General features: G+C 46.9%; 83 protein-coding genes and 6 pseudogenes (1 of these 89 running past the window's edge). 57 read left to right on the forward strand and 32 right to left on the reverse strand.

What is annotated here, in order from left to right; all coding sequences use genetic code 11:
• The 4 genes from NO352_RS06930 to NO352_RS06945 form a co-directional block, all read left to right on the forward strand.
• A partial coding sequence (locus NO352_RS06930; RefSeq protein WP_483311816.1) for a thioesterase domain-containing protein occupies nt 1-1,344 on the forward strand: 1,344 nt, incomplete at its 5' end.
• On the forward strand, nt 1,334-3,160 hold the full coding sequence (locus NO352_RS06935; protein WP_268623061.1) for an ABC transporter ATP-binding protein: 1,827 nt from the start codon (nt 1,334-1,336) through the stop codon (nt 3,158-3,160). The genes NO352_RS06930 and NO352_RS06935, both read left to right, overlap by 11 nt.
• Nucleotides 3,157-4,920 carry an ABC transporter ATP-binding protein gene (locus NO352_RS06940; protein ID WP_289355186.1) on the forward strand — a complete coding sequence of 588 codons (1,764 nt, stop codon included), beginning with the start codon at nt 3,157-3,159 and terminating at the stop codon, nt 4,918-4,920. The genes NO352_RS06935 and NO352_RS06940 overlap by 4 nt, the downstream gene beginning before the upstream one ends.
• A 213-nt stretch (nt 4,921-5,133) precedes the next feature.
• Entirely contained in the window at nt 5,134-24,084 is an 18,951-nt protein-coding gene (locus tag NO352_RS06945) for a non-ribosomal peptide synthetase (protein WP_483311818.1), read from the forward strand.
• A gap of 75 nt (nt 24,085-24,159) precedes the next feature.
• On the opposite strand, the pseudogene NO352_RS06950 reads toward NO352_RS06945, so the two are convergent.
• A pseudogene (locus NO352_RS06950) lies at nt 24,160-25,116 on the reverse strand (IS30 family transposase).
• 461 nt (nt 25,117-25,577) lie between these two features.
• Nucleotides 25,578-26,291: a LytR/AlgR family response regulator transcription factor gene (locus tag NO352_RS06955; RefSeq protein ID WP_289355189.1), complete on the reverse strand. Its 714-nt coding sequence runs from the start codon at nt 26,289-26,291 to the stop codon at nt 25,578-25,580.
• A 598-nt stretch (nt 26,292-26,889) separates the two neighbouring features.
• On the opposite strand from NO352_RS06955, the pseudogene NO352_RS25060 reads away from it, so the two are divergent.
• A pseudogene (locus NO352_RS25060) lies at nt 26,890-27,042 on the forward strand (PqqD family protein); the annotation flags it as partial.
• Nucleotides 27,042-27,488 (forward strand): lasso peptide biosynthesis B2 protein, encoded by a 447-nt coding sequence (locus NO352_RS06960; protein WP_289355190.1) that lies wholly within the window; start codon nt 27,042-27,044, stop codon nt 27,486-27,488. The pseudogene NO352_RS25060 and the gene NO352_RS06960, both read left to right, overlap by 1 nt.
• A 401-nt stretch (nt 27,489-27,889) precedes the next feature.
• Here the strand turns inward: NO352_RS06960 and NO352_RS06965 are convergent.
• A pseudogene (locus NO352_RS06965) lies at nt 27,890-28,600 on the reverse strand (zinc-binding alcohol dehydrogenase family protein); the annotation flags it as partial.
• A 485-nt stretch (nt 28,601-29,085) separates the two neighbouring features.
• On the opposite strand from NO352_RS06965, the gene NO352_RS06970 reads away from it, so the two are divergent.
• Together NO352_RS06970 and NO352_RS06975 are read left to right on the forward strand one after the other, a co-directional pair.
• Entirely contained in the window at nt 29,086-29,931 is an 846-nt protein-coding gene (locus NO352_RS06970; RefSeq protein WP_289355191.1) for a DUF2785 domain-containing protein, read from the forward strand.
• Nucleotides 29,932-30,199: 268 nt separating this feature from the next.
• A pseudogene (locus NO352_RS06975) lies at nt 30,200-30,510 on the forward strand (LysE family translocator); the annotation flags it as partial.
• Between the two features lie 405 nt (nt 30,511-30,915).
• On the opposite strand, the gene NO352_RS06980 reads toward NO352_RS06975, so the two are convergent.
• Entirely contained in the window at nt 30,916-31,848 is a 933-nt protein-coding gene (locus NO352_RS06980; RefSeq protein ID WP_289355192.1) for a LysR family transcriptional regulator, read from the reverse strand.
• Nucleotides 31,849-31,974: 126 nt separating this feature from the next.
• On the opposite strand from NO352_RS06980, the gene zwf reads away from it, so the two are divergent.
• From zwf to NO352_RS07020, 8 genes are all read left to right on the forward strand, one after another.
• On the forward strand, nt 31,975-33,498 hold the full coding sequence (gene zwf, locus NO352_RS06985) for a glucose-6-phosphate dehydrogenase (protein WP_289355193.1): 1,524 nt from the start codon (nt 31,975-31,977) through the stop codon (nt 33,496-33,498).
• The gene (gene tkt / locus NO352_RS06990; RefSeq protein WP_289355194.1) at nt 33,476-35,470 is read left to right on the forward strand and encodes a transketolase; all 1,995 of its coding nucleotides are present in this window, start codon (nt 33,476-33,478) and stop codon (nt 35,468-35,470) included. The genes zwf and tkt overlap by 23 nt, the downstream gene beginning before the upstream one ends.
• Nucleotides 35,471-35,509: 39 nt before the next feature.
• On the forward strand, nt 35,510-36,178 hold the full coding sequence (fsa, locus tag NO352_RS06995) for a fructose-6-phosphate aldolase (RefSeq protein WP_262866447.1): 669 nt from the start codon (nt 35,510-35,512) through the stop codon (nt 36,176-36,178).
• 85 nt (nt 36,179-36,263) lie between these two features.
• Nucleotides 36,264-37,682 (forward strand): NADP-dependent phosphogluconate dehydrogenase, encoded by a 1,419-nt coding sequence (gene gndA, locus NO352_RS07000; RefSeq protein ID WP_289355195.1) that lies wholly within the window; start codon nt 36,264-36,266, stop codon nt 37,680-37,682.
• A gap of 210 nt (nt 37,683-37,892) precedes the next feature.
• Nucleotides 37,893-39,536, forward strand: a complete 1,644-nt coding sequence (locus NO352_RS07005) for a sensor histidine kinase (RefSeq protein WP_289355196.1) — start codon at nt 37,893-37,895, stop codon at nt 39,534-39,536.
• Complete coding sequence (locus NO352_RS07010) at nt 39,533-40,279, forward strand: LytR/AlgR family response regulator transcription factor (RefSeq protein ID WP_268599397.1); 747 nt, start codon at nt 39,533-39,535, stop codon at nt 40,277-40,279. Before NO352_RS07005 ends, NO352_RS07010 begins: the two co-directional genes overlap by 4 nt.
• A 161-nt stretch (nt 40,280-40,440) precedes the next feature.
• Nucleotides 40,441-41,718, forward strand: a complete 1,278-nt coding sequence (locus NO352_RS07015) for an L-lactate MFS transporter (protein WP_005544386.1) — start codon at nt 40,441-40,443, stop codon at nt 41,716-41,718.
• Nucleotides 41,719-41,850: 132 nt separating this feature from the next.
• Entirely contained in the window at nt 41,851-42,948 is a 1,098-nt protein-coding gene (locus NO352_RS07020; RefSeq protein ID WP_289355197.1) for a hypothetical protein, read from the forward strand.
• Between the two features lie 123 nt (nt 42,949-43,071).
• On the opposite strand, the gene NO352_RS07025 is transcribed toward NO352_RS07020, so the two are convergent.
• Together NO352_RS07025 and NO352_RS07030 are read right to left on the reverse strand one after the other, a co-directional pair.
• Nucleotides 43,072-43,914, reverse strand: a complete 843-nt coding sequence (locus NO352_RS07025; protein WP_040735534.1) for an aldo/keto reductase — start codon at nt 43,912-43,914, stop codon at nt 43,072-43,074.
• Nucleotides 43,915-43,937: 23 nt separating this feature from the next.
• Nucleotides 43,938-45,131, reverse strand: coding sequence for an MFS transporter (locus NO352_RS07030; RefSeq protein WP_289355198.1), 1,194 nt, complete (start codon nt 45,129-45,131; stop codon nt 43,938-43,940).
• Nucleotides 45,132-45,370: 239 nt separating this feature from the next.
• Here NO352_RS07030 and NO352_RS07035 point away from each other — a divergent pair, with 239 nt between their 5' ends.
• From NO352_RS07035 to NO352_RS07065, 6 genes are all read left to right on the forward strand, one after another.
• Nucleotides 45,371-45,742, forward strand: coding sequence for a winged helix-turn-helix transcriptional regulator (locus NO352_RS07035; RefSeq protein WP_289355199.1), 372 nt, complete (start codon nt 45,371-45,373; stop codon nt 45,740-45,742).
• Between the two features lie 273 nt (nt 45,743-46,015).
• Nucleotides 46,016-46,582: a DinB family protein gene (locus tag NO352_RS07040; protein ID WP_289355200.1), complete on the forward strand. Its 567-nt coding sequence runs from the start codon at nt 46,016-46,018 to the stop codon at nt 46,580-46,582.
• Nucleotides 46,583-46,964: 382 nt separating this feature from the next.
• Entirely contained in the window at nt 46,965-47,549 is a 585-nt protein-coding gene (locus NO352_RS07050; protein WP_289355201.1) for a TetR/AcrR family transcriptional regulator, read from the forward strand.
• 58 nt (nt 47,550-47,607) lie between these two features.
• Nucleotides 47,608-49,434, forward strand: a complete 1,827-nt coding sequence (locus NO352_RS07055) for an alpha/beta fold hydrolase (RefSeq protein WP_289355202.1) — start codon at nt 47,608-47,610, stop codon at nt 49,432-49,434.
• A gap of 727 nt (nt 49,435-50,161) precedes the next feature.
• On the forward strand, nt 50,162-51,016 hold the full coding sequence (gene mle / locus NO352_RS07060) for an alpha/beta fold macrolide esterase (RefSeq protein ID WP_268622173.1): 855 nt from the start codon (nt 50,162-50,164) through the stop codon (nt 51,014-51,016).
• Between the two features lie 163 nt (nt 51,017-51,179).
• Nucleotides 51,180-51,497 (forward strand): DUF2642 domain-containing protein, encoded by a 318-nt coding sequence (locus NO352_RS07065; RefSeq protein ID WP_289355203.1) that lies wholly within the window; start codon nt 51,180-51,182, stop codon nt 51,495-51,497.
• A gap of 198 nt (nt 51,498-51,695) precedes the next feature.
• On the opposite strand, the gene NO352_RS07070 is transcribed toward NO352_RS07065, so the two are convergent.
• Nucleotides 51,696-52,985, reverse strand: coding sequence for an esterase/lipase family protein (locus NO352_RS07070; protein WP_289355204.1), 1,290 nt, complete (start codon nt 52,983-52,985; stop codon nt 51,696-51,698).
• A gap of 431 nt (nt 52,986-53,416) precedes the next feature.
• On the opposite strand from NO352_RS07070, the gene NO352_RS07075 reads away from it, so the two are divergent.
• Nucleotides 53,417-53,545 carry a hypothetical protein gene (locus NO352_RS07075; RefSeq protein ID WP_262866445.1) on the forward strand — a complete coding sequence of 43 codons (129 nt, stop codon included), beginning with the start codon at nt 53,417-53,419 and terminating at the stop codon, nt 53,543-53,545.
• Between the two features lie 39 nt (nt 53,546-53,584).
• Here NO352_RS07075 and aceA read toward each other — a convergent pair whose 3' ends face one another.
• The 4 genes from aceA to NO352_RS07095 all read right to left on the reverse strand — a co-directional run bounded on the left by aceA (nt 53,585) and on the right by NO352_RS07095 (nt 57,598).
• Nucleotides 53,585-54,859, reverse strand: coding sequence for an isocitrate lyase (gene aceA, locus NO352_RS07080; RefSeq protein ID WP_268622177.1), 1,275 nt, complete (start codon nt 54,857-54,859; stop codon nt 53,585-53,587).
• 28 nt (nt 54,860-54,887) lie between these two features.
• Nucleotides 54,888-56,495 (reverse strand): malate synthase A, encoded by a 1,608-nt coding sequence (gene aceB, locus NO352_RS07085; protein ID WP_005544368.1) that lies wholly within the window; start codon nt 56,493-56,495, stop codon nt 54,888-54,890.
• A gap of 6 nt (nt 56,496-56,501) precedes the next feature.
• Nucleotides 56,502-56,732: a hypothetical protein gene (locus tag NO352_RS07090; protein WP_005544367.1), complete on the reverse strand. Its 231-nt coding sequence runs from the start codon at nt 56,730-56,732 to the stop codon at nt 56,502-56,504.
• Between the two features lie 368 nt (nt 56,733-57,100).
• Nucleotides 57,101-57,598 carry a DinB family protein gene (locus NO352_RS07095; protein ID WP_289355205.1) on the reverse strand — a complete coding sequence of 166 codons (498 nt, stop codon included), beginning with the start codon at nt 57,596-57,598 and terminating at the stop codon, nt 57,101-57,103.
• 256 nt (nt 57,599-57,854) lie between these two features.
• On the opposite strand from NO352_RS07095, the gene NO352_RS07100 reads away from it, so the two are divergent.
• The 4 genes from NO352_RS07100 (at nt 57,855) to NO352_RS07115 (ending at nt 62,414) form a co-directional block, all read left to right on the forward strand.
• Nucleotides 57,855-58,226, forward strand: a complete 372-nt coding sequence (locus NO352_RS07100; RefSeq protein ID WP_005544365.1) for an iron chaperone — start codon at nt 57,855-57,857, stop codon at nt 58,224-58,226.
• Between the two features lie 560 nt (nt 58,227-58,786).
• Entirely contained in the window at nt 58,787-60,382 is a 1,596-nt protein-coding gene (locus NO352_RS07105; protein ID WP_289355206.1) for a basic secretory protein-like protein, read from the forward strand.
• A gap of 361 nt (nt 60,383-60,743) precedes the next feature.
• Nucleotides 60,744-61,754 carry an aldo/keto reductase gene (locus NO352_RS07110; protein ID WP_289355207.1) on the forward strand — a complete coding sequence of 337 codons (1,011 nt, stop codon included), beginning with the start codon at nt 60,744-60,746 and terminating at the stop codon, nt 61,752-61,754.
• A gap of 204 nt (nt 61,755-61,958) precedes the next feature.
• On the forward strand, nt 61,959-62,414 hold the full coding sequence (locus tag NO352_RS07115; RefSeq protein WP_289355208.1) for a hypothetical protein: 456 nt from the start codon (nt 61,959-61,961) through the stop codon (nt 62,412-62,414).
• A gap of 98 nt (nt 62,415-62,512) precedes the next feature.
• On the opposite strand, the gene NO352_RS07120 is transcribed toward NO352_RS07115, so the two are convergent.
• Nucleotides 62,513-63,448: an MBL fold metallo-hydrolase gene (locus NO352_RS07120; protein ID WP_353961230.1), complete on the reverse strand. Its 936-nt coding sequence runs from the start codon at nt 63,446-63,448 to the stop codon at nt 62,513-62,515.
• A gap of 576 nt (nt 63,449-64,024) precedes the next feature.
• Here NO352_RS07120 and NO352_RS07125 point away from each other — a divergent pair.
• Both NO352_RS07125 and NO352_RS07130 read left to right on the forward strand, forming a co-directional pair.
• Nucleotides 64,025-64,819, forward strand: a complete 795-nt coding sequence (locus NO352_RS07125) for a MerR family transcriptional regulator (protein ID WP_005544361.1) — start codon at nt 64,025-64,027, stop codon at nt 64,817-64,819.
• A 107-nt stretch (nt 64,820-64,926) separates the two neighbouring features.
• Nucleotides 64,927-65,799, forward strand: coding sequence for a CPBP family intramembrane glutamic endopeptidase (locus NO352_RS07130; protein ID WP_005544360.1), 873 nt, complete (start codon nt 64,927-64,929; stop codon nt 65,797-65,799).
• Between the two features lie 28 nt (nt 65,800-65,827).
• Here the strand turns inward: NO352_RS07130 and NO352_RS07135 are convergent, their stop codons facing one another.
• Both NO352_RS07135 and NO352_RS07140 read right to left on the reverse strand, forming a co-directional pair.
• Complete coding sequence (locus NO352_RS07135; RefSeq protein ID WP_289355210.1) at nt 65,828-67,189, reverse strand: FAD-dependent oxidoreductase; 1,362 nt, start codon at nt 67,187-67,189, stop codon at nt 65,828-65,830.
• Nucleotides 67,190-67,548: 359 nt separating this feature from the next.
• Nucleotides 67,549-68,628 carry an Atu2307/SP_0267 family LLM class monooxygenase gene (locus tag NO352_RS07140; RefSeq protein ID WP_005544358.1) on the reverse strand — a complete coding sequence of 360 codons (1,080 nt, stop codon included), beginning with the start codon at nt 68,626-68,628 and terminating at the stop codon, nt 67,549-67,551.
• Between the two features lie 404 nt (nt 68,629-69,032).
• Between NO352_RS07140 and NO352_RS07145 the strand changes: the two genes are divergently transcribed.
• The 5 genes from NO352_RS07145 to NO352_RS07165 all read left to right on the forward strand — a co-directional run bounded on the left by NO352_RS07145 (nt 69,033) and on the right by NO352_RS07165 (nt 74,650).
• Complete coding sequence (locus NO352_RS07145; RefSeq protein WP_289355211.1) at nt 69,033-69,893, forward strand: AraC family transcriptional regulator; 861 nt, start codon at nt 69,033-69,035, stop codon at nt 69,891-69,893.
• Nucleotides 69,894-70,080: 187 nt separating this feature from the next.
• Entirely contained in the window at nt 70,081-70,563 is a 483-nt protein-coding gene (locus tag NO352_RS07150) for a GNAT family N-acetyltransferase (protein WP_289355212.1), read from the forward strand.
• Between the two features lie 538 nt (nt 70,564-71,101).
• Nucleotides 71,102-72,238, forward strand: coding sequence for a radical SAM protein (locus tag NO352_RS07155; protein WP_289355213.1), 1,137 nt, complete (start codon nt 71,102-71,104; stop codon nt 72,236-72,238).
• Entirely contained in the window at nt 72,238-73,341 is a 1,104-nt protein-coding gene (locus tag NO352_RS07160; protein ID WP_197268622.1) for a radical SAM/SPASM domain-containing protein, read from the forward strand. The genes NO352_RS07155 and NO352_RS07160 overlap by 1 nt, the downstream gene beginning before the upstream one ends.
• Before the next feature lie 115 nt (nt 73,342-73,456).
• Nucleotides 73,457-74,650, forward strand: a complete 1,194-nt coding sequence (locus NO352_RS07165; protein ID WP_206703820.1) for an MFS transporter — start codon at nt 73,457-73,459, stop codon at nt 74,648-74,650.
• A 571-nt stretch (nt 74,651-75,221) separates the two neighbouring features.
• Here NO352_RS07165 and NO352_RS07170 read toward each other — a convergent pair.
• Nucleotides 75,222-76,092: pseudogene (locus NO352_RS07170) on the reverse strand (CPBP family glutamic-type intramembrane protease).
• 320 nt (nt 76,093-76,412) lie between these two features.
• Between NO352_RS07170 and NO352_RS07175 the strand changes: the two are divergent.
• From NO352_RS07175 to NO352_RS07195, 5 genes are all read left to right on the forward strand, one after another.
• The gene (locus NO352_RS07175; protein WP_289355215.1) at nt 76,413-76,622 is read left to right on the forward strand and encodes a hypothetical protein; all 210 of its coding nucleotides are present in this window, start codon (nt 76,413-76,415) and stop codon (nt 76,620-76,622) included.
• A 454-nt stretch (nt 76,623-77,076) separates the two neighbouring features.
• A complete protein-coding gene (locus NO352_RS07180; protein ID WP_005544356.1) occupies nt 77,077-77,676 on the forward strand; it encodes a nitroreductase family protein in 600 nt (199 codons plus the stop codon).
• Nucleotides 77,677-77,938: 262 nt separating this feature from the next.
• Nucleotides 77,939-79,102: a hypothetical protein gene (locus tag NO352_RS07185; protein WP_005544355.1), complete on the forward strand. Its 1,164-nt coding sequence runs from the start codon at nt 77,939-77,941 to the stop codon at nt 79,100-79,102.
• A gap of 261 nt (nt 79,103-79,363) precedes the next feature.
• A complete protein-coding gene (locus NO352_RS07190; RefSeq protein WP_005544354.1) occupies nt 79,364-79,531 on the forward strand; it encodes a hypothetical protein in 168 nt (55 codons plus the stop codon).
• Nucleotides 79,532-79,701: 170 nt separating this feature from the next.
• A complete protein-coding gene (locus NO352_RS07195; protein ID WP_289355216.1) occupies nt 79,702-80,250 on the forward strand; it encodes a stage II sporulation protein M in 549 nt (182 codons plus the stop codon).
• 159 nt (nt 80,251-80,409) lie between these two features.
• Here NO352_RS07195 and NO352_RS07200 read toward each other — a convergent pair whose 3' ends face one another.
• Together NO352_RS07200 and NO352_RS07205 are read right to left on the reverse strand one after the other, a co-directional pair.
• Nucleotides 80,410-80,952, reverse strand: a complete 543-nt coding sequence (locus tag NO352_RS07200) for a transcription repressor NadR (RefSeq protein WP_005544352.1) — start codon at nt 80,950-80,952, stop codon at nt 80,410-80,412.
• Entirely contained in the window at nt 80,942-82,087 is a 1,146-nt protein-coding gene (locus NO352_RS07205) for an IscS subfamily cysteine desulfurase (protein WP_289355217.1), read from the reverse strand. Before NO352_RS07205 ends, NO352_RS07200 begins: the two co-directional genes overlap by 11 nt.
• A gap of 172 nt (nt 82,088-82,259) precedes the next feature.
• Between NO352_RS07205 and nadB the strand changes: the two genes are divergently transcribed.
• From nadB to hutI, 6 genes are all read left to right on the forward strand, one after another.
• Entirely contained in the window at nt 82,260-83,996 is a 1,737-nt protein-coding gene (gene nadB, locus NO352_RS07210) for an L-aspartate oxidase (protein WP_289355218.1), read from the forward strand.
• Complete coding sequence (nadC, locus tag NO352_RS07215) at nt 83,978-84,811, forward strand: carboxylating nicotinate-nucleotide diphosphorylase (protein WP_005544349.1); 834 nt, start codon at nt 83,978-83,980, stop codon at nt 84,809-84,811. Before nadB ends, nadC begins: the two co-directional genes overlap by 19 nt.
• Nucleotides 84,812-84,835: 24 nt before the next feature.
• On the forward strand, nt 84,836-85,936 hold the full coding sequence (nadA, locus tag NO352_RS07220) for a quinolinate synthase NadA (protein ID WP_289355219.1): 1,101 nt from the start codon (nt 84,836-84,838) through the stop codon (nt 85,934-85,936).
• A gap of 218 nt (nt 85,937-86,154) precedes the next feature.
• Nucleotides 86,155-87,723, forward strand: coding sequence for a histidine ammonia-lyase (gene hutH / locus NO352_RS07225; RefSeq protein WP_483311817.1), 1,569 nt, complete (start codon nt 86,155-86,157; stop codon nt 87,721-87,723).
• Between the two features lie 48 nt (nt 87,724-87,771).
• The gene (gene hutU / locus NO352_RS07230) at nt 87,772-89,436 is read left to right on the forward strand and encodes a urocanate hydratase (RefSeq protein ID WP_289355221.1); all 1,665 of its coding nucleotides are present in this window, start codon (nt 87,772-87,774) and stop codon (nt 89,434-89,436) included.
• A gap of 55 nt (nt 89,437-89,491) precedes the next feature.
• A complete protein-coding gene (gene hutI / locus NO352_RS07235; protein WP_262866444.1) occupies nt 89,492-90,802 on the forward strand; it encodes an imidazolonepropionase in 1,311 nt (436 codons plus the stop codon).
• A gap of 149 nt (nt 90,803-90,951) precedes the next feature.
• Here the strand turns inward: hutI and NO352_RS07240 are convergent, their stop codons facing one another.
• Nucleotides 90,952-91,353 (reverse strand): RidA family protein, encoded by a 402-nt coding sequence (locus NO352_RS07240; RefSeq protein ID WP_005544344.1) that lies wholly within the window; start codon nt 91,351-91,353, stop codon nt 90,952-90,954.
• A 334-nt stretch (nt 91,354-91,687) separates the two neighbouring features.
• Between NO352_RS07240 and NO352_RS07245 the strand changes: the two genes are divergently transcribed.
• Together NO352_RS07245 and NO352_RS07250 are read left to right on the forward strand one after the other, a co-directional pair.
• Nucleotides 91,688-92,986, forward strand: a complete 1,299-nt coding sequence (locus NO352_RS07245) for an aspartate aminotransferase type Ic (RefSeq protein ID WP_289355222.1) — start codon at nt 91,688-91,690, stop codon at nt 92,984-92,986.
• 203 nt (nt 92,987-93,189) lie between these two features.
• Entirely contained in the window at nt 93,190-93,417 is a 228-nt protein-coding gene (locus NO352_RS07250) for a hypothetical protein (protein WP_005544342.1), read from the forward strand.
• A 57-nt stretch (nt 93,418-93,474) separates the two neighbouring features.
• Here the strand turns inward: NO352_RS07250 and NO352_RS07255 are convergent, their stop codons facing one another.
• A complete protein-coding gene (locus NO352_RS07255) occupies nt 93,475-94,707 on the reverse strand; it encodes a Kelch repeat-containing protein (RefSeq protein WP_289355223.1) in 1,233 nt (410 codons plus the stop codon).
• Nucleotides 94,708-95,042: 335 nt separating this feature from the next.
• On the opposite strand from NO352_RS07255, the gene NO352_RS07260 reads away from it, so the two are divergent.
• The 3 genes from NO352_RS07260 (at nt 95,043) to NO352_RS07270 (ending at nt 98,133) form a co-directional block, all read left to right on the forward strand.
• Nucleotides 95,043-95,489 carry a hypothetical protein gene (locus NO352_RS07260; RefSeq protein ID WP_289355224.1) on the forward strand — a complete coding sequence of 149 codons (447 nt, stop codon included), beginning with the start codon at nt 95,043-95,045 and terminating at the stop codon, nt 95,487-95,489.
• Between the two features lie 201 nt (nt 95,490-95,690).
• Nucleotides 95,691-97,118, forward strand: coding sequence for a PQQ-dependent sugar dehydrogenase (locus NO352_RS07265; RefSeq protein ID WP_289355225.1), 1,428 nt, complete (start codon nt 95,691-95,693; stop codon nt 97,116-97,118).
• A 100-nt stretch (nt 97,119-97,218) separates the two neighbouring features.
• Nucleotides 97,219-98,133: a DMT family transporter gene (locus NO352_RS07270; RefSeq protein ID WP_289355226.1), complete on the forward strand. Its 915-nt coding sequence runs from the start codon at nt 97,219-97,221 to the stop codon at nt 98,131-98,133.
• Nucleotides 98,134-98,499: 366 nt separating this feature from the next.
• Here the strand turns inward: NO352_RS07270 and NO352_RS07275 are convergent, their stop codons facing one another.
• From NO352_RS07275 to NO352_RS07285, 3 genes are all read right to left on the reverse strand, one after another.
• Entirely contained in the window at nt 98,500-98,853 is a 354-nt protein-coding gene (locus NO352_RS07275; protein WP_289355227.1) for a hypothetical protein, read from the reverse strand.
• Between the two features lie 538 nt (nt 98,854-99,391).
• Complete coding sequence (locus tag NO352_RS07280; protein ID WP_005544296.1) at nt 99,392-99,541, reverse strand: hypothetical protein; 150 nt, start codon at nt 99,539-99,541, stop codon at nt 99,392-99,394.
• 82 nt (nt 99,542-99,623) lie between these two features.
• Nucleotides 99,624-99,806, reverse strand: a complete 183-nt coding sequence (locus NO352_RS07285; protein WP_289355228.1) for a hypothetical protein — start codon at nt 99,804-99,806, stop codon at nt 99,624-99,626.
• Between the two features lie 322 nt (nt 99,807-100,128).
• On the opposite strand from NO352_RS07285, the pseudogene NO352_RS07290 reads away from it, so the two are divergent.
• The 3 genes and pseudogenes from NO352_RS07290 to NO352_RS07300 form a co-directional block, all read left to right on the forward strand.
• A pseudogene (locus NO352_RS07290) lies at nt 100,129-100,689 on the forward strand (AbrB family transcriptional regulator); the annotation flags it as partial.
• Nucleotides 100,690-100,773: 84 nt separating this feature from the next.
• Nucleotides 100,774-101,646: a pentapeptide repeat-containing protein gene (locus tag NO352_RS07295; RefSeq protein WP_289355229.1), complete on the forward strand. Its 873-nt coding sequence runs from the start codon at nt 100,774-100,776 to the stop codon at nt 101,644-101,646.
• 166 nt (nt 101,647-101,812) lie between these two features.
• A complete protein-coding gene (locus NO352_RS07300) occupies nt 101,813-102,223 on the forward strand; it encodes a GNAT family N-acetyltransferase (RefSeq protein ID WP_289355230.1) in 411 nt (136 codons plus the stop codon).
• Nucleotides 102,224-102,280: 57 nt separating this feature from the next.
• Here NO352_RS07300 and NO352_RS07305 read toward each other — a convergent pair whose 3' ends face one another.
• The 3 genes from NO352_RS07305 to NO352_RS07315 all read right to left on the reverse strand — a co-directional run bounded on the left by NO352_RS07305 (nt 102,281) and on the right by NO352_RS07315 (nt 106,511).
• Nucleotides 102,281-104,878: a TPM domain-containing protein gene (locus NO352_RS07305; protein ID WP_289355231.1), complete on the reverse strand. Its 2,598-nt coding sequence runs from the start codon at nt 104,876-104,878 to the stop codon at nt 102,281-102,283.
• 118 nt (nt 104,879-104,996) lie between these two features.
• Entirely contained in the window at nt 104,997-105,830 is an 834-nt protein-coding gene (locus NO352_RS07310) for an MBL fold metallo-hydrolase (RefSeq protein WP_005544291.1), read from the reverse strand.
• 30 nt (nt 105,831-105,860) lie between these two features.
• The gene (locus tag NO352_RS07315) at nt 105,861-106,511 is read right to left on the reverse strand and encodes an ArsR/SmtB family transcription factor (RefSeq protein ID WP_289355232.1); all 651 of its coding nucleotides are present in this window, start codon (nt 106,509-106,511) and stop codon (nt 105,861-105,863) included.
• A 265-nt stretch (nt 106,512-106,776) separates the two neighbouring features.
• Between NO352_RS07315 and NO352_RS07320 the strand changes: the two genes are divergently transcribed.
• From NO352_RS07320 to NO352_RS07335, 4 genes are all read left to right on the forward strand, one after another.
• On the forward strand, nt 106,777-107,202 hold the full coding sequence (locus NO352_RS07320; protein WP_289355233.1) for a DMT family transporter: 426 nt from the start codon (nt 106,777-106,779) through the stop codon (nt 107,200-107,202).
• A gap of 26 nt (nt 107,203-107,228) precedes the next feature.
• Complete coding sequence (locus NO352_RS07325; RefSeq protein ID WP_289355234.1) at nt 107,229-107,930, forward strand: Crp/Fnr family transcriptional regulator; 702 nt, start codon at nt 107,229-107,231, stop codon at nt 107,928-107,930.
• 13 nt (nt 107,931-107,943) lie between these two features.
• Nucleotides 107,944-108,435: a DMT family transporter gene (locus tag NO352_RS07330; RefSeq protein WP_005544287.1), complete on the forward strand. Its 492-nt coding sequence runs from the start codon at nt 107,944-107,946 to the stop codon at nt 108,433-108,435.
• Between the two features lie 95 nt (nt 108,436-108,530).
• A complete protein-coding gene (locus NO352_RS07335; protein ID WP_289355262.1) occupies nt 108,531-109,223 on the forward strand; it encodes a YjjG family noncanonical pyrimidine nucleotidase in 693 nt (230 codons plus the stop codon).
• A 176-nt stretch (nt 109,224-109,399) separates the two neighbouring features.
• Here the strand turns inward: NO352_RS07335 and NO352_RS07340 are convergent, their stop codons facing one another.
• From NO352_RS07340 to NO352_RS07370, 7 genes are all read right to left on the reverse strand, one after another.
• Entirely contained in the window at nt 109,400-110,323 is a 924-nt protein-coding gene (locus NO352_RS07340; protein ID WP_483311819.1) for a transporter substrate-binding domain-containing protein, read from the reverse strand.
• A gap of 5 nt (nt 110,324-110,328) precedes the next feature.
• Nucleotides 110,329-111,096, reverse strand: a complete 768-nt coding sequence (locus NO352_RS07345; RefSeq protein WP_289355236.1) for an amino acid ABC transporter ATP-binding protein — start codon at nt 111,094-111,096, stop codon at nt 110,329-110,331.
• Nucleotides 111,097-111,139: 43 nt separating this feature from the next.
• Nucleotides 111,140-111,796 carry an amino acid ABC transporter permease gene (locus tag NO352_RS07350; RefSeq protein WP_262866438.1) on the reverse strand — a complete coding sequence of 219 codons (657 nt, stop codon included), beginning with the start codon at nt 111,794-111,796 and terminating at the stop codon, nt 111,140-111,142.
• Complete coding sequence (locus NO352_RS07355; RefSeq protein ID WP_005544277.1) at nt 111,777-112,442, reverse strand: amino acid ABC transporter permease; 666 nt, start codon at nt 112,440-112,442, stop codon at nt 111,777-111,779. The genes NO352_RS07350 and NO352_RS07355 overlap by 20 nt, the downstream gene beginning before the upstream one ends.
• Nucleotide 112,443: 1 nt before the next feature.
• Nucleotides 112,444-113,706: a threonine synthase gene (locus tag NO352_RS07360; protein WP_268599421.1), complete on the reverse strand. Its 1,263-nt coding sequence runs from the start codon at nt 113,704-113,706 to the stop codon at nt 112,444-112,446.
• A 499-nt stretch (nt 113,707-114,205) separates the two neighbouring features.
• Complete coding sequence (locus tag NO352_RS07365; protein ID WP_163975378.1) at nt 114,206-115,078, reverse strand: ATP-binding cassette domain-containing protein; 873 nt, start codon at nt 115,076-115,078, stop codon at nt 114,206-114,208.
• A gap of 5 nt (nt 115,079-115,083) precedes the next feature.
• Nucleotides 115,084-115,343, reverse strand: the 3' portion of a protein-coding gene (locus NO352_RS07370; RefSeq protein WP_289355237.1) for a hypothetical protein. The gene runs 2,149 nt beyond the window's last position; the window shows 260 of its 2,409 coding nt (coding positions 2,150-2,409); its start codon lies off the right edge, out of view — the gene reads right to left on this strand; it ends in the stop codon at nt 115,084-115,086.

Here is a 115,343-nt window from a genome sequence, read left to right on the forward strand (position 1 = left end):
GCTTGGCTTCCGGACGGCAACATCGAATATCTGGGCCGGATCGACCACCAAGTGAAAATCCGCGGGTACCGGATCGAACTGGACGAAATCGAGACGCAGTTGCTGAAGATCGCCGCTGTGCAAGAAGCCAAGGTGCTCGACCGCGACGACGCGAACGGCCAAAAGCAGCTTGTCGCTTACTACGTCGCGGAAACGAGGCTGGCGGCGCATGAACTCAAGGAGGAGCTCGCCAAGCAGCTTCCAGGGTATATGATTCCTTCGCACCTCGTGCAGCTTTCGCGGATGCCGCTGACCCCCAACGGGAAAATCGACCGTAAAACGCTGCCCGCGCCGGAGGAATCCGCGGTCAGAGGAGCGGAATATGTTGCGCCGAGAACGCTGCTCGAAATGAAGATCGCCCGCGTCTGGCAGGATACGCTTGGCGTTCCACAGGTCGGCGTAAAGGATAACTTTTTTGAGTTGGGCGGCAATTCGTTAAGTCTGATGAGGCTCGTTCAAGCCGTTTACGATGAAACGGGCATTGAGATACCGCTGAACCGCCAATTCCATCATGTAACCGTTGAAGCCATGGCTTTCGGAGAGGGGGATCTGGGCCTGGATAATGGGGGAGACTCCTTCATTAAGCTGAATAAAGCAGGAGATCTGAACGTGTTCTGCTTCCCTCCGGGCAGCGGCTTCGGCATAGGTTACCGGGAGCTCGCAAGCAGGCTCGACGGCCGATTCGTGCTTTACGGCATTGATTTTATCGACGATGCCGCTGATTACGAGACCATGCTGAACCGTTATGTGGACGAGATCGTCCGCATCCAGCCCGAAGGACCTTACGTGCTGCTCGGCTACTGCTTCGGGGGCAACCTGACGTTCGAGGTAGCCAAAACGATGGAGAAAAGAGGGTATTCCGTAACGGACGTACTCATGGTGGACTCGTGGATTAAGGACATGCTGACGCCATCCGAAACGTCAGAGAAAGAGCTTGAAGAAATGCTTGCCGATTTCGACGAAGAAGAGAAGGAATTAATGAGCAACCAGCTTGTGCGGGAGCGGGTTCATCAGAAGGTCAAAGCGACTTTGGCGTACGAAGCGCAGCTTATTAACTCCGGCACGATCCCGGCCCGGATTTACGAATTGATTGCGAAGGACAGCGAAGCGTTCCGCTTGGAGCACCAATTGCCATCCTGGCGGGGGGCAACGACGCAAGCTTACGCCGATTACCGGCTGGAGGGCGCGCACGAGGAATTGCTGGAACTCGCGCGCGTGGACGAAACGGCCGTTGTCATCCGGGATATCTTAGAGCAAGTCAAGCGGCAGATCGAAGCGGAGGCCGGGGTACTGCATGGAAGCTGACCGACAGCCGTCTGTTCAAGAACAAGGCACAGCGGCGCCTTCCAAGCGCCAAACCGCTTACGCCACCTGGAAAGCGTTCCGCTGGCTGATGTCCTATGTAAGCCGTCACAAAGGCTGGATGATCGTCGGTACCTTGTCCGCAATTGCCGCCGCCGTTATTGAGATATGGACGGGAAGTTTGATCGAGCAGCTGACCACCCAGGCCGAGAAGGGGGCGGGGCCACTCGTTCTGCAAATCGTATACACGGTCTTTGTGGTCATCTTGATCGGTGTACCGGCGAAGTTTTTCATGAGCTTCGGTGTGGAGCGAAGCAGCGCCTCTGCGGTGCAGGATATCCGCAACCACGTCATGCGTCATATCGGCAAACTCCCGGTCTCCTATTTGGAAAAGCAGCACTCGGGCGACGTGTTGTCGCGGATCAACAACGACCTGCAGCTTATCCAGCAGTTTATGATTCGGGACCTTGCCCAGTGGTTTTATCATCCGCTATTGTTCATCGGCTGTTTTGCTTATTTGATCTACCTCCAATGGGAGCTGATGCTGTCCAGCCTGCTGTTGTTTCCCGTGGCGCTGCTGGTTTCCCAATGGATTGGCAAGCAGTTGGAGCGGTTGACGGAGGAAGCCCAGGCAAACATGGGCCGAATGAACGTTAACCTCCAGGATACGCTTGGGGGTATGCCTATTGTGAAAAGCTACCTGCTATCCGGCATGTTATCTCGCTCCTACCAAGTGATGCTGCAATTGACGGCCCAAAAAAAGCTGGCTGTGAAAAAGCGGGAAGCCTGGGTCAACCCCCTGCTTTCCACGCTGATGATCAGCCCGATCATTTTTGCCGTCAGTTACGGAAGCTATTTGATCTACAACGGGCAGCTAGGCGCGGGAGCGCTGATCGCCTTCCTGTACTTGCTGAATCTGTGTCTGGAGCCTCTGGAGCATATACCCGAGCTCATCACGCGGACGTTCGAAATGGCCGGTGCCCTGAGAAGGGTCTCCGAAATCGTCGAGCAGCCGACCGAAACGGAAAATGGCCGTTCGCTGCCGAAAGCGAGCACCGCCCCCATCGAGTTTCAGAACGTAACCTTCGGGTATGAGGAGAGCTCCCCGATCCTTCGGAATGTTAGCTTCTCGGTGCCGGAAGGGAAGACGATCGCGCTTGTCGGAGCGAGCGGCGGAGGGAAGAGCACGGTGATTAAGCTTGTATGCGGATTTTATCCGCTTCCGGAGGATCAGGGTGAGATCCGCGTGTTCGGCAGCCGGATCGACGGCGCCGATCCGGAGCAGCTTCGGTCGCATTTTTCCGTGGTAACCCAGGATTCATATTTGTTTAGCGGCACGATCGCCGAAAATATCGGCTACGGGCGGGAAGAAGCGTCGATGGACGAGATTATCGAAGCCGCCAAAGCCGCTCAGGCGCATTCCTTCATTATGCAGCTTGAGGGCGGATACCAGACGTATGTCGGAGAGCGCGGAGGCTTTTTGTCCGGCGGGCAGCGCCAGCGCATTGCAATGGCCCGGGCTTTTCTGAAGGATGCTCCCGTTCTGCTGCTGGACGAGCCAACGTCGGCTCTTGATCCGGAGTCGGAAAGCGCGGTTCAGGAAGCGCTGGGCGTATTGATGAAGAATAGAACGACCATGGTTATTGCCCACCGGCTTTCTACAGTACAAAACGCCGACGAAATTTGGGTCATGGAACAAGGAAATATTGTGGAAAAGGGCACTCATGAACAATTGCTGGAGAGGAAGGGACTATACGCCCAGTCGTACTACCAGGAATTTACCGAGTCTGCCGAATGCAGGGAGGTGGCGTACACATGAAAAAGGGCGGATGGCTCTCGCAAGTGAAAGAACTCGGATACTTGCTGACCTTTATGAACCGCAAGCGCAAAACCCAGTACGCCATTGGCCTGGCCGTGACGGCGCTCTCCCAGACATTGTTCCTGATCGCCTTCAGTTTGGTCGTACATAACTTGGTTGATTTCGCCGTGTCCCGAGATACGTCCCTAATGGTGGAAGCCTTTATTATTTTGGGCGCGGTGCTGTTCCTGGAAAATGTGATTTCTCCCTGGTTCATTTACTTATACCAGCGCAGTGTCGAACTGACTGTGCTGAATATACGCAAACGTCTTTATGACAAGCTGTGCCGGGTGCGGCTGAGATTCCTGGAGCAGACGCACCATGGGGACTTGCTGTCGCGGGTGAACAACGACGTAACGACCGTTGAGTTTACATTCTCGCAGGTTTACTTCGTTTTGCTGCTTCAAGTTGTGTTTTGCATCGGCTCCATTGTCTCCATGGTGTTGATCGATTGGCGGTTTGCCGGCGTATCCTTCGTCATTCTGCTGCTGTCCTCCGTGGTCAGCCTGAAATTTGCGCGGGATATTCGCGCCTTGTCCGAACAAGGCTTGCAAACGCTCGGTAAAATGACCGAGAAATTCAAAGATTTTATGGGCGGTATTCAAATTGTGAAGCTGTTCCGCATCCGCACGATTTACGGCCAGTTCGAGGCGTTGAACGAACAAATGACGCAGACGCTTCGGCAAACCGCGCAGAAGAACGGCATGCAGGCTGCGGTGAACCATTTTATCAGCTACGTCACGTTCTGCGGCATCATCGTCATCGGCAGTCTTCTTTATGCCTACGGACTGATGGGAATGGGAAGCGTCGCCGCCCTTGCGGTTCTGCAAGTGAATCTGACGCACGCCTTGTTGAACTTAGGCGTGGTTCTGTCGATGACCCAAAATTCGCTCGCGGGCGCTCACCGGATTCAGGAGGTACTAAGAGAGGAAGAGGAACCGGAGCGTTTGGGATCTCCTCACAGCGAGCTTGTGTCGGAGGCTGCGGTGGAGTTTCGCGATGTGGAGTTTTCCTATCAGGCGGATAAAAAGGTGCTTGTCGACATGTCCATGCAGGTGTTTCCCGGCCAGGTCGCTGCTATCGTGGGGGCCAGCGGCAGCGGAAAAAGTACGCTGATCAAGCTGCTGCTCGGCTTTTATCCTGTGGACAGCGGAGAAATCCTGCTCCAAGGGAAACCGTTCAGCCATTACACGCTTGATGAAATCCGCAGGAAGATTGCATACGTTCCGCAGGAGCCGTTCTTGTTTACCGGCACGATTGAGGAAAATATCCGCTACGGCAACCCGGATGCAACGGATGAAGAAGTGATCGAAGCAGCCAAAGCGGCGTACGCTCACCGTTTCATTCAGGAACTTCCTGAACAGTATAAAACGCCAGTGGGAGAGCGAGGAGCGTCGTTGTCGGGCGGACAAAGGCAGCGAATTGCGATTGCCCGGGCGATTCTCAAAAACGCCCCGATTCTGCTGCTGGACGAAGCGACTTCCGCGCTGGATAACGAATCCCAGCATTGGGTACAGCAGGCCCTGAATGTATTGATGAAGGGGCGCACCACCATTCTGATCGCGCACCGTCTCAGCACCGTGGAACATGCGGATTTGATTACCGTCATGGACCAAGGGACGGTCGTCGAACGGGGCTGCCATCAGGACCTGCTGGCGCTCGGGGGGTATTACGCCCGGCTGTACGGCGGGCGGATTCCTAGGTACAAATCCTATCTATAAGTGCGTGTTCAAAAAGTCAGATTTTCAGCACCGAGAAGGTTGTGAGAACCCGAAGAAGGAGTAGCGGAGTGTAGGCAAAACTACATGAGCAACGGACTTCGAGGGTGAACGCAAGATTCGATGTCGAATAAACTTCCTGTGACACTTCGTGATCAAAACATGACTTTTTTGAACAACCTCTTTAAAGAATCTCTAAAACGGGAGTGTGTCGATGTGAGAGAGAATACCAACGAGCAATACGGATTAACGCAAGCCCAGCGTCGAATATGGTTCATGGAAATTATGAATCCGGGAACGTCCATCACGATGCTTTCCGCGACCTACCAGATTACGGGCCAGATCGACACACAGCTTCTGGAGCAAGCTGCGGCGGAGATCGTCAAAACCTATGACGCTTTCCGAATCCGCATTAGCGGAGATTTGCAAAATCCAACGCAGTGGTTCGAAGAGCCGGAGAATGTCCAAGCTAGGATAAGCCGCCTCGAAATAGGCACAACCGAACAATTCTATGCTTGGGTGAAAGAAGTAAGCGAAAAACCGGCCAGCGTGTTCGACGAACACCTCCACCAATTTACGATTATCCACTTTGCGAACGGCCATGTATGGCTCAATTTGACGGTAAATCATATTATCGCCGACGGCTTGTCCGTCAATGCTTTGCTGCATGCGGTGATGGAAAAATACCTGGAACTGCGCAAAGGCATCTCCAGCAGTTATCAGGCCCCATCCTATCTGGATTATATTTCCGCGGAGTGTGAATATGAGCAATCGGAGCGTTATCAAAAAGGCAAGGAATACTGGCTGACGAAGTACAACACTTTGCCAGAAACGACCGGCATTAAATCGTATCCGCCATTCGCGATCGGCAGTGAATCCAATAAACGGGCCATCACTTTGGACGGTTCCCGGTATGAACGCATTCTGGCCTTCAGCGAACAATATCAGGTCAGCATATATACGTTATTTCTGTCCGCCATGTACACCTTATTGTACAAGCTGACCGATAGCACCGATATTCCGGTCGGCACGGTGTTCGCCAATCGCACCAGCAAGAAGGAAAAAGAAACGATCGGCATGTTCGTCAGTACCGTGGCCACGCGGATTCGTCTGAATCCAGACGGGCACGTGCTCTCCTTGATCCAAACAGTTTCCAAGGAAAATACGGCGGATTTGCGGTATCAGAAATACCCTTATAACCAATTGATCCAGGATTTACGCGAACAACACGGCCGCAACGATCTTTCGGGGCTGTTCCGCACGTCTCTGGAATATCTGCCTTTGAAAATCGTGGAGTACGAAGAAATCAAAGTACGCTTGGAGACTCACTTCGCTAGGCATGAGATGGACGATTTGCTGCTGCGCTTCGACCATATGCTGAATGAAGGTCATGTCATTCTCCATGCTTCCTATCGTACCGGCCTGTTCGAGACGGCCGAGATTGATCGGATTATGGAACAGTATATAACCGTTCTGGACCAGTTTCTTCAGACTCCCGAACTGCCGGTACGCGAGATTTCTCTGCTGAGCGATGAGGAGAGACACCGCATTCTGGGCGTTTTTAACCCGCCGATGACAGAGCTGAACGAGGGAGAAGCATTTCATCGGTATGTTGAAAAGTTTGCCCGGGAAATTCCGGATCATCCGGCAGTCGTCTACATGGACAAGCAGCTGACCTACGGCGAATTGAACGAACGCGCCGAGCGGCTGGCTTCTCTCCTTCGCGAACAGGGCGTGGGAAGGGAGACGATTACGGGGATCTGGGCGGAGCGTTCGGTGGACCTGCTGGTCGGGGTGCTCGCCGTTTGGAAAGCCGGCGGAGCCTATGTACCGCTGGATCCCGATTATCCGGTGGAGCGGATTGAATACATGCTCAGCGATAGCGGTGCATCGGTACTGCTTACGCAGCGTCATCTGTTGGAGCGGGCCGGAGGTTGGTTGGCCGATGACCGGCTGAAACTTCAAGCTGTCTATGCCATGGACGATGAACAGATTTATAACAGGGATGCCTTAGCCGTGGAATTTGAATCTGCCGATAGTGCCCCGCAAGACTTGGCTTATGTGATTTACACCTCGGGTACGACGGGACGCCCGAAAGGCGTCATGATCGAGCACGGTAGTCTCGTGAATACGGCGGATGCGTACCGTCGCGAGTACCGGTTGGATCAGTTCCCGGTGCGGCTGCTGCAGTTGGCCAGCTTTTCGTTTGACGTGTTTGTCGGAGACATCGCGCGGACGCTGTATAACGGAGGTACGATGGTGATTGTGCCGAAGGATGACCGGATTGACCCGAACCGCTTATACGGCTGGATTCGGGAGCAAAACATTACGGTATTCGAATCGACGCCTGCGCTCATCCTGCCATTCATGCAGCATATTTATGAAGAAGGGCTGGACGTTAGCTCCATGCAGTTGCTGATTACCAGCTCGGATGCTTGCAGTGTCAACGATTACCGATTGCTGCAGGAAAGATTCGGCGGACAATTCCGCATCATCAATAGCTATGGCGTTACCGAAGCGGCCATTGACAGCAGCTTTTACAGTGAGCCGCTGGATAAGCTGCCGCCGTCGGGTCATGTGCCGATCGGCAAAGCTTGGCTGAACGCCCGGTTTTACATTGTCGATGCCGCGTTAAATCCGGTTCCTGTAGGGGTTCCGGGCGAGCTTGTCATCGGCGGCGCCGGGGTGGCGCGCGGGTACTGGAACCGTCCGGACCTAACCGCCGAGAAATTTGCGGACAGCCCGTTTGTGCCGGGCGAACGTCTGTACCGGACAGGCGATTTGGCCCGCTGGCTGGAAGACGGCAACGTCGACTTCATCGGCCGGATCGACTATCAGGTGAAAATTCGCGGGTTCCGGATTGAACTCGGTGAAATTGAAACGGCCCTGCTGCGTTTCCCGGGCGTCAAGCAGGCTGTGGTGACCGACCGTACGGATGAGCAGGGGCAAAAGTATTTGTGCGGCTACGTGGCGGCGGATACTTCCTTGCAGCTGAGCGATCTGCTGTCCCAATTGAAGCAAGAGCTGCCGACCCATATGGTCCCGGCCCGGCTGGTGTCTCTTGATAAGCTTCCACTTACTCCGAACGGCAAAATTGATCGTAAAGCGCTGCCTGAACCGACCGGAGAGGTAGAAGCAGGCCGTGAGTATGTGGCTCCTCGCACAACGCTGGAAACAAGACTTGCTCTCATTTGGCAGCAGGTGCTGGGTATTGCGCGAGTTGGAGTCGAAGACGATTTCTTTGACCTGGGTGGTCATTCCTTGCGAGCCTCCACGCTGGTTTCCAAGATTCGGAAAGAGCTGCAAGTCGAGGTTCCGCTGCGGGACGTTTTCCGCTACACCACGATCAAACAGCTGGCCCAAAGAATCGGCGGTTTAAAGCAGCAGGAGACGTATGAAATTACAAAGGCGGCTGAGGCCGAGTACTATCCGGTTTCATCCGAGCAAAAGCGTCTGTACGTACTGCGCCAGCTTGACGGGGCAGAGCGCAGCTACAATATGTCGGCGGCGCTTCTTCTCGAAGGTAAGCTGGATCGCACGCGCGTAGAGCACGCATTCCGGGCGCTGATTCAGCGCCATGAGACGCTGCGTACCGGGATTGAGCAGGTTCAAGGCGAGCTTGTGCAGCGCATCTATGACGAGGTGGAGTTTTCTGTTGATTATTTCCAGGCGAGCGAGCGGGAAGTGGATCAAGTGGTGGAAGCTTACTATCGCCCGTTTGATCTGACCAAGCCGCCACTTTTCCGCATCGGTCTGATCGAAGTCGCCGAGGATCGCCACATTCTGCTGTTCGATATGCACCATATCGTCTCGGACGGCATATCGACAGCGCTGCTCTTCGACGAGTTCAGCCGCCTGTATCGGGGCGAGGAGCTGGCACCGCTGCGCATTCAATACAAAGATTATGCCGTTTGGCAGCATTCCGAAGCTTACGGGCAGATGCTCCAGCCGCAGAAGGAGTACTGGTTGGAACAGCTGTCAGGCGAGCTGCCGATCTTGGAGCTGCCGACGGACTTCCCGCGGCCAGCGGTGCAAAGCTTTGATGGGCGAACCGTGAAGTTTTATATCGGGAAAGAGCGGACGAAGAAGCTGAAGGAGCTGGCGGCACGGACGGGGACGACCCTGTACATGGTGCTGCTGTCGGCTTACTCCATCCTTATGCATAAATATTCGGGTCAGGAAGATCTGATCGTCGGAACGCCGATTGCCGGAAGAACGCAGGAAGAAGTGCAGCCGATCGTAGGAATGTTTATCAATACGCTGGCCATTCGCAGTCGTCCGGAGCGTTCCAAGCCGTACCTTTCGTACCTGGAAGAAATCAAGGACATCACGCTCGGGGCTTTCGAACACCAAAATTATTTGTTCGAAGACTTGGTGGAAAGTCTTCACATTCCGCGCGCGACCGGGCGAAATCCGCTCTTTGATACGTTCTTCTCCCTGCAAAATACGGAGAACGAGCAAATTGTCATTGAGGGGCTGGAGCAATCATTTTATCCGCTGGAAAACCAAACATCCAAGTTCGAGCTGCTCTTGGATATTTCGGAGCTGGATGGTCAGCTCGAATGCCGGTTGGAGTACGCTACGGCTTTGTATAAACAGGAGACCGCGGAACGGTTCGCCAAACATTATGACAAGCTGTTAGAAACCATCGCAGCAGCGCCGGACGGGGATATTGCCTCGCTGGAAATGCTCACGGAGGAGGAAATCCGCGAACTGGTGCGCGGTTTCAACGATTCGGAGGCGGACTACCCGCGGCAGCAGACGATTCACGGCTTGTTCGAAGAGCAGGCGGAGCTTTACCCGGACAACGTGGCCGCCGTCATGAACGAGCGGCAGCTGACCTACCGCGAGCTGAACGAGCGATCCAACCGCCTTGCGCGGAAGCTGCGGGAGACGGGAGTAGAAGCGGACCAACTGGTAGCGATTCTGGCCGAACGCTCGCTCGATATGGTCGTCGGCATTCTGGCGATTCTCAAAGCGGGCGGAGCCTACGTGCCTGTCGATCCCGACTACCCGGAGGAGCGCATCCGCTTCATGATCGAGGATTCGGGCGCGCCGTTATTGCTGATTCAAAAGCATCTGCACGAGAAGACCGACTTCGCAGGAACGCGTCTCGAATTGGATGATTTCGTTTGGGGCGATAGAGGGGCGGACTCCGAAGGTGCGCTGGGTGCTTCGAACCTGGAGCCGATTTCCGGGCCGGACAACCTGGCTTATGTCATCTACACGTCGGGAACGACCGGCAGACCGAAAGGAACGCTGATCGAGCATAAGAACGTCGTGCGCCTCCTGTTCAACGACAAGAACCTGTTCGACTTCGGGCCATCCGACACGTGGACGCTGTTCCACTCGTTCTGCTTCGATTTCTCCGTCTGGGAAATGTACGGAGCGCTGCTGTACGGAGGCAAGCTGGTCATCGTACCGCCGCTCACGGCGAAAAATCCGGCCGAGTTCCTGGCGCTGCTGGGCCGCGAAGAGGTCACGATTTTGAATCAGACGCCAACGTACTTCTACCAGCTGCTGCGTGAGGTCTTGGCGGATCATCCGTACGATCTGCGGATTCGCAACGTCATCTTCGGGGGCGAAGCGCTGAGTCCGCTGCTGCTCAAGGGCTTCAAGACGAAGTACCCGGAGACGAAGCTGATCAATATGTACGGCATTACCGAGACGACAGTTCACGTGACGTATAAGGAAATCACGTGGGTCGAAATGGAGGCGGCGAAGAGCAATATCGGCAAGCCGATCCCGACGCTGAAGGTGTACGTCCTGGATGAAAACCGCCGCCCAGTGCCGATCGGCGTAGCGGGCGAAATGTACGTGGCCGGGGAAGGCCTTGCGAGAGGATACCTGAACCGTCCGGATCTGACGGCGGAGAAGTTCGTCGATTCCCCGTTTGCGGAGGGGGAGAAACTGTACCGCTCGGGCGACTTGGCGGCTTGGCTGCCGGACGGCAACATCGAATACCTGGGCCGGATCGACCACCAGGTCAAAATCCGCGGGTACCGGATCGAGATGGACGAAATCGAGACGCAGCTTCTGAACGTCGAGGGCGTGGAAGAAGCGGTGGTGCTCGCCCGTCAGGACGGCGGGGGCGAGAAGGCGCTTGTCGCCTACTTTGTGGCGGATCGGACACTGACGGTCAGTGAAATGAGAACCTCACTGGCCAAGGAAATGCCGGGGTACATGATCCCGTCGTACTTCGTGCAACTGGAGCGCATGCCGCTGACGACCAACGGCAAAGTGGATCGCAAAGCGCTGCCGGAGCCGCAAGGCGGCTTGCAAACGGGCGTCGAATATGTAGCGCCGCGTAACCGGACGGAGTCCCAGCTTGTGAAGATCTGGGAGGAAGTGCTGGGTTACTCCGGCATTGGAGTTCTGGACAATTTCTTCGAGCTTGGAGGCCACTCCTTGCGGGCAACGAACCTTGTCAGCAAGATTCGGAAGGAAATGAACGTCGAACTTCCGCTGCGCGATGTGTTCCGCTATATGACGGTAGAGTCGATGGCCGGGGCTATTGCCAGCTTGGAGGAAACGCAGCACAGCTCGATTCCGAAAGCGGAAGAGAGAGCGTACTATCCCGTTTCCTCCGCACAAAAAAGGTTGTACGTCCTGCACCAGTTGGATGGCTCGGAGCTGAATTACAACCTCCCAAGCGCCTTGCAATTGGAAGGGGCTTTGAACGAGGCCAAAGTGGAAAAGGCGCTGACTGCTTTGGTGGCCCGGCACGATATGCTGCGCACCGGTTTTGAAATCGTGAATGGGGAGCCAGTACAGCGTATTCATCCGCTCGCAGCTTTCAAGGTCGAGAAGCTTCAAGCAAGCGAAGATCAGGTTGCGGCCATTCTTGAAGACTTTATTCAGCCTTTTGACTTAACCCAGCCGCCTTTGCTGCGCGCCCTGCTGATCGAACTGGAGAAAGAGAAATTCCTGCTTGCGCTGGATATTCATCATATTGGTTCCGACGGCCTTTCCATGGACGTGCTGCTGCGCGAATTCGTGCGGCTTTACAATGGCGAAGAATTGCCGGAGCTGCGGATTCAATACAAGGATTACGCCGTTTGGCAGCAATCCGAGGAACAGCGCCAGCGTATCAAACAGCAGGAGGAATACTGGCGCGGGGTATTCAGCTCCGAGCTTCCGGTTCTTGAGTTGCCTCTCGACTTCTCCCGCCCGGCCGTCCAGCAGTTTGACGGTCGAACGCTCACGTTTACGCTGGATGCAGAGAAAAGCGAAGCTCTCAAACGGCTTGCCGGCGATTCGGGAGTGACGCTTTACATGCTTTTGCTGGCTGCGTACTCCGTATTGCTTCATAAATACGCGGGACAGGAAGATATCGTGGTCGGCACTCCAATTGCCGCCCGTTCTCACGCCGACCTGCAGCCGATTATCGGCATGTTCGTCAATACACTGGCCCTTCGCTTGAGTCCGGCGGCGGAACGGACGTTCCTGGATTACTTGCAGGAAGTGAAGGAAACGACGCTTGGAGCCTACGAGCACCAGGACTATCCGTTTGAGGAGCTGGTGGAAGCTCTTCAGGTGAGCCGGGATTTAAGCCGGAATCCGCTGTTTGACACCATGTTTTCTTTGCAAAAGCACGAAAGCTTGGATTTAACCCTGGAAGGCTTGCAATGGTCGCTGTTTGACATCGAGGAAAAGACGGCAAAGTTTGATCTTAGCTTAGATATCGTGGAAGCCGATAACGAACTGGTTTGCAAGATCGAGTACGCTACCTCGTTGTTTAGACAGGAAACGATGGTACGGCTGGCGGGTCATTACGAGCAGCTTTTAGCGTCGATCCTGGATCAGCCGGGTGCGCGGATTTCGGATTTGGACATATTGACGGACAGCGAAAAGCATGATTTGCTGGTCGGGTTTGACGTGTCGTCTTCGGCTCTTGCGAAGCAATCCGCCGCAGAGGGTACAGGTTTGGAAGCGGATGAGTCGTGGAGAGAGAGGACGTTCCACGAGCTGTTCGAGGAGCAGGCGGAGCGCACTCCTGGAGCGCTGGCGGTTGTCTACGAAGACAGCAAGCTGACGTATGCGGAGCTTAACGCCAAAGCGAATCGTCTGGCATATGCACTGCGGGCGCGCGGAGTGAAGCCGGAGCAGGTGGTCGGCATTCTGGCCGGCCGTTCGGCGGAGCTGTTGATCGGGGTGCTCGCCGTATGGAAAGCGGGCGGCGCTTATGTGCCGCTTGATCCGGATTATCCGGCGGAGCGGATCGAGTATATGCTCACGGACAGCGGGGCGTCGGTTCTGCTCACGCAGACCCGCCTGCTGGAGCAGGCGGAAGTTTGGCGCAGCGACGGAGCTCTAGCGCTGCAAACGGTGCTTGCACTTGATGACGCTGCGACGTACAGCCTCGGAGCGGCGGAAGTGGCTGTGGGCGTACAAGCTTTGGGCGAAGCAGGCGCAGAGGCGGAGGCTTTGGAGCAAGCGGAAACGGCTTCTGCCGAAACGTCAACCACGGCAGAAGCCGAGCAGAACGTACTGGCAGCGGATCTTGCTTCGAATCCGGCGAATGTGAACAAGCCGCGCGATTTGGCTTACGTCATCTACACCTCCGGTACGACTGGCCGTCCGAAGGGCGTGGCGGTGGAACACCGCAGCCTGGTGAACACGGCGGCGGGCTACCGGCGGGACTACCGCCTGGATCAGTTCCCGATCCGGCTGCTGCAACTTGCCAGCTTCTCGTTCGACGTGTTCGTCGGCGACATTGCGCGGACGCTGTACAACGGCGGCACTATGGTCATCGTGCCGAAGGACGACCGGATTGATCCAACCCGCCTCTACGGCTGGATTCGCGACTACGCCGTGACGGTGTTCGAATCGACTCCGGCGCTGATCGTGCCGTTCATGGAGCATGTGTATGCCGAGGGTCTGGATCTCAGCTCGATGCAGTTGCTGGTCACAAGCTCGGATGCGTGCAGCGTAGCGGATTACCGCACCTTGCAGGAGCGCTTCGGCTCGCAGTTCCGTATTATTAACAGCTACGGCGTAACGGAAGCGGCGATTGACTCCAGCTTCTATGACGAGCCGCTGGATAAGCTGCCGAAGACGGGCAGCGTGCCGATTGGGAAAGCGTGGCTGAACGCCAAGTTCTACATCGTGGATGCGAGTCTGAAGCCGGTGCCGATCGGGGTGTTGGGCGAGCTGGTTATCGGCGGAGCGGGTGTGGCCCGCGGTTACTTGAACCGCCCGGATTTGACGGCGGAGAAATTCGTAGACAGCCCGTTCGTTGCAGGGGAGCGGCTGTACCGGACGGGCGACCTGGCGCGCTGGATGCCGGACGGCAACGTGGACTTCATCGGCCGGATCGACAACCAGGTAAAAATTCGCGGCTATCGGATCGAGCTTGGTGAAATTGAAGCGATCATGCAAAATTTTGCCGGCGTGCGTCAAGCGCTTGTTATTGCTCGGACGGATGAACGGGGGCAGAAATATTTGTGCGGGTATGTTGTAGCGGGTTCCAGCTTCGATCTGGAAGGGCTTGTGGCCCATCTGGACGCTGCACTGCCTTCCCATATGGTGCCTTCGCGTATCATGCACCTGGATCAAATGCCGCTTACGCCGAACGGGAAGATCGACCGCAAAGCGCTGCCTGTGCCGGAAGGAAGCATTCGTGCTGAGGCTGCATACACGGCGCCTCGTACTCCTGCTGAGCAAGCACTTGCGTTGGTCTGGCAGTCAGTGCTGGGCGTGGATCAGGTCGGCACGATGGACAATTTCTTTGCGCTCGGCGGCGATTCGATCAAGGCCTTGCAGGTATCGTCCCGTCTTTTGCAAACGGGGTACAAGCTGGTCATGAAAGATTTGTTCCATTATCCGACGATTTCCGCCCTTAGTTTGCAGTTGCAAACGGTGGAGAGAACGGCAAGCCAGGCCGAAGTGACGGGAGAGGTCATCTTGACCCCGATTCAGCGCTGGTTCTTTGAACAAAATCCGGCCGACGTGCATCACAGCAACCAGGCATTCATGCAGTTCTCCAAGCAAGGCTTCGACGAAGAAGCTTTACGCCAAGCGGTGCGTCAACTTATCGTGCATCACGATGCTCTCCGTACGGTTTACCGCCAAACCGAGAGCGGCTATACCGCCTGGAACCGCGGCACCGGGGAGAACGAAGCGCTGTTCGATCTGGAAGTTGTAGATTTCAGGGGAGTCTGCGACGTGAAAGGCGCGGTAGAGGCTAAGGCGAATGATATTCAAGCGAGTATCGATCTGGAAAACGGCCCGCTGGTGAAGCTCGGCTTGTTCCGCTGCGACGACGGCGACCACCTGCTCATCGCGATCCATCACTTGGTCGTAGACGGCGTATCATGGCGGATTCTGCTTGAAGATTTTGCTGCCGGCTATGAGCAGGCGCTGCAAGGGCAGCCGATCCGTCTGCCGCTCAAAACGGATTCATTCCAAACGTGGGCGAAACAGCTCGCTGATTATGCGAACGGTTATGCGAACGATCCGGCGCTGGAAAGCGAAAGAGAGTATTGGCAGCATAACGAGCAATTGACCTATGAGCCGCTTCCGAAAGATTTTGAACAAGGCAGATCCAAGCTGAAGGACAGCGGGCTCGTGACCGTTCGCTGGACGGCGGAGGAAACTGAACAGCTGCTGAAACAGGCACACCGTGCTTACCATACAGAAATGAACGATTTGCTTCTTGCCGCGCTTGGCCTCGCGGTACAAGCTTGGAGCGGCCGGGGACGCGTGCTGGTGAATCTCGAAGGCCACGGCCGGGAAGATATTTTGCCGGATGTGGATATTACACGCACGGTAGGCTGGTTTACAAGCCAATTCCCTGTCGTTCTGGAGCCATGTCACGCCCAGTCGCTCGGTCATCAGGTGAAACAGGTGAAAGAAAGCTTGCGCCGCATTCCGAACAAAGGAATCAGCTATGGCATCCTGCGCTATTTGTCGGCGCCGCGTGACGGCGAGTGCTTTGCTTTGGAGCCGGAGATCAGCTTTAACTATTTGGGTCAGTTCGACCAGGATTACGAAAGCAGCGGCTCGCAGTCGTCTCCGTTCAGCCCGGGCTCCGATTCAAGCCCGAACGCAGTGATGGATTTTGTCCTCGATATCAACGGTATGGTGTCGGAAGGAGTGCTGGAACTCACGATCCGTTATGGGGAAACCCAGTATAAACGGGAAACGGTAGAGCGCCTGGGCACCCTGCTTCAATCGAGCTTGCGTGAAGTCATCAACCATTGCGTATCGAAAGAGCGGCCGGAGCTTACGCCTAGCGACGTACTGCTTCAAGATGTGACGGTGGAGGAACTGGAGCGGTTGGCTGAACATACGGCGGCGCTCGGCGAACTGGAGAATGTATACACCCTGACTCCGCTGCAAAAAGGGATGTTGTTCCACAGCCTGCTGGATGCCGATTCGGAAGCTTACTTCGAACAGGTGACCTTCGATCTGAACGGAAGCCTGAATGTCGAAGCCTTCACCCAAGGATTGGATACGCTGGTGCAGCGGAATGAGGCGCTACGGACCAACTTTATTACCGGCTGGAGGGACGAGCCGATTCAAGTGGTATTCCGCGAGCGGAAGTGTGAAGTGTACTTCGAAGATATTCGCTCGGCAAGCGATGAAGACCCGGAGAAGACGATAGCCGATTTCGTCAGCGCGGATAAAGCGAACAAGTTCGATTTGGCTCAAGGCTCTCTTATGCGCGTGACCGTTTTGCGCACGGGCGACGAATCCTACCATGTGATCTGGAGTCACCATCACATTTTGATGGACGGCTGGTGCATGTCCTTCATGATCAAGGAAGTGTTCGACACCTACTTCGCGTTCCAAGAGAAGCGGACGCTGGAGCTTCCTCCGGTTACCTCGTACTCCCGGTATATCGAATGGCTGGAAGCTCAAGATGCCGCGAAAGCTTCGCGTTACTGGTCCGAGTATTTGGCGGGTTACGATCAGCAGACCAAGCTGCCTCAGGAGAAAACGCAGCTGAAGCAGGGCGCTTTTGAAGCGGCTGAAATCGATGTGGAACTTAGCAAGGAACTGACCGGGCAAATCGAGCGGGTGGCGCGCCAGCAGCAGGTGACGCTTAATACGTTTATGCAGACTGTATGGGGACTGGTTCTGCAGGTATACAACAACAGCGAGGATGTCGTATTCGGCTCCGTTGTATCCGGGCGTCCAGCGGAAATTCCGGGCATCGAAAGCATGATCGGCCTGTTTATCAATACGATCCCGGTTCGTATTCAAGGCAAAGCCGAGGAGACGGTAGCCGATATCTTGAGAAAAACCCAGGATCAAGCGCTGGCATCGGGAGCTTACGAAACGTTCCCGCTGTTCGAAATTCAGTCGCTGAGCGAACAAAAGCGCGACTTGATCAACCATATCATGGTCTTTGAAAATTATCCGATGGAAGAACAAATTGAGCAGGTTGTCGGCGGTGACAAAGAAGCGCTGAAAATCGCTAATATCCAGTCGCCGGAGCAAACGAACTACGACCTGGACATTACCGTCATTCCGGAAGAGCATATTTTGCTGCGGTTTACGTACAATGCGCTGACGTACAGAGAGGAAGACATCAGGCTGATCCACGGTCATTTTGCCCAGGCACTGGAGAAGGTTGCGGCTAACCCGAATATCCGCGTGAATCAGTTGGAGCTTTTGACGGCGGCGGAAAAAGACCAAATTCTCGGTGCGTTTAACCCGGCGCAGCCGGAAGCGGCTCCTGCGGCCGCGTTCCACCGGCTGTTCGAGGAACAGGCGGAGCGCACGCCGGAAGCGGAGGCCGTCGTGTACGAGAACGACCGGCTGACGTATGCGGAGCTGAACGAGCGGGCGAACCGCTTGGCGGCCACGCTGCGCGCAAGCGGCATCGGCCGGGAGACGATCGTCGGCATTCTCGCCGAGCGTTCGATGGATCTGCTGGTGTCCGTGCTGGCCGTCTGGAAAGCGGGCGGGGCGTATGTGCCGCTCGACCCGGATTATCCGGCGGACCGCGTGCGGTTCATGCTTGAAGACAGTGGAGCGAAGGTGCTGCTGACGCAAACGCCGCTGCGAGAACGCGCCGAAGCCTGGCTCGGCGAAGAGGAGCTGGCGCTGGCGGCGGTGCTGTACCTCGACGACGAAGCGTCGTACAGCGAGGAGCGGGGGAATGCGGCGATTGGTTTCGGCATGGTCTCCGGCAAGCTGACGGATGCTGTGGATGACGGCGATGAGAGCCATCCGAATATTGGCATGGGCAGCTTCCATGAAGCCCGTCCGGAGGATCTGGCGTACGTGATCTACACGTCGGGAACGACGGGCAAGCCGAAAGGCGTAATGATCGAGCACCGCAGCCTGGTGAACACGGCGGCGGGCTATCGGCGGGAATACCGGTTGGATCAGTTCCCGGTGCGGCTGCTGCAGCTCGCCAGCTTCTCGTTCGACGTGTTCGTGGGAGATATCGCGCGGACGCTGTACAACGGAGGCACGATGGTGATTGTGCCGAAGGACGACCGGATCGATCCGTCTCGTCTGCACCACTGGATGGAGCGAGAGCGGGTCACCATTTTCGAATCAACGCCGGCGCTGATCGTGCCGTTCTTAGAGTACGTGCACGAGCAGGGGCTGGATATGAGCGGGATGGAGCTGTTGATCACGAGTTCGGACAGCTGCAGCGTGGCGGATTACCGGACCTTGCAGGAACGCTTCGGCTCGTTGTTCCGAATCATCAATGCTTATGGCGTGACGGAAGCGGCGATCGACTCCAGCTTCTACGACGAGGAGCTGACGAAGCTGCCGCAGACAGGCCATGTGCCGATCGGTAAAGCGTGGCTGAATGCGAAATTCTACATTGTGGACGCGCATCTGAACCCGGTGCCGGTCGGGGTGCTGGGCGAGCTGGTCATTGGCGGAGTCGGGGTAGCACGCGGGTACTTGAACCGTCCGGAGCTGACGGAAGAGAAGTTCGTAGACAGTCCGTTCGCCGCGGGAGAGCGGCTGTACCGCACGGGAGACTTGGCGCGGTGGATGGAGGACGGGAACGTGGACTTCATCGGCCGGATCGACAACCAGGCGAAAATCCGGGGCTACCGGATTGAGACGGGCGAAGTCGAAGCGAAGATGCTGAGTGTAGGTGGCGTGAAGGAAGCGGTCGTTGTCGTCAGGGAAGATCAAGAAGGTCAGAAAGCTTTGTGCGCTTATTATACAGCGGAAGAAGGCTTGACGGCGGCTGACCTGAAGCGTGCGATTTCCAGCGAGCTGCCGGGGTACATGATCCCGTCGTACTTCGTGGAGCTGGAGCGCCTGCCTCTGACGCCGAACGGGAAAATCGATCGGAAGGCGCTGCCGGCGCCGGAAGGGGGAGCAGGCGGAGGCCGCGAATACGTGGCGCCGCGCACCGAACTGGAGGCGAAGCTGGCCGCCATTTGGCAGGAGGTGCTTGTTCGGGAGAAGGCGGTAGGCGTAACGGACAACTTCTTTGACCTCGGCGGACACTCCCTGCGGGCGACGACGCTGGTCAGCAAAATGCATAAGGAGCTAGGCATTGAATTCCCGCTTCGCGACGTATTCCGCTACTCGACGGTTGAGGAAATGGCCGCGGCTATGGAGCGGCTGGAGATCGGCTCGTTCACAGCTATTCCGGCTGCGGAACCTAGCGAGTATTATCCGCTATCTTCCGCTCAGAAACGTCTCTATATCTTGAACCAGTTGGAAGGAGGCGAGCTGAGCTACAACATACCGGGAGCTATGCTGCTCGAAGGGGAGCTCGACCGGCAGCGGTTTGCAGAAGCGTTCTGCGGGCTCGTAGCTCGTCATGAAACGCTGCGTACCGGCTTTGAGATGGTAAAAGGCGAAGCGGTTCAGCGGATTTACGAAGAAGCCGCCTTCCAGGTGGAATATGTGCAGATCAGCGGGGAGCAGGCGGAAGAAACGGTGCGCCAATTCGTTCGTCCGTTTGATCTGGCGAAGCCGCCGCTTCTGCGTGTAGGCCTTGCCGAACTGGCGCCGGACCGGCACATTCTGATGTTCGATACGCATCATATCGTATCTGACGGCGTTTCGATGGATGTACTGATCGAAGAGTTCGTCCGCTTGTACAGCGGGGAGCCGTTGGAGCCGCTCCGCATTCAGTACAAAGATTATGCGGTATGGCAGCAATCGGACGAGCAGAAAGCTCAGCTTGCCAAGCAGGAAGCCTACTGGCTCGACATGTTCCGCGGAGAACTGCCGGTTTTGGAATTGCCGACGGACTACCCGCGCCCGGCTATGCAGAGCTACGAGGGCCGCACACTGCAATTGTTTATGAATAAGGAGAAAAGCGAGGGTCTGAAACGGCTTGCAGCCGAGAACGGCGCAACGCTTTACATGGTTCTGCTTGCTGGGTATACAATTTTATTGCATAAATATACAAGACAAGAAGACGTGGTGGTCGGTACGCCGATTGCGGGAAGAAATCACAGCGACGTTCAGCCGCTGATCGGAATGTTCGTCAATACTCTGGCCATCCGCAGTTATCCGGCTGCCGGTAAGACGTTCCTTGACTACTTGAAGGAAATCAAGGAGACGACGCTGGGCGCTTTTGAACATCAGAATTATCCGTTTGAGGAACTGGTGGGTAAGGTGAACGTAGCTCGTGATTTAAGCCGCAATCCGCTGTTCGATACGATGTTTGCTTTGCAGAATACAGAGAATTTGGAAATCCAGCTTCCCGGACTCCATTTGTCGACGTATGCCAGCGAAGAAATTGTTTCTAAATTCGATCTCAGCTTGGACGTCACGGAGATCGAGGAAGGCTTGGAGTATCTGTTTGAATACGCCACTGCTCTTTATAAAACCGAAACGGTGGAGAAATTGGCCGCTCACTACTTGCAGCTGCTTGAATCCATTCTCCGCAACCCGTCGGCGACTATTGCCGAGCTGGGCATTTTGACACCGGCGGAAAAAGAGCAAATTCTCGGCGCGTTCAACCCGGTGCAGCCGGAAGCGGCTCCTGTGGCGGCGTTCCACCGGCTGTTCGAGGAACAGGCGGAGCGCACGCCGGAAGCGGAGGCCGTCGTGTACGAGGACGACCGGCTGACGTATGCGGAGCTGAACGAGCGGGCGAACCGCTTGGCGGCCACGCTGCGCGCAAGCGGCATCGGCCGGGAGACGATCGTCGGCATTCTCGCCGAGCGTTCGGTGGACTTGCTGGTGGCCGTGCTGGCCGTCTGGAAAGCGGGCGGGGCGTATGTGCCGCTCGACCCGGATTATCCGGCGGACCGCCTGCGGTTCATGCTTGAAGACAGCGGAGCGAAGGTACTGTTGACGCAAATGCCGCTGCGAGAGCGCGCCGAAGCCTGGCTTGGCGGAGAGGAGCGGGCGCTGGCGGCGGTGCTGTACCTCGACGACGAAGCGTCGTACAGCGAGGAGCGGGCGAATGCGGCGATTGGCTCCGTCATTGGCTCCGGCAAGCTGACGGATGCTGTGGATGACGGCGATGAGACCCATGCGAATGTTGACATGGGCAGCTTCCATGAAGCCCGTGCGGAGGATCTGGCGTATGTGATCTACACGTCGGGAACGACGGGCAAGCCGAAGGGCGTGATGATCGAGCACCGCAGTCTGGTGAACACGGCGGCGGGCTACCGGCGGGAATACCGGTTGGATCAGTTCCCGGTGCGCCTGCTGCAGCTCGCAAGCTTCTCGTTTGACGTGTTCGTGGGAGATATCGCGCGGACGCTGTATAACGGAGGCACGATGGTGATTGTGCCGAAGGACGACCGGATCGATCCGTCTCGTCTGCACTACTGGATGGAGCAGGAGCGGGTCACCATCTTCGAATCGACGCCGGCGCTGATCGTGCCGTTCATGGAGTACGTGCACGATCAGCGGTTGGATATGAGCGGGATGGAGCTGTTGATCACGAGCTCGGACAGCTGCAGCGTGGCGGATTACCGGACCTTGCAGGAACGCTTCGGCTCATTGTTCCGGATCATCAACGCCTACGGCGTGACGGAAGCAGCGATCGACTCCAGTTTCTACGACGAGCCGCTGACGAAGCTGCCGCAGACAGGCCATGTGCCGATCGGCAAAGCGTGGCTGAATGCGAAATTCTACATTGTGGATGCGCATCTAAACCCGGTGCCGGTCGGGGTGCTGGGCGAGCTGGTCATTGGCGGAGTCGGGGTAGCACGCGGGTACTTGAACCGTCCGGACCTGACGGAAGAGAAGTTCGTAGACAGTCCGTTCTCCGCGGGCGAGCGGCTGTACCGCACGGGAGACTTGGCGCGGTGGATGGAGGACGGCAATGTGGACTTCATCGGCCGGATCGACAACCAGGCGAAAATCCGAGGCTACCGGATCGAGACGGGCGAGATCGAGTCGCAGCTGCTGCGGGTGGAAGGCGTGCGCGAAGCGGTGGTGCTGGTTCGAAGTGACGCGAACGGGCAGAAAGCGCTGTGCGCGTACTACACAACGGATGGCGAACTGACGGCGGCAGATCTGAAACGGGCGATTTCCAGCGAGCTGCCGGGTTACATGATCCCGTCGTACTTCGTGGAGCTGGAGCGCCTGCCTCTGACGCCGAACGGGAAAATTGACCGGAAGGCGCTGCCGACGCCGGAAGGGGGAGCAAGCGCAGGCCGCGAATACGTGGCGCCGCGCACCGAACTGGAGGCGAAACTGGTCGCTATCTGGCAGGACGTGCTCGGGCCGGTCACGATTGGCGTGACGGACAACTTCTTCGATCTCGGCGGGCACTCCCTGCGGGCGACGACGCTGGTCAGCAAGGTGCACAAGGAGCTGAGCGTGGACCTGCCGCTGCGCGATGTGTTCCGGCACTCGACCATCGAAGCGATGGCCGAAGCGATCAGCCAATTGGAGCGACAGGAACACCTCTCCATTCCGGTTCTGGAGAAGAGGGATTACTATCCGCTTTCCTCCGTGCAAAAACGGCTGTACATCCAGCAGCAGATGGAAGGCGCCGAGCTTAGCTACAACATGTCCGGCATGACGGTTCTCGTCGGGCGCTTGGAACGAAATCAATTCGAGGCGGCGCTCAAAGGATTGATCGCTCGTCACGAAATTTTGCGAACCGGCTTCGAAATGGTCGACGGCGTACCGGTACAACGGATTTATCCGGACTTGAAGTTTGCCGTCGAGTATACGAAAGTGACGGAAAGTGAAACGAAGAGCATCGTAGACGGCTTTGTACGTGTCTTTGATTTGGAGCGGCCGCCGCTGCTGCGTGTGGGCTTAGTCGAATGGGAAGCGGAACGGCATCTGCTTATGCTGGACATTCATCATATCGTCACGGATGGCATGTCGATGGGCATCTTCGTCGAAGAGCTGCTGCGCCTGTATAACGGCGAGACGCTGGAACCGCTTCGGATTCAATACAAGGAATTCGCCGCTTGGCAGCAGTCCGAACCTGTAAAAGAGCGGCTGAAACGTCAGGAAGCCTACTGGCTGGACGTGTTGGAAGGCGAACTGCCGACGCTTGAACTGCCTACGGACTTTGTCAGACCTGCCGCTCGCAGCTTTAAGGGAGATGTGGTGCCTTTCAGCATCGACAAGCAGATGACCGACAGCTTGCAGCGCATCGCCGATGAGAACGGTGCCACCCTTTATATGGTGTTATCGGCAGCCTATTCAATCCTGCTCAGCAAGTACTCGGGACAAGAAGACTTCATTGTAGGCACGCCGGTTTCGGGCCGCACACATGCCGACCTGGAGCCGCTCATCGGAATGTTTGTCAACACTTTGGCGATTCGCCATTATCCGTCCGGGGAGAAGACGTTCCTCGCTTACTTGAACGAAGTCAAGGAAACGATGCTGGGGGCCTACGACCACCAGGATTATCCGTTCGAGGAGCTTGTGAAAAAGCTGCAGGTTCCGCGAGATCAAAGCCGCAATCCTGTATTCGATGTCGTGTTTGCTCTGGAAACCAAGGAAGATAACGTTCAAAACTTCGGGGATATCAAGATCGAATCTTATCCGGAAACGCATACGGTTTCCCAATTTGATCTTACCTTGGTCATTTCGTTGCTGGATGAGGGAATGAACGGGCAGTTTGAATATGCCACCAAGTTGTTCACACGCAATCTGATCGACAATTTCGCTCAGAACCTGCTCGTAATCATCACTCAAATTTGCGAACAGCCTTCGGTGCTGTTGAAGGATATTTCCCTGAACGGGCAATCCGAACAGGAGCAAGATGTGCTAGAGGTCATTGATATTATTTTCTAATCCCTTACCCGGCTTGGGTGTATGCCGTATTTCTCTCGGTACGCATCCTGCCGGGTGTTTTTTTTAGACGGATTGTCAAGCTAAGTGCGACAGTTCATCCATGAAAGCTTCGTGAGCAGACATCCAACCGAGACATTTACGGGGACGATTATTAATGAGAGAGATAGCCTTGGCCAAATCTTCATCGGTGACCAAAGCAAAATCATGGCCCTTTGGAAAGAATTCTCGAAGAAGACCATTTCCGTTTTCATTTGAGCCTCGCTGCCAGGATGAATACGGTTCTGCAAAGTAAACCTTGAGATTATGAAAGTTCTCAAGGTTGGCATAACAAGCAAACTCTTTCCCGCGATCTACGGTAGCGGTTTGAAAGGCGGCTTGAGGAAATTGGCTGGCAACCACACCAAAGTCAACCTCCATCGAATAGGCGGTACGATCGGGTATTGTCAAGGCTAAGTAGTGCCTTGTCTTACGCTCAATAAAAGTGGCTACACAAGCCTTGCTTTTGCCACGGCTTGAGACAACGGTATCCAGTTCCCAGTGACCGAAGGTTTCACGCTTGCGAATCTCTTTGGGGCGCTTGCTAATCGGTGTACCTACCAAGAACCAACCTCGAGTTTCCACAGGCTTCTGACGCTTGCCTTTATGCCGTAATGCCTGTACATCACCGCTTGCCAACCGTCCTTCGTATATCCACCGATAGATGGTTTTGAAGCAGACGAAGGTCTTGCTCTAGAGCCGACGTTTCTCTGCTATCTGTTCCGGTGAGCAAGTCTGAATGAGCTTCTCGGTCAGCTCGTTTGCAAGTTCAGGCGTATACTTGCCGACAGGTACAGATGAAGCCCTTCGCTCGTAATAGGCAACCTAAGCAGACTGGGCAAAGTAGCCTCGCACCTCGCTTCCACGCTTAAGCTCTCGTGCGATGGTAGGGGGATGGCAGCCTAATTCATGTCCAATCTTACGGATTGACCACCCTAGTCGGTGTAGGGCCTCTAGTTGTCCTCGTTCAATTATGCTAAGAAGGGAGTAGCTCATGTTAGATTTCTCCTGTAGAAAATGGTTTGTTGTGGTGACTTCCATTTTACACGAAACTAACATGGGCCTTTTTGTATTTTAGGTGTCACTTCATATTACAATCCGTCAAATAATAAATTGTTGTTCTAACGAATTTCTATACAATAAAGACTTGTTCTAAATGATGATTCCTTTAAAAAGTCCCGATAATAAATTTCTAACGGGACTTTTTATTACTCTTTAAGGAGAGGAATAAGATGCAAGCTTCTTTAGGTGATCGTTTCCGGATTTTGAATCATAACTTTTTGATAGCGATAACCGCTTCGTAATAAAAACGAAACGGAATCTCGGTAAGAAAAAAGTCAAGGATGTAATTACTAAGTTTTCTTTAGAGAACGTTTTATTGATGGAGTTATTTTGAAAAAACGATTAGCCAACACTAAATTAACAACAAAGGAATAATGCAACAATAGTATCATTCATTATATTAAGTCTCTTAACTTCATCAAAATTTGTTTTCTGGCACTATCTATAAATTTACGACTGATTGGTATTTCAACAGTTTGCTTATCATTTAAATTGGCAACAACACAATTATTTCTAATTTGTTTTACATATCTAACATTAACAATAAACGAGGTGTGGATTTGCACAAAATTATCATTAACTTTGGATAAAAGGGCTCTTGTTTGAAGAAGCGTTTCATATATATCAGAGGGTGTGTGAATAAGTACGCTCCTTTTATTTTTTTCAAAGTAAATAATTTCACTAAAAGAAAGACTGTAAAAAACTTTATTAAATGTAAACATAAATTTTGAATCATCTAAATCTAAATATTTTATAGCGCGATTCAAGGTAGGATATAGTTTGTCTTTTGTTGCTGGTTTTAAAATGTAATCAAAAGTGTTAACCTTAAAAGCCTTTTCCATATATTCTTTGAAACTTGTAATAAAAATAATTGGACAAGTATAATTATTCTTTCTAATGATCTCGGCAATCTCTATTCCTGATACATTAGGAAACTCAATATCTAAAATAAACAAATCATATGTATTTCTTTTAAGTAATTCAATTAAACGAAATGGATTGTAATATATATCAATTTCAAATAACGAGGAGTTATATTCTAACATTAAATCTTCGATAACTTTTGCAAAAACAGGAACATCATCACAAATAGCAACTTTTATTACCATCGTTTCACTCCTTTAATAATGGTAAGTGTAGCTATGATGCACCATCATGTCATAAACAACAATTTGAGCGAACAAAGTCAACGTTACAATAATAAATTTAAAGAAGAGACTGTGAAGTATGTACAGGCAAGTCGAAAAACACATTGATATTACTGGGGAACTTAACATTCCTGTCGGTACTCTTCAAAAATGGGTAGGACAAGACCGGCAATTTAGAGATGGGGCTTTTGGTGGTGGCGGAGTGTATCACGGAGCGGATTTTACAAGTGGCTGAATTCGAAAGATTCGGAAAGATCTAAGCGACATAAAAGAATAAAACTTGTCGAATCCATTTCCATCATCAAGACACGCAAGGAAGTTATGGTGCGTAAGCTTACACATAAGCTGCATGCAGAAGGTATTCTACGACGGATAGAACCGTCAAACGTATCATGATAGAGAACCATCTACGCTCCTGTACCGTAAAAAAATTCAATGAACAAACTATCAACTCCAGCTCATTCAATCCGATATCACCCAACATACTGTCAACAAAAATTTAAAACAAATGCCTCAAATAAGGTATGGGTTAAGGATATAACGTACCCAAGTAAATCACGTTGGAAGACTTTTAATTCAAGGATTAGGTGAAGGAAAAACTAGGAATGAATTAGTGGCTGAATTAGAAAAGACTTTTGGTTTAGAGAGTGCTAATGCAGAGAATGATGTTAATGAATTTCTTTCCATGCTTAGAGAGGAGGGACTAGCATAATGGACATACCATTTTTTCCAGATCGTCCAGAACAAGTATCAAATGGGGCAAAATGGCATGCCAGACTAGCTATACTTCTATCAGCACCTCTGAATTGGCTCCCTCCAAGTATGATAGAAAAGATATTATCTTGTTTAACGAGAAGATATCCATCGGCTTCGAAGGAACAAGTTCAGGTTATTCGTGATGCAGTATGTACAGTAAGTAAGAGATGTCGAAGTCAAGAGGGTTGTTTGAGACGTTCACTTGCGGTTGTAGTAGCAACGTGGTTAAAACGAAGATCTGTTAGTTGGTGTACTGGATACGCCCTAGAGCCATTTAGGGCACATGCATGGGTTGAATTAAAAGGTATTCCAGTTGGAGAGCCGGATGAAATAAGTTTATATTCTAAAGTTATAAGTGTACCTAGTTATGGTGAGGAAATTACAGAAAAAAACGGAAAATAACAATCTAAAATCTAAAGAACTTAAGTAAGGTAGTGATATGAACCGGTGTTGTTTTTGAAGCACGAAGCAAACGTGCAAGAGTTAATCAACAACAATTGTTGCATAAGGATTAGCAAACAACAATCCTTATTGCAAGTCAGAAGCTGTCTGATGATAAAAAAGTCTGGACCAGTAAAAAACTGTGGAACCAGTAAAAAAAGTCTGGAGCTCGTAAAAAAGTCCCGATGATGCTTTGTTTGGTCATCGGGACTTTTTTATGATGAAGGAGCTGTATTCAATGTTAGGGGAGTGAATTCGAGAAATTAGACAGATAAAAGTGAACCAAACTGAGTTTTCATTTTAGTTACATTTTGTTTCGCCGGATCATAGCGTTATACACTAAACGTGCCTTCTACGTAGTATCAGAAGTTTTCTAAAACAATCTTCCCAATGGATCGACCGGTTTCCAACTTCTCATGTGCTAAACGCAGGTTTGCCGCATTAATGGGTTCTAGTCGTTCAGTTAGCGTCGTTTTTAATTTTCCGTCATCAATTAAATCCGCCAGGTTATTCAGTAATTTGTGTTGTTCAATCATGTCTTTCGTATGGAATAAGGATCGTGTAAACATGAACTCCCATACAAACGTTACACTTTTAGAAAAAAGCAAGTCCACGTTCAAGTTTCCTGCCCAGGAATCTTTATCTGCAGGAACAATACAGCAAATGATACCTTGGGGGGCTATGACCTCCGCCATATTCGCCATATGTTGTACAGTATCATTCAAGCAAAAGATATAATCTATGGTGTCTATACCCATAGCCTTGAGTTGAGGTTGAAAAGGATTGTTGTGATTTATAATAATATCCGCCCCCAGACTTTTGACCCATTGATTCGACTCTGGACGCGAAGCAGTGCCGATGACGGTCAACCCTGCAAATTTAGCAAGTTGAACGGCCATCGAGCCCACTCCTCCGGCTGCTCCGATAATAAGTATGTTTTTGTTTTTATTTGCGTTTAGACTAATTCCTAGACGATCAAATAGGCCCTCCCATGCAGTTATTGAGGTAAGCGGTAATGCGGCTGCCTCTGAGAAATCCAAACTTTTAGGCATATTTCCTACAATTCGTTTATTTCTATGAAAGCTTGGGGGGAGTCTTATAAAGTGCGGCTTGAAAACATTCGAGTAATAGAAGGAGAGGAGAGTTAAAGGCAAGTTGGTTGGGTAACAATTTGAAGCGATCTATTAACCTAATGCTAAAGGTTACAATAAGCTTAATTAATAACTATAAAGTGGCTGCCGGCATGGTTCGGCAGCCGCTTTGCTAACGGGCAGAATCCGTTGTTGGGATTGGAATTGCTGTATGGAAAAACTATGAATTACGGAGGGCGCATAAGAGTGTAAAAAATCATGTTGCTCAAATGGCACTTCGAGGAGCTTACTTTACATCCACAACTCAACAACTAATTAATTAGCGATAAAATCATTGGTTTTGGCTGTGCTACAATAATGTGATTGATGTTAATTGCATCCAAGGGATAGGAATAGGAACAAGCAGAAATTCCGCTGACTCATGATCTCGGCGAGGCGAGTGAACGAATGATGAGAGGGATGGGAAAATGACCGATACAAGGACAAAATTGGTGCTGGATTTGCAAAGAATTGAGAAGGATGAGTATCAGTTACACGAAGGTGAGCAGCATCAAGATTTCTTACCTTTGTTACTTCAATATATTGGCGATCCTCAGCCAGAATTACGGGATAACCTGATTTATCCGATGTTCTATATGTGGATTAAGGAAGAGAATAGGTTCAGTGGAGAGGAGTTGCGTAGCCTCTTAACTGTTCTGACTGATGAGAACCATTTGTTCTATAATATTGGCAGCGAGGATGATCAGTCAGTTTTTACAAGAACGTTCTCTGCTTTGCCTATCGCTTTGATTGTGCAACGCCACAGACAGAATCCATTTTTTAATCAAGCTGAAATTGAGCAATTAATGCATACAATGCTCCGTTATTATAAAGAGGAGAAGGATCTGCGAGGTTACCTTTCGGTAGGCGGCTGGGCTCACAGCGCGTCTCACGGTGCGGATGTTTTTGTCGAGCTGGTGCAGTGCGAAGAGAGCAGCGTAGCAATGCTGCGTGAGGTTCTTATCGCTATTTCTGGCAAGCTTCATAATGGTAAACACATCTTTAGCGATGAGGATGATGAGCGGTTGGTCAACATCGTGGATACGATGATTGATAAGGAGTTGCTTCCACATCAAGAAATCGCTGATTGGATTAGCGGTTTAGCGCAATGCTGCAATTTGCCGAGAAGCCGCAGTCAGGTGATTGCTCGTGTGAACAGCAAGAATTTTTTACGCAGTCTCTATTTCAGAAGGGGACAAGATAGCCGAGGGAATGAGCTTAACACTGTCATGCTTGGTACTGAGGCAAAATTGAACAGGTTTTCTATCCGTTAAAGGATTAGAGGGGGGCTGTCCCAAAAGCCATGGAAAAATTGGCAAAGGGATTGCCCCTTTTTATGTCAAGAAAACAAAAAGAAACTATTCTTTTGTGAAGTATTCCAGATTCACAAAAATTCCGGGCTGAAGGTTTGAACATCATTGATTACCAGACCGTAGAGATTGAACCAATTAAAAACAGCAAATTTACATACTCCTTACAAAAAATGCTACCAAAACTGGACTTCGGATATATAATGATTTCTAACGTTGATGAACTATGGAGATTTACCTAATTTCTCCTACTATTTCGCAAGGTCGCACAGATGGAGTCATCTCGCTTCTTGGTGTAATACTTGGATTCGTGATTTACATGATCGCAACCATGTTCGGTCTCTCAGCTCTTTTCATAACGGTTCCGTTCATTTACGAATCAGTCAAGTGGGCCGGGGCTGTTTACCTGCTCTGGCTCGCTTGGAATGCAGTCAAACCAGGCGCTGCTTCAATTCTCAAGCCTGATGGTCTTTCTATTGAACCGCCGAAAAGTTATTTTTGACGGGATTGATGACAAATCTACTGAACCCCAAAATTGCTATTTGACAGGTCTTGCTGCGAGTCTTGCCTTTGATCGCAGATAGTGATACATGAACAAATTCCATAATACTGTCTGACTCTTCTTTCAGCCGTGAACTTTGTTAAACTAACGGGGTCGATAGTTCAATGAGGCAGTTTATAACTTTATTATTCAGTTTAGATCCATGCTTCGTTGAGTAGAAAACTAATTTTCAAATATCCAGGGAAGACCGGGACTTCTTGTACCATAAGAGGTTCCGGTCTAATCCTTTATTTTTTACTAAACAATTGGTTCAGCATCGTAGAAATGATTATGATGATACTAAAAAATGCTATAAACAGCTTTTTTGCTACTGAATTCATTAGTAGTTTTTTTGTGCCTTTTGAAGTTTTACGTTTTCTTGTCCCCTATGCCCTGGGTAAATCGAACTATTCTTTCAATGGAAAAGCAGCTCCTGAACGTCCCTGCTTTGATAGCGGACACGTTTGAATCATCTCGATAAACCCGCATGCTGCCATGGAAAGCGGCATGTTGCGCATAATCATAATCCCCACGTGAGAAGGCGGCAGCCGCACGTCCAATTGAATCTCGAAGAGGGTGCCCTCTTCCAGCTCTTTCGAAACAAATTCCCTCGTCACGTAAGAAATTCCGAGTCCTTTCCTAGCAAACTCGATGAGAAGATCCACGCTTCCGACCTCAATTTTAGGTGTGAGTTTATATCCGTAGCTTTGAAATAATTCCGTAATGGTCATTCGTGCCCTGCTATTGCGCGAGAACAGGATAATTGGGTACTGGAGCAGCATATCCAGCGTTAAAACCGCATCCTTGAGCTCGGCATAACGTGTCCCCGCTACAAAGCATTCCTGCAGCTGAAAAGTCTCCCGCACTTCAAGCTGGGTATCGACGATAGGCATACGGATAACGCCCAAATCAATTTTTCCTTCTTTTAGGAAGGAAATAATTTCCGGTGTTGTTCCATGATTCAGGTGAAGTCTGATCCCGGGATGCTTCTCATGAAAGTCCTCCAAGTACGGGAGCAGATAATGCTTGAACAGCGAATCGCTTCCGCCGATCCGCAGCTCGCCGCTGTCCAGATTTTTAAGTGCCTCCATTTTTTCTTCGGCCAGAGATATTAAGATCTGTGACTGCTCAATATAGGAATACAGCATGGCGCCCTCTCTTGTCAGCCCAACGCCTTTGGAATTCCGGTAGAACAAAGAGATGCCGAAGCTGTTTTCGAGCTGTTTGATGGCGTGGCTGACGCTAGGTTGGGTTAGGTATAAGGCCTTGGCAGCCTGAGTCAAGCTGCCTGTCTTCGCAGCCCAATAAAAAACTTTGTACAATTCGTAATTTATACTCATAGATGTGGTCTATAGCTCCTGTGAAATATATTTATTACTTGTATAGATGATATTCGTATTATAGTGGAACTACGAAAAAGAAACCAGAGCTTGATTAATAGAGCGCTGCTTGAAGGAGAGAGAAACATGGAGCCGACCACTTTTGTTTTGTTTGGAGCGACTGGGGATTTAGCCAAAAGAAAAATATACCCTGCCCTCTACAACTTGTATATCGATCGGAAGCTGCCGCAATCATTCTCCTTATTTGGACTTGGGAGAAGAGAACTGTCTGATGAATCGTTTCAGGCAAATGTCGAGCAGTCTATCCGTACTTTTTCCAGACGAGAAGCGAACAATTCTTCGTTAATCAAAGATTTTGTGAGCTTATTCCGTTACAGCGTTCTTCATATAGATCGCAAAGAAGATTATAGGAAGCTGCTGCAACTGATTGAACAGAGAGAAGAAGAGCTGAACATTCCGCCGAATCGCCTGTTTTATTTATCTGTCGGACCGGAGTTTTTTGAAACGATCACAGCGAGCATTAAGGAAAGCGGGCTCGGTTCCGCGAATGGCTGGAAGCGTCTCGTGATCGAGAAGCCTTTCGGCCATGATTTGAAATCTGCTCGCGATTTAAATCAGAAGCTGAGCCAAGCTTTTGCGGATCATGAAATTTACCGAATCGATCATTATCTCGGCAAGCCGCTGATTCAGAAGCTTGAGATTTTGCAGCAAAATCCGGTCCTTAATGCCTTATGGACGAATCGTTATATTGCCAACGTGCAAATTACAGCAAACGAGACTGTCGGCGTAGAAGAAAGAGCGGGTTATTACGATCACGTAGGCGCCGTAAGAGACATGTTCCAAAACCATATGCTGCAATTATTGATGATGCTGACGAGTCATCTTCCAATCAACAGTGACTCGGAAATGGTGCGCTTTAAGAAGAAAAAGGTAATGGAAGCCCTCGAGCCGCTGCATAAAGAGGAAGTGAGCGCGAGCATTATCCGTGGTCAATACAAAGCAGGAACCGTTCAAGGAAAGCCGGTAATCGGCTATATCTCCGAACCAGGGATCGCTTCTACTTCCATGAACGATACGTTTATTGCCGCTAAATTGCAGATCAATGATTTCTTTTGGCGCGGCGTACCTTTTTATATCCGAACAGGCAAACGATTGAAAGAGAAATCAACGCGGATTGTAATTGAGTTCAAGGAACAGTTAAAGATGTCCTCTCAGGAAAGTACTGAAAGAAAATCGCCTAACCTTCTGGTATTTGAAATTAGTCCTAATGAAGGCATTACGCTGCAATTAAATACAAGAGATCCTTTGCATAAAGGGGAGTTCAAGCCCCTTCAAATGAATTTTCATGAGAGCAAGGGCGATGTTCCCGAGGCTTACGAAAATTTGATTTACGACGCTCTGCAAGGAGATCCTACGTTCTTCGCACATTGGGATGAGGTCGAATTGTCCTGGAAATGGGTTCAACCGATCCTGGAAGCATTCGAGGAGAATCTGGTTCCGCTTCATCGGTATGAAGCGGGCACTTACGGTCCTGCCGAGTCCGATGCGTTATTGGCGAAGGACGGCTACCATTGGTGGTTCGATGACAAACCAGAACAACATATTAAAACGGAAGAAGGAGAACAATATGCTTACCAAGGAAACCATTGATCAATTAGCTGTCGATACGATCCGAACATTGTCTATCGATGCTATCAACCGCGCCAATTCCGGTCATCCGGGGCTGCCGATGGGAGCGGCGCCGATGGCATACGCTCTTTGGTCCAGACTATTAAATCACAATCCCGGCCATGCTAAATGGTTTAACCGCGACCGCTTCGTTCTTTCTGCGGGTCACGGATCAGCCTTGCTCTACAGCCTGCTGCACTTGTCTGGATATCAGGTATCGCTTGATGATTTAAAACAGTTTCGCAAGCTGAACAGCAAAACGCCGGGGCATCCCGAATATGGGCACACGGATGGCGTAGAAGCGACAACTGGACCTCTGGGACAAGGGTTGGCGATGGCAGTCGGGATGGCGATGGCCGAAGCTCATTTGGCCTCGAAATTCAATCAAGACGGTTTCCCGGTAATCGATCATTATACGTATGCGCTTGTCGGAGACGGCTGCTTAATGGAAGGAATCTCTTACGAGGCGATGTCCATGGCAGGACATATGAAGCTTGGAAAATTAATCGTATTGTATGATTCCAACGACATCTCGTTGGATGGAGGGCTCAACCTTTCCTTCGGCGAAAATATGCAAAAAAGAGCGGAATCGGCTAATTGGGAATATATCCGGGTCGAGGACGGCAATGACATTTCCAAGATTACAGAAGCGATCGCCGCAGCCAAGCATAACGATGCCCAGCCGACGCTTATCGAAATTCGGACGATTATTGGTTACGGAAGCAAGGCAGCGGGAACGAACAAAGTACACGGCAATCCGCTCGGCAAGGAAGAAGCGAAGGCGACCAAGGAAATTTACGGCTGGAAGTATGAGGAAGAGTTCACCGTTCCGGAAGAAGTCAATGCGCATTTCGAGCAGCTGAAACGTAAGGGCGAGGCCAAAGAAGAAGAGTGGAACAAATTGGTCGCGGCCTATAAAGCGCAATATCCTATGCAGGGTAAGGAGCTTGAGCAAGTCATCGACGGTTCCGTATCGATTGAGGCAGCGGACATCCTAACGTTCGATGATTCCAAAACGATTTCTACCCGTGTAGCAAGCGGCGAAGCGATAAATCATTACGTAAAAACTGTACCTTCGATTTTTGGAGGAAGTGCCGATTTATCGCATTCGACGATGACGGACATCAAAGGAGAGCAAAAGTTTGCTGTGGAGTCCTACTCGGGACGCAATATTTACTTTGGCGTCCGTGAGCATGCTATGGGTGCAGCCGGCAATGGCATGGCCTTGCATGGAGGTGTAAAGCCATTCGTAAGCACCTTCTTCGTATTCAGCGACTATTTGCGCCCGTCTATTCGTTTGGCTGCGCTGCAAAAACTGCCTGTGACTTATGTATTTACCCATGATTCCATTGCTGTTGGGGAAGATGGACCTACCCATGAACCCGTTGAGCACTTGGCTGCGCTGCGCACCATTCCGGGACTTACGATCATACGTCCGACCGATGCCAATGAAACGGCAAGCGCATGGGCGTATGCTCTGCAGCAAAATGAAGGCCCAGTAGCTCTGGTGCTTAGCAGACAAAATCTCCCTGTATATGAAGCCACTAAGGCCAATGTTGAAGGGGTAGCCAAAGGAGCTTATGTCTTGAGCGAAACAGGCGGCCAGCCGGATGTCATCCTTATTGGAACCGGATCAGAGGTTTCTATGGCCATGAATGCTAAGGAGGAGTTGGAGCGGGACAACATTTCCGTACGCGTCGTTGCTATGCCAAGCAGAGAGTTGTTCGATCGTCAACCCGAAGAGTACAAGCAGAGTGTCCTTCCTAATTCCGTTACGAAGCGGGTGGCCATTGAAGCTGGCATTTCGTTAGGCTGGGATCGTTATACGGGACAAGGCGGAAAAGTACTGTCGATCGATACATTTGGCGCCTCTGGCGCTGGTACGGAGGTTATGGAATACTTTGGATTCTCCGTAAATCAAGTGGTTCGCCTGACGAAGGAATTACTGAAGTAATAATAAATGTGTCCAATAAAATAATGGAGGTACTTACCTATGAAATTTTTTATCGATACGGCAAATGTAGAAGACATCAAAAAAGCGTATAAAATCGGTATCTTATCCGGTGTTACGACGAATCCGTCGTTGGTCGCCAAGGAAGGTGTGAAATTTGAAGATCGAATCGCCGAGATTTTGCGGGAAGTACCCGGAGTTGAATCGGTTTCTGCCGAAGTAACGCCTGATGCGGTGACAGCTGAAGACATGATCGCGCAAGCGAACGAACTAATTAAAATCAATAATAATGACAAAAACATCACGATCAAGCTTCCGATGACGCTCGCCGGACTTGAAGCTTGCCGCTATTTGAGCGACAAAGGCGTGAAAACGAACGTGACGCTGATTTTCACCGTGAACCAAGCTTTACTGGCCGCTCGTGCAGGTGCCACTTATGTCTCGCCGTTCCTTGGCCGCTTGGATGATATTTCGGAAGACGGCGTCCAGCTCGTCACGAAAGTCGCTGAATTGTTCCGAGTGCATAACCTGGACACGCAAATTATCGCGGCATCCGTCCGCCATCCGGATCACGTAACGCGCGTAGCGATGGCAGGCGCGCATATTGCAACGATTCCATTTGCGGTGATCGAACAAATTTCCAAGCATCCCTTAACGGATCAAGGCATGGATAAATTCGCTGCCGATTGGAAAAAAACAGCCGAGCTTTAAGTGATGAAGTGAACAAGAAGGCACGCGGCATGCTCCCGTTGATGGAGGCGTGCCTATAGATAGAAATGACTGGGAGGGAATTGCAATGAAGAAACAACAAATCGGCGTGGTAGGTTTGGCCGTCATGGGGAAAAATCTGGCCTTAAATATAGAAAGCAAAGGGTTCTCGGTTGCGGTATACAATCGTTCGCCAGAGAAAACGAATGAGCTTCTGGCGGAGGCGCAAGGCAAGAATTTCGTCGGCACGTATAGTATTGAAGAATTCGTCCAATCGCTCGAGACGCCGCGGAAAATTCTGATCATGGTCAAAGCGGGGCAACCGACGGACGATACCATCAATCAGCTTGTTCCTTACCTGAGTCAAGGGGATATTCTTATCGACGGCGGAAACGCCTATTTCCCTGATACGCAAAGAAGAAACAAAGAGCTGCAAGCCAAGGGATTCCGTTTTATTGGCGCGGGTGTCTCGGGCGGCGAAGAAGGGGCGCTGAACGGTCCCGCGATTATGCCAGGCGGGCAAAAAGAGGCTTATGAACTGGTCGAGCCAATTCTGACCGCTATTTCGGCCAAAGTGAACGGCGATCCCTGCTCAACTTATATCGGAGAAGATGGCGCCGGCCATTATGTCAAAATGGTGCACAACGGCATCGAATACGGTGACATGCAGCTCATCGGCGAAGCGTATCATCTGCTCAAAGATGTATTGAACGTAAATACCGAGCAGTTGCATGACATCTTCTCCGAATGGAACAAAGGCGAACTGGATAGTTATTTGATTGAAATTACAGCCGATATTTTCTCGAAGACCGATCCGGAAACCGGCAAGCCTATGGTGGATGTCATCCTCGATTCAGCAGGACAGAAAGGTACGGGGAAGTGGACGAGCCAAAGCGCATTGGATCTGGGAGTTCCATTGTCCATTATTACTGAATCCGTGTTTGCACGGTTTATCTCCGCAATGAAAGAAGAACGCATGGCCGCAAGCAAGCAGTTGAAAGGCCCCGCAGCATCAAGCTACGACGGCGATCCCAAGGAATTTATCGAGGCCGTTCGCAAAGCTTTGTATGCCAGCAAAATCGCTTCGTATGCGCAAGGCTTTGCGCAAATGAGAGCTGCTTCCGACGCGTACAATTGGAATTTGAACTATGGAGGCATCGCCATGATCTTCCGCGGGGGATGTATTATCCGCGCAAGATTTTTACAAAATATTAAGGATGCATACGACCGGAACCCGGAATTGAAAAACTTGTTGTTGGACGAATACTTCAGTGGGATTATTGCTAACTATCAAGAAGCCTGGAGAAAAGTCGTATCGATTGCCGTAGCTAGAGGAATTCCGGTTCCTTCATTCGCTTCCGCTCTAGCTTATTATGACAGCTATCGGACGGAAAGACTGCCGGCTAATTTGCTTCAGGCACAGAGGGATTACTTTGGGGCGCATACGTTCGAGCGGGTTGATCAAAAGGGGAGCTTCCACTTTCAATGGATGGAAAATAATGAATAATAATATTAATATTGTAGCGCAATCCTTCAAACCTTATTAAAAGTATAATTAATAGAATAGGTTAAGAGTGTGTTTTGAACAATCTTTTTCAAAACACGCTCTTTTTTTATGTATGGAATTGGAACGTGAAAACAGAGCAAACTTTGATAAAATAAACACAAAAACAGCTTGTGTTAACGGGAGGTAGTTTCCATAGACGGAGATTTCACGATGCTGCTTCAGCTCTTTGAGCGGGCAGCATTATTGCTCATTATTTTGTTTTTCTTAACTCGTATTCCGAGCTTTAAGCAGATTCTGCAAAAGGAATCGCTGACCACGAAGGAGTTCGCCGTTGTTACGATTCTGTTCTGTACCTTTGCACTATTTGGCACCTACTCAGGCATTGATGTGGAAGGCTCGCTGGTCAACGTACGGATTATCGTGATTATGGCAGGAGGCATCTTATTCGGGCCTTGGGTCGGTCTAGTCGTGGGCGTGGTGTCCGGAATCCATCGTTATTTGATCGATATCGGCGGGGTAACCTCGATTCCATGTCTCATCACAAGTATTATTGCGGGGCTGGTATCTGGCTATATTCATCTTCGAACGCCGAAAGCGAAACGTTGGTTTATCGGGATTGTTGCCGGGATGGCTTGCGAGGCTTTAACGATGCTGTTGATCATATTCATGGCGCAACCTACAAACTTAGGCAATGAAATTGTATCCAGAATAGCAACACCGATGATTCTAGGGCAATTGAATGTGGGATTGATCATTTTGTTAATTCAGAATGTAGAAAGTGAGCGGGAAGGAATCGCTGCGCAGCAAGCGAAGTTAGCGTTGGACATTGCGAATAAGACATTGCCCTATTTCCGCTCTATCAATACCGAATCCTTGCACAAGATCTGTTCCATTATTAAAGAAGATATTCAAGCCGATGCAGTGGCGATTACGGATGCCTCGAGCGTGCTCGCTTACGTCGGTTTTGGGGAAGACCGCTATCAATTCCGGCATGAGATCATCAGTGATATGACCAAACAGACGATACGAAGCGGGGAATTCATGATAAGCAACCATGCGTTGGACGATGCGATGCCCGGCATTCAATCCTTGCTCATTATTCCACTGAAAGAGCGGGAAGAAGTGACGGGGACCTTGAAGATTTATTATCGGAAGGCGCATAAAATTACCTATCCGCTGCAGACTATGGCCGTCGGTTTATCCCAGATTATTTCGACATTAATGGAAGTTTCTCGTGTGGAAGAGATTAAGGAAATGGCGAATAAAGCGGAGCTCAAAGCGCTGCAGACAACCATTCAGCCTCATTTTTTGTTCAATGCATTGAACGCGATTGGATCCTCGATCCGAACCAGACCGGACCAAGCGAGGGAACTGATCGTCAATTTATCCGGATATTTGCGTTACAATTTGGAGTTAACGGATGATTTGATCGATATCCATAAGGAGTTGGAGCAGGTTCGGAATTATGTAGAAATTGAAAAGGCACGCTTTGGAAATCGGCTGCATGTCGTTTATGATGTGGATGAAGTCGCCGTGAAGATTCCGAGTCTCATCATTCAACCGTTAGTGGAGAATGCGATTGTCCACGGTATATTGAAGGTGAAAGGGCCTGGAACGGTCACCATCTATGTTAAAGATACAGACGATTACATTCGAATTGGTGTCCAGGATACTGGCGTGGGCATCCGTGAAGATATCATAAAACAGGTGATGGAGGAGCGTGTTCCGCCGAACCATATTGGTCTATTTAATGTGCATAAGCGTGTGAAGCTCATTTTCGGGCATGGTGTTACAGTGGAGCGACTAGATCAAGGAACGAATATCTTTTTTGACATACAGAAGGAGACACGATGAGAGCGATAATTGTGGAAGATGAAGTATTGGCCAGTGAAGAGCTGGAATATTTGATTACCAAACATAGCCGCATTGAAATCGTGGAGCGATTTGAGGATGGCCTTGATGTGCTTAAATTTCTGCAGGAGAAGGAAGTCGATGCGATTTTTCTCGATATCAACATTCCATCCCTGGACGGGATGCTGCTAGCGACGAATATTAGTAAGTTCGCGCATAAACCGTATGTTATTTTTACAACCGCTTATAAGGAGCATGCCGCTCAAGCTTTTGAACTGGAGGCTTTTGATTATATCTTGAAGCCCTACGACGAGAACCGGATTGCCGCGATGCTGCGTAAGCTGGAGACCGCCTTCGAACGGGATGTGCAGCAAGGTGGAGGTTCCAATCCTGCGGACAACAGGCCAAAATCTGAGGAGAAACGCATTAATCTGCTGAAAAATGATAAGTATATCGTTACGGATAGCGATGACATCTACTATGCGGAAGCACAAGAGAAGGTAACGAACGTATTCACGAAGAGTGGTACTTATACGATGCCGATGAGTATTTCGGACTTTCATGCTATGCTGCCTCAAGATCGATTCTATCGTTGTCATCGTTCCTATACCGTCAATTTGTCTCAAATCCATGAAATCGTTCCATGGTTCAACAATACTTACTTGCTGCGTCTGCGTGATATGGATGCCGAAGTGCCCGTCAGCAGAAGTAAAGTCAAAGAATTCAGGCAGTTGATGCATATATAAATGCAGTTCATTCCGCAATCCCGTCATTTCATGCCGCTTATGGCTTAAGAAAGCGTTTTATCTTGTAAGATAAGGGTGCAAAAGCAAAGCGTAAGAGCTTTCACTCCCTACTGATAAAACACAACTCTTGATCATAGCAGAATGGAAAGAGGGGATCTATTATGAGAACGCATCAAGCAACTGGGTCGCAGGTAAATCGCTGGCTGATCGTCCTTGGAACAATCATTGTACAAATGGGATTAGGAACCATATATACGTGGAGTTTATTCAATCAGCCGTTAGCCGACAAATTTGGATGGGAGCTCAGCTCCGTATCGATTACATTTTCCATCACCAGTTTTGCACTGGCTTTCTCGACATTGTTCGCCGGAAAAATTCAGGATCGCATCGGAATTCGGCGTATGACGATGATTGCAGGTGTTGTTCTCGGTGCAGGGCTTATCGCTAGCTCACAGGTTTCATCGTTGTGGATGTTGTACTTGCTTGCTGGTGTGGTTGTTGGTTTTGCGGATGGTACGGCCTACATCACATCGCTATCGAATTTAATGAAATGGTTTCCTGAACGCAAAGGATTAATATCGGGGATCTCGGTGGGAGCTTTTGGGACAGGCAGCTTGGTTTTCAAATATATTAATGTGAATTTCATCAATACGATGGGGGTCTCCTATGCATTTCTGGTCTGGGGATTGATTGTGATGGTCATGGTGATTGCCGGTTCGTTGTTAATCAAAGAAGCCGTAATTACGGAAACACCTGCAGACGCAACTGCGGAGTCGCAGAGTGGGCGGAATTATACAGTGAAAGAAATGCTGCGTACGAAAGAAGCGTATATGCTCTTCCTTATTCTATTCACAGCTTGTATGAGTGGATTGTACCTGATTGGTATCGTCAAAGACATCGGTGTGCAGCTAGCCGGTCTTGATATCAGCACAGCAGCGAATGCGGTAGCTATGGTGGCGATTTTCAATACAGCCGGTCGAATCATTCTCGGTGCTTTGTCTGATAAAGTAGGACGTATGAAAGTTGTAGCGGGAGCGCTTTTTGCGACGGCATTGTCCGTCATGGCCTTGAACTTTGTACCTCTGAATCTGGGCATCTTCTTCACCTGTGTCGCGGTGATCGCATTCTGCTTTGGCGGTAATATCACGGTCTTCCCGGCGATTGTGGCAGACTATTTCGGCTTGAAGAACCAAAGCAAGAACTATGGAATCATTTATCAAGGATTCGGGTTAGGTGCCTTGGCTGGTTCGTTCCTTAGTGCTTTGTTCGGTGGTTTCCAAATTACCTTTACCGTCATTGCGGTCTTGTGTATGCTCTCTTTCTTGATTGCGATCTTTATCTCCGTACCTAGCCAACGTAATCAGTCGAAGAAGAACCAAGAAGCGAAACCAGAAGTGAACCAAGAAGTTGTGCTAAAACCACATTACAATGTGGGATAAACGCAGTGGAACCTCAGATTGATAGGAAAGGCTACTCAAAAGAGTGTTACCAAAAACAAACAGGTGTTCTTTGCACAGGTAAGCGGTGTAAAAGACGCCTGTTTTTTTTGTTGAATAAGAAATTATATTGGAATGATGTTTACTATTCTAATGTCAGTAAAGGTGCAACCTTTTAAAAAGGAAATGAATCTAAAAAATGAAGTTACATTTTTCCATAATGAAGGAAGGGTTTATATGCGAAGAAGAATCGCTCTACTTACCGTTATGGCCGCCTTATTGACATGCAGCTTTTTTAATGGATCTGTACAGGCAGAAACGCACACAGAAGTTATTGAAAGTACGGCTAAATCACAGCTCGATTCAACTGTTTTAGAGAAGGTCAAAGCCGCTCTTGGGGATATTGCAAAAGGCAATGAGATGAAATCGGATCTCAAAGTAATAGCGAATAATAGTGACAATATTGATCTAGAAGGGGAGCTGTCCCAGCCTGCAGCAAGGTTCACTGTTGGTTACGACAAGAAAAAACAACGAGTGAATAATGCAACCGTCTATTATCAAATCAAAGATAAGGATCTTGCGTTGGAGTCAGCCGTTCTTAAGAAGGTGAATGCCTTCATCGCGAAGTTCGAGGATAAGAAATATCCATTAACGTTCAACGCATTATGGAGAGTAAAATCGCCATATCAAGATAATGAGCCGCGAAATTACTGGGTATTCTGGGGGACTGCATCGCTGGATATCGATCTCGACAAAGGAAACAAAATCATCGCCAGACAAAGCTATTCCTCAGCCCAAGTAGATAAAAAATTGTTGAATAAAGCTGTTAACGCAATTAATCAATTAAGGAAAGAAAAAGTAAATCTTGTTCGCGCGGAGCGGGTAAAGGATGAAGTCGCCGGCAGCTATTTTTGGCATTTTAGAGATCACTACGATCATCATAGCGTCAAGATTGACGCAATAACCAATCAAGTGTTGGAAGTCGATACGATTTATACGGATTGGACGAGCGACAAAGATTTTGCCAAATCCTTTGCCAAACCCAAATATACCCCAAAACAAGCGATTTCTGCAGCAAGCGGCAAAGTAAAATCAATATTCAATGTCAATTTGGCCGGATATAAAGTGACTGTTAAATTGAACGAATATACATTTAAAAAGGACAAACAACCTACAATCGTGGGCAAGATCAACAAGAAAGGAGAATTTTATTCCTTTTCTCTTACGCCTTAAGCTGGAGCGCTACTGTCAGCAGGAAATATAGCTCTAGATTGTCGTTGTTTCAACATAAAAAAAGTGTAGAGAAAGAATAGCTCTTTCTCTACACGCTGAGAACTCGCAGCCCGAGTTTTTTTATTAAAAATCAAAGTTATCTGGGTCTGGACCTACACGATGGTTTTGATTTAATCCATCAATGATTTCCATTTCTTCTTTTGTCAGTTCAAAGTCAAACACATTCGCATTTTCAACAATTCGATGCTCTTTTGTTGATTTTGGAATGGTAACCACTCCGTTCTGCAAGTCCCAACGCAAAATAACTTGGGCAACAGATTTATTATGCTTATTCGCAATTTCCTGAATAACTTCGTTGTCAAGCAATTGACCTTGCATGAGTGGTGACCATGCTTCAAACTGAATACCGTTGTCTTGGCAAAATGCTTGCAACTCTTTTTGAGTCAATCGTGGATGGTATTCTACTTGGTTGATCATCGGCTTAATTTCAGCGTCCTTCATCAAGTCTTGCAAATGATGGATTTGGAAATTACTTACGCCAATTGCTTTTACGCGGCCTTCTTTATAAAGAGTTTCCAACGCTCTCCAAGCATCTTTATATTTTCCTTCAACCGGCCAATGAATCAAATACAAATCCAAATATTCTAAGCCTAGTTTCTTCAAGCTTGTTTCATAAGCAGCAATCGTAGATTCATATCCCAAATCCGCGTTCCAAACCTTAGAAGTGACAAATAACTCTTCTCTTGAAATGCCCGCTTCCTTCAAGCCTTCTCGGATCCCTTGGCCAACACCTTCTTCATTCCCATAAATCGCTGCGGTATCCACGCTGCGGTATCCATGTTTAATCGCTGTTTTGACTGCATTCACCAATTCAGGGCCTTCTTCGACTTTGAAAACTCCAAGTCCAAACCAAGGCATTTTCACACCATTATTCAAAGTTGTTGTATCTTGCAAATTTTTTGCCATCATAATTAAAACCTCCAAATTTTTTATTTTTTGCTTACTTGATCTTTTCGTTCCATAGCTCTGCTAAATCCAGTTAAGATTGTAGCGACTACTACCATAAGTGCTCCAATCCAAGTCGTATGGATTAGTCCTATCGAGTCAGTAACTAGACCGCCTACAAAGGAGCCTATCGCAATTCCGGCATTAAATGCAGCAATATTGATTGCCGATGCCACATCAACCGCACTAGGAACAAAGCGCTCAGCCAGTATCACAACATATACTTGCAAGCCCGGCACATTCATAAATGCCAACAGCCCCATCAACAGGATGGTTATCAACCCAGCAACTTTAAATGGTGCTGTAAACATCAAAATAAATAAGACGATTGCTTGTACTATAAACATATAGAACAATGCACCAATTGGGTTTCGATTCGATAACTTACCTCCAATCATATTCCCAATCGCAATCGCGATACCGTAAGCTAACAGAATGACAGCTACCGTTCCTTCTTTAAACCCAGTGATGTCTTGAAGCAATGGTGATAAGTAGGTAAACACGACAAATGTTCCGCCATATCCTAATGCTGTAATGATGAATAATAGCAATAACCGACCATTTGTTACAAGTTTAAGCTGATCACGAAAAGTAGTTTTTACTCCTTTTCGCAAATGAGATGGAACAAGTATGCTATTTGCAAGTAATGCAATAACACCAATGATAACAATGGCAATAAAGGCGGTTCTCCATCCTAACTGCTGCCCAATAAAGGTTCCGAATGGAACACCCGTTACTGTAGCTACGGTAAGCCCGGTAAACATAATGGAAATCGCACTAGCTCTGCGGTCTTCTGGAACTAAATCGGCTGCAATTGTCGATCCAATTGACATGAAGACCCCATGTGAGAATGCTGATATCACTCGTGCGACTAGCAATAACCCGATTGTCGTTGAGATTGCAGCAACAGTATTGCCAATAATAAAGACAATCATGATCCAAAGTAATAATTTCTTACGTGACATACTTGATGTCAAAGCTGTCAAAATCGGAGCTCCAAACGTTGCTCCTAATGCATATAGGGACACTGTTAATCCTGCCGTGGTAACTGGAATACCTAAATCATTTGCAATAAGAGGCAGCAATCCGACACTGATGAATTCAGTCGTTCCGATTGCAAAAGCACTTACTGCTAAGGCAAGCAATGCTAACATGCTTTGCTTTTTATTTAGTTCCATATTGTCTCCTCCTTTTCTGTTATATAAATGGGAACTTTCTTTTCAGCGAATAATAAAATTTGAAGGATATCAACCTCAAAATGTTATTGTGAAATTGAAGAAAGTATAGTATTTCTCAACCGACAAATGTTATTATGAAATATATCGTTCTTAAATGAAAGTACGCACTTAAAAGTTATATAGGAACCAGAAAGTAATATAGGTACTTTTTAGTGCCTATAAGAAGGAGGAGAATCACGATGCAAAAGAAGAAATACAATATCTCTGTTGAAGCGACATTAGAAGTTATAGGTGGAAAGTGGAAGTGTGTGATTCTTTGCCATTTGACTCACGGAAAAAAACGGACAAGCGAATTAAAGCGCCTCATGCCAAATATCACGCAAAAAATGCTTACCCAACAGCTGCGCGAGCTTGAAGAGGATGGGGTTATCAATCGAATCGTGTACAATCAAGTTCCGCCAAGAGTAGAATACGAGCTTAGTGAATATGGACGAAGCTTAGAAGGGATTTTAAGTTCATTATGTACATGGGGGGAGAAACATTTAACGAAAGTATATGGGGATAAATTTTCTGTTTTAGAAGATAGTGTGTTGAATGAACAGCTTAAGTAGGGGATATGTATACCTCATTCCATTTCTTCCGGGACATGAATCGTAATACAGATAATACAGCCGATTTCCTTAGAGGTGAAATCGGCTGTTTTCTTTTCTTATTTCCAAAATTGTAATCTGAGAAAAAACAGGATTGGAGCGGGAATGGCATTCATTTATCGGGCAGGATTTTCAACGAAGGTTTAGAATTAAAGATATAAACTACGAATATGCTTTTTTTCTTGAACCCTCTCATACGATGAGAGTACTTCTGTATTCGAGGAGATGATCTTGATGAACAAGAACATGAGGATTGCGGATATTTTAGTACGGTTCGACGAGATATCGAAGCATTATGTTCAGGAGCTGGACAAGTATTGTCTGACGGAACTGTGGCGCAAGCCAAGCGAGAACGAATGGTCGCTGGGACAAATGTATCTGCATCTGCCCCATTCCACGCTGAACTTGCAGCTCCGTCTTGCGGAGCAGTGTATGGCGCCTGGTGGCGGCAGCGAGGAGGCAGGCGGGAAAACGGAGGCTGGCCATGCCGTGTTTGAGCAAGGGAGCTTCCCGCCGGTTCGTATTCAGGTACCGGCCGACTTGCAGTATACGCCTCCTCAGCCGGAGAGCAAGGAGCAGCTTGTTGCCAAGCTGGAGGAAGCAAGGCGCCGCATGCATGAGATTGGGACGTTGCTGCAGAGCATAGATTCAGAGCGGCTGCAGCGGAAAGCGATTCATCCGGCTGTAGCCTTCGGCGCGTTAAACGCGGTCGAATGGTTCGCAATGGTGGAGATGCATTACCGCCACCATCTTCTTCAGAAGGAGCGGCTGGACGCTTTCTTACAAATGCAAAGTGGTTAGGCTGACGAACAGATTGACTTCGTATAGATAATCTGTTTCGAATTCAATCCATTTGAGTAATAAAATTGCATACCAAATAAACCCTATCGGGGTTCAAATTTTTAGATTACGCTACATGATTGTGAGAAATAGAAAAATTGTATACGATGCCTAAGATATCAAAGGCTGTTTTTTTCTCATACCTATGGGATTTTCGTCCGTTTTTCTGTAAGAAATTGAACAGACGAAACAATCACTTTGTTATCCTTGGATATCTTTTTGCAAAGATTGATAAATAAGTGGAAAGCCTACAACCTATTTTTACACATATCTCGATCGAACCCCTATGCATTTCATCAATCATTCCCTTGACTCTCCATTTGTAGTACTGTATAGTACTAATATGAAAAAAAATACACTTAGTAATAAAGATATTGCTCTGCAATCCGCTTTTACATTGTTTCTTACTAAAGGTTTTCTGGCAACAAGCATGGACGACATAGTCGCACGTAGCAAAGTTTCAAAAACGAACATTTATTATTATTTTAAGAGCAAGGAGGAGCTGCTGCTCGCTATTGTTAATCAGTTGATAGCACATTACGAACAGCGAATTAATTATATTGTGTCTCAAACTGAGCTCACCGTTCAGGAGAAATTAGAAGCGGTACTCCACATTTTAAGCGATACTATTGAACAAAATAACTACCTTGGCGGTTGTCCTTTCCTGACTCTGTATACACAGACGCCTATTGACGCGGTTGAAATTAGAGATAGAATCAAGAGTTTTTTTGAAAAACAGCTGCATGGTGTTGAATTGATTTTAGCCCAAGGGATTGCACGACAAGAACTAAAGGAAGAGCTGCCTGTTAAACAAACAGCTATGTTGATTATCTCCTCTATTGAGGGTGCTCTCTTCTTGGCTCAAGCTTCTAACAACCAAGATATGATCAAAAATTTATTTCCTGCTTTAGCTTCCATGCTAAAGTAATTTTTTTGACATATTAGTACTAATTAGTACTATAAAATAATAAAGGAGTGTTTTTATTATGAATATCTTCATGACCGGCGGAACTGGTTATATTGGACGTCATTTAATCGCTGAGTTAGCTTCTCAGCATCAGATTTATGCACTTGTACGTCAAAAAAATCGTCTTCTTACCATCATCAATCAACTGTCACCCGATCAACAGAACAACATTGTTCCTGTTATCGGTGATCTAACGCAGCCTCGATTAGGTTTAAGTGATGACAGCTACAAGCAATTACTTGCAACTGATCTAATTATTCATGCAGGAGGTCCAATGAATATTGAGTTGAACCTCAGTGAAGCTGAGCAGTCTTTCCTCGCTCCTGCAAAATCCCTTGCTCGGCTAGCACAGGATATCCACGCTGCAAAAGAATTAAAGCATTTTATCCATGTCGTAGGCTTTATGAGTCCCTATCATGAACAAAATGCATTGTTGGATCTAGATCATTTGCTGGACAATCAACCGCCTTATGAAAAAATGAAGTTTTTAGCCGACTCTTATATACGAAAATCTCTTCATAACATGAGCATTCCCTTATCTACTGTTAATCCTAGTGTAATCGTCGGAGACTCCTTCTCAGGGAAAACAGAACAGATTGGAGGCCTTAGTATCTTAGTCGATGCCGTAAGGCGAAATCTTATGCCACTTGTTCCAGGCGGCGACGATTATTGGTTACCGATGGTTCATATTGATCATGTGGCTTCGTTTATTTCAAAACTTGCTAATACAGAAGGGTTATCAAGCAATACCTACTATCTTTTAGATTCTAAGCAAGAGAGTCCGTCGATCCGAACTGTCATCAAACTCATGGCACACGAATTGCAGACAACAAAGCCGTTAGGAACTATACCGCTTCCGTTATTGAAAACTGTGCTTAGAATGGGTGCTGGTAAGATGCTTGGTATTCCTAAAGAATCCATGAGTTTTCTTGTTAAGTCGGAATTCCCTGTTTACAGTAAATTAGAAATAGAACAAAGGAACGGCAGAAATTCATTCGTAGTTCCGTCCACGCTCCCTTTTATCATTAGTGATTTGGATTATCGGTTAAATCATTTAGGCCTGAATCAAAATGAGCAGAAAGATTTTAGTCAACGAAGAAGGGCTAACTTAGTTTCGCTAGAGAAAGATAGGAATGAAACGCCTATTATTTTTCTTCATGGGACGTTCAGCAATGCCGATGCCCTTTTTCCCCTCTCACAATTTTTAAGCAGTTTAAATACTTGGTTCGTAGATTTACCTGGATTTGGGCGTACCCCTTATCACCATAATCCTTCTGTGCTAGAAGGCTATGTAGAGAGCATTTCCACTATGATCACTGAGTTGAACAGACCCGTTATATTAGTGGGGCATTCATTTGGCGGATTGATTGCGGCTCAAGTGATGGAACGGCTGCCCTCACTGATCAAACAACTCATTTTATTGCAGCCAGTACTGCATCCTATCCAACCTAAATATAGATTTCGACGTATTACAAGTTTCGTTCTAAAATATATGGAGCCCGCCCGTTTGGAAAAAGAGCTACTTCAAGCCAATAGCTTCAGAACATCGAGTCAGTTATTGAGTAATTACGCTCATTCTGTGGTCCGTGATTTAAAATCCCCTCGTATTCGCAAAACTAACGCTACGGTCATGTCTTGCTTAACTATATCAAAATCCATTCAGTTAAATCCCGAGACATGGGATAAGAGGAAAATTAAGATACTATGGGGAGCTTTGGACAAAGATCATCATGTCCCAAAGCAGTTTGAACACTTGGATATTACACGTATTCAGTACGGTCATCAGTTTCCTGTTGAATCTCCTGAACTAACTGCTCAATGGATTTCTCAAGCTGTAACAGTATAAAGGTTCTTTTGATAGTATTGATGGAGGTGTGGATTGTCAACACAAATTCAGACTGCTTTTTTAAGGACTCGTTTTCTGAACTCAACTGGACTTAAATAACCTAAAGTTCCATGAACATGATGATGGTTAAACTGGTTCTGTTGCAAAGTTTGAAAAAAGCATAAACAGGTTGATAAATGAAGAACAATGTTTAGGAAGTAGCTAGTAATTGTTGAAGTTCATTGTACGTTGAAAAGGCGGAGTCTCTTTGAAACATACATAAGTTTCCTGAAGATAAGGTTGTTTATGGTGTTATTACGGTAAGTATCATTTATTATTTGTTTGGATTATTGCTGGTTTTCGCCGAGAAAGGGAAGAAACAATTTTAAGAAAAAGTGGTTTACTTTATGCTGAAATTTGCTTAGTATATATTTTGTTAAAATGTTGAGCGGTATCCCATGCCCATCAACCTAACAGAAACGAAAATTTCATCTTTTCATAGGTGTCCATGGGAATTTAGTTCACTTTTTTCGTTTTGGGGAACAATTAATTTCTTAAGTTGATGGGTATGGGGCGAACCCCTAATTTTGTGTTTTGAAGGAGAGGTCTTCTCATGATTATTAAATTCATTCGTCTACGTTAATTTGAAGCACAGTTCAACTACTCTCATCATTTTTTTGAAAAATGTATGGGTTTATTTGAGTGTGTTTTTATCATTAACAAATTCGAATGAAATGAGGAGTATCTCATGAGTGAAAAGATAAAAAAAATCAATGGAATTGATATATGCACAGAGAGTTTCGGCAATCCAACTCATCCTCCTGTCCTGCTGATTATGGGAGCCATGTGTTCCATGGTTTATTGGGATGATGAATTTTGCCAAAGCTTGGCTGACTCGGGACGTTATGTGATTCGATTTGATAACCGAGATGTGGGACGTACAACGACCTATCCGCCTGGGAAGTCTCAATATTCTGTGGCGGACATGGCTGATGATGCAGTTGGGGTGCTTGATTCATATGGAATTAACCAAGCGCACCTCGTCGGATTATCATTGGGTGGCATGATTGCACAGATAATTGCAATTAAATATCCTCAAAGAGTTCTAAGCATGGCTTTGATTGCCTCATCTATTTTTGGATCTGATGAGAATGATAGAGGCTTGCCTCCGATGGATGAAAAGATACTTGCTTATCATGCGGATGGAGCTGCACTGGATTGGTCGGATGAAGAGGCGGTTGCAAAATACCTGGTCAAAGGCTCTAGCCTGCTTTGTGGTTCCAAGCATGACTTTGATGAGAATAGAGCGTATAAGCAAGTAATACGCGAGATAAAACGAGCTAATAATCTGATCAGTATGTTTAATCACGCACTACTTACAGGTGATGACGCTTACGAAGGAAAGTTAAAAGAAATCAATGTGCCTGCTTTGGTTATTCACGGTACAGATGATACGATTCTTCCATTAGAACATGGAGTTGCACTTGCTAATGAAATACCAAATGCATCCTTATTAACGCTTGATGGAATGGGGCACGAAATACACTTCGACGATTGGAATACGATTATTCAAGCAATTTCGAACCACACATCGTTGGCGTAGTCGTAACTAAAGCAGTAATAAACAGGGTTACAAATAGTACTTTTTAGAGTGTCCTGATGTTTGATCAGGGCACTCTTTTTTTGGAGTGCTGTGGAACACCGCATGGGTATTTGCCATAAGTTATAGATATGATTCTAATTTATGATAAAGGGGAATGCAGCACATGAATAGGTTTATGTACAATAGCTATCCGCAAGCCATGTACCCAACTCCGCAATATTATCGGAATGAAGATGTACAGAGCAAGGGAACTTTGGTGTTTCCGGAACATGTAATGTACACGACATCTGTGGAACCCAAATTCATCGAGCATTTGATCCAACACAAAGGATTAGCGGTTGTTATCACGACAACTGTCGGCAAATTAGTAGGTACTCTGGATGAGGTTTTCATCGATCACGTAGCTCTTGTAGTTCGCGGGAAAAAGCATCATATTCGATTATGTGAAATCGTTTATTTTGAGAAAGCAGATGAGAAATAAGCATGGATGAGAGTCGATATTTATCAAAGATAATGGTGTAGGGGTATCGATGGCATGCATTATACTACGAATAGGGGACAGAAGCGTTAAAAAGAAACAGCGGCAGTTCTAAGACTTTATTTTTCAGTCTTAACGATTGCCGCTGATTTTATATAGAAGTCAATGGAACACTTTATTTCTCTTTTGACATCTGTTTCATCAGCCTGCCGGAGGCAACTCGGCCAGCATAGCCGCTAAGTCGAGGAAAAAATCATCCGTATTTTTCAGGCCCAATCCAACGACATCGAGATGATCCCAAGAATCCATGAGTCCTAAATAGTTCCATTTCCCAATCTGCGGCTTTCCTTGGTAAGTAACGATTTGATCGCTTGAGCCGTTTTTTGGGCCGTCCATGGAAATCGTGTTCACCAGCCCATCATTTGGCCACCAATCCTCATCGATGACTACATGTCCTGGGGAATCATACGCAAAGGAACCGACAAAATAGCTCGGCGGCAACAATAACGGATTCATGAGCAACTTTGGCGCATGCCATCCCGATAGCGGGATGCGATATGATTTGTTGGTGGCGACCGAGAAATAATAGACGCTTGGATTTGCCTGTACTTGCTCGTTGAACTGTTTGGCCCCGTTAGGGCTTAAATCCCATAATGAACTGTCTTGTGATATTCTCCAAAATTTACTATTTATTACCCGTTGGAAATAATCAAAAAAGGATTCATCGGGCATTCGTTTCAATCCCCATTGATCTAATTTGAAATCATATAGGGGGTGCTCGGCATTACCTGAGGCTGCGGCAATTAAGCCGATTAGTTGGTGGATAAAGGGAATGACTCCCTCTACAAAATGCGTGAAGCTGGTGCCGTTATGCGGCGCGGCTAGGGAAACGAGGCTGCTAACATACGGAAGCGGTTGATCACTGAACAACGGGGATAGATCAGATGCAGCGGTGACAGCACGTTCAGCAGCATCTCCTTTTTCCAGCAAATGAATCAGCATGCGTGCGGTTTGTCCTCCCATGCTGTGTCCAATCACATGAATTTGCTTCGGGCGCCCCGTATTCGGGTCAATCTCTCCCCAGGATGGATACAGCCCTTCATACGATCTCCCATATCGCTCGTGACCGTACAGTTCTGAGTGGGCTTTGCCGTAATCTACGGTTCCCCCTTTAATCTGTGCATACAGCTCGCAGGCTCGATCCCAATTGCTCGATACAGTTCCCACCGCAGCTGTATAAACGGAATGCCCGTGTTTCTGTAGTATTTCTTGAATATCGCCGAATCCACCCCAGTATTTAAACGAAAACATCTCGTCTCTTCCCCAGCCTCCAAATCCATGAACCAGTACGATCGGGAAGTCATTGTTGGCAATGGTATTGTTGGTAATGGCATTGTCGGCTTGCGCGTGGACAGACGGCAAGTTGATAGGAAGAATAGAGTAAAAAAGAATAAAGAAGAGCAAAATGAAGCTTGACAGTTTACGGATCATAAAATGCCTCCTATCTAGTTTTGTAATCGTTTTCAAAACAGATGCTCTCAAAATTCCGCTATTCTTTCTGTTCTAACATTGCTGGATTCATGAAGATACCAAAGGAGATTTTTGTGGATGTGTGTGAAGGGATGTGTTTTGAGGGAGGACAGTTAGCATGGTGTTATACATATACATTTACCATATAAACCTATTAATGACAACTATGTAAATTAAATATTTTCTAGTAAATAGATTTTTTGAAGGGTTAGTCGTCCAGGGATCGATTTGGAGCGTTGATAAGCGGGAAAGAATGGGCTGAATTTCTCAAGATAGGGAAATGATATAATACGCTTGGATATGACTGCTGAATGATAAATAGAGCCGTCTCTATGCCATTGTTCAATGACCTGTGAGACGGCTCCGTCCGTTTATGCCCCGGGGAGGTTGCAGTGAAACTGGAAGTTTTGCGCTTCCGTGGAGAGCTTGGCATTACGAGTGCTGCTTATAGCAGCGAAGGCGGGGTTGCAGAGCAGCGGGCAGCAAGGGGGAGTGATTGCAAACCGGGGCGTTATAGCTAATATGACTTTATGTCAACAACGGGTTAGAATCGGTTCCCCTTACGTGAACTGCTCTGCTTCTGTTGAGTCCGTGTAGGCGGTCGTGGATGAAATACCGCCCGAAATCGTTTGTGCCACCTCGTCGAAGTAGCCTGTGCCCACCTCGCGCTGATGCTTCACCGCTTCATAGCCGAGCTGCTCTAGGGCGAATTCAGCTTGCTGCAGGTCGGAGTATGCGGCCATGCCGCGCTCCTTGTAGCCTTGCGCCAGCTCAAACATGCTGTAATTGAGCGCGTGGAAACCGGCTAGTGTCACGAACTGGAACTTGTATCCCATACGTCCAAGCTCGCGTTGGAAGCCCGCGATTGCCTTGTCGTCCAATTTCTTCTTCCAATTGAAAGAAGGAGAGCAATTATAAGCAAGCAACTTGCCTGGATATTTTGCATGGATCGCCTCGGCAAATTGCCGTGCTTCATCGATGTTCGGCTCGGACGTCTCGCACCAAACGAGATCTGCATAAGGAGCATAAGCGAGACCGCGCGCAATCGCTTGTTCAATACCGGCACGCGTATAATAGAAGCCCTCTGGAGAACGTTGCCCCGTCAGGAATGGCCGATCGTACGGATCGACATCGCTTGTCAGCAGTTGAGCCGCATTAGCGTCAGTACGCGCGATAATCAAGGTGTCTGTGCCCATAACGTCGGCAGCCAAGCGAGCTGCGATTAAATGGCGAATGGCTTGCTGCGTAGGCAGGAGTACCTTGCCGCCGAGATGTCCGCACTTTTTCTCCGAAGATAGTTGATCTTCGAAGTGTACGCCTGCTGCTCCTGCTTCAATCATCGCCTTCATGAGCTCGAATACATTGAGCGACCCTCCGAATCCTGCTTCGGCATCTGCCACGATAGGGGCAAAAAAGTAAGTTTCGTTTTTTCCTTCTGCATGTTGGATTTGATCGGCCCGCTGCAGTGCTTGATTAATCCGCTTTACGACTTGCGGCACACTGTTAGCCGGATATAAGCTCTGATCGGGATACATATGGCCCGATAGGTTGGCGTCCGCGGCTACCTGCCATCCGCTTAAGTAAATGGCCTGCAAGCCGGCTTTTACCTGCTGCACGGCTTGATTCCCCGTCAATGCCCCAAGCGCGGGCACGAACTCTTCGGTATGCAGCAGATGCCAGAGACGTTCGGCTCCCATCTGGGCTAACGTATGCTCCACCTGAACAGAACCGCGAAGCCGGAGCACTTCATCGGCAGAATAGGTACGTGTTACGCCTTTCCAGCGTTCTTCTTTCCATTTCGTCTCCAATTGTTGAATCGTATGTTTATCCGTCATGGCAACCATCTCCTCATATTCAATGATTTCATCCCAGCAATTCATAGCCCATCACCGTCAAAAACTCGCTGCAAGTTTCTTCGCTAATCAAATCCACGAACATCTGCTTCGCTTCTGTAAACCTGCGGTTCGCGAATTCATCTTGGCCGATCCGTTCTTCAATCTTTGACATTTCTTCTTCCGTCAGCTTTAAGACTAGTTCCAGCGTGATGTCGTTGCCATTCGTAAGCTGGCCTTCTGGATGGCGAATCCATTGCCATACCTGAGTGCGCGATATCTCGGCCGTTGCCGCATCCTCCATAAGATTGAATATCGGTACGGCGCCAAATCCCCGCAGCCATGCTTCGATATATTGCAAACCGACACTGATATTCGTCCGCAATCCCTGTTCGGTAATTGTTCCATCTGGTAAAGCGAGCAGGTCGTTTGCCGTGACATGGACATCTTCCCGTTTGTTATGGATCTGGTTCGGCTCTTTCATCTGTTCATTGAACACTTCCATTGCGATCGGAACGAGTCCAGGATGGGCGACCCAAGTTCCGTCGTGGCCGTCATTTGCTTCGCGCAGCTTATCCGCGCGCACTTGCTCCATTGCCTTCGCGTTAGCCTCGGCATCATTCCGGATCGGGATTTGGGCTGCCATGCCGCCCATGGCATGCGCGCCGCGCTTGTGGCAGGTACGAATGACGTACTGCGTATATGCCCGCATGAACGGTACGGTCATCGTGACCTGCGATCGATCGGGGAGCAGCGCATGTCGATGGCGATTCAGCCTCTTAATGAAGCTGAAAATATAGTCCCAGCGTCCGCAGTTCAAGCCGGCGCTATGCTCCCGCAGCTCGTATAAAATTTCATCTGCCTCAAATGTGGCCAGAATCGTCTCGATGAGCACAGTTGCTTTAATCGTTCCTTGAGGGATGCCCAGCTCCTGCTGGGCGAACACGAATACGTCGTTCCATAATTTTGCTTCTTGGTGGGACTCCAGCTTGGGAAGATAGAAATAAGGTCCGGAATGATTCTCGATGAGGGCACGAGCATTGTGGTAGAAATAGAGTCCGAAGTCGACAAGGCTGCCTGAGGCAATTTCTTCACCTATGCGAATGTGTTTCTCCTCTAAATGCCAGCCGCGAGGGCGAATTAACAGGTAAGCTGTTTGTTCGTTCAGGCGGTAGGCTTTGCCCTCTGGGCTCGTAAAGGTGATTGTACGGCGGATGGCATCACGCATATTGATTTGGCCGCGGATTGAATTGTCCCATGTTGGGGAATTGGCGTCTTCGAAGTCGGCCATGAATCCCTTGGCGCCGGAATTGAGCGCATTGATGACCATTTTGACATCCCCGGAAGGTCCGGTTATTTCCACCCGCCGGTCTTGGAGATCGGAAGGCACGGGAGCGACGCTCCACTCGCTGTCCCGAATGTGCTTCGTTTCCGGCAGGAAGTCGGGGAGCTCGCCGGCATCCAGTCGGCGTTGTCGCTCAGCGCGGTCAGATAGCAGATTTAATCTGCGGGCATTGAACCGTTCATGGAGCTTTCCGAGGAACTCGAGTGCCCCAGGCGTCAAAATCTCGGCGTACGGTTCAGGCATGTGTCCGAGAACAATAATTTCCTTGCAATTATTAACGGGCATCTTGGACATGACCAATTACCTCCCTCTGCTGAAAGCCGGACTCAAATAGGCGGCTTGCAAAATATTCGCGATCGAGTCTTGTTCATTGAATTCGTAATCCAGGCTGCCGCTTCCATTACAGCGCAAGCACGGCGTAATACCATGCCCCTTGCATGAGCCACATTGGTGGCCGCTCTCTTGTTTTCCGTGTCCTTCGCATTCCAAACATTCCATTTCTCCATTGCCATGGCAGTAGTAGCAGTCCATTCCTAACGCCTCCTGAGTCATTAAATTTATCTGTTATAATACAGATTTATCATTCGTTGATCTGTATTATAACAGAGCTTTCGAAAATGAAAAGCCCCTTTTTTAAGAAAATTTTCCAAAAGTATAGGTCGATCCCAATAGGGGTACGGATCTTTACTGCAAAAAAAATTTTTTGATTTCACATTCTTGAGTCATGTTCGCCAGTAATGTTATGGGGAAAGCGTAGAAGTTCTAGAACCGGATTGGTTCCGATTTTTGGGGGAAGTAACTGCTAGGTTGCCTTCTCGTCCAAAAACTTTATTCTCAAAAAAAGTCGCAGAGTACCGGCGGTTTTGCCGATGCTCTGCGACTTTTTGGTTTATTTTCATTTACTTGCTTTTCTCGTCGGCTGAGGGGCCATAAAGGCCTGGAAGCGGAATATCGAGTAGCCGCAAATAAACTCCGAGCTGTGCCCGGTGATGGATCATGTGGCTTATTCCGAAGGTGCGAAGCGCGATCGCCCGCGGCTGGCTCAAAATGATATGCTCGCCGTTTCGTAAAGTCCATTCCTCGCCAAGTGCGTTCTCGTCACATTCAGATAACAGCTTTTCAAGCTTGATGACGTTCGCATCGAACTCCTTCAGTACGTCTTCACTTTTTTCCAAAGCTTCTCGCCGATTCGGTACGGTTGAAAGATCGAATTCCGGGTAAAGAAAAATTGCGATTTGCCAGTTCAGCAGGTTAATCAGGTGCGTAGCTAGCCCGCCTAACGACATTGATTTCACATGCGGCTTCCACGTCAAATGTTCCTCGGGTAAACGCTCTAGGATGCGGCGCGTTGTGGCTAGTTCGTGCAAGGCATCTCCGACGATTAATTGTTTTATCATGGATTTTTCCTCACCCCTCCTATGGCTAGAATACTATAAAACCAGTCGAGTGGAAAAGATTTCTTATGAGCTGATTTTCATACATTTGCACCATCAAACCTCGTTGGATATGATTATCTAGCAGGGTGTTTTTGTCTATTAGAACAATAATCCCTAACGTTAAATGGACGCAACCTAAGTACTGAAGGAATAGGAATGGGTGTACAGCGACAATAATGTTATGTGAAAATAAGTATTCATTTTAGGAGAGAACAACATGGATGTTTTTGCAGACTTTTTAGAGAAAATTGAGCACCCGCAGCATCGGGATCGAACAGAAGAGGTTTTGGCTTGGATCATTCAGAAATTTCCAAATTTAGTGCCTAAAATCGCGTGGAATCAGCCTATGTTTACCGATCATGGCACATTTATTATTGGCTTTAGCGTATCCAAAAATCATTTGGCTGTTGGCCCCGAAAGAGCAGGGATCGTTCATTTTTCTGATGAAATTGAGCAGGCTGGCTACGAACAGACGAAGCAGTTGTTTCGTATTCCGTGGAGCAGTCCGGTTCATTTCTCATTACTTGAGAAAATGATTGAGTTTAATATGTTGGATAAGGCAAACTGCTCAACCTTTTGGCGAAAGTAAAGCATTTTCTTACTGCTTAGAAGTTAAGTTGTGTTTGTAAGCAACATGCTATGTTACTCGCGTAAGACACGAGAGAAAAAAATGATATTGGACAATATGGAGTTATTTTGAATATCCTATGATCCACCAACTTTTCATCTAAGTCGCTGATAATTCAGCGGCTTTTTTCTTAGGAAGAAATACCTTTCTTGTTTCGAAGTATGACAACAGGAGGTCAATGCCACTCGTGCATAGATGGCAGCAGGTATAGCGTTAAGAGCGACAATGTAACGCTTACTATTTTTATACAAATCATTCGAGGAAAACGATGCTTTTATTACAAGATAATTTTTGCAAAGAATACTTGGGTATTAGAGGCGGCGGTTCTATATTACAAGCTACTTGAACCGAATGCCTGAGTGTAGACGAAGAAATAAGCGGCGATGTATTTTATGTTGGATAATGCATATGTCGAGAATTGTATATTTTACCAATATGTATTTTCATGTACAATTAGAAATTATAACCATCTATTTTTCGATCCAATCCCAAGTTAAAAAGTAAAGAGGAGATGGCGAAGCATGAAGAGATTTGGAATTTTTATTTTAGCTGCTGCCTTAGGGGCAGGCTTCAGCAACAGTGTACCTATTCAGGCAGCGGCAGCGGAACAAACATCAATCGAAATCCCAACGAATTTGGCTTTAAGCGGCAAGGCAACGGCAAGCGGAGAGTTCGCGCCACATCAAGGGAAGGATAAGGCGTTCGACCAAGATATTTTTTCAAAATGGTTGACGTTCAACAGCCCGGCATGGCTGCAATACGAGTTTCCTGAAGCGAAAGTCGTAACCTCATACTCGATTACTTCTGCGGAGGACGAGCCATATAGAGACCCGAAAAGCTGGGTGTTAAAAGGCTCTAATGACGGGACTAGCTGGACTCAACTGGATATGCAGCAGAATCAAAGCTTTACCTCCCGGCATCAAACGAAAACCTATTTATTTTCCAATAAGACAGCGTACAAATTTGTGAAATTCGATAACTTTCATAATCAAAATGGAAGCGGGATGCTGCAGGTATCCGAAATCAAGTTATATGATGGCAGCTCAAAGAACTGGAGTACGACCAAGCCTGAGGTTGCGGCCAGCGGGGAAAATAAGCCTAACAATACCAAAGAGAATCTGGTGGACGGGACTAGCGTTACGAAATGGTTAACAAAAGATAAAAACGCATGGCTCACATTCGACTTTGGGAAACCGGTGACGATCGATGGTTACTCGCTTACAGCAGCTAATGATAGACCCGAACGCGACCCTAAAAGTTGGGTTCTTCAGGGATCCAACGATAATAAGAACTGGACGAGTATAGACAAGAAAAGCAATGAGATATTCAAAGTCCGACATCAGCGCATGTATTACCTTTTAGAAAACAATACCGCAGCTTATCAATACTATAGACTCAGCAATATGAAAAATCATAGCGGAAACTCTATGCAATTGGGTGAGGTCGAATTTTCGCGTACGAATGATATCGGGCATGCCATTAACCCAAAAATCGAAGTACAGATTCTTGATTCAAAGGGCAAAGGTAAAATATTCAAGAAAGCTCTCCCCAATGCAGAGAAAGAAATATTGGCAGTCGCACGTAAAGTACATGAGATGTTATACAAGAGTCCAGCCGATGCGCCTGTAGATGTCAAAAAAATATTGGTTACTATAGTAGATGCTCCTGATGGTGTGGCTTGGGCATCGGGAGATGCTACGCAGAAGACAATAGGCTTCAGTGTGCAGTATCTGCAAAAGTTTGTAGAGAGCCCTGCCAAATCGCTGCGCGACGAAATCATCGGAATCCTTTATCATGAAATCGGTCATGTTTATCAATATAGCCATTTTGATGTGGAGGCAATAGCCGATAGCTTGCGCTTTAAAGCAGGATACCATGACCGTTATAGCGTGAGAAAGGGAGGAAATTGGGAGAAGGATGGGACAGCGAATTTCCTTCGCTGGATAGATGATACGAAAAAACGAGGCTTCATTCGTGAACTTAATGCAACTCAAGTCCCTTATAACATTGGGGGAGAAAATGAAAAAAGATTGTGGAAAGAACGCCAAATTCAATTGATTACCGGAACAGACGTACAGACGCTTTGGTCCCAGTATCAAGCGACACTTCCTAATTAGGAAGTCCCCTTCGTACTAACAAGTACACTCCAGGCGTGAAGCAATTGTGCAGTAGGAGAGAATGACCCCATAACGCAAGACAAATCAAAACACCTTCAAGAGAATGCTCTTATATCGTAAGTGGATATGAGGGACAACCTTGGAGGTGTTTTTGGTTGGCAACTAGAGGTTGTAAAAAAGGTACAAGGAGTCGGAAAGGAGGTGTACCTTATATAGGTTACTTTTTAGTCCCTATATCACTACAAAGTACGTACTTCTCTTTTTGGTCTACATGATCAATAATAAATCATGTCAGTAACCATTCTTACAGACTAACGAATTTTCAATTCGAGGCAGAACAAATCTTAGGAGGGTTTATTCAATGAGAAATATACTGCAAGGTAAACTAGGTTTTGGTACTGCGCCGCTAGGTAATATGTACCGTAATATCCCAGAAGAGGAAGCATTAGCGACTGTAGATGCTGCATGGGAAAGTGGCATTCGTTACTTTGACACTGCCCCCCTTTATGGATCTGGCTTGGCGGAGATGCGTCTTGGTGAAGCTCTGTCAAAACGAAATCGTGATGATTACGTGTTAAGTACAAAAGTAGGTCGAATCATTTCGGATGAATTGGAAGACCCATCAGCTCGTGATTTAGGAGAAAAAGGCGGGCTTTTCGAATCCGGCCGTAAAAATAAAATCATGAATGACTATAGCGCGGATGAAACCCTTCGCTCGATCGAGGATAGTTTAAAACGTTTACAAACAGATCGTATAGATTTTGTATATATTCATGATGTGGCGCAAGACTTTTATGGTGATGAGTGGATCTCCCAATTTGAAACTGCCCGAACAGGGGCATTCCGTGCGCTAACACGTTTGCGTGAAGAAGGAGTCATTAAAGGTTGGGGACTCGGAGTAAACCGAGTAGAACCAGTTGAACTCTTGCTGGACTTGGAAGAAGTTAAACCAGATGTAACTTTGCTGGCTGGTCGTTACACATTATTAGACCATAAGCGTGCGCTGCAACGGTTAATGCCTGCGGCTGCAAAACACAATATGGACATTGTCGTTGGTGGTCCATATAGCTCTGGTGTTCTTGCTGGAGGAACACACTTTGAGTATCAAAAAGCATCACCTGAAATTATGGCTAAAGTTGAGAAAATCAAGAGCATTGCAGAACGTCACAACATCGGCATCAAAGCGGCTGCTTTGCAATTTTCACTGGCGAATCCGGCGGTTGCCGCTGTCATTCCTGGTGCTAGCCGCCCTGAGCGAATTGCAGAAGACAAAGCTGCCTTGAACACAGTGATTCCGGCAGCGTTCTGGGAAGAAATGCGCGAACAAAACCTTGTGGCATCTGATGCACCACTGCCAATCAATACGAAATAAAAAACGAAATTATATACGAAGTAAAAAGGAGAGAAATCATTTAACTATATCCGAACCCATCTTTCCCCGCCCATTTTATCGACTGTACCCGCATTGTAATGAAGCACAATTAGGCAAGCCACGAACAACGATAACGAAAGGAGATGTGATATACTCAGGGGAACAATTTAGACAGTTTATAACTATTTTAGAGGAGCAATCGAAATGCTGCCGGAAAACGTGATCAATTATTGCAAAAGCAAAAACTGGTGGTTTGAAGACATTACAGAGGAGTATGAACATGCATTGGTAAAGTTAGGCATTGATTTGGGTTCAGATTTTGCTGCGTTTTATTTGCATGCAGAGGATGGGCCGACTTTCTATAGTAGACGACGTGAAATCTTTCAGATTTGTTGGTTTATGATCAATTCTTCGGATTATATGTTAGGTATGGAGAGAACTCATGACGTTTTAAACCTGCCTGAAGAATATATTCCGTTGGACAGCTTTGAAGGGGAGTTCGGCTTTTTTTATAATAAGAACACAGACGAAGTGTTAGGCTTAGGATTGGGCCGGCAGATGGAGGATTTTTTTGCTGGTAAATTGAATTCGCAATGGAAAAGCTTTAACTCCTTCCTAGAGTGGTATTTTGAACTGGCAGATTCGAGTGTGACTCTATAGAAAAAGGCCGTCAGCACCGCTGCACTGAAGCTAACCTAATGATGGAATGCTCCAGAGGAGGCATGACGGCCTTTTATTTATATGAAACAAACGTTAAATCAAGGCCATGAACGCTCGCCTTTTATTACTTGTGCGCCCATTTCCAGATCACTTGTGTTCTTGAAGTTCGGGTAAGCCTTCTTCATCGCTGCAATCAGTTCAGCAGAATTTTTAGACTGTTTAGCCGCTTCTTCAAATTTTGCAATATAGTCACGAGTGAAGGTGACACTGGATGTATTCTCAGAGCTCTTGCCAAGGTAATGACCCGGGATAACCCGTTCTGGCTTCAGGTCAAGAATCTGATTCAGAATCTCCCGCCAGTGAACACGGCTCTCTGGGGTCTGGTTGTCTGCCATCCAGACATGCAGGTTTTCATAGATAGGTACGCCGCCCAAAATGGTTTTTTTAGACGGAACCCAAAGGACGGTATGAGACGGATCAGAACCATTGAGACCGACTACCTGTACGGTTTCACCATCGACTGTCAGCTTATCACCGTCTAGGACATCAGGCACAATCAGTTCTGTCGGAGCGTTTTCTTTCAGGATTGGACCCCAGAAATCATTCTTTAGCTTGATTGTCGCCTTAATCCCTTCCACAGTGGCGGGGGTAGCAACTATTTTTACATCAGGAAAGGCTTTGCGGATCGCTGACAAGCCGAAGTAGAAATCCGGATCTTGATGGCTGATATACACCGTAGACAACTTCTTACCCGTGTCACGGATCATTTTGACCAGTTTTTCGGCGTTGCTTTTTTCAAATTGAGCATCAACGAGCAATACCTCGTTCGGTCCTTCGATTAGGCTTGAGCTGACAGGGAAAAGACCATTTTCTCCAGGGTTGAACGGCGTGATTTTCAGTTCAGCCGTCGGTGCAGGCTTCTTAGCCTCTTCACTTGCATTGTTCGCCGTATTCGCCCTGCCGGCACATGCGCTTAGCAATAGCGTGAAACTAAGCAACAAAATAACTCCTATAGATGATTTCTTACTAAACATCACAAATCTCCCTCTTTCTTATGCTGATAATAATTGTTGAAACAGAAACGTTTCGTGACTTCCTAAAGTAGGTAAAGTATGCCCGTCACAGCTCATATGCATGCGGTTTTATCTTGTGTTTGCGTATTTAGCAACCGGCATATCAAGCGGGTCGTAGGCGACATTCTCCTTTCGAAGTATTTCGATATCTTTCGTTGTAACTATTATAGTTACAACAATTCCAAAAAAAAGAGGTTCGCTTTTCATATTGAAAAATGAATCTGAACCGCAATGGAATTGTTATTGCTTATGTGCTTTAGAAGCACCCTCTTGATGTAACCATTATAGTTACAACAACTAAGAAGTGTCAAGACTGATTTTAAAAATACTATAAAATCCCAATTGTTATTCAACAGTACGTGGTTGGGAGAGGACTTTGAATTTCTTTATGATACTGATTTGAAATCGAAATGTACGGTTGCAGGTTGTGGCGATTTTCCCCTTTAGATAAGATTGTCTGAGACAGTTTTTATGTTAAAAAACGAATATCTACTGTGGAACGTGTATTCAGGTTTGTAGTACAGAAAGGGGAGTAACATGTACACCATTGGGCAAGTAGCAAAATATTTAGGGGTATCTCGAGATACGTTGAAGTTTTATGAAGAGAAGGAATTAGTAAAGCCGGAGCAAAATAGGGAGAATGGGTATAGAACATATAATCATTTTGATATCTATGATATTGCAACCGTTAATTTTTATAGAGAAATCGATTTTGAAATTAAAAAAATCCAGGAATTAAGAAAAGGGAAGAGTATAGAGGGGATACAGTCCTTATTAGAAGAGAAAGAGCGGGATGTATGGGAGGAAATCGAATATAAAAAGCTGTTGTTAAAAAAGCTCCAGCTTGTTAAAGAAGACTGCGGGAAAATTAAACAGTTCTTAGGGAAATACATACTCAAAGAAATGAAGCCTTTAGAAATAACGGGCGAAATCGAACATTTCACTGCGTACGAAGAATATGAAGCTTTAAAACAGAATACAGAAAACGTAAAAAAAGCAGTGACACTAACCTCTTTAAGAAGAGTTATACGATTCAATGAAGAAGGTATGATTGAAGATAAGTTTATCATTGTTAGAAGAGTAGAGGAACATAAGCGTGATATAGAAGGGGAAATCCTAGTTCATCCTAAATGTTTGTATACCGTTATTGAAAATGGAAGATGGGCAACGGGGGAAGAAAGCATTGATCATCAGGTAGAAGCTAGTTTGCGAAAAGCAGCAATGGAAAAGGAGTATGAGCTTTTGGGACTCGTTTACATCAATCTATTGCTTACTACTTATGAGGATGGACTCGAACGTGTGTTTTTGGAAATTTATGCACCTATAAAGTAAGACAGACGGGTATTGACCTGTGAGTTACCCCCAGGTTTAAGCTGAAGGTGTTCGTAAATGGAACGTGTTGCTATTTACGAAATACTTAGTTGAAGCGGGGATTATGCATGAGTAGAGAAAAGAAACTCAAAAAACCGGTAGCAAGTTTTATTTTCTTAACCAATATCATTTTCTGGCCATTTTTTTGCCTTGTCGGAGCAGTAAGCATGCTAGGGTTTCCTGCATGGGTCATTGACGTCCTGTTTTGTATCTCGGCTTGGTCATCGACCTTTGCTTTTGTTGTGCTATTTCGCAAAATCTATCCTGGTCAGCGTTTTATGCGATTTGTAAAAGATACATTCAAGAATAAGCTTAATTGGATCGTAATTCTTATTGCCGGTATGATTCAAGTCCTCTTATTTTTGCTGACTTTGTTTCTCGTATCTTATCACCGCGAAGCAGGCTCAATGTTTACAATCTCTTCGTATGGGATGCTGATCTACGTTTTCGTAAAAAATCTTTTTGCAGGGCCATTGGGAGAAGAGTTAGGCTGGAGGGCTTTCGCACAGATTGAGCTCCAAAAGAGGCACTCACCATTAAAGGCTTCGATTATCATCGGGTTTTGGTGGGGGATGTGGCATCTGCCTGTATGGTTTACTATAGGATACGCGGGCATGGATTTAATCAAATATATCGCATTCTTTATGATTGCACTCATCGCTACGAAGATTGTGATGACCGCATTTTATAACGTAAATCAGAATTTAACGATTCCAATCCTGATCCACCAATTGTTTAATTTCTTTATCGGCTTAATAAATGAAAGCTTAATGGAGTTAATTATGTATAGCGCAATTCTTTATTCGATAGTGGCTGTTATACTCGTCGTGATAAATCCCAAAAACGTATTGTATGGAAAGAGAGATGTTAAAGATTCCTTACACATAGGGGATACTGGTCTAATAGCACCAAAAATGCCGCCGGATCATCTGGAAAGATGACCCGATGGCATTTTTTTATTTTGTCCGTTTAGGCGTGCTGCAGTTCTTCGTCTACGATCTGAGGAAGCGCGGCAATGCCGGCTGTATTCAAAAAGTTCCAAGGCTTGTTAAAGTGAGGCTGGAAGAAGAAGTCGACAAAAGCCAGTTCGTCGATTGTCATCCCGTTTTGAATGCATACCGACATTGTGTTCATCGCTTGGGTCAGATCGACTTTGGACATGATTTGTGCCCCCAGCAGACGGCGGCTTTCCTTTTCATATACAACCTTCAAGGTTAGCGTCTCTGCTGTAGGCATAAATTCCGGACGGTAGGCGTCTGTTATCATAACCGCTTCGGCCTCGATCTTCTCGTCGGCGCATGCGATTTCGGTAAGTCCGGTCGAGGCGAGATTGAAATCATATATTTTAAGGCCTGACGTCCCTTGCGTGCCCAAATATTTTGTTGTTGGCTGTATCAGATTGCGTGCTACCAGCATCCCCATCCGTACTGCATTTGTAGCCAACGGAATATAAGCGGCCTTGCCGGTTGGATTGTAATGTACAGCACAACTGTCGCCGGCGGCGAATACATCCTGCTTGCTAGTCTGCATATATGGGTCGACGATGATCGCTCCATTTGGCAGCATATCCACTTGGCCTTTCAGCAGTTGGGTATTCGGGCGGAATCCGATACAGAGAATGACCATATCCGTTTCAATTTTGCCCTTATCAGTAATGACAAGGTTTATTAGGCCGTCCTTGCCTTCAAAACCTTCTACAGTCTGTCCAAGCTCCAAATTTATGCCTTTGTCGCGGAATGCTTCTTCGATCTTGCAACTGAATTCAGCGTCCAAATAACGGTTCAAAATCCGGTCAGCGCTGTCAATCAGCGTTACCTGCTTGCCACTTTGCTGGAATGCCTCTACAAGCTCTACTCCGATATATCCAGCACCAACTACTGTAATATGATTTGCTTGTTTTGCTTTTTCAATAATGGAATTGGCATGTTCATAGTTTTTGCACAGTAGAATGTTGTCAAGCTCCATGCCAGGGAGCTGTGGAATGACCGGCCAAGATCCCGTCGTGACAATCAGCTTATCAAAACAATCCGTGAATTCTTCTCCGGTTAGCAGATTGCGCACTTGCATCGTTTTCGCATCCGTATCAACAGAAAGAACCTCATGACGCATGCGGGCAATGACCCCCAAATCGGCCAGTTGCTGTGGAGAGGAGTAAAAGAGCCCTTCCGGCTGCTTCACGACCCCGCCTACGTACAAAGCGATCCCGCAAGATAAAAACGATATGTTATCGTTGCGTTCATAAACGGTAATATGGGCATCGGGATAAAGTTTGGCAGCGTTGACTATCGCTGCTGTTCCGGCATGGGTACATCCAATTACTGCAATTTTCATCGTAATTCCTCCCTGAGCTGTAACATCTAGTGAAAAACCAAATGGTTGAATATCAATGTGACATATTTCACAATTACAGTGTACTGTGATTTATTTCACAAATCAATAGCCAAATTGTTCTTTTTTTCACAAAATGCATTGTATGCCGGCCGAGGCATAACTGAGATCCCCCTTGGAGACGAGAGAGGATTATAATCAAATATAGAATTAAACCCGAAGATTCGCCTTCGCCACTATTTAAAACAACTGGAGGAACCAAATACTTAAGAAGAAATGCAAAGAGAGGCTGCCCGGCATTCTTCCGGGCTAGCCTCCTTATCAGTCGTTAAAAAGACTATAGAGCGGATCGCCATTAAGTCTTACGCTTTGCCCTCGGTACGTGCCAGTTCCTTGCGTACGAGCGGCGCAACCTTGGTTCCGAGCAGTTCAATCGAACGCAGGATATCACGGTGAGGGATTGAACCGACGTCACAGTGTAAGAAGAAGCGCGTCACACCCAAGTTGCGGCGGAGCAGTACGATTTTTTCAGCGACGTGCTCTGGATCGCCAACATATAGGCAACCACGCAATTTGGAGTCTTCATCGAAGGTTGCGCGTGTGTACTGAGCTCCCCAGCCACGCTCACGTCCGATCTTGTTCATCATGGCTTGTGTTCCCGGGAACAGCAGCTCGGCTGCCTTCTCTGCAGAATCAGCTACAATCCCGTGCGAGTGAGTGGCAATTTGCAGCTTGTTTACATCGTGTCCAGCCTTAGCGGCAGATCTCTTATAGAGCTGGACAAGCGGCGCAAAGCGCTCCGGCATGCCTCCTATGATCGCATAAACAACCGGCAATCCAAGTGTACCGGCCCGGACAGATGATTCCGCGTTGCCGCCGGTGGCAATCCAGACGGGAAGAGGGTTCTGGACAGCTCGAGGGTACACACCAAGATTATCAATGGCTGCGCGATGGCGGCTTCCACGCCAGCTTATCTTCTCCGATTCCCGGATAGCGAGCAGAAGCTCCAGCTTCTCTTCATACAATTGTTCGTAATCATTCAGGCTGTACCCAAACAACGGGAAGGATTCGACAAATGAGCCGCGGCCTGCCATAATCTCAGCACGTCCATTCGAGATGGCGTCCAGTGTAGCATACTGCTGATAAACACGTACCGGATCGTCTGAGGACAGGACGGTAACGGCGCTGGTCAGCCGAATATGCTTCGTCTGGGCCGCCGCTGCCGCCAGAATGACTGCAGGGGCCGAAGCAGCATACTCATACCGATGATGTTCGCCAATGCCATAGACATCTAGTCCAACTTGATCGGCGAGTACCATCTCCTCAACTGCTCGCTGTAGTCGCTCGGTATGACTGATGCGCTCACCGGTCACCGGATCCGTCGACGCTTCCAAAAAAGTGCTGATTCCAATTTCCAGATCAACAACCGGTTTATCGGTCATCGTGTTCGCCTCCTTTATTCATATGATACTATATAATATAAAGTAACATAACTTTTATTAGTTTCAAAGGAACAATAATTATCCTTCCCACTATCAAACGCTAAATTCATCTTGCCCGTCAGCCTGCGTTCCAATCCAATTATGAGAAAAAGGTGCAAAGCGGAGAACAATTAACTCCACGCAAATACGTTCGCAAAATGATGGATTGCAGGCTAAACTAAATTCGAACCTTTGCTCATGTCTGCAGCTAATTCGATGATTCAGGCATTGTATAAGTTGATATCGTTGGGGTTAAGCAGGGATAATGATACGGACAGATAAGAGATCTGTCACATGATCGCACAGAATGACAGGATAGCAAGGGGCAGCCTTGATATTCTGTACTCAGAGAGGAGCTATTGCGAATGGAATGGCTAAATCGAATGATGTCGGCGCTTGACTTAATCGAAGCGAAAATGGAGGAGCCTTTGGATATGGTGGAACTTGCGAAGGCGGCGTATTCCTCTCCGTATCACTTTCAGCGAATGTTCTATATGCTGACAGGTATGACCGTGGCCGAGTACGTACGGAAACGGCGCTTAACCTTGGCGGCTCAAGAGTTAGCCATGAGTGGTTCTAAAGTGATCGACGTCGCGATGAAGTATTGCTACGATTCGCCAGAATCGTTCTCTAAGGCGTTCCGCAAGCTGCACGGCATCTCGCCCTCTGAGGCTCGAAATTCGGGTGTTCAGCTGAAGGCCTTTCCTCGTATTTCCTTTCACCTATCACTGAAGGGAGACAAAGAAATGGAATATAGAATTGTACAGAGAAAGTCATTCACCGTTGTAGGGAAATCGATCCAGACGACCACGAAAGAGGGAGAGAATTTGATCGAAATTCCGAAGTTTTGGCGCGATAGTCACGCGGATGGAACCGTCGCAAAAGTTGCTGCATTGGGCAAAAATCAAGATACTCTAGGCATGTGCTATGGCGCGCAGCAGGGTGGGGAGGTCTTTCACTATGCAATTGCAGTAGAGACCGATTGGACGGAATCAGACAGTGAGTTTGAATGTATTCAAGTTCCAACTGCGACGTGGGCCGTATTTACCTCGATTGGTCCAATGCCTGGAGCCATTCAAGAAGTATGGAATCGCATCTATCAGGAGTGGTTCCCTGCTACAGATTATGAGCAAGCCGAAATTCCAGATTTCGAACTGTATCCTCCAGGGGATCCATGGTCGGACGACTACCGCTGTGAGGTATGGATTCCGGTAGTGAAAAAATAAAAGTGCAGAGCATGATAGAGCAAAGCGGTAATCGTGGGCATGTTTTCGCCCAGGGCTACCGCTATTTCTTTTATAGGGGCTACCCCAATCATAGATGTTATCTATGATCCCAATTTAAATATAGACATTGATCAGATGCCCTGTTTTTTCTAAAGTGGAGGTAATCCAACATGAGGAGGAAATAGGCATGCTCGAATCCGTATTCACAATCAATTCGATACAGACATCCGAAGAAGCTCAGGCCTTCAAAATTCTAAATGAGGAATGGATCGCCCGCATTTTCGCCATTGAGGAGGCAGATCTCGTTATCCTCAATAACCCGGTGGAACACATCGTGAACAGAGGGGGAGACGTACTCATCGCACGCGAAGGCAATTCGATCGTCGGATGTGTTGCACTCGTACCGACTGGAGCTGGCGTGTTCGAGCTCTCGAAGATGAGCGTTTCACCTGAATTGCGGGGGCGCGGATACGGAAGGAGAATCCTACATGCTGCCATTAACCGTGCACGCGAGCTTAGCGCGAAATCACTCTTTTTAGGTAGCAGCACCAAGCTGCCGAACGCCGTTCATCTTTATGAATCGGTTGGATTCAAGCATGTAGCTATCGAGCGGATCGGGCCCATGCCCTATGTAAGAGCGGATGTATTCATGGAGTTGGAGCTAAAATGAAAATTATCGACGCAGCCTTTCTGTTTTAAAGGGAGATAATAGCATGCTAAGCGTCAAATAGCCCTCAGCGCATAGCCAAGCTGGCACGCATGAGAGCTTTTGACGTTTACTTATATAGGTTCAGCTAAGCTAAAAAGAATCACCAAGTGTGTCTGTTGAGTTGTTCGTACCATGATACCTAATCTAAAGCTTAAATAGTTACCTTAGGTTTTGTCTTTTGTATTCTATGTTTGAGCATATTACACTGTCTTTTTACGAACTTTTTACTAATATGTGCGGCTTCTACCCCATTTATAATTGGATTTCGTCTAAGCGTCTTATATGTGATATCTTTCACATTCTACTAAAATATATCGTGATAATATTTGGTTGTGGTTAAATATTAATAGAAATGGAGGAATTAAAATGAAAAAAAGAAAGAGTCAGCGTAGACGTATTTTGTTCTCTTGTCCAAGTTGCTGTTAATGAGTCCATATTATGATGAATTAAAAATTCCTCTCAGTTATTTGAGAGGAATTTTTAATAGAGGGAGATTTATATGTATATAAAATGGAATCTCACAAAAAAATGTACATTAGGATGTAAATTTTGTATTAATGCCGATAGACGCAAAGAATGGAATACTGATATTAACGGAAATGATTTAGAAAATATTTTAGAACAAATTTCAAAAGTGAGTAATTTAAAGGGGATAACATTATTAGGTGGAGATCCTCTCGATTATAAATATATTTTTGAACTGGCAAAAGGATTCGAAAAACATGATGTTGCATTCGGGTTTATTACAGCAGGGGAACATCTGCATTCAGGGAAATATGATGTATTATTGAAAAATAAAAAATTAGAATTTATTGGATTAAGTATAGATTCGCTTAATCGCAAGATTGTTGAGTCAATTCGAGGGCGTGACATTATTGATTCCCAACTGAAATCTTTAGATTATTTAATTCAGCTAAGAGAGCGTTATAATCTGAACTATAAAATATTTACAAACTCAATATTAATGAATATTAATAAAGATTCATTAATAGATCTTATCGATTATTTCATCAATAAAGGTATAGATAAAATTCAAATATTGGAATACAATCACAGGGAAAATTCAAAAAATGATTTTTCGATTCCTTTCTCTAAAGAATTAATTTTTATAGAAGATCTTATATCTTATTTAATTCCAAAGTTACAAGAGAACAGAGAAGCTATTAGCAAACTGGAATTATGCTTTCTTCCGGAATTAGGGAAAGAGTATCTTGAAAAAAGAATAAAAATGGGAAGCTTGAATAAAGGGAACTCAAATGTGTGTCCAGTATTCAGGGAAACAATTTTCCTTTCTAATGATGGATTTATATATCCTTGTGATAGTTATAAGCCATATCTAAAATTTGATGAAGAAACTGAAATACCAGAAAAAATATATACAATAGAAAATATGTTAGAAACCGATTTAGATGATGTAATAAATCACAATGAATATTTCAGAGATTTACACGAACTCATTAACAAACCAAAGGGTGAGTTGTATAGCAATTTTGAGCCATGTCAAGATTGCGATTATTTGTTAAAAAGCTGTTTCCCTTGTCTAATAGTCTCAGAAAATTATAAAGATGAAACAATAGTCTTTGGCAAATGTGCAAAGTATAAAGAGCTTCTTACTACTGAAAAGGTGGGGAAGTAATGATGAGAAAAAAACCAGAACTTCTGTATTTGCATATGGATGTTACTGTTAAATGTAACTTAAAATGTAAGCATTGTTTTTATGGAGATTATAATAAATCGGAATTTATTTCGCAAGAGCTTGAATTAGGTAGGATGTATGAATTAGTTGATGAAGCTAAGAGCATGGGATGTCAAAAAATAATTTTCTCTGGTGGAGAGGTATTTACAAGCGAGAAATTTATTCCATTGCTTCGATATTGTAAATCAATAAATTTAAAGACAATTTTCATCACTAATGCAACGTTGATAAATGACGAACACTTGGATGAACTAGTAGAGTTAAAAGATAACATTGATGAAATTAAAATAAGTTATGAAGGTAAAAATAATGATTTTGTAAGAGGCAAAGGAACTGAAGAAGTTATTTTAAGAAATATACTAAAGTTAAATGATTTAGGGTTTCGATGGACAATAAATACCATTATCAATAGATTTAATATTAATGAATTAGATTCTATTTATGACTTTATGAAAGCGCATAGCCCATTTGCTTGGAGGTTAGATTTACCATTTAATGTTGGTAGATTTCGTGAGTATTCTTCTCAATTAAAAGTTGATGATTTTGAATCTATATTTATTAAGCTTTCTTCAATTTTGAAAAAATATTTGGAAGAGAAACCTAATTTTGAATTATGGATGTTTAGTCTCTATAGACCAGGATTGGAAGACTTCGATTTTGAAGAAAAAAAATTAGATATGCATCCTTGTTCATATAATAAACGAAACTTAGGAATTAGGGGCTTAGGGGAAGTTACTCCGTGTTCTAGATTTCTACCTATAAATTTAGGTAATGTTAAGAATAACTCAATTAGAGAAGTTAAAGAACAAGAATTGTTTAAAGATTATTGGAAAATAAAAATATCAGATATTAAAGAATGTATTGATTGCAAGTACGTAAAGATTTGCGGGGCTGGTTGTAGAGCAAATGCGTTTGAAAATTTTGGGGATATTTATAGAAGAGATCCATTAAATTGTGCAGTTCTTCCTATGTTTGAGAAGTACATCATTCCTCTCTTCTCAGAAGAAACTCAAGAAAATTTTAGAGAGTTAACGACAGTATAGTTTTTCGTCCTACGCTGTAGCGAGAAGTGAGAAAACATTAGCAAGAAATTTAACTAGGTCACCATGCAGCCTCAAAGTACGATCCTGTAATTTGAAAAGAATGGCGGTTTGTAGAATGAAAATTAAAGCACATAAATTATTTTATCTTATAAGTTTTCTCCAATTTTTTATGGCTGAAATTACAGGGACGACACTTATATTATTTATTCTAAGCAAGGGATATTCTCTACAAATAGCAAATAATTTATTCATCGTTTTATTTGTGAGTATAATGATCTTAGAGATTCCAACGGGTATTATTGCAGATCGGTTTGGAAGAAAGAAATCGGTGGTTCTCGGTTTTTTATGCTACCTTATATATTCATTAATATTCTTAGCAGCAGATAATATATATTTCTTAATTCTTGCACAGCTTTTTGGAGCTCTCGCTACATGTCTGCAATCTGGTGCTTTAGAATCATGGGTTGTTGATAACTCAGAGGAATCAATAGATCATATTTTTGCAACGTCGAATAGTATTATGTATATAGCGGGGTTTATCTGTGGTATATTAGGAGCTTTCCTTGCAAATATTTATTTTGGGCTTCCATGGATTATCAGTATCTTTACTAACATAATTCTCCTTCTGTTATCTATTATTGTAATGAAAGAAAATAGATGGAGCCCTCATACAGTTGAGAATAATAAAACATTTTCAGTGAAATCTATTTTTCAAAATAGTAAGAATATCATTCTATCAGAGAAATCATTATGGATAATTTTTTTAGTAGGTATATTTGTTAACTTCTCTAATTCTGCAGCCAATACGTTTCAGCAACCAAGATTTGTAGCTTTATCAGAGCAAGGGGTTTGGGTGTTTGGAATTATAAAAACGGTATATTCATTATTCATGAGTTTGGGGAGCTACTGGGTAAAAAAATTAAGTGGGAAGTATGACGATCGTACGGTGTTGATCTTTTCGCTTCTTATGCTAGGAATCTGGCTTATTTTTTCAGGGATACTGGACAGCTTTTACCCTGTTCTAGTCACGTTTATGGTTTATGAAATAGGACGTGGTATGTACCCGACAGCAAGCCAAATTTATATTAATAAAAGAATCTCAGGCGAGTACCGAGCAACGATATTATCTTTGGAATCTGCAATTACGAGGATCGGGATGTGTGTTGGGTTATTTGTGACAGGAGTTATAAGTAAGAATTTTGTAACTCTTTCTGATAGCCAGTTGCCGATCAGGGTTTCGTGGGTAATTTGTGGTATAGTTGCGATTATACCGGTGTTTTTTTTGAAATATTTTAAAAAGGTTAAGTAATAAAACTGACGCGGCGATAAATTTGGTTTAGATAAGAACGGTAAGGAGATCTAAACGAGATTCAGAACCACGAACTTGAGAAATGTTGAAGAATTATTTTCAAGATATACAAGTTCTACAAAGCCGGTAGCTGGTACATATTTGAACTACACATTATCAAGTAATTAGTATAAAAATTTAAAGTCAAATTCTGCAGCCTTCGTCCTGTAAGACATCGGATTGAGGCTGTTTAGTTTACTTGAAGTTGTTCGATTCACTAAATATTGTCGGTTTCGGGAATAAAAAGTTTTAGATCACGAAAAGTAGCTCTTACAGAATAGAAAGTATATATTATTTTTCATCTCTACCGCATAAGCGCACTTAAAGAAGTGGGGATTAATGGAATTACTCATGAATTGATGATATGAGGTTAAGGTTTTGTCGATCATTATAGCAACAATAATTATACATTATCAATATAGTGAGTAGAAAGTCTAGCGGGCAGCCTGATGAATGTACATCGGCAACCCGCTTTTTTCCTACCGTTTCTCGACCTGTGGTTCTTGGCTAGCAAGTTTCATTTCTAGCTGCGTCAATTCGTCGGGCTTTTTTTGTTCGCTGCAATGATAGTTATGAGTGCCGTAAGGAGACCCGACTCACCGATCCAAACTTCGGAAAGCTCCCCGGTTGTTTCATGGTCGAAAGGCCCTTGGATTACAGAATCCCATGAGGTATGGATGATGACAGAAGGCCAGACGCTACCTGTAGCTAATCGCAAGTGGGCGGTAATAAACGATATACAGGGTGATGCCCAGGACAGAGAGAAAGACGGACGATCCAGCTACATACATACCGGAAATGACAATCGGGATATGCCAAGCTGCCCAGATCAATCCGCTAAGCAAGATAGGATACGGAGCCTTTGCCTCGATCAATCGCGTCAACATATACCCCCGCCAGCCGACTTCTTCCCCCATAACGGGGATCAGGCTGGTAATACTTCCAGCAATGCCGGCCACTACGACCATAAGTACGAAGCTCAGTGGTGTTGGCAGGTACTACAGACCAAGAGCAAGATGGAATGTTTCGAAGATGCCTCCCACAGGAAGCAGGAATAAGGCTATACCACTCATCCAAGCAATGGAGTAGGTGACTCCGTAGATGAGCATAGGAATGAGCAAGCCTAGCCCGCTCCCTTTCCATACTTTTACGCTGCCCAAACGAAAGGATACATCTGCAAAACCTTCCCGCAAGAGGAGGCGGGTTAGAATGGAGGCGATTGCAGGTACGAGCATGTACACAACAATAAGCAGAATATTTCCCGACATGATGACAGCCGTATTCATGATCAGTGACAACACAAATAAGAAACCAAAAAATAACTTGAGCCCTTTTCTAGCGCATTGAACTTCCGTTCCGAAAAATCTGCAGCATTTTTTTCTACATTCGAATTCAAAATACACCTTCCTTTCGATTCATTAGGTAATTTTTATATGGATGCCTTCAACCTTTCGCAGACTCATTATGGCTAATGGGGTATCATCCTGATTGTGAGGCATGTAACGAAATGATATGCGATGGTGTCATCAAAAAGGATGATAGGGTGTAACTAGGAAAAGTGATACGGGATGACTGAAAATCGGGTATAGCCTTGCTTGCTCTGATCATTGCGTTCATCAAATTACTCGATTGAGGCGGAATACATGATATTCTATTCCTTCTATAAAGTAGTTTCAGCTTTGTCCAGTCAGCATGGCCAAAAATTATAAATGGAGCGATTGTTATGAAGAAAATTTCATTTTTGGCTTTATTGGCGGCTCTCTCGGTTATATCTTTTGTGCCTGCTGCAAATGCAGAACAGGTATCGTCTCGCGGAAACGTATCATATGCTTCAACACCTAGTAACAATTCAACGATTTTAGCATCAACAAATATGCATTACGAAGGAACTTTTGATTCAATATCTACTAATCTCCTCGTCAAAAAAATATGATTGTTGTGAGGGTAAATATGTAGCTGTGACAGCTTATGCAACATATCCAAAAGACACTTTACTACATGCAACTTAAAAAAAAGAATGGAAGCTCCTGAGATATGGTTAAAGAGGACATTTTCACCGACAATATTAAGGCACACACGTACACAAAACTTAAAGCGAGTACTTACCGAGTTCAATTGTGGTATCAAATTCAGAAGTCATTTTTCTTTCTTGTTGACTAAATTCATTTTATTTTATATAATTATCTCGAATTAGAGATACTTCAACCCAAGATAAAGTGTAGTCATCCAAGTAGCTGCTTTTCATATTTGTATAAATGTGAAACACGCAGGATACATTAATTGGGGATCGATGAAAAAGTATCGAAAATGATGTATTCAATTCAATTACAATGTTTTCACAAGATAATCGATATTGAAGGATATTCGAATTTAGGAGGAAAAAAACGATGACAAAAGATTTCTACACTGCGCTTAAAGAAAGACGTACTTACTACGGAATCAATAAAGAGGTACAAGTATCAGATGAAAGAATTAAAGAAATCGTAGAATTTGCAGTGAAACACACTCCGTCAGCTTTCAATTCGCAATCTTCACGTTTGGTTGTATTGTCTGGTGAGGCACATAATAAATTATGGGACATTACAACGGCAGCATTGAGAAAAGTAGTTGGTGATGGAGACTTTTCAGGAACACAACAAAAAATGGATTCCTTCAAAGCAGGTTATGGTACCGTATTATTCTTTGAAGATGAGGCTGTAGTGAAATCACTTCAAGAACAATTTACTGCATATGCTGACAACTTCCCAATTTGGTCAAACCAAGCATCAGCTATGCACCAATTAGTAGTGTGGACAGGATTGGAAGCAGAGGGGTTAGGAGCATCTTTACAGCATTACAATCCACTAATTGATGATGAAGTGAAAAAAGAATGGAATATCCCTGACAATTGGAAGCTTATTGCGCAAATGCCATTTGGTAATCCAACAGCCACACCAGGCGACAAAGAATTTAAACCGTTAGAAGATCGTGTAATGTTTCATAAGTAATTAACTACTATGTAAACGGAACGTTCATTAAAATAAGGAATCCATTTTGAATTTGTCTTTATTCAAAATGGGTTCTTTTTTTGTGCCAACAAGTAATTTTCATCAACTTTTTGATATGCTCAGGACTTCGGTATGTTCATTTTTTCTTACAAGTAGCCGTTATAAGTAATATAGTAAATAATTGGACGGGTAAACTTTTTTGAACCCATTATAGTCTAATCGTTAGCTATACATAAAGAAACGTTGAGAGAGAGGAGAAGTTATGAAGTCAGTATTTGAATTAAGAAAAGGACGCATCGGTATGGGGTGGCTCGTCGTTTGTTCGATGATTATCTCGGCATTATCATACCCAACAAGTATACAAGCTCTGAGCAATGCGGTGTCGGCAACATACGGCAATCAGACTGGTTCCGTTCAGGATTTTGCGAGATATGACGTGGATCCGTCCACATCAGTCACTTTAGGTGCGGGTTCCTCTAAGGCGATAAAGGTATACGGATACAACTCTAATGGGAAAAAAGTATCGCTCGGAACGAAGGTTCAATGGCGGTCAGGCAACGAGCAAGTTGTGAAAATGAGCGGGGCAACGATCAAGGGCGTTGCGGAAGGCAGCACGATCGTTACAGGCGTGTACGGTTCGCAAAGGTTCGATATTTCCGTACAGGTTACCGCCACGGTTAAAAAGCTAATCGTAACCCCAGCGAAGATGGCGCTGTCTCCCGGGAAGTCTGCGACTTTTTCCGTTCAAGCGGTCTTTGCAGGCGGGAGTACAAGAGATGTTACTTCACTGGTAACGGCGAAAGCATCAGGCCAAGGCATTGAGGTTCGAAACGGTGTCGTAACAGCGGTGGGACAGCCAAAAGGAAGCGCCAGTGTAAAGCTGTATTACGGGGGCAAAGGGACAACCCTTCCCGTTGCTCTGCAGGAGAACATGGTAAACATCGATGTTCAACCTTCGTCTATCGTAATGGGAGCGGGAACGACGAAGCCTATCAAAGTCATCGGCACTTTGTCGAGCGGCAAAAAAGTGTCGCTTTCAGGAAAGGTAGCGTGGAAATCCGGCAATGATCAAGTTGCAAAGGCGACGGTTTCGGGTGTAAAAGCAATTGCAGAAGGCACGACGAGAATCGTTGGTGTGTACGGTGATCGCACTTTTGAAATTCCGGTTCAAGTCACGCCTAAATTGAAGAAGCTGACGGTTGTGCCATCTGCGACGAAGCTTGCTCCGAATCACACGACAAGCTATCGAGTACAGGCGATCTACAGCAGCGGCAACACGTCTGATGTAACTTCACTTGCTCAGTCGAAGTCAAATGGCAAGGCAACCGCGAGTTATGGTACGATCACCGCAGTCAGCAAAGGGAAGTCCGTGATTACTTTTTCATACGGCGGCAAAAAGGTATCTCTGCGCATCACGATAGAGTAGCATGAACAATTGATGCTTGGTGAAGAAAAGGTATTCGTTTTACTCTCCATTTCATTAATATTGAGAATATGATATGAAGACCGAGGGCTGTCTATAGTAGTTCATCTACTATGGACAGTCCTTTTTGTGATCATTAGTTCCCGTGTTGAGGTATACCAATCCCTGAAACTATGTAAACTCGTTTGATTTTCATATTTTCAGTAACCAAAGGGACAACCTCTGAATATAGTAATCTTAGAAAGGCAAGAGGAGGTGATACTCATGGCAGTATTTCAAATCGCTTCTATCTTGGGAATTAATCTCGCAGAGGCCCAGAAGGTGCTGGAAGAGATCCTGAATGGCGTTGTGCCGCCAATTCTTGAGCCTGTCAAAGATCTGATTCTGTTTCTTGTAAACGCAGGCTTAAGCAATATTGCCGTTGTATTGTAAGGCATTTTCAGGCTCTACGATATGAAGCGCATCCGTTATTGGGGGCGCTTCTTTTTGCTGGGACGACCGATTATATAGCTAGCTTAGCTGCAGTTTTATCTAACACGCATTCACGTACTTCTACATATGATGTACTTGGTTGGAACAATGGTAGAGGAAGGGGGGGTTATGTGCGAACATTCTGGAAGAAGATTTGGCAAGAAGAGAAGACGCTAATCCGAGCCTCGGCAATATGGTTCTCCGTAGGCATTGCACTCAGTCTATTCATTGGAAATCAGATTCATTTGGAAAAAGCAAATCTGCTGACTGGTTTTCACTATGAATGGTACCAAATTGCGGCGAACAATATCGGTGCAGGGCTTCTCGTTGCAGCCAGCGGGATTCTATTATCCGTTCCTTCCGTTCTTCTTACGCTATTCAACGGTTTTATGTTAGGCTATCTCGCTATGTTGTCTGCCTCTCATTATTCTGCGGCGGCAATTATTGCGGCGTTGGCCCCTCATGGCATCTTCGAGATTCCGGCGATCATATTAGCTTGTACCATAGGACTGAAGCCCTTTAACTGGCTCCTTCGATACGTAAGAACCAAGCAATCGGTTGATTGGAAGCAGGAAGGGTTGAGGATTGCGTGGCTGCTGGGCCTAATGATCTCATTGTTTATTGTTGCAAGCTTGATCGAGACGTATGTATCTCCCGTCACCATGAGCTGGCTGCAATAATGACGTACGAAATTGATCATAATTGCCTGCATTATAATAAGGAGTTCGTTGCGAAAGTTCACTTGGCGGTAATGGAAAAAGTGTAAATAGTGATAGCGGCATAACAAGGTTCATTGCTCCTTGTTATGCCGCTATTCGTTTGGACGCTGGATTCTGTTTCTAATCCGTTATGAGAAAACCTATTTCTTTGAGCGCCTCGCACACTTCATCCAATCGCTCTTCGCTTGGTGAGGTCAATGTATGCAAGTGTACGCCGTTCGTCAGCTCAGAGATGAAGGCTGCTCCGCTGCTGCGAATATTTCGCATGAAGTCATATACCTCTTTGCGGGTGTTTACACGGATTTGTGCTGAAATTTGTCCGTATATAGGATGTTCTACAATAACATCCTGAACACTCACGCCATAATCGACAATGAGCAGCAATTCTTCTTCACTCTGCTGCGGCGTATGCTGAACAGCAATCACCCGCTCATACAACGCGGCGTTATCCTTTTTGTCATGATCCATATATACGTACCCTTGGCTGGTCGCGAGAATAGGCTCATTACGCGCTTTAAGCAAGGTCATATCCTGTACGATCACTTGGCGTGACACCTTGGCTCGTTGGGCCAGTTCGGTTCCCGTTAGCGGGGAGGAGGACTTCAGCCAATCCAGCAATTTGGCTCGTCGCTCGTCGCCTGTCAGCTTCGTGTTATTCGCCAATCGGCTTCGCTCCTTTCAAGGATGCAAGCAATGTCAGCATGCGATCCAAATGTTCGATCGTCGTGGATCTGCCGAAGGAAATGCGGATGAACCGGAGCGCGTCTTCCTTACTTAACCCAATAGCCGCAAGGGAAGGCGAATGCTCATGATGGCCTGCTGTACAGGCCGTTCCAGTAGAAATGCAGATTCCGATCCTGTTACATTCTAGCATAACATATTGGCCCTCCATTCCGTCAAAGAGACACCCGGCGATATGGGGGACAATGTCTACGTTCTTCTCACTCATTACACAGACCAACGGAATATGGAGATGCTCTGCCTGCGTGAACAGATAGCTGCGAAGCGAGCGGAAGTGTGCCGTCCGTTGCGCCAGTTCCTCCACACAAAGTTCAGCCGCTGTAATAAAGGCGCCGATACCGGGAACATTGACTGTGCCCGCACGGAAGCCGCGTTCATGACGGGTTCCTGGAAGGATGGGCTGCCAAGGAACATGTGGATGAAGATAGGCTGCTCCCACACCTTTAGGGCCATGTACTTTATGACTGGATAGTGAGCAAGCATCCACCCCAAGCTTCCGGATATCAATCGGAAGCTTGCCGAAGGTTTGAACCATGTCGCTGTGCAGAAAGATGCCTCGGGTGCTGAGAAGAGGCGATAGCTCGGCCAGCGGCTGAACAATCCCCGTTTCGGAATTGGCGTGCTGGATCGATACCAAGCCTGTGTCCGATTCCAAGGACGCTTCAAGAATTTCCTTCGTAATGATGCCTCTTTCATTTGGCTCAATGAGGGTCACACGGTACCCTAGCCGTTCTAGATATGGAATGGCGTTGCGAATAGAGGCATGCTCCATTGTCGTTGTGATCAGATGTTTCTTGCAATCTGGCAAGCCGTTCAGGATCGATTGAAGGGATAGTAGGTTCGATTCTGATCCTCCGCTTGTAAAATATACCCCCTCAGTAACACCGCCGATCATGTTCGCCAGCTTCTCACGGCAATATTCCAATATATATGCTGCATGGCCGCCAGCATCATGAAGACTAGAGCTGTTGCCGTACACTTCGCGGTTCAATTCGTTAAGCATGCGAATTGCACGTTCGTCCATAGGCGCGGCAGCAGCGTAATCCAAGTAGATCAACGTATTGATTCCCCTTTTATATGCAAATCCTTGCTTGCAAACTGATTGAGCTTATTGTAAGGTGGTATCAGATTCACTGTCAATACAGGTGTAAAGACATGTGTAAAAGTATGAACGTTATCATTGTAAACGTCCTTAGTACGTAATCCAATAAATAAAGAAGTGAAGAGCTATGAAAATCGTAGACCAGTCTGTCATTATAGTTGGATCAGGAGCAGCGGCATTGTCTCTCGCATCCTCGTTGCCTGCGCATATCAAGGTAACCGTATTAACAAAGGAAAAGGTGCTAGCCAGCAATTCATTCCTTGCGCAAGGGGGAATAGCGACTTCCTATCTGCCAGATGATTCGGAGTTCAGTCATATCACAGATACGCTTACGGCTGGAGCAGGGCATAACGACTTGGACATGGTGAAGACTGTCATTCGAGAAGGCAAGAAGATCATGATGGAGCTAGTGGACGAACAGTTCCCTTTTGACCGTGATCACCATGGCAAGCTGATGCTTGGGCGTGAAGGAGCTCATCGTGCAAATCGGATTTTCCATGCTGGCGGTGATGCTTCTGGCCGAAGGCTGGTGGAGTATTTGCTGCGGGAGCTGCCTAGTCATATTCAGTTCCGTGAATTTGTTACGGTTGTGGATGTGCTGGTGGAGAATGGACGTTGCCAAGGTGTTGTGCTCATAGACAAGGAGGGGCAGATCGCAACGCTGTATGCCGATCAAGTCGTGCTGGCAACAGGCGGCTGCGGCAGTCTCTATTGTCATCACAGCAATCATCAGGTTGTAACCGGGGATGGATTAATGCTGGCTTATCGTGCTGGAGCTGCCTTAACAGATCTCGAATTTATGCAGTTTCATCCGACGCTTCTCGTGAAGGATGGGCGCAGCTATGGGCTCGTGTCTGAAGCGGTGCGCGGCGAAGGGGGCGTGCTGATTGACGAACATGGACGCCGGATTATGAAGGGCCGACATGAACTAGAGGATCTGGCTCCGCGCGATGTGGTTGCTCGGGTAATTTATGAAAAAATACAGCTTGGGCATCACGTATCTATTGATATTCAGGCATGCAATGATTTTCGAAGTCGGTTTCCTAGCATTACCCGTCTATGTGAAGAGGCAGGAATTGATCTAGAGGAACAGCGCATTCCAGTTGCGCCGGGCATGCACTTTCTAATGGGTGGCATTCAAGTTGATGCATGGGGAGAGAGCGCGGTTCGCGGACTGTTTGCAATTGGAGAAGCGGGATACAACGGACTGCATGGGGCGAATCGTTTGGCAAGCAATTCGCTATTGGAAGCACTGGTTTCAGGCCGTAGAGCAGCACGAAGGATCAGTGAGATGGGGGGACAGGGATCAGAAGCAAGCGAAGCGGGAACTAGAACTGGAGCAACCGAGGTTGGTGCAGCTAGAGCAGATACAGCAGATGCAGCAGCCGAAGCAGATGGCGCAGCTACAACAACAGCAGTTGAAGCAGATAGCGTAGCTACAACAACAGCAACCGAATTCGTCGAAACGGCTGGTGGCGAGGTGACATCTCAACTGATATCCATTCAGGTTCCGGAGATGACGCTTGCTGAGCTTCAACGCAGGATGACCGCAGCAGTAGCGATTGAACGGAATCAGGATCAATTGGGAAACATGAAGCAGTGGCTGGAAAATATGCCGTCACAGGCAATCAAAGTGCAAAAAATCACAAGGGATCAGCTGGAATTAGCAAACCTATGGCAGTTGGCTCGCCTTGTTACGAAATCAGCCCTGCTGCGGGAGGAAAGTCGTGGTGCTCATTTCCGAAGCGACTTCCCAGAACGGGATGATAGACGATGGGGAAGCAAGCAGATTGTGCATTCCCAATCAGGAACCCAAATCATTGTAAATGAAAGGATCATGCCATCATGGAACGTTTTCAATTGAGAAGACTGCTTGAATCTTTCTATGCAGAGGATATCGGCAGCGGGGATCAGACTTCATCTTTCCTATTTGGCGGTGAACAGTGTGAAGCTGTCATTCGCAGCAAAGCAACAGGCTTGCTCGCAGGATCAGAAATCATTACGGAAGGCTTCCGATTGATGTCGGATGACATTCAAGTGTCCTTGAAGAAGCAGGATGGCGATTCGTTGTCTGACGGAGAAGCGATAGCAGTTATGAGAGGGCCCGCTGCCGCACTATTGACCGGAGAACGGGTTGTGTTGAACCTGCTTCAGCGGATGTCGGCTATTGCGACACAGACACATAAGGCGATCCAACTGCTTGATGACGAGCATACCCGAATCTGTGATACGCGCAAGACAATGCCGGGCCTGCGGATGCTGGATAAATATGCGGTTCGCATAGGCGGGGGCTACAATCATCGCTTCGGACTGTATGACGGCATTATGATCAAGGACAATCACATCGCGGCCTGCGGCTCGATCACGGAAGCAATCAAGCGGGCGCGTTCATGTGCGGGACATATGATTCGAATTGAAGTGGAAATTGAATCGGAAAAGCAACTGCTGGAGGCCGTTGCTGCAGAGGCGGACGTCATCATGTTCGACAATCGCTCACCGGAAGAGGTGAAGCATTTTGCATCATTAACGCCATCAAGCATCGTTACCGAGGCATCTGGCGGGATAACACTGCACACACTTCCGCAGTTCCGAGGAACCGGCGTGGATTATATTTCGCTTGGATTTTTAACACATTCTGTATCCAACTTGGACATCAGCATGAATGTTGAGCTTGGATAAGTAATCGGGAGGAGGAGAGAGACAATGTCTATTTTAGACGCACTACTTGTTGGATCTGCAATGATGCCAGAACGCTATAAGCAGTTGGGCGTGGAAGAAATGGAGCGTCGGGTGCGTGACATTAAGCTGAAATTTGGCTCCAGACTGTTAATTCCGGGTCATCATTATCAAAAGGATGAAGTCATTCAGTTTGCGGATATTACTGGCGATTCGCTGCAACTGGCTCAGCAGATAACCGATGCCGAGTACATCGTATTTTGCGGCGTACACTTTATGGCGGAAACGGCTGACATGCTGTCGGCCCCGAGCCAGACGGTTGTCCTGCCGGATATGCGTGCTGGATGCTCGATGGCTGATATGGCTAACATGCAGCAAACGGAAGCGGCATGGGAGCGTCTGCAAGCGATTTATGGAGATACCATTATTCCGTTGACTTATGTCAATTCCTCGGCTGAGATTAAGGCATTTGTCGGACGCCATGGCGGCGCGACAGTGACCTCGTCCAATGCCAAGGGAGTGCTGGAATGGGCCTTCAAGCAGAAGGAGCGCATTCTTTTTCTGCCCGATCAGCATCTTGGCCGCAATACGGCCTATGAGCTAGGCATTCCAATTCACGATATGGCGGTGTGGGATCCAGAGGGCAATGAACTGGTAACGGATCGTGAGAATGTCCAGGGCATTCAGCTCATTTTGTGGAAGGGGCATTGCTCGGTTCATGAGAAGTTCACGGTAGACAATATTCGCAGCATCCGGGAGCGGGACTCAGAGGTGCAGATTATTGTACATCCCGAATGCTCACGCGAAGTCGTCGAGCTGTCCGATTATGCGGGATCGACAAAGTACATTATTGATACGATCAATGCAGCGGCATCCGGTACGAAGTGGGCTATTGGCACGGAAATGAATCTGGTGAACCGCATCATTCATACTCACTCTGATAAGCAGATTGAATCGCTTAATCCGCATATGTGTCCATGTTTGACGATGAACCGGATCGACCTGCCTCATTTGCTCTGGTCGCTAGAGCAAATTGAAGCCGGCAAGCCGGTAGGCGTCATTACGGTGCCAGACTCAATTAAGGTCGATGCTATCAAGGCACTGGATCGAATGCTGAACATTCAGTAAGAACTTTCTTGACAGAACTGCATACAAATGTAATAGTTAAAGGAATGGATATATTTGCCTATCTATTTCGAATGAAAGGGCGATGCAGAGTGAGGCGCGTTCATCATTGTTACTGGGATAAGCAATTTCATAGGTCGCCCTTTTTGAACAAGAGGCTGTGTGGAAGATAAGAACTTCCGCACAGCCTCTTTCTTTTGGTAAAGCAAGAAAGGAGAGGGATGGTTTTGGCGGTTAAACATTTGCATCAAGAGGAGCATACAGGGCCTATTACACTGGATGGAGGACAATTGACGCTTCGCCAACTGGTTGCGATTGCCTATGACTATGCACCAGTTGTGCTTGCTGCTGACGCGGTACAGCGTGTCGTGCGATGCCGGGACATGGTCGAGGAATTCGTCGATGCGAATAAAGTGGTATACGGAGTTACGACCGGGTTCGGCAAGTTCAGCGATGTCATGATCTCACCGGAGGACTCTGCCGAGCTGCAGGCTAACTTAATTCGCAGCCATGCATGTGCGGTAGGCTCTTCTTTGCCAGAGTCGACGGTACGCGCGATTATGCTGCTGCGGGCAAATGCCTTGTCCAAAGGTTTTTCGGGCATTCGTCTGGAAACGCTTCAATTGCTTGTCGACTGCCTGAATCGGGGCGTGCATCCGGTTATTCCCGAACAAGGCTCGTTAGGCGCTAGCGGGGATTTGGCTCCGCTGTCGCACTTGGCGCTTGTGCTCATGGGAGAAGGCGAGGCCGTCTATAACGGGACACGCATGTCAGGCCATGAGGCATTGGCATCGGCAGGCTTGAAGCCGGTTCAGTTGCAAGCCAAGGAAGGATTGTCACTCATCAATGGGACACAGATTATGACGGCAATCGGCTCACTGACTTATGTGCAAGCACTGCGGCTTGCCAAGACGGCGGATGCCGTTGCTGCCCTTACGGTGGAATGCCTGCATGGAATTACGGATGCCTTCGCGGATGAACTTCAGCGAGTCCGGCCTTATCCGGAGCAGATTGGCGTTGCAGCTAATTTGCGAACATTGCTGGAAGGCAGCCAATTGACGACGAAGCAAGGTGATATTTGTGTGCAGGATGCCTATTCCTTGCGCTGCCTGCCTCAGGTTCATGGCGCATCGCGTCAGGTGCTTGCCTATGTGGAAGATAAGCTGAACGTCGAGATGAATGCGGCAACAGACAATCCGCTCTTATTTTTAGAAGAGGGAACGGTCATCTCCGGGGGCAATTTCCATGGGCAGCCGATGGCGTTTGCAATGGATTTCTTAAAAATCGGCATGAGCGAGTTGGCCAATATTGCGGAGCGTCGCACGGAGCGGCTTGTCAATCCAGCATTATCCGGCGGTCTTCCGGCATTTTTAAGCCATCAGCCCGGAATAGCGTCCGGCATGATGATTCCGCAGTACGTCAGCGCATCTCTCGTCTCTGAGAACAAGGTGCTGGCTCATCCAGCGAGTGTGGACTCGATTCCGTCCTCTGCCAATCAGGAGGATCATGTATCCATGGGTACGACAGCCGCACGGCATGCAGCCCAAGTCGTAGACAATGCAGCCAAGGTGCTGGCGATTGAACTGATTTGCGCGGCGGAAGCCGCTGAATTCAGAGGGGCTGATAAGCTGGCACCAGCGACGCGTTCAGTATTCGACTTGGTGCGCAAAATCGTACCTCCGGTAACGATAGACCGCTCACTTGGCAAGGAAATTGAAGCAGTAGCATCCGCACTTAGCAAGGGTGATTTCCTGTATGCTGCAGAGAGCATAACCGGACCATTATATTAATCTGCTTAATTATAAAAATGGTTTCATATGAAAAGGAGGCGTAACAAGATGAATCAAGTGAAGAGAAGCGTTTGTGCACCACGCGGCAAGGAGCTGACATGCAAAGGATGGGTTCAGGAAGCGGCCATGCGCATGCTGATGAACAATTTGGATCCAGAGGTAGCAGAACGGCCAGAGGATTTGGTTGTCTATGGCGGAATTGGCAAAGCGGCCCGCAATTGGCCTTCCTATGAAGCTATTGTCCGCGAGCTGCAGCGGCTGGAGAGCGATGAAACACTGCTTATCCAATCCGGTAAGCCGGTAGGTGTATTTCGCACCCATGAGCGGGCACCGCGCGTGCTTTTGTCCAACTCAGTGCTTGTGCCTAACTGGGCGAATTGGGAACATTTCCGTGAGCTCGAACGCAAAGGGCTGATGATGTACGGCCAGATGACTGCTGGCAGCTGGATTTATATTGGGACGCAGGGCATTCTCCAAGGCACATATGAAACGTTTGCGGAAGCGGCCCGCCAGCATGCGGGGGGGTCGCTGCGCGGCACGCTGACATTAACGGCTGGCCTGGGCGGCATGGGCGGCGCTCAGCCTCTCGCTGTAACGATGAATGATGGTGTTGTCATCGCAGTCGAGGCAGATCGTTCTCGGATTGAGCGCCGCATTGAAACGCGCTACTGCGATGTGCTTGCTGAAAATGTAGATGAGGCGCTGGAGCTTGCTCGGCATGCAATTGATGAGAAAAGATCGTTATCGATTGGGCTGCTTGGCAATGCGGCTGAGATCTTTCCCGAATTCGTCCGCCGCGGCATCAAGCCTGACTTCGTAACTGACCAGACGTCTGCTCATGATCCATTGAACGGATATATTCCTGCTGGATACAGCTTGGAGGAAGCGGCAGCTTTGCGTACCCGCGATCCGAAGCATTATATCGAGCTGGCCAAGGCCAGCATGGCAGTTCACGTTCAGGCGATGCTTGATCTGCAGAAGCAGGGGGCTGTCGTGTTCGATTACGGCAATAACATACGGCAAGTTGCCTTCGACCAAGGCGTGCAAGATGCGTTTGCATTCCCGGGCTTTGTTCCCGCCTATATTCGTCCGCTGTTCTGCGAGGGCAAGGGGCCGTTCCGTTGGGCTGCCTTATCGGGCGATCCAGAGGACATCCGCAGGACAGACGAACTCGTATTGAAGCTATTCCCGGAAAATGATCATTTGCGCCGCTGGATTACGATGGCGCAGGAGAGAATAGCTTTTCAAGGTTTGCCGGCCCGCATTTGCTGGCTCGGCTATGGGGAACGCGCCAAGTTCGGCCTTGCGATCAATGAGATGGTCAAATCTGGCGAGTTGAGCGCTCCGATCGTGATTGGCCGCGATCATCTTGACTGCGGCTCAGTCGCATCTCCGAACCGCGAGACGGAAGGCATGAAGGACGGCTCCGATGCAGTAGGCGATTGGGCGATTTTGAACGCACTCATCAATACTTCGGCAGGGGCTTCTTGGGTATCTGTGCATCACGGCGGGGGCGTCGGCATGGGGTATTCCCTGCATGCCGGCATGGTTGTCGTTGCCGACGGGACGGAGGAAGCGGCGGAACGGCTGCGCTGCGTTTTGACAACCGATCCGGGCATGGGTGTCATTCGCCACGTAGATGCAGGGTATGATGAAGCGGTTGCGACTGCGGATCTGCACGGAATCAGCATTCCAATGCGCCAGCAGTCTTAATATACACATACATGTCAATGTCGAACATGCTGCACAACGAGGGAGGTTGCTTTCTTTGAAAAAAACGGATTTGCTGCTAACGGGAATCGGATGCTTATACACGCCAGAAGGCAGGGTGCCGAAGTGCGGAGAAGAAATGGGCCGCGTTCGTCAAATACAAGATGCGGCTGTTGCCATTGACCAGGGACGAATCGTAATGGTTGGGCAGAAGGATGAAGTGATGGCAGCTTTAACAGCTGAAGAAGCAATGATTAAGGAAACGCTTGATGTGGGCGGCCGCATTATGACACCGGGGCTGGTCGATCCTCATACTCATCTCGTCCATGGAGGATCGCGCGAGCATGAGCTGGCGATGAAGCGCTCGGGCGTGCCGTATTTGGATATTTTGGCGCAAGGAGGCGGAATTTTAAGCACCGTCAAATCGACGCGGCAATGGAGCGAACAAGAACTGTACGACAAGGCGCATCGAAGCTTGGATGAAATGCTGCTTCAGGGCGTAACGACGATTGAGGCGAAGAGCGGCTATGGCTTATCTCTGGATGCGGAGCTGAAGCAACTGCGTGTAGCGCGTCGGCTGCAGGAGAACCATTCCGTAGACGTTGTATCCACCTTCATGGGAGCGCATGCCATTCCGGCAGAGTACAAGGGTCGAACAAATGATTTTGTAGACATAATTATTCGAGATATGCTTCCAACGGTCGCGTCAGAAGGACTGGCGGAATTTTGCGATATTTTCTGCGAAGAAGGCGTATTCGATGTGGAGCAGTCGCGTCGAGTTTTATTGGAAGGCAAGCGCTATGGACTTATTCCGAAAATTCATGCGGATGAAATTGTAGCATTAGGCGGTTCTGAGCTAGCCCAAGAGGTGGGAGCGATCTCAGCAGAGCATCTGGTAATGACAACCGATCAAGGATTATCCAGTCTGGCCGCAGGTAATGTGATTCCGGTCTTGCTTCCGGGAACGACCTTCAATCTTGGTCTGGACCAGCATGCCCGTGCCCGCGACATGATCGACAAGTTCCGGCTGCCTGTCGCTCTTTCAACCGATTACAATCCGGGCTCATGCCCGACGGAATCGATCCAACTCATCATCATGCTGGCATCCTTGAATTTGAAAATGCAGCCTGAAGAGATTCTGACGGCATGCACGTTGAATGCAGCCGCTGCGATCGGACGTGCAGCAGACATCGGCTCTATCGAAGTCGGCAAGCGGGCGGACTTGACCATTTTCGATGCGCCGAATCTAGCTTACTTGCCCTATCACTTCGGCATTAACCACACGTTTGGTGTGATCAAGAACGGAACGCAGGTTGTATGGAACCGTACTTTGAAGACGAAAGCAGTGCAAGGTGAAGGTGTACGATAAACGATAACTTCTCTTATTTGCGCATAGGTTACATCAAGGCCCGCCGTATCATTTATGCTGAGCTTTTTGAGCGGAATGGCGGAGCACACGCAACAAAAAATCCCCCTCATTGAGGGGGATTGTCATATTCAAATGAGAGGAGCCGGCTATCAACCTGCGGCCCATACATCCAATTCAATTTTTAATTCAGGAAGACCCAATCCAGCCACATAGGCGATCGTCATGGAAGGAGGGGTAGCGCCGAATACGTTATTCCACTCCGCATCGAAATGATTCCAGTCGATTTCTTCCGTCGCCCAAATATTCACTTTCACGACATGATCAGGCGTCAACTTCTGAGAAGCAAGGATGGCAACAATGTTGCTCATCGTGTTCGTTACTTGTTCATTGAAGTCAGTGGGAATGTGATTGCTTGGATCGATTCCAATTTGACCAGAAAAAACATACAGTTCTGAATTTCTGCTAATTTTGGTTACATGGCTGTACTCTCCAACCGGCTTTGCAATCGATTCAGGATTATATCTGGAAACGATAGAATTGGTTTGTGTCATTAATCATATCTCCTTTTAAATGGTTTTCGTTCATTTCCTTCAAAATGGACAGACGTATCCCGTCCCCATGAATTCTAGAAGAAAACAGCAGTAGAATACCCGATACCGAAGGATAGGTTTTTCAAAGCTCTCTTTTTCATCAGGTATTCACTCCTTCCCATTTAAAAGTTAATCATTTGATGTAAAACACCTAAATTATAGCATTAAATTTCCTCCAATACTAGGGAATTTCACTTGGGGAAATAACAGACTTTTGAATTGATATCGAAGAAGAAAACAGTAGCATATATCGCTTCGATTATTTTTATGATGGTTACTATAGGGAGGGATTTGCATGAACCAATTTGCCAACATAAGCCTTGAGGAACGAGAAGCTTTGTTCACTTCGTTCATGGCCAGGTATGAAGCATTTAAGCAGCAAAAGCTTTCATTAGACATGTCGAGGGGCAAGCCTTGCTCTGAACAACTGGATTTATCGAATGAACTGTTCTTTCCATTGACGCAGGAAGCGTATTTTGACGGAAATACAGATCTGCGGAATTACGGCGGACTTGATGGGCTTCCGGATATGAAAAGATGGTTTGCCGAGCTGCTGCAGGTTGCGTCGAATGAGGTCATTGTCGGCGGCAATTCAAGCCTAAACATGATGTACGATACGATAAGCAGAGCCATGCTGTTCGGTGTATGCGGCAGTGATCGGCCATGGGGGAAGCTGCCCCGAATTGCGTTTATATGCCCGAGTCCGGGTTATGACCGGCATTTTGCGATATGTGAGACTCTCGGTATCGAAATGATTCCAGTCGATATAAATCAGGACGGTCCCGACATGGATCGAGTTGAGGAGCTTGTTAGACAAGATGATGCGATAAAAGGAATCTGGTGCGTTCCGAAATACAGCAACCCGGAAGGGATTACGTATTCAGATGAGGTTGTCCATAGACTGGCTACCATGACCACAAAGGCAAATGATTTCCGCATTTTCTGGGACAATGCCTATATCATTCATCATTTAACGGATACGCCCGATCAGCTTCAAGATATTCTGTCTGCCTGTAAGTCTAGCGGGAACCCTGATCGTGTCTTCATGTATTGCTCGACCTCCAAGATTACATTCCCAGGCGCCGGCGTGGCCGCAATGGCTGCGAGTCTCACGAATATCAATCATATGAAAAAGCAAATGGCCGCACAGACCATTGGTCCAGACAAAATCAATCAGCTCCGGCATCTTCAATTTCTGCAAAATACAGAAAAAACGATGCAGCTTATGCAGCGGCATGCGGCGATTCTAAGACCGAAGTTTGAAAAAACGCTAACCATTTTCGATGCTGAACTGGGCGGTTTGGATATTGCCACATGGAGCAAGCCCAACGGCGGTTACTTTATCAGCTTACATACGTTGGACGGCTGCGCTGATCGTGTTGTCGCTTTGGCTGCTGAAGCAGGCGTTATCTTAACGAAAGCGGGCGCCACATTCCCTTATGGGAAGGATCCGCGGGATCGAAATATTCGAATTGCGCCTTCATTCCCGACCATACAAGAGCTTGAACTGGCAATCACGATCGTATGCCTATGTATCAAGATAGCAACGATTGAGAATTTGAACAATATGAATGCCAAGACCGCTAGACAATAGTGTATTGGTGGGCGCTGTTCATGCTTGCAGTGGTAAGCTTTAAGAAGAAAATGAAGGGATAAGTATAGGGGTTCAGCAGTATGCCCGCCTTCCTTTACCTATTCTAACTCAGCGAAGGGCTCGAAAAATCTCTCGCTAGAATGCATATTCGCCGTGTCCCACAAGGATTCGCGTCATAAGGTATAGGAGGGAGGGGAACAAGAATGGAAGCATATTATAATTGCTTGCACTGTATGAACAAGAAAGTTCGTATTCTGACGGTGGATCGCAAGGAATATCGAGGGACGATAGTCAAGGTAGATTATCAAAATGTCTATTTGCGTCCCGAAGCGAATTATGGAGGGGTGAGAACATCTGGCTTCTTTCCTTTCTTTAATAACGAAATTTTAACGCTGAGCTTGTTCACACTGCTTGCTATCGCATTGATATGACTGACGTTCATTAAGAAGATATTACAAAGGAGCTGCATCTCAGCAGCTCCTTGTATGTTATTTCGCAGTGTATTCATTTACTTCAAACGTTAAAATTTTATCGTAAATTACATAGTCTTTACGGCTGGTAAAAGGGCCTTTATTGTTGTTATGTTTATTGATGGCATAAGATGTTGTGCCTATGCCTGCATTTTTGTTTTCATACCACGAGATGAAGGAATTGACTTCTTCCATGGAAAGATCGAATTCTTTTTCCAGTCCAGTCGTCATTGTAACCGTGAGGATGGCACGATTACCTTTAGGTTGTTCTGGGTTAGTCGGATCTGTCGGCTCAGTCGGTTCTTCACTAGTGCCAGGATAATAAACTTCAACTTTATTAATAGCATCAGTGGTTTCGCCGGCTATTGCAAAAATCGCATTGTTGAAGGAGACTACGCCTGCTCTTCTTGTAGTCGGCATGTCTAATTTTTTTGTCCATTCATTTTTTGCCGGATCGAATTCATAAACGGAGTTTATTTTTGTACTACCTTCAGGTTTGCCGCCTCCGATCCCATAGATCTTTCCGTTAAGCTCTGTCGTCCCAATATATATAGCGGTTTCCGGATAAGGAACTCCATTTTCCCAGGTATCTGTTTGAGGATCATAGATTTCAACTTTACTTTGGGAGTTTGAATTAGCTGAATTTTCCCCACCAATTGCATAAATTTTTCCGTTTAATATAGTGAGGCCAATACCGGATCTAGAAGAAGGCATTTTCGCCTTCGTAGCCCAACTGTTGGTTTCCGGATTGTATTCATACACGGTGTTGGAGTTTGAACCACCAGGGTAATATCCCCCTATTACATAAATTTTGTTATTAAATGCAATCCCTGATGTGTAACTTCTTGTTTCGGGCAATCTTGTTTTGCTGGACCACTTGTCCGTTTTAGGATCATACGCTTCAACTAGATCAGAGTACCCGCTATTACCCTTGCCTCCGATTACGTAAATAATATCGTTCACGACAGCTATTGCTGCTCCGTATCTTGCTGTCGGCATGGGAGCTTTTTCGATCCATGAGTCATTAGTAGGATCATAGGCATATACATCTTTGGCAGCGGTATATCCGGAGGAAGAGCCCCCGATTACATATATGGTGTGATTGGCTACAGCTACATGAGGATAGCTTTTGTTTACCGGGAAATCATTTTTTTGTTCCCATTTTTCCACGCCAGTGGAGGCGTATGCGCTTGGTATGAAACATAGCAGTAAAAGTAGCGACAATAGAGCAGATAAGATAGGCTTTTTCATAATCTTCTCCTTTAAATTCAGACTGTATAACGATTATATGGAATTGGAATATGATTGTCTATATATATGTATATATGAAAATATGTAAATAAATGTTTGTTATATACTAAAAAAGTGGGAACCTTACTGATAAGGTGATTCATTCCATTGGAAGTGCCTTATGCGGACATCATGCTTAAACCTAGGTTCCAGTGAAAAATCAAAAAAGTAAATTTATTCAGTGAATCATGTCATAATGCTGCCCTAGTTGGCTGCCTAATTGAATCATAAAATGATAGGTAGAACGACACCTCAGATTCCTTATGCTTCAAATTATTTTGGGAGGTCATTGATTTATGAAAAAACAGATTATAGCAGGTATTTTGGGGCTTACTATGGTAGCTGGCATGTCCACGCCAGCGTTTGCAGCGGAACCGATTTTTGTTCATGAGGAGGAGAACAATAATACGTTTTCAAAGGCTAACGAGTTTAAATTAACAAGTATAGTCATTATTGATGGGAAAGCTTATGAAGGGGATAAAGACTACTACAAGTTTACTCCAGATGAATCAGGATCATATAAGTTTGATTTTGGTCGTGTCAATAATGAACTTCCTGCTGGGGAGGCAGAGGTTACTCTTTACGACGTAGATAGAAATGAAATAAGAAGTAAAAGAGTGAATTCGAGAAACCTATTGGAATTTACCGAAGATTTAAAAAAGGGTAAAGAGTATTATCTTAAGGTAAAAAGTACTTACACTAGATCCTATGAGTATGCAATATGGATCATTAAACAAAACTAATTGCAACATCAAAAATATCGACTCGTTTGTCCTGATGAATGATTTATTCATCGGGATTTTTCTTTTGGTGTAAAAACCTCGACATATTGGTTTTACCATGCAAGATGTATTTCGATCGGAGGCTGCCCTAATTTGATACTAATAGAACCGTTATAATCATATTCTTATAAAAGAAAATAATAAGAAGGAGGGTACAGTTATTTGGAAAAAGTTAAGGTTCGTTTACGCCCCATTGTAAGTAAGTTGAATATGCCCACTGTTTTGAAAACGGCTATACTTCCGGGTGACTCAATGGAAAGATTATTTATTGCAACCCAGGTAGGAGAGATTTTTTACATAGGAAACGGGGATGTAAGGACTTTTTTAGATATTCGCTCACGAATCCTAAAATTAGGTGCCTCTAGTGGCGGGTATGATGAACGGGGATTGATAGGGCTGGCATTTCATCCTGAATTTTATTACAATGGCCTGTTTTATCTCCATTATTCAGTAGCTGGAACCCAAGGTTCAGGTGCTCTTCCAGGTTCTTTTGAATCTTTTAAGCCGAACCCGTGTGATTCTAAAACCTTACACTTGAAGTGGCTTAATAGAGAAACTCAATATGATCATATAGATACAGTTGAAGAATGGATTCTACATTCGAATGATGAACCTCAAAGACGCCGGACATTACTGAATATAAGAAGACCCTTTTTAAATCATAACGGCGTCAATAGCTTAAACTTTTCACCTGAAACAGGAAAACTTGTTCTGACAACCGGAGATGGCGGATCAGGCTATGATCCATTTCATTTAAGCCAAAATAATATGGAAATCGCGGGAAAAATCATTGAAATCGATGTCGCCAAACCTACATTTATCGATAATCCGCCCGTCGTTACACGTTTTAATGAGCTACCCGCATCTATTCAAGAAACGCTTACGGTAATGGCCAAAGGAGGCCGCAATATACCGGGCATTTCTTTTCAAAGGCTTTATCATAATCAGTATATCAAATACGTAGGAAATGTCGGACAGGATCTCGTAGAGTCGATTTTTTCATTCATTCACTATAAACCAATACCGGTTACTCAGCTTGTTCAAGCTTCTTTAGCGAATTCTGTACTTGATCAAGAAGGATTTATTAATTTTGGCTGGAGAGGGTGGGAAGGCGCTTTTCCTACTTCGCTTCTAACAGGCTGTTCTGCAGATCCGGCTTTGGATGAGAAAACAATTTCTTATTACGATGAAGCAATAACAACTTCAGTGCGGCGTCTTCCGCCTCTAATTAGTTATTTTCATAAGGATCCCCGAACCGATAAGTTTGGAGGAACTGCACTTACTGGAGTCCAGGCATATTTGGGAAATGAAATTCCCGGTTTAACGGGAAGCGTTGTGTTTACCGATCTTGCCAGGAATGAAGGATCTCCCCCTCCAGTTAAAGGGGTTTTAGCTTATACCAGGGCTAGAACGGATTGCAAACTAAGTGATTTTCGTGTTATTGAAACCGATTATGATTTTGGGTCTCAATCCGCTTATTATGTAAGTTTAGGCACGAATCTGAGTCAATCCAGGTTATATCTAGGGGTTTATGGCTCTACAAAAGTAACCGACGTTAACCAAGGCACTGTTTTCGAAATTGTTCCATAGTTCAGTTTCTCCCTACTATTTTTTATGCGCCCTTCTCATTATACTTACATGTGACAAGAACTTTTGTATGGTTGATCAACATTGTTTAGGGGGAGCAGCATTGAAATCACCGCTTATGTCTTATGCGACATTATTTCTTGGCGTACTCGCTTTATCGACTTCTGCGATTTTTGTGAAGTTAGCCGATGCGCCTGCGGGTATTACAGCGTTTTATCGGATGTTTTTTGCAGCGATTATGCTGCTGCCGTTTCTTCTCGTGAACAAAGAGAATAGGAGAGAATTGCGTTCACTATCGAAGAAGCAATGGGGATTTGGAATGCTGTCGGGCTTATTTCTAGCCGCGCATTATGTGTTGTGGTTTGAGTCTTTGAATTACACGTCGGTCGCAAGCTCGACAGTTATCGTAACACTGCAGCCGCTGTTTTCTATGGCTGGAGGCTACTTTTTATTTAAGGAACGCTTTCGAACAGGGGCTATTCTTGGCTGTCTGGTGGCTATTGCGGGCAGCTTGGTCATCGGATGGCAGGACTTCCAAATTAGTGGACAAGCGCTATTCGGCGATATTCTTGCTTTTATTGCGGCGGGTGTAATTACGGCTTACTTTTTTATTGGGAAGCATGTTCGCAAACAGCTGTCACTCATCCCTTACTCCATCATTGGTTATGCAAGCAGTGCGCTTTTGTTAAGTTTCTTTTCCTTGAGTCAGCAAGCATCCTTCTTCGATTATTCCGCTCCAACATGGTGGTCCTTTTTTGGACTCGCCTTCATTGCAACGATATTAGGTCAAACGATATTCAACTGGCTGCTGAAATGGCTTAGTACGTCCGTCATTTCGATGAGCATTTTAGGAGAGACGGTCGGAACATGCATCCTTGCTTATTTCATATTGGATGAGGGTATCACACTCCAGCAAGGCATTGGGATTGTACTCATTTTGACTGGACTTGCGGTCTTCTTATTACAGCAGCGAAATTCAGTCGTGCCGCAAGTAGCTAGTGAGGAAATCAGGGCATAGATTCCTACGATTAGTATGTACCATAAGCGACATGACGCGACGGCGAACTGGGGAGACTAGGAACAGCACGATTGTCATAAGCACTACGGATATTGCAAGCATAAGTGCCATGGTAGACATGACCTCATCCTTCACATCGCCTAACACGATGGGCATTCCACCTGTTTGAACGGTAATAGCAGCATCGAAGTTACTGCTGCTAATGATGTGGTTGATTCTCGAATGATTCAGGCGTAGGTGCCGATATTTGTGTTTTTTGATGTATTCAGTACGATGACAATATGTTCACCTTGTCCTGTAATCATAGGAGAGAGTTGAGATGGAACCTTCCTATTATCAGAAAAGACAAGCTGACGCAGCAAGTTGTCATTCATATCTTGCACGGCAAGCAAGTCTTTCAGGACTTGAGCAGCTATAGCTGTTTGTTGTTATTCCGTCAGCAAATTCTGTGTAAAGACTTTCTGTTGATGTAACTTCTTTAGGAAGTTGTTTTAATTGATTAGGAGCTTGTTCCAATTCCCCGACAGTAACAGTAACGGAATCATCTGAAAAAGCAACAGCATCAGCTTTTTTCAGATCTCTAGGATCTAATCCTAGATATTCAATAACTTGGTTTACATTCTCTTCAGTTACAATTGTGTCCGTTGAAAGTGCTCCACTTGCGCTCGCCTGTCCACCAAAAATTAGAGCGATACATAAACTAATAGATTTTCTTACCATTGGACTATCATCATCCTTTTTTTTTCGCTTTACCATACTATGTACATATTTACCGGTATATTTTTCAATTATTCAATTAATAGAAATAAATTGTAAATAAACTTTTGGAAATGACTATATTTCTTTCGCTTCAAATGCGCCTCCAACACGATTCCATTTCAGCGATTTGTGTTAACTAGTCCAACAAGTATATGATCATAAAAGAAAAGGAAGTGCTGTATCTAAATGGAATTTATAGAAATAGGACTAAAACTATTTGTTTTTATAATAGGTATTTCACTATTCTTTGCTCTGGTAGGTTTTCTAGTCAAAAAATATCTAAGTAACTTCTTTGATAAAATATTTTCTTCAATTAAAAATATTTTCAAAAAAAAGGACTGACCATATTGTACGAATTCAGACAATTTGTAAAGACTGTGCATATAATCCCGGATTTTGTGAAATAGTCTAGCCTCTCGAACGCCGTATTCGGGCAAATTCAGCCTTGAGCGGGGATTTTCTTCTTCGGTCGATGATACATAATCCATCTTCAAGCAAATCATGAGTGCTTCCCAACTCTATATTCTCCTTCGGTCACTCTATGTACTTCGTACCGATCATCCGTACCAGTTGCTACTCCGCCGAACGTCACGTTATCTCCTACATCCATCTGGCGGATTGTCTCTTTCTGCACATTGTTTAATATCATGTTCTCATCTTCTTACTTTTCAGGGTAATGATAAATTAGCCCATGATCGAACTTATCCGGATCTATTTGACTCGACTCCAGATCATGAAGCTGCAGATTGATTTTGTTGCTGGACGATGTGACCGAGCGCGCGAATCATATCACTCAGTTCGTTCACCGTTTTTTGTAGGTCAGATAAAGCTTTCGCCAGATTTACTGTCACATGGCCACCATTATCATTTACATCGTTCACCGTTCTGATCGTAGGCGTTCTAGCTGCAGCCAACACATAACTCTTATGCCGCTTACGTAGCTGCAGGTGATGGTCGTGTTGCCGAATATGAGTTGGCTTTCTTTATTTTGCCTATTCAAGAGACTCGATTCATTTTGCCATCGCTGCTTGCTCTACGTTACCAAAATACGCAGCCGCCAGCTGATTGATCGATAGAGCATGGGTTCCTTCCGGAGTCGTGCTGCCTTCGCGTATGAAAAGATGCATTTCCCCATAGGTCTAATGACGATTATTACAGCTACTCCCTTGCTTCTGTTGAACCCATTATTCGGCAATATGAGCGGATCAACAACACACTCACTCGGAAACTTCCCAACAAGTAGCGACAGCAGCCTATACAAGCGAAATGCTCCTGAAACTGATATTGTTCGCTGCGATCAGTATTGCATGTGCGCGTATCGGCACCAAAATCAAATTGCCGACAGCTTATTTATTAGGCCCTGCAACCGGCATTGCCCTTGTTCAACGATTCGGAGTCGACGGAGTTCCTCTTCCTCCTTCTGTGATTCATATGGCTCAGCTTCTCATCGGCACTTATGTAGGGATGACGCTAAAACCAGGTCAGATGACGAACAAGTTGAGGACGATTGGCCTTGCGATTGCCAGCGGACTCACGCTGGTGGTTGGTGCTCTCGCATTAAGTGTGTTGCTAGCGGCACTGCAATCTGTATCCGAGTCGACGGCGCTGCTCAGTCTCGCTCCCGGAGGCATGGAGCAGATGGGGATCATTGCACATGAGATTCAGGCTGACCTCTCGATGGTATCAGGCTATCAGATATTCCGTACTCTGTTTATTTCCTTTGCGGTTCCTCCTCTCTTACAATTCTTGTTCCGCATCATTGCTAAGAAAGAGACAGGCAGACATCATCATTTGTAGCGTGGACAGATTTTTTTTAATAGATAGAACCAATTCATTCCGTTATAATCATCTCAGATTGCTAGCACATCGGAGGTGCTCTACTTGCTAGAAGGAAACCGAGATTATTCTCATACCCTTCACCACATTCATTGGGACGACCTGCGCGCCGATTGCGAAAATTGCTTCGGGCTTTGCTGTGTTGCGCTCCCATTTGCTGCATCTGTTGATTTTGCCATGAACAAGGATGCGGGAGTGCCTTGCTCGAACTTACAGGCTGATTATCGCTGCGGCATTCACACGAATTTACGAGAACGAGGATGTAAAGGGTGCACCGTGTTTGAATGCTTCGGCGCAGGACAGAAGGTGTCGCAGATTACGTTTGAGGGAATCGATTGGCGGGAAGGCTCAGAGAGAGCGAAAACGATGTATAACGTCTTTCCGATTATGCATCAGCTCCACGAAATGCTATGGTATTTACATGAAGCGCTTATGCGGGAGGCAGTGCGTTCTATTCGTCAAGAGCTTAGCATGGCGCTGACAGAGACGATACGTCTGACAGAGCTCCGTGCAGATGAACTTCTGAAGCTGGATGTTCCTACACATCGCGCAAATGTAAATATGCTGTTAGTGCAAACTAGCGAACTGGTATGGCTGGAGGTACGCCGCAATCTAAATGGCAGTTCGAATGGAGAACGAAAGAATTATCGCGGCGCTGATCTTATGGGAGCCAAATTAACAGCAGCCGATCTCAAAGGGGCTAACTTTCGAGGCGCTTATCTGATCGCTGCTGATTTGAAGCATGCGGATTTGCGTGGAGCCGACTTCATCGGAGCGGATTTGCGAGATGCTGATCTTTGCGGTGCGGATTTGCGAGACAGTATTTTTCTGACTCAGGTGCAAATTAATGCTGCGAAAGGGGATGCGCATACTAAATTGCCTGGAGAGCTGTTCCGCCCGGCACATTGGACACCATAGCAGCAGTAGGCAAGCTGGCGTAGAAAATAATGGTTGCGTAATATATTGGACTTCCGTATATTGGTATAGTGCTTCTTTTGAGGATACGGAGGTTATTGGTTTGTTTTTACTTTATTATTGATATCGATCATTTATCTCAGACAAGTCCATGAGGAGATGATCGAATATGATATACAAGTACTCAGTCGATGGAATTACAGTTGAAATGTTAGAAGGCTTTTTTGTGAATTGGCCGAATCCGCCGAGTCCGGAAACTCACCTTCGGTTATTGAAGAACAGCAGCAAAGTGATTCTGGCGATGGATGAGCAGACGGGTCAAGTCGTAGGATTTATAACAGCGATAAGTGACGGTGTGTTGTCTGCATATATTCCACTGCTTGAAGTATTGCCTGCATATAAAGGCAAGGGAATTGGTAAGCAATTAGTCAGTCAGATGCTCAAAGAGTTGGATGACATCTATATGATTGATTTGTGCTGTGACGATGACCTGGTTCCTTATTATGAACATTTCGGCATGATGAAGGCGAACGGGATGATGTTCCGGAATTACCGCATGCAGTCCGGAAGTCCTGACTAAATCAACGTGAAAAACGCTTGGACTTCTGTCCAAGCGTTTTTTTGCTGGCTGTATGATCTACCAATTAGAGCCGCCTGAGGAATTTTTGTTGCTGCTGTCCCAACTGGAGCCGCCGGAGCTGTTCGAACTGCTTCCCCAACTGGAACCGCCGGAGCTGTTGGAGCTGGAAGAGTTGGAGCTGCCTGAGCTGCTCGAATTGGCTTGCTCGCGGCGTCTCTTCTCTTCCTCGATTCTGCGCTCCTCGGCGCGGCGGGCCTCCTCGCGTCTTCGTTCTTCCGCACGTCGAGCTTCTTCGCGGCGCCGTTCTTCTGCCAGTACGGCATCATAGGCTGCGTTCATGGCATTAATGATGCCCGCCAACATGGCAGCCTCCTGACTTGCGCGCTGGTAGTCTCCCCGCTGCATATAATCATTGGCATTGGAGATCACTTGCGAATATTGATAATCAAAATGGGACAATTTTATTTTTCTTCGTGTACGATTGTAAGTTGAACGATACCGTGCTTCCATATCGTTAATATTGCGTTCCGCATCGCGCTTCAAAATCGCGGTTCGCTCCACATCCTGGAGGTAGGCCTCTGCTTCCCGCACATATCGGGAGCTTAGCTCCGACATGAAGTCGATGTCATAAGGAGGCTGAGCAATCAACTGCTTCAGTCCAGAGTCAAGCTTCAATAGAGACGCTTCAGCAGGGCCCCATACTTGAACGAGTCGATTGCGGGCGATGACGTCCCGGCCTCGGGAAAATGCTTGTTCGCCGCTCTTTAGCTGCCTGTTGATCAGATCAACCGCCTGATCTAATTTCGTGACGAGTCCTTCATATTGCCTTTGATTGCGATCCTGATCCTGCAGAGCTTGCAAAATTCCGTCAAGTTCCTGACGAGCCAATTCGTATTCCTGCACCTCTTCGGAAGATAACGAACGAACATCGTTCAGCCTCGATCGCATTTGGGCAATTTCGGGAAGCCCGTTATGATACAGCTCCCAAGCATGCTCCCAGTAGGTAGATCGATATGTATGGGTGACTCGGTTATGAAGCTCATTCATCTGTCGTTCTTGATCCATAAAATTCGATAATCTCTTCGCAATAGCTTGGATGTCTTCGGCATTTTTTAACTTCAAATCAGCTATTCGCTGCGTCATTTGAACGGCCTCCGCCAGAAGCTGGCGTCTATGCTCTGCCAATTGGGCAACTTCTGAAATATTGCCGATTTGCAGATGCTCCAGCATCCGTTCATTCGTGTCCCTAGCTTGCTCCAGACAGCCGTAAGGATCGATTCGGATCAGCTTAAGCCTATGCTCCTGTACGATGCTTTCGAAGCGGGAACGGCTGCTGGCCATCTCGTTTGGGAACTGCTGGTATAGGTTCGCATAGTGCGAGATGGAAGAGATATCTTGCGACAACTGCTCGATTCCAGTCTTGCAAGTGTCCATGATGGCATTGGCGCCGATCGGATCGAATGTGTCCATATCGTCCACAGTTTGGATGCGATTCACAAGGTCATGGTGGCGCTGCTCGATCCCGTCCAGCGACCAGCCCCGCGCATTGGTTTCTGAACGATATTCATATTCGAGCTGTTGAAGGCGCGTACGCGCTTCGCGTATGCTGTCCACAAGCTGCCGTTCAATCGACTCGATTTGTTCAATCTGCCTCGATAGCTCCGTAACTTCGTTTTCTTTCGTTTGCCGCACGTTCTCAGCGGAATCGAGTTGTTTTTTTAACGTAGGCAGCATCGTGCGAACGAAGCTGATTTGTTGAAGCTCCTTCAAGCTAGAATCGAGCTCGATTATGGATGACGTTAACTGCCCTTCGATGGACGACGCCTCCTGCTGGGTCGTGCCCTGATATAACTCGGCGTAATGACGAACGCGTTCGAGCGCGTGGCTGACAGCAGCCATCACGACAGGAATTTGATTACGCAGCTTGCGTAGTCGTTGCAGGCGCCATGTCCATATGCATAATGGTATGCATAATGCGATAATGCCCGCTATGACTCCCACGGTCGGCCAAGGGATGCCATTCCAAAATCGTTCGAATGCTCCGGGTCCGGCAGGCTCCTGCGGCTTTATTGGAGCTCCGCTATCGCTATTCGATGTGTTTGGATGCTTGTCGGATGGAAGATTTCCAGCAGGTTCTTCCGGAATCGAAATAGCTGCGGGCTTTAATTGCTTAGTCGCTTCTATCAAGGTAATAGCGGCTCTGGCGAAATTGCCTTCCTTGGCTTTCGGAATAAAGTGCCTATCGACGAATTCACTTAGTTTGGATCGGGACTGGCCATCCCCGTTAAAATCATCGGGAAGCGCATCGATCTTCTCCTGCAGGGCAGGATTGTTGAAGTTCATTTCTACGCGCCGATCTTCCTTGGATAAAACGATAAGTATGTCATCCGCTGTCAGCTTCCATTTACGATACACTGCGGTTGCATACTCGGCTGCATCTTGTCCATTTAGACTATTGATGGTAAGGAGATAAAAGGTATACGGATTCCCTTTCGCGGCCCGTTCGATATATGGAATCGATTCTTTAGGGATCATTTTAGCCGTATCCTGAACAACGCCGGATTTTATCGGCATAGAAGCAGCTTGAACAATTCCTGGGTGAAGCAAAATCACAATCATCATGATGGCGGATAGCCATCGCATTGCATTCCTCACAGTGATCCTCCGTTTCCATTCGTGTTGTATGTGTTGTCACCTATCATGCTACTTCCAGTATAAGGGGCGATTGGGGGAGCGGGAAGGACTTTTCTTACAACTTATGCCGGCCCTCTATTCAGAACTGAACTGAAAATCCATGGAATTGGTGAATGCCTGTTCCGAAGCGGACAAGCTCCTTTTCTCGCAGTTCTGCTGCTGCATCTTTCACCGCACCTAATAATTCGGGCTCCAGCCCAAGCCGGTTATGGGAACCGAATATTTGCACAATGCCCTCGATCTCCGAGATTTTCTGCCATGAGGACACAAGATCTTCCGGACTCGTTGAAGGATAGAACGCATAGATCGGTGTCTCATCGTACAGCAGATCGCCAGCAAATAAGTATCCTCTGCTTGTATCGTGCACCACGATATGTCCGGGAGAATGACCTGGCGTATGATAAACGATGAGTTTGCGATCTCCTAAATCAATTGCATCTCCATCTCGCAGAAGGCCAGTCGGCTTGCCTTGATAGGGAGTGTAGGCAGCAGGATCGAAGGTAGCCGGTAAAGGTCTCGTAATATCACGCGATACATCTTTGCGAACCTGCTCAATTGGCAATCCTTTAATGCCGTTGACAAGCCAATCTTCATCCATCTCGTGGACGTAAATGCGCTCGAACTTGCCATGGCTGCCGATATGATCCCAGTGAACATGGGTGGTAAGCACTGTGATGGGCAGACTGGTTAGTTGATTAGTCATTCGCGTGATATCATCAATGCCGAGGCCCGTGTCAATTAGAGCGGCTCGTTCGCTGCCGATGAGCAGAAAAGAATGAACTCTCTCCCAATGGCCGTATTCGCTAATTGCGAACGTGCTATCGTCCAGCTTGGAGACGGTGAACCAAGCATCGTCTATGACGATTGGATATTTTGTTGCGCGCTGCTCACGCTTGGTTGAGTTAGCTAGCATGTGGTATCCCTCCAGAAAGTGAAAACGTAATCATGGAATGGCAATATCTTCGCTGTCATCTTGAAATGCAATTAAGGACAAATAGTAGCCTTTTTGTTCTTCTGTTTTCTCTGTCTGTAAAGCATGTTGTTTACGTTCATTTTTACTATGATTCTGCCCTTCATTCCCCGTTTGCTGCATAAAATGCTTATCCAGCAGTAGCTTGAATTCCTCGATGAAGGCGTGGAAATTTTCTTCCGTCGCCATCATTTGATAGGTGTAGGCGATGTTCTTCCGTTGCTCCAGGTTGCTGCTGTTCAGAGCGAAGGATGCAGCCGGCGCGCTCTCGATCTTTGTGCGGGTTGCCTCGACAGTTTCCATGAACACTTGACGCGATGTATCGATTAGATCCATGCTCGGCAGCAAATGATCCTCCGGAATAAAGCGGCTCGCAACTGCACGGTAATACTTTTGCACGATACCGTTCTTCTCTTCTTTCCGTACGACTTGAATTACCTGATGCTTCTCTAGCTCCTTCAGATGAAAATAAATATTATTTCGCGTTATACTAAGCATTTCGGCAAGCTGCTGCCCAGTATATTCTTGCTTGACCAGGTTCATAAGCATCTTTGTCCGGAGAGGATCAGCGATTGCTTTTAGCTGCTCATGAGTCTGGATTTTATAGACGCTAGTCACATTCATCCAATCACCTCACTACGATTTACCGGTAAATTAAAATTTACTGTTGATTGTTCATAATACTAACATGAATCGCCGCGATGGACAATCCTTCCATTCGATATCGGGGAGATAAACAGCGTGAGCTGGGATCCTGATGTAATATAATTCCGCCTCTACGCTGATTTTTGCTTTTTTGATACACTTGGGACATATGTCCTTCCCCGGAGGCATGGGTCTGATTTTAAATAATAATGAAATCGAAATCCAACTTAGGGGAGCGGGAAAAATGGCAGGAATCCTATTTGCATTGTTAGGCGGAGCGTTCATTACGCTGCAAGGTGTGGCAAACTCCCGAATCAGTCAAGATATTGGCACTTGGCAAGCGGCAACGATTACCCAGTTTACGGGATTCGTACTGGCCTTCATTCTTCTACTGCTTGTTCGCGACGGTAAATGGAGAAGAATCAAGCAGGTGAAGCCGCTCTATTTGACGAGTGGAGCCTTGGCGGCAATCATCATTTGCAGCAATATTACGTCTATTCATCACGTCGGCGTTACCTTGACAATTGCTGTGGTGTTGATTGCTCAGCTCAGCGTAACCTTTATCGTCGATAGCAAAGGTTGGTTCGGTGTAGCGAAGCAAAAAATGAAGCTGGCACAGTTCATCGGCATTGGGATGATGATCGCCGGAGTGATTATATTAAAGATGTAATTTTGCGGCAGGGGTGAAGGCGCGCTATGAAAGAAATTAAGGATCGTGAACAACTGGCTCACTATATGGAGATTCATCAGATATCCTCGATATTTAATGCGAATATAACGCCGCATTTGACATTGTACCGTTATGAGCAGGGGGAACTGATCTGTTCGCAGGGCGATCCTGCCGAGTATTTATGTGTGCTCGTGAAAGGAAAGGTCAAGGTGTATAACACCTCGGCGGAGGGCAAAGCGCTGATCGTGTCGTTCAAAACTGCACTTGAAGCAGTCGGAGACATTGAATATGTGCAAGGCATCGACTTCATGAACACGGTTGAGGCGGTGTCTCCGGTTTATATGATCGCCGTCCATTACCGTTGGCTGCATCAGTATGCGAAAGATGATGCAAATCTGCTTCAATTTCTGTTGAAAATCATAACAACGAAGTTTTGCATGAAATCGGATTCCTTAAGTTTTAATCTGATGTATCCGGTGGAAGCGCGCTTGGCAAGTTACCTCTTGTCCATCTCGTACGATGAATCGGATCCGCGATTTAATGGACAGCTTCGTGCCGTAAGTCTGCGGGACGTGGCCAATTTCATCGGCACCAGCTATAGGCATCTGAATCGAGTTATTCATAAGCTTTGTGATGAAGGTTTGGTCGAGCGCAATCGAGGCTTCATTTCTGTAAAGAACAGGGAGCGATTGCGGGCATTGGCTGGCCATAATATATATGAAAAGTGAGAGGAGAACGTTTATGATTACAGGCTTGGTACTGGCGCTCATAGCCGGCTCGCTTGTGGGCATTCAAAATGTATTCAACAGCCGAGTAAACGAAGGCGTGGGAACGTGGACGACTACGACGATCGTGCTGGGCATGGGATTTCTGGCTTCATTCGCGATTGGCTTGGCCGTTGAAGGCAAGCAGCTATTCGATTTGCCGAATATGAAGACATGGTACTGGTTCAGCGGCATCATTGGGGTCGGCGTCGTTCTTAGTGTCGTACAGGGAGTGAAGCGGCTTGGCCCGACGTTTGCCGTCTCGATCGTGATGGCGTCCCAGATCAGCTTTGCTTTGTTATTCGACTCATTGGGGTTGCTTGGCTTAGACAAGGTTCCTTTTACGGGAAAACAAGCGATTGGAGTATTGATCATAGTTGGAGGTATTATCGTATTTAAGACAGGCGGCAAGCGCAGTGATGTACGCAAGGCGGTTCCGAGCCAGCCGGCTGCTTCGGAAGGCATATAAGACATATGTGCGGTACACAAATTTGATTATTATATCGGTTTAAATGAAGTGAAGTTGAAGAGATCAGCGGAGAGGATAAGGGAATATCAATGTCAATGAGAACTTATCGAACCTTATTATTTGACGTGGATGATACATTGCTGGACTTTCAGGCAGCTGAAAGGATGGCGCTGCGCTTATTATTCGCGGAACAGCGGATCGTGCTTTCGGAAGAAATTGAAGCGTATTATAAGCAAATGAATCAAGGGCTATGGAAGGCTTTTGAGGAAGGCCGCATTGATCGCGATGAAGTCGTGAATACGCGATTTTCTTTGTTATTGAAGGAGTACGGGCATGAAGTTGACGGCGTTTTGCTGGAGCAACAATATCGAAGTTATTTGGAACAGGGACACCAGCTTGTAGACGGGGCTCTGGAAATGATTACGGGACTGCACGGCGCATATGATCTGCACATTGTGACGAATGGTGTGTCTAAGACACAGGATCGGAGGCTTCGTGATTCTGGACTGCATCCGATGTTTACGAGCATTTTCGTATCAGAGGATACAGGGTACCAAAAGCCGATGAAGGAGTTCTTTGATTATGTGTTCGCACGCATTCCTAATTTTGACCCGCAGCAGGCATTGATTATCGGGGACTCATTAAGCTCGGATATGAAGGGCGGGCAGCTCGCAGGCCTGGATACCTGCTGGTTCAATCCAGAGGGGAAAGTGAATACGACGGATATTGTTCCTACCTATGAGATTTCTAGGCTCCAGGAGTTGAATCAAATATTGGGGCTAAAGTAAGCGTTCAGAGTCAATTGAAGCCTTTCATTCAATTGATTATGGAGTGTGCTGCTGATAGTCTGCAGGCGTATTTATTCGCCGTGGAATAATAGAAGCGGGGCTGTCTTGCGGTCATGTTAATCATGATGGAAAGACAGCCCCGTTTTGTGCTCTCATTCAATTGTACGGTGATGGCGTTACTTCCAATGTCCGCCTTCCACGATAATGTCGTCAGGGGTGACATCTGCACCGAGTTCGTCTTTTACATATGTATCATATAGTTGAAGCAGGAACTTTTCCTTTCCTAGCGACTTCAGCTCCTGATTCACCCAATCGCGAAGCGCGGTATTGCCCTTCTTGACGGCTGGTGCAATTGGGGATTCCTTCTCTAGTTTCTCTGGAATAAGGGAGAAGCCGGGATTTTTCCTTGCCCAAGCAAGCAGAATGAAATTATCCTGTGCGTACCCGACGCCGCGCCCATCCTTTAACGCTTGCAGCGATTCGGTGTTTTTCTCGAATTTAACCAGTTCAACATCAGGGTAGTTTTTCGTGAAGAAAATATCGGCTGTCGTTCCCTTTGTTACGATAATTTTCTTCCCTTTCAAATCATCTAACGTTTTAATGCCGCTTTTATCGTTTACGAGCACCTTTGTAGTGACCTTCAAATTTGGGTTCGTGAAATCAACGATTTCCTTGCGTTCATCCGTTACGGTCATATTGGCTACGATGAGATCCACCTTGTCGCTTTGCAAATACGGAATGCGGCTTGCCGGCTCTACAACAACAAACTCAATTTTGCTTTCATCTCCGAGCAGGTCCTTGGCGAAACGCTTTGCCAAATCATTGTCGAACCCAACCAGCTCGCCTTTTTCATTCGTGAAGCCGAATGGGGGCTTGTCGGAGAACACGCCGACGATAAGTTTGCCGCGTTCTTTAATTTTGCTTAGTATGCCAGCGTCTATGCCCGCTGATTTTCCGCTTTCCTGCTGATCGGCTATTGCAGGTTGATCTTTCGAGGCATTGCCTGCATTATTCCCATTGTTACTGCTCGTGCCGCATGCGGACAGCAATCCTAACGCTAGCAATACGACTAATAAGGTGAATCCCAGTTGCTTCTTCATCTTCTTCATCCCATTTCTCTCCTTTTCCAGGTTTCAATGTCCATAAACTTATCCAAAAAACGCCGAGCTCGTTCGGTTTTCGGCTCTGTAAAAAAAGCGTCCGGCACACCTGTCTCGCCTATTCGACCTTCATCCATAAAGACAATCCGGTCGGCTACCGCCCGGGCGAACCCCATCTCATGAGTGACGATAACCATCGTCATGCCTTGATCCGCCAAAATGAGCATGACTTCCAGCACCTCGCGCACCATCTCGGGATCAAGTGCGGCCGTAACCTCGTCGAAGAGGATAACCTCGGGATTCATACACAATGCCCGCACGATCGCGATCCGCTGCTGCTGGCCGCCTGACAACTGCCGGGGATAGACATCCTTTTTGTCCAGCAGACCTACACGAGCAAGCAGCTTCTCCGCTTGGGAGACAACTTCCGCTCGGGGGCGGCGCTGGGCCTTTACAGGCCCGAGCACGATATTGTTCAATACGGTCAGATGGGGGAATAATTGATAGCTTTGAAATACCATTCCGATTTGCTGACGAATATGCTGCCAGCGCGTGGCAGAGTGGGTCAATTCTTGACCATGAAACTGAATGCTGCCGCTCTGCGTCGTTTCGAGTCCATTCAGGCATCTGAGCAGTGTGCTTTTGCCGCAGCCGCTTGGGCCGAGTATGACGGTCACTTCTCCTCGGGCAATCTGCAGGTTGATGTCCCGCAGCACCCAATGCTTGCCGAACGACTTTCCGACATTGGAGAGTTCAAGCAATGCGTCGGGCATGAATGCTTCCTCCTTTCTTAGTAACCAGTGGGGATTTTGAAAATTAAGACAGCAACTGGCGCTCCAGCTTCCGCGATAAAGCAGATAACGGGTAACAAAGGATGAAATAGAGCAGGAATAACGCTCCGTAAATCAGTACAGCCTCTCCTGTCCGCTCAATAATTTGCTGCCCTGTCTTAATCACCTCTGTTACGCCAATCAGAACGGTGAGCGAAGTCGTTTTTAGGATGCGTGTGTACACGTTAATCGTGGGCGGGATCATGCGCCGCAGCGCTAGCGGGAACAGAATGTATCGGAACAGTTGTACCGTGCTGAGTCCAATCGCTTTGCCCGCCTCCAATTGCCCCTTCGGCAGCGAGACGAGAGCCCCTCGCACGACCTCGCCAATCTCTGTAATTCCCCAAAGAGACAGCACAAGCACTGCACATACCGAACTTGGCATATCCAGATTGAAGAAGATTGGGAGACCGAAAAAGAAAAAAAACAGCCACACGAGAATCGGAATGGAGCGGAACAATTCCAAATAAACACGGGCAAAGATCCTCACTCCTACCTTTCGAGAAGTGCGCAGAGCGCCGAAAAGAAAGCCTCCAATCGTACTAAGCAGAATGCTGCAGATGGCGATAAGAAGCGTGTGGTATAAACCCTTGGCAAGCTGGGGAAGCGATACAGCAAGCAGATCAAGTCCCGAACTGTCCATGCTGGAACCTCCTTTCCAACCAAGAGAGGACAAAAGATAATGGCAGAAACAACAGCAAATAGAAGGCCGTCATCATAAGCAGCATTTCATAAGTTTTGTAGTACAGCGCAATGTAGTTCGTGGTTGTGTACAAAATTTCCGGAACCGCAACGGCAGACACAACTGTCGTTTCCTTCAACAGAAAAATGAAGTTGGCGAACAAGGACGGCGCGGCAATCCGCAGCGCTTGCGGCAGAACGATGTTGCAGAACAGCTGCCAACGGGACAAACCGAGTGCTAATCCCGATTCGAGCTGGCTCTTGGGAACGGCTTCGATCCCGGCACGGAATACCTCTGTCAAATATCCGCCGCCGAGAAACGTCATTGCCAGTAAGGCTGTGGTGTAGCTGGACATGCGAATTCCGATGCTTGGGAGTGCAAAGTACAAGAAGAACAATTGAATGAGCAAGGGTGTATTGCGAGCCAACTCGATATAAGCACGCACGATTGAAGTGAACACAGGCACTCGAAAATAGCACAAAATGGAGTTGAGCACGGCGACGAGCAGGGAAGCAGAGATGGCCGCTCCAGCAATCCCGATCGTTACTAGGGCTGCATGAATGAAGTCGGGCACATGCTTCAGCATGAAGGTTGTATCAAGTGTCATGTTAGCCAATTCCCTCCCACGGAGTGGGAGGTCTGCTGGTAGCATCTATTTTGCTGTTCAAGCGGTCTCCGGGCTTGATGACAGGAATGTTCGTCTGGATGACATGCGGATACTTAAGGCCTAGTCCGGTATTTATTACAACGACACTGTCACTATCCTGAATCCATCCGCTATCCCGTAAGCGGCGAGCGGCAACTAACGTAGACGCGCCTTCTGGGCAAATGAATGCTCCTTCTAGTTCCGCAATAAGGCGCTGTTCTTCTAGTATTGCGCGATCATCTATGGCAATCGCACAGCCCTCGGTTTGATAGAGGGCATCCAATACGAGGAAGTCCCCGAGTGCCTTCGGTACGTTGATGCCGAACGCAATGGTTGAGGCCTGGGGCCAAAATGTAGATTCAATTTGCCTGTTCTTCCAAGCTTCAACGATTGGAGCACAACCGGCAGATTGGACGGCGACGAATCGAGGAAGCTTGCCTTGAACCCAGCCAAGTGCCAGCAATTCCGTTAATGCCTTATAAATGCCGATGAGGCCAACGCCGCCCCCTGTTGGATAGACGATGACATCGGGCAGCTTCCAGCCGAATTGCTCAACAATTTCGAAGCCTATCGTCTTTTTGCCCTCGATCCGATACGGCTCCTTTAGTGTTGAAGCATCGTAAAGGCCGTCATCGTCGCTGATCGCTTGCGCGACAATTTTGCCTGCATCGCTAATTAAGCCCTTGACCAGATGCAGCCGGGCTCCTGCAATCGTGCATTCGCTGCGGGTAATGGCCGGCGCATCCACAGGCATGACAACCGTGGAGCGTATGCCTGCACGTGCAGCATAGAGTGCCCAGGCTGCTCCCGCATTGCCGTTCGTGGGCAATGCCAGTTCGCGGACCCCCAGCTCCATGGCCTTGGATACGCCAACAGCCGCGCCGCGGGCCTTGAAGGAGCCGGTCGGCAGAAGCCCATCATCCTTTAAGTACAAGTGTGGAATGCTGATTCGTCGTCCAAGCCGAGGCAGGGGGAGGAGAGGGGTGAAGCCCTCCCCCAAGGAGATGATGTTTTGAGCTTGCTCCACAGGGAGCAGTTCATGATAACGCCATAGGCTTGGTTCTCTTGCAGCCAGTTCGGAGCGGCGGACGGATGCTTTCAACTCATCCAGCCGATAGGCTGCAAGTAATGGGGAACCGCAAGCACATAGATGTGCCTGCCTGTGCGGGGGATAACTTGCCTCGCATTTCGGGCAGTACAAGTGGGATATATAACTGAATGACACGGTATGCTCCCCTTTCTGCGGTTGCAGCGATTGTAATAGGGGCCTCCGTTCGTACGGTCAGCAAATTCATTATGCTTTACAAGGTTACATCCAAAGTAGGTAACAAGTTAACCTAATACTAAATGCTGGTAATCCGATTTGTCAACTATGAAATTAGTAATCCACTTCTTAATGGCTCTCGAACGGGTAGGATGATGATTCTGCGCAGGTCAAGCAGGAACAGGCTAGGGACAATATCGTTTTTCGGTCAACCTATCACCTGGATTAATATGGCAAGCGGTGGATGGATGAACAACCTCTGCAATGCGGTCGATTATTTGCCCAAGGAGGAATGGACGTCTTCGAGGCAGTGGTCACAGCTAGTTATCTCGATTCCAATTTGAAGCATAATGAAAAAAGCAGGGGGGCCTATATAAAAAACAAAAATAGATCCCCTGCTTCTCAATAAACTGTTGTATGTAACCGACATTTTCCTCTTTTCACTCAACTTCAATCTAAATTATTCAAATTGACTCAAATACAGGTCTTCTAGATTAGGTTTAACCAGCCTGGATTCGATATTCGTAGGTAGCTTGCCCGCCCCATCTATGAAGCGTACTTGTAAGCCTTCTGGTGTCGTCATAATGTTACTTACTTTATAGTTCGTCTGTATCTGATGGAGTTGATCGATCGAAATATAGGCCTCATATACGTTTCCTTCTAACGTTGTAACAATATGTTGCGGAGTATCTTTTGCGATAAGCTGACCGTTCTTTATCAAAAGGATCTCTTTGGCTATAGACTCAATATCAGAGACGACATGTGTAGCAATAAGTACAATCTTATTTATAGCAATCGTAGAAATAAAGTTTCGCAGTCGAATGCGTTCCTTCGGATCAAGCCCGGCGGTAGGTTCATCTAATATAAGGATTTCTGGGTCATTGAGCAGTGCTTGAGCAATGAGGATTCGCTGCTTCATCCCTCCAGAGTATGTACTTAACCGTCGATCTGCCTCACTAGCTAAGTTAACGGTGTCGAGCAAATGCTCTATCTGTTGTTTGGTTTGCTTGGCTGTTAGACCCTTAAGAGAAGCGATATACCATAAGAATCGTCTTGCTGTAAATTCTCCAAATATTCCTTGCTGCTGTGGCATATACCCGAGAACATTGCGATAGGTACGTCCAAGCTTCCGAATGTGCTGTTGATTGTAGGTTACGGTTCCTTCGTCAGGTCGAAGCTGATCGGTAATCAGATTCATCAGCGTTGACTTTCCCGCTCCATTCGGTCCTAATATGCCATAAATGCCCGGCTTTAGTGTAGCGCTAAAATTAGAGATAGCTGTTTTCTTACCTCGTTGATAATGTTTAGTCACATGCTGTAAAGATAGCTCCATATCGCTTACTCCTTTCGTGTAAACTGTCCATTATAATTTCTCCAACCTAGTACAACGGCCCCAGCGCTTATGACAAATATGCTGCTAAAATAGGCTACTGCCATCATTGTGGCGCTCTCATCGCGAAGGAACGAAGTCAATAGGAACAGTCCATTGAACGTAACAGAAGCAAGCTGTTTGAATCCGATATATGCAAGCGCAAGCGGACTGATGAATATCGCCGTTAGTAGCATTAAACTAAGCGACTGCTTGCGAACGTAAATTG

Source organism: Paenibacillus sp. S-12 (assembly GCF_030363895.1).
Classification (GTDB): domain Bacteria; phylum Bacillota; class Bacilli; order Paenibacillales; family Paenibacillaceae; genus Paenibacillus_B; species Paenibacillus_B alvei.

Excerpts from the sequence above, each read along its gene's own strand:
- NO352_RS06935 (WP_268623061.1), top strand. The coding sequence starts at position 1,334 with ATGGAAGCTGACCGACAGCCGTCTGTTCAAGAACAAGGCACAGCGGCG.
- NO352_RS06940 (WP_289355186.1), top strand. The coding sequence starts at position 3,157 with ATGAAAAAGGGCGGATGGCTCTCGCAAGTGAAAGAACTCGGATACTTG.
- NO352_RS06955 (WP_289355189.1), bottom strand. The coding sequence starts at position 26,291 with ATGGTAATAAAAGTTGCTATTTGTGATGATGTTCCTGTTTTTGCAAAA.
- NO352_RS06960 (WP_289355190.1), top strand. The coding sequence starts at position 27,042 with ATGGACATACCATTTTTTCCAGATCGTCCAGAACAAGTATCAAATGGG.
- NO352_RS06970 (WP_289355191.1), top strand. The coding sequence starts at position 29,086 with ATGACCGATACAAGGACAAAATTGGTGCTGGATTTGCAAAGAATTGAG.
- NO352_RS06980 (WP_289355192.1), bottom strand. The coding sequence starts at position 31,848 with ATGAGTATAAATTACGAATTGTACAAAGTTTTTTATTGGGCTGCGAAG.
- zwf (WP_289355193.1), top strand. The coding sequence starts at position 31,975 with ATGGAGCCGACCACTTTTGTTTTGTTTGGAGCGACTGGGGATTTAGCC.
- tkt (WP_289355194.1), top strand. The coding sequence starts at position 33,476 with ATGCTTACCAAGGAAACCATTGATCAATTAGCTGTCGATACGATCCGA.
- fsa (WP_262866447.1), top strand. The coding sequence starts at position 35,510 with ATGAAATTTTTTATCGATACGGCAAATGTAGAAGACATCAAAAAAGCG.
- gndA (WP_289355195.1), top strand. The coding sequence starts at position 36,264 with ATGAAGAAACAACAAATCGGCGTGGTAGGTTTGGCCGTCATGGGGAAA.
- NO352_RS07005 (WP_289355196.1), top strand. The coding sequence starts at position 37,893 with ATGCTGCTTCAGCTCTTTGAGCGGGCAGCATTATTGCTCATTATTTTG.
- NO352_RS07010 (WP_268599397.1), top strand. The coding sequence starts at position 39,533 with ATGAGAGCGATAATTGTGGAAGATGAAGTATTGGCCAGTGAAGAGCTG.
- NO352_RS07015 (WP_005544386.1), top strand. The coding sequence starts at position 40,441 with ATGAGAACGCATCAAGCAACTGGGTCGCAGGTAAATCGCTGGCTGATC.
- NO352_RS07020 (WP_289355197.1), top strand. The coding sequence starts at position 41,851 with ATGATGTTTACTATTCTAATGTCAGTAAAGGTGCAACCTTTTAAAAAG.
- NO352_RS07025 (WP_040735534.1), bottom strand. The coding sequence starts at position 43,914 with ATGGCAAAAAATTTGCAAGATACAACAACTTTGAATAATGGTGTGAAA.
- NO352_RS07030 (WP_289355198.1), bottom strand. The coding sequence starts at position 45,131 with ATGGAACTAAATAAAAAGCAAAGCATGTTAGCATTGCTTGCCTTAGCA.
- NO352_RS07035 (WP_289355199.1), top strand. The coding sequence starts at position 45,371 with ATGCAAAAGAAGAAATACAATATCTCTGTTGAAGCGACATTAGAAGTT.
- NO352_RS07040 (WP_289355200.1), top strand. The coding sequence starts at position 46,016 with ATGAACAAGAACATGAGGATTGCGGATATTTTAGTACGGTTCGACGAG.
- NO352_RS07050 (WP_289355201.1), top strand. The coding sequence starts at position 46,965 with ATGAAAAAAAATACACTTAGTAATAAAGATATTGCTCTGCAATCCGCT.
- NO352_RS07055 (WP_289355202.1), top strand. The coding sequence starts at position 47,608 with ATGAATATCTTCATGACCGGCGGAACTGGTTATATTGGACGTCATTTA.
- mle (WP_268622173.1), top strand. The coding sequence starts at position 50,162 with ATGAGTGAAAAGATAAAAAAAATCAATGGAATTGATATATGCACAGAG.
- NO352_RS07065 (WP_289355203.1), top strand. The coding sequence starts at position 51,180 with ATGAATAGGTTTATGTACAATAGCTATCCGCAAGCCATGTACCCAACT.
- NO352_RS07070 (WP_289355204.1), bottom strand. The coding sequence starts at position 52,985 with ATGATCCGTAAACTGTCAAGCTTCATTTTGCTCTTCTTTATTCTTTTT.
- aceA (WP_268622177.1), bottom strand. The coding sequence starts at position 54,859 with ATGACGGATAAACATACGATTCAACAATTGGAGACGAAATGGAAAGAA.
- aceB (WP_005544368.1), bottom strand. The coding sequence starts at position 56,495 with ATGTCCAAGATGCCCGTTAATAATTGCAAGGAAATTATTGTTCTCGGA.
- NO352_RS07090 (WP_005544367.1), bottom strand. The coding sequence starts at position 56,732 with ATGGACTGCTACTACTGCCATGGCAATGGAGAAATGGAATGTTTGGAA.
- NO352_RS07095 (WP_289355205.1), bottom strand. The coding sequence starts at position 57,598 with ATGATAAAACAATTAATCGTCGGAGATGCCTTGCACGAACTAGCCACA.
- NO352_RS07100 (WP_005544365.1), top strand. The coding sequence starts at position 57,855 with ATGGATGTTTTTGCAGACTTTTTAGAGAAAATTGAGCACCCGCAGCAT.
- NO352_RS07105 (WP_289355206.1), top strand. The coding sequence starts at position 58,787 with ATGAAGAGATTTGGAATTTTTATTTTAGCTGCTGCCTTAGGGGCAGGC.
- NO352_RS07110 (WP_289355207.1), top strand. The coding sequence starts at position 60,744 with ATGAGAAATATACTGCAAGGTAAACTAGGTTTTGGTACTGCGCCGCTA.
- NO352_RS07115 (WP_289355208.1), top strand. The coding sequence starts at position 61,959 with ATGCTGCCGGAAAACGTGATCAATTATTGCAAAAGCAAAAACTGGTGG.
- NO352_RS07120 (WP_353961230.1), bottom strand. The coding sequence starts at position 63,448 with ATGTTTAGTAAGAAATCATCTATAGGAGTTATTTTGTTGCTTAGTTTC.
- NO352_RS07125 (WP_005544361.1), top strand. The coding sequence starts at position 64,025 with ATGTACACCATTGGGCAAGTAGCAAAATATTTAGGGGTATCTCGAGAT.
- NO352_RS07130 (WP_005544360.1), top strand. The coding sequence starts at position 64,927 with ATGAGTAGAGAAAAGAAACTCAAAAAACCGGTAGCAAGTTTTATTTTC.
- NO352_RS07135 (WP_289355210.1), bottom strand. The coding sequence starts at position 67,189 with ATGAAAATTGCAGTAATTGGATGTACCCATGCCGGAACAGCAGCGATA.
- NO352_RS07140 (WP_005544358.1), bottom strand. The coding sequence starts at position 68,628 with ATGACCGATAAACCGGTTGTTGATCTGGAAATTGGAATCAGCACTTTT.
- NO352_RS07145 (WP_289355211.1), top strand. The coding sequence starts at position 69,033 with ATGGAATGGCTAAATCGAATGATGTCGGCGCTTGACTTAATCGAAGCG.
- NO352_RS07150 (WP_289355212.1), top strand. The coding sequence starts at position 70,081 with ATGCTCGAATCCGTATTCACAATCAATTCGATACAGACATCCGAAGAA.
- NO352_RS07155 (WP_289355213.1), top strand. The coding sequence starts at position 71,102 with ATGTATATAAAATGGAATCTCACAAAAAAATGTACATTAGGATGTAAA.
- NO352_RS07160 (WP_197268622.1), top strand. The coding sequence starts at position 72,238 with ATGATGAGAAAAAAACCAGAACTTCTGTATTTGCATATGGATGTTACT.
- NO352_RS07165 (WP_206703820.1), top strand. The coding sequence starts at position 73,457 with ATGAAAATTAAAGCACATAAATTATTTTATCTTATAAGTTTTCTCCAA.
- NO352_RS07175 (WP_289355215.1), top strand. The coding sequence starts at position 76,413 with ATGAAGAAAATTTCATTTTTGGCTTTATTGGCGGCTCTCTCGGTTATA.
- NO352_RS07180 (WP_005544356.1), top strand. The coding sequence starts at position 77,077 with ATGACAAAAGATTTCTACACTGCGCTTAAAGAAAGACGTACTTACTAC.
- NO352_RS07185 (WP_005544355.1), top strand. The coding sequence starts at position 77,939 with ATGAAGTCAGTATTTGAATTAAGAAAAGGACGCATCGGTATGGGGTGG.
- NO352_RS07190 (WP_005544354.1), top strand. The coding sequence starts at position 79,364 with ATGGCAGTATTTCAAATCGCTTCTATCTTGGGAATTAATCTCGCAGAG.
- nadB (WP_289355218.1), top strand. The coding sequence starts at position 82,260 with ATGAAAATCGTAGACCAGTCTGTCATTATAGTTGGATCAGGAGCAGCG.
- nadC (WP_005544349.1), top strand. The coding sequence starts at position 83,978 with ATGGAACGTTTTCAATTGAGAAGACTGCTTGAATCTTTCTATGCAGAG.
- nadA (WP_289355219.1), top strand. The coding sequence starts at position 84,836 with ATGTCTATTTTAGACGCACTACTTGTTGGATCTGCAATGATGCCAGAA.
- hutH (WP_483311817.1), top strand. The coding sequence starts at position 86,155 with ATGGTTTTGGCGGTTAAACATTTGCATCAAGAGGAGCATACAGGGCCT.
- hutU (WP_289355221.1), top strand. The coding sequence starts at position 87,772 with ATGAATCAAGTGAAGAGAAGCGTTTGTGCACCACGCGGCAAGGAGCTG.
- NO352_RS07240 (WP_005544344.1), bottom strand. The coding sequence starts at position 91,353 with ATGACACAAACCAATTCTATCGTTTCCAGATATAATCCTGAATCGATT.
- NO352_RS07245 (WP_289355222.1), top strand. The coding sequence starts at position 91,688 with ATGAACCAATTTGCCAACATAAGCCTTGAGGAACGAGAAGCTTTGTTC.
- NO352_RS07250 (WP_005544342.1), top strand. The coding sequence starts at position 93,190 with ATGGAAGCATATTATAATTGCTTGCACTGTATGAACAAGAAAGTTCGT.
- NO352_RS07255 (WP_289355223.1), bottom strand. The coding sequence starts at position 94,707 with ATGAAAAAGCCTATCTTATCTGCTCTATTGTCGCTACTTTTACTGCTA.
- NO352_RS07260 (WP_289355224.1), top strand. The coding sequence starts at position 95,043 with ATGAAAAAACAGATTATAGCAGGTATTTTGGGGCTTACTATGGTAGCT.
- NO352_RS07275 (WP_289355227.1), bottom strand. The coding sequence starts at position 98,853 with ATGGTAAGAAAATCTATTAGTTTATGTATCGCTCTAATTTTTGGTGGA.
- NO352_RS07280 (WP_005544296.1), bottom strand. The coding sequence starts at position 99,541 with ATGATATTAAACAATGTGCAGAAAGAGACAATCCGCCAGATGGATGTA.
- NO352_RS07300 (WP_289355230.1), top strand. The coding sequence starts at position 101,813 with ATGATATACAAGTACTCAGTCGATGGAATTACAGTTGAAATGTTAGAA.
- NO352_RS07310 (WP_005544291.1), bottom strand. The coding sequence starts at position 105,830 with ATGCTAGCTAACTCAACCAAGCGTGAGCAGCGCGCAACAAAATATCCA.
- NO352_RS07315 (WP_289355232.1), bottom strand. The coding sequence starts at position 106,511 with ATGAATGTGACTAGCGTCTATAAAATCCAGACTCATGAGCAGCTAAAA.
- NO352_RS07320 (WP_289355233.1), top strand. The coding sequence starts at position 106,777 with ATGGCAGGAATCCTATTTGCATTGTTAGGCGGAGCGTTCATTACGCTG.
- NO352_RS07325 (WP_289355234.1), top strand. The coding sequence starts at position 107,229 with ATGAAAGAAATTAAGGATCGTGAACAACTGGCTCACTATATGGAGATT.
- NO352_RS07330 (WP_005544287.1), top strand. The coding sequence starts at position 107,944 with ATGATTACAGGCTTGGTACTGGCGCTCATAGCCGGCTCGCTTGTGGGC.
- NO352_RS07335 (WP_289355262.1), top strand. The coding sequence starts at position 108,531 with ATGAGAACTTATCGAACCTTATTATTTGACGTGGATGATACATTGCTG.
- NO352_RS07340 (WP_483311819.1), bottom strand. The coding sequence starts at position 110,323 with ATGAAGAAGCAACTGGGATTCACCTTATTAGTCGTATTGCTAGCGTTA.
- NO352_RS07345 (WP_289355236.1), bottom strand. The coding sequence starts at position 111,096 with ATGCCCGACGCATTGCTTGAACTCTCCAATGTCGGAAAGTCGTTCGGC.
- NO352_RS07350 (WP_262866438.1), bottom strand. The coding sequence starts at position 111,796 with ATGGACAGTTCGGGACTTGATCTGCTTGCTGTATCGCTTCCCCAGCTT.
- NO352_RS07355 (WP_005544277.1), bottom strand. The coding sequence starts at position 112,442 with ATGACACTTGATACAACCTTCATGCTGAAGCATGTGCCCGACTTCATT.
- NO352_RS07365 (WP_163975378.1), bottom strand. The coding sequence starts at position 115,078 with ATGGAGCTATCTTTACAGCATGTGACTAAACATTATCAACGAGGTAAG.